Source organism: Prosthecobacter sp. (assembly GCF_044226605.1).
In the GTDB taxonomy this organism is placed as follows: domain Bacteria; phylum Verrucomicrobiota; class Verrucomicrobiia; order Verrucomicrobiales; family Verrucomicrobiaceae; genus Prosthecobacter.
In genome coordinates this window covers 57,672-158,490 of record NZ_JBGAGS010000019.1, presented here as the reverse complement: position 1 = coordinate 158,490, position 100,819 = coordinate 57,672, and the positions used below count along the sequence as shown (strand labels likewise).

82 protein-coding genes and 1 pseudogene (1 of these 83 running past the window's edge) are annotated in these 100,819 nt (G+C 61.2%); 41 read left to right on the top strand and 42 right to left on the bottom strand.

Features of this window, described 5'->3' with window-relative positions:
- Positions 1–325, bottom strand: a pseudogene (locus tag ACILSO_RS24280) (hypothetical protein); the annotation flags it as partial.
- Positions 326–494: 169 nt separating this feature from the next.
- Here ACILSO_RS24280 and ACILSO_RS24275 point away from each other — a divergent pair.
- From ACILSO_RS24275 to ACILSO_RS24255, 5 genes are all read left to right on the top strand, one after another.
- On the top strand, positions 495–2,156 hold the full coding sequence (locus ACILSO_RS24275; protein WP_395740064.1) for a hypothetical protein: 1,662 nt from the start codon (positions 495–497) through the stop codon (positions 2,154–2,156).
- A 19-nt stretch (positions 2,157–2,175) separates the two neighbouring features.
- Positions 2,176–4,155 carry an SUMF1/EgtB/PvdO family nonheme iron enzyme gene (locus ACILSO_RS24270; RefSeq protein ID WP_395740063.1) on the top strand — a complete coding sequence of 660 codons (1,980 nt, stop codon included), beginning with the start codon at positions 2,176–2,178 and terminating at the stop codon, positions 4,153–4,155.
- A 5-nt stretch (positions 4,156–4,160) separates the two neighbouring features.
- Positions 4,161–5,048: a hypothetical protein gene (locus ACILSO_RS24265; protein ID WP_395740062.1), complete on the top strand. Its 888-nt coding sequence runs from the start codon at positions 4,161–4,163 to the stop codon at positions 5,046–5,048.
- A 40-nt stretch (positions 5,049–5,088) separates the two neighbouring features.
- Complete coding sequence (locus ACILSO_RS24260; RefSeq protein ID WP_395740061.1) at positions 5,089–6,018, top strand: alpha/beta hydrolase fold domain-containing protein; 930 nt, start codon at positions 5,089–5,091, stop codon at positions 6,016–6,018.
- 241 nt (positions 6,019–6,259) lie between these two features.
- The gene (locus tag ACILSO_RS24255; protein WP_395740060.1) at positions 6,260–7,315 is read left to right on the top strand and encodes an MBL fold metallo-hydrolase; all 1,056 of its coding nucleotides are present in this window, start codon (positions 6,260–6,262) and stop codon (positions 7,313–7,315) included.
- 291 nt (positions 7,316–7,606) lie between these two features.
- Here the strand turns inward: ACILSO_RS24255 and ACILSO_RS24250 are convergent, their stop codons facing one another.
- Together ACILSO_RS24250 and ACILSO_RS24245 are read right to left on the bottom strand one after the other, a co-directional pair.
- Positions 7,607–7,966 (bottom strand): hypothetical protein, encoded by a 360-nt coding sequence (locus tag ACILSO_RS24250; RefSeq protein ID WP_395740059.1) that lies wholly within the window; start codon positions 7,964–7,966, stop codon positions 7,607–7,609.
- Between the two features lie 50 nt (positions 7,967–8,016).
- Positions 8,017–9,150, bottom strand: coding sequence for a metallophosphoesterase family protein (locus ACILSO_RS24245; RefSeq protein ID WP_395740058.1), 1,134 nt, complete (start codon positions 9,148–9,150; stop codon positions 8,017–8,019).
- Positions 9,151–9,244: 94 nt separating this feature from the next.
- Here ACILSO_RS24245 and mutS point away from each other — a divergent pair, with 94 nt between their 5' ends.
- The 3 genes from mutS to ACILSO_RS24230 are packed head-to-tail and all read left to right on the top strand — an operon-like array spanning position 9,245 to position 13,826.
- A complete protein-coding gene (gene mutS / locus ACILSO_RS24240; protein WP_395740057.1) occupies positions 9,245–11,785 on the top strand; it encodes a DNA mismatch repair protein MutS in 2,541 nt (846 codons plus the stop codon).
- Positions 11,786–11,812: 27 nt separating this feature from the next.
- The gene (locus ACILSO_RS24235) at positions 11,813–12,634 is read left to right on the top strand and encodes a hypothetical protein (protein ID WP_395740056.1); all 822 of its coding nucleotides are present in this window, start codon (positions 11,813–11,815) and stop codon (positions 12,632–12,634) included.
- Positions 12,635–12,650: 16 nt separating this feature from the next.
- Positions 12,651–13,826: a serine hydrolase domain-containing protein gene (locus ACILSO_RS24230; protein ID WP_395740055.1), complete on the top strand. Its 1,176-nt coding sequence runs from the start codon at positions 12,651–12,653 to the stop codon at positions 13,824–13,826.
- Between the two features lie 140 nt (positions 13,827–13,966).
- Here ACILSO_RS24230 and ACILSO_RS24225 read toward each other — a convergent pair whose 3' ends face one another.
- Positions 13,967–14,719, bottom strand: a complete 753-nt coding sequence (locus ACILSO_RS24225) for a hypothetical protein (RefSeq protein ID WP_395740054.1) — start codon at positions 14,717–14,719, stop codon at positions 13,967–13,969.
- 32 nt (positions 14,720–14,751) lie between these two features.
- On the bottom strand, positions 14,752–15,717 hold the full coding sequence (locus tag ACILSO_RS24220; RefSeq protein WP_395740053.1) for a hypothetical protein: 966 nt from the start codon (positions 15,715–15,717) through the stop codon (positions 14,752–14,754).
- Positions 15,718–15,927: 210 nt separating this feature from the next.
- Here ACILSO_RS24220 and ACILSO_RS24215 point away from each other — a divergent pair, with 210 nt between their 5' ends.
- Both ACILSO_RS24215 and ACILSO_RS24210 read left to right on the top strand, forming a co-directional pair.
- Positions 15,928–16,836 (top strand): sugar phosphate isomerase/epimerase family protein, encoded by a 909-nt coding sequence (locus ACILSO_RS24215; RefSeq protein ID WP_395740052.1) that lies wholly within the window; start codon positions 15,928–15,930, stop codon positions 16,834–16,836.
- Between the two features lie 43 nt (positions 16,837–16,879).
- Complete coding sequence (locus ACILSO_RS24210) at positions 16,880–17,662, top strand: NIPSNAP family protein (RefSeq protein WP_395740051.1); 783 nt, start codon at positions 16,880–16,882, stop codon at positions 17,660–17,662.
- A 66-nt stretch (positions 17,663–17,728) separates the two neighbouring features.
- Here ACILSO_RS24210 and ACILSO_RS24205 read toward each other — a convergent pair whose 3' ends face one another.
- The gene (locus ACILSO_RS24205; protein ID WP_395740050.1) at positions 17,729–18,160 is read right to left on the bottom strand and encodes a thioredoxin family protein; all 432 of its coding nucleotides are present in this window, start codon (positions 18,158–18,160) and stop codon (positions 17,729–17,731) included.
- A gap of 143 nt (positions 18,161–18,303) precedes the next feature.
- Here ACILSO_RS24205 and ACILSO_RS24200 point away from each other — a divergent pair, with 143 nt between their 5' ends.
- Positions 18,304–19,344, top strand: coding sequence for a hypothetical protein (locus ACILSO_RS24200; RefSeq protein WP_395740049.1), 1,041 nt, complete (start codon positions 18,304–18,306; stop codon positions 19,342–19,344).
- Between the two features lie 40 nt (positions 19,345–19,384).
- Here the strand turns inward: ACILSO_RS24200 and ACILSO_RS24195 are convergent, their stop codons facing one another.
- Positions 19,385–20,020, bottom strand: coding sequence for a hypothetical protein (locus ACILSO_RS24195; protein WP_395740048.1), 636 nt, complete (start codon positions 20,018–20,020; stop codon positions 19,385–19,387).
- A gap of 82 nt (positions 20,021–20,102) precedes the next feature.
- The gene (locus ACILSO_RS24190; protein ID WP_395740047.1) at positions 20,103–20,978 is read right to left on the bottom strand and encodes a LysR family transcriptional regulator; all 876 of its coding nucleotides are present in this window, start codon (positions 20,976–20,978) and stop codon (positions 20,103–20,105) included.
- Between the two features lie 90 nt (positions 20,979–21,068).
- Between ACILSO_RS24190 and ACILSO_RS24185 the strand changes: the two genes are divergently transcribed.
- The 11 genes from ACILSO_RS24185 (at position 21,069) to ACILSO_RS24135 (ending at position 39,970) form a co-directional block, all read left to right on the top strand.
- Positions 21,069–24,197 carry a DUF2339 domain-containing protein gene (locus tag ACILSO_RS24185; RefSeq protein WP_395740046.1) on the top strand — a complete coding sequence of 1,043 codons (3,129 nt, stop codon included), beginning with the start codon at positions 21,069–21,071 and terminating at the stop codon, positions 24,195–24,197.
- A 56-nt stretch (positions 24,198–24,253) separates the two neighbouring features.
- Positions 24,254–26,197, top strand: a complete 1,944-nt coding sequence (locus ACILSO_RS24180) for a hypothetical protein (protein ID WP_395740045.1) — start codon at positions 24,254–24,256, stop codon at positions 26,195–26,197.
- Between the two features lie 127 nt (positions 26,198–26,324).
- Positions 26,325–28,508: a thioredoxin domain-containing protein gene (locus ACILSO_RS24175; protein WP_395740044.1), complete on the top strand. Its 2,184-nt coding sequence runs from the start codon at positions 26,325–26,327 to the stop codon at positions 28,506–28,508.
- A gap of 249 nt (positions 28,509–28,757) precedes the next feature.
- Positions 28,758–29,066 (top strand): type II toxin-antitoxin system RelE/ParE family toxin, encoded by a 309-nt coding sequence (locus ACILSO_RS24170; RefSeq protein ID WP_395740043.1) that lies wholly within the window; start codon positions 28,758–28,760, stop codon positions 29,064–29,066.
- Between the two features lie 82 nt (positions 29,067–29,148).
- Positions 29,149–34,779 carry an excinuclease ABC subunit UvrA gene (locus tag ACILSO_RS24165; protein ID WP_395740042.1) on the top strand — a complete coding sequence of 1,877 codons (5,631 nt, stop codon included), beginning with the start codon at positions 29,149–29,151 and terminating at the stop codon, positions 34,777–34,779.
- Between the two features lie 100 nt (positions 34,780–34,879).
- Positions 34,880–35,347 carry a hypothetical protein gene (locus ACILSO_RS24160; RefSeq protein WP_395740041.1) on the top strand — a complete coding sequence of 156 codons (468 nt, stop codon included), beginning with the start codon at positions 34,880–34,882 and terminating at the stop codon, positions 35,345–35,347.
- Positions 35,348–35,492: 145 nt separating this feature from the next.
- Positions 35,493–35,984 carry a hypothetical protein gene (locus tag ACILSO_RS24155; protein WP_395740040.1) on the top strand — a complete coding sequence of 164 codons (492 nt, stop codon included), beginning with the start codon at positions 35,493–35,495 and terminating at the stop codon, positions 35,982–35,984.
- 285 nt (positions 35,985–36,269) lie between these two features.
- On the top strand, positions 36,270–36,986 hold the full coding sequence (locus ACILSO_RS24150; RefSeq protein WP_395740039.1) for a YebC/PmpR family DNA-binding transcriptional regulator: 717 nt from the start codon (positions 36,270–36,272) through the stop codon (positions 36,984–36,986).
- Positions 36,987–37,107: 121 nt separating this feature from the next.
- The gene (locus ACILSO_RS24145; protein WP_395740038.1) at positions 37,108–39,177 is read left to right on the top strand and encodes a hypothetical protein; all 2,070 of its coding nucleotides are present in this window, start codon (positions 37,108–37,110) and stop codon (positions 39,175–39,177) included.
- A gap of 16 nt (positions 39,178–39,193) precedes the next feature.
- On the top strand, positions 39,194–39,532 hold the full coding sequence (locus tag ACILSO_RS24140; protein WP_395740037.1) for a hypothetical protein: 339 nt from the start codon (positions 39,194–39,196) through the stop codon (positions 39,530–39,532).
- Complete coding sequence (locus ACILSO_RS24135) at positions 39,533–39,970, top strand: hypothetical protein (protein ID WP_395740036.1); 438 nt, start codon at positions 39,533–39,535, stop codon at positions 39,968–39,970.
- Positions 39,971–40,003: 33 nt separating this feature from the next.
- On the opposite strand, the gene ACILSO_RS24130 is transcribed toward ACILSO_RS24135, so the two are convergent.
- From ACILSO_RS24130 to ACILSO_RS24120, 3 genes are all read right to left on the bottom strand, one after another.
- Complete coding sequence (locus ACILSO_RS24130; RefSeq protein ID WP_395740035.1) at positions 40,004–42,070, bottom strand: hypothetical protein; 2,067 nt, start codon at positions 42,068–42,070, stop codon at positions 40,004–40,006.
- A 125-nt stretch (positions 42,071–42,195) separates the two neighbouring features.
- Complete coding sequence (locus tag ACILSO_RS24125) at positions 42,196–45,177, bottom strand: PAS domain S-box protein (protein WP_395740034.1); 2,982 nt, start codon at positions 45,175–45,177, stop codon at positions 42,196–42,198.
- 135 nt (positions 45,178–45,312) lie between these two features.
- A complete protein-coding gene (locus ACILSO_RS24120) occupies positions 45,313–45,753 on the bottom strand; it encodes a 23S rRNA (pseudouridine(1915)-N(3))-methyltransferase RlmH (protein WP_395740033.1) in 441 nt (146 codons plus the stop codon).
- Positions 45,754–45,978: 225 nt separating this feature from the next.
- On the opposite strand from ACILSO_RS24120, the gene ACILSO_RS24115 reads away from it, so the two are divergent.
- The 4 genes from ACILSO_RS24115 (at position 45,979) to ACILSO_RS24100 (ending at position 49,517) form a co-directional block, all read left to right on the top strand.
- Positions 45,979–46,683, top strand: coding sequence for a hypothetical protein (locus ACILSO_RS24115; RefSeq protein ID WP_395740032.1), 705 nt, complete (start codon positions 45,979–45,981; stop codon positions 46,681–46,683).
- A gap of 99 nt (positions 46,684–46,782) precedes the next feature.
- A complete protein-coding gene (locus ACILSO_RS24110) occupies positions 46,783–47,619 on the top strand; it encodes an MlaE family ABC transporter permease (RefSeq protein WP_395740031.1) in 837 nt (278 codons plus the stop codon).
- Positions 47,620–47,621: 2 nt separating this feature from the next.
- Positions 47,622–48,419, top strand: coding sequence for an ABC transporter ATP-binding protein (locus ACILSO_RS24105; protein ID WP_395740030.1), 798 nt, complete (start codon positions 47,622–47,624; stop codon positions 48,417–48,419).
- A gap of 48 nt (positions 48,420–48,467) precedes the next feature.
- Positions 48,468–49,517: an MlaD family protein gene (locus tag ACILSO_RS24100; protein ID WP_395740029.1), complete on the top strand. Its 1,050-nt coding sequence runs from the start codon at positions 48,468–48,470 to the stop codon at positions 49,515–49,517.
- Positions 49,518–49,721: 204 nt separating this feature from the next.
- On the opposite strand, the gene ACILSO_RS24095 is transcribed toward ACILSO_RS24100, so the two are convergent.
- From ACILSO_RS24095 to ACILSO_RS24085, 3 genes are all read right to left on the bottom strand, one after another.
- Positions 49,722–50,660: an IS110 family transposase gene (locus ACILSO_RS24095; RefSeq protein WP_395740028.1), complete on the bottom strand. Its 939-nt coding sequence runs from the start codon at positions 50,658–50,660 to the stop codon at positions 49,722–49,724.
- A gap of 642 nt (positions 50,661–51,302) precedes the next feature.
- Positions 51,303–55,412 carry a fibronectin type III domain-containing protein gene (locus ACILSO_RS24090; RefSeq protein WP_395740027.1) on the bottom strand — a complete coding sequence of 1,370 codons (4,110 nt, stop codon included), beginning with the start codon at positions 55,410–55,412 and terminating at the stop codon, positions 51,303–51,305.
- A gap of 149 nt (positions 55,413–55,561) precedes the next feature.
- Positions 55,562–56,212, bottom strand: a complete 651-nt coding sequence (locus ACILSO_RS24085; RefSeq protein WP_395740026.1) for an RNA polymerase sigma factor — start codon at positions 56,210–56,212, stop codon at positions 55,562–55,564.
- Positions 56,213–56,357: 145 nt separating this feature from the next.
- Here ACILSO_RS24085 and ACILSO_RS24080 point away from each other — a divergent pair, with 145 nt between their 5' ends.
- The 3 genes from ACILSO_RS24080 (at position 56,358) to ACILSO_RS24070 (ending at position 58,761) form a co-directional block, all read left to right on the top strand.
- Positions 56,358–57,995 carry a sensor histidine kinase gene (locus ACILSO_RS24080; RefSeq protein ID WP_395740025.1) on the top strand — a complete coding sequence of 546 codons (1,638 nt, stop codon included), beginning with the start codon at positions 56,358–56,360 and terminating at the stop codon, positions 57,993–57,995.
- 90 nt (positions 57,996–58,085) lie between these two features.
- Complete coding sequence (locus ACILSO_RS24075; protein ID WP_395740024.1) at positions 58,086–58,448, top strand: hypothetical protein; 363 nt, start codon at positions 58,086–58,088, stop codon at positions 58,446–58,448.
- A gap of 157 nt (positions 58,449–58,605) precedes the next feature.
- Positions 58,606–58,761, top strand: coding sequence for a helix-turn-helix transcriptional regulator (locus ACILSO_RS24070; protein ID WP_395740023.1), 156 nt, complete (start codon positions 58,606–58,608; stop codon positions 58,759–58,761).
- Between the two features lie 54 nt (positions 58,762–58,815).
- Here the strand turns inward: ACILSO_RS24070 and ACILSO_RS24065 are convergent, their stop codons facing one another.
- Complete coding sequence (locus tag ACILSO_RS24065; RefSeq protein ID WP_395740022.1) at positions 58,816–60,234, bottom strand: DUF1501 domain-containing protein; 1,419 nt, start codon at positions 60,232–60,234, stop codon at positions 58,816–58,818.
- A 133-nt stretch (positions 60,235–60,367) separates the two neighbouring features.
- Between ACILSO_RS24065 and ACILSO_RS24060 the strand changes: the two genes are divergently transcribed.
- A complete protein-coding gene (locus ACILSO_RS24060; protein WP_395740021.1) occupies positions 60,368–60,598 on the top strand; it encodes a hypothetical protein in 231 nt (76 codons plus the stop codon).
- Here the strand turns inward: ACILSO_RS24060 and ACILSO_RS24055 are convergent.
- From ACILSO_RS24055 to infA, 3 genes are read right to left on the bottom strand one after another with little or no spacing between them, the layout of a single operon-like run.
- On the bottom strand, positions 60,574–61,017 hold the full coding sequence (locus tag ACILSO_RS24055; protein WP_395740020.1) for a hypothetical protein: 444 nt from the start codon (positions 61,015–61,017) through the stop codon (positions 60,574–60,576). The genes ACILSO_RS24060 and ACILSO_RS24055 overlap by 25 nt on opposite strands.
- Entirely contained in the window at positions 61,014–61,565 is a 552-nt protein-coding gene (locus ACILSO_RS24050) for a ribonuclease H-like domain-containing protein (RefSeq protein WP_395740019.1), read from the bottom strand. Before ACILSO_RS24050 ends, ACILSO_RS24055 begins: the two co-directional genes overlap by 4 nt.
- 24 nt (positions 61,566–61,589) lie before the next feature.
- Positions 61,590–61,979 carry a translation initiation factor IF-1 gene (infA, locus tag ACILSO_RS24045; RefSeq protein WP_395740018.1) on the bottom strand — a complete coding sequence of 130 codons (390 nt, stop codon included), beginning with the start codon at positions 61,977–61,979 and terminating at the stop codon, positions 61,590–61,592.
- Positions 61,980–62,137: 158 nt separating this feature from the next.
- On the opposite strand from infA, the gene ACILSO_RS24040 reads away from it, so the two are divergent.
- The 3 genes from ACILSO_RS24040 to ACILSO_RS24030 are packed head-to-tail and all read left to right on the top strand — an operon-like array spanning position 62,138 to position 64,595.
- Positions 62,138–62,656 (top strand): RNA polymerase sigma factor, encoded by a 519-nt coding sequence (locus ACILSO_RS24040; RefSeq protein ID WP_395740017.1) that lies wholly within the window; start codon positions 62,138–62,140, stop codon positions 62,654–62,656.
- Positions 62,653–63,000: a hypothetical protein gene (locus tag ACILSO_RS24035; RefSeq protein ID WP_395740016.1), complete on the top strand. Its 348-nt coding sequence runs from the start codon at positions 62,653–62,655 to the stop codon at positions 62,998–63,000. The genes ACILSO_RS24040 and ACILSO_RS24035 overlap by 4 nt, the downstream gene beginning before the upstream one ends.
- Positions 63,001–63,035: 35 nt before the next feature.
- Complete coding sequence (locus ACILSO_RS24030) at positions 63,036–64,595, top strand: hypothetical protein (RefSeq protein WP_395740015.1); 1,560 nt, start codon at positions 63,036–63,038, stop codon at positions 64,593–64,595.
- A 35-nt stretch (positions 64,596–64,630) separates the two neighbouring features.
- Here the strand turns inward: ACILSO_RS24030 and nadC are convergent, their stop codons facing one another.
- On the bottom strand, positions 64,631–65,467 hold the full coding sequence (nadC, locus tag ACILSO_RS24025) for a carboxylating nicotinate-nucleotide diphosphorylase (protein ID WP_395740014.1): 837 nt from the start codon (positions 65,465–65,467) through the stop codon (positions 64,631–64,633).
- Positions 65,468–65,614: 147 nt separating this feature from the next.
- Between nadC and rplS the strand changes: the two genes are divergently transcribed.
- Positions 65,615–65,974 (top strand): 50S ribosomal protein L19, encoded by a 360-nt coding sequence (gene rplS, locus ACILSO_RS24020; RefSeq protein WP_395740013.1) that lies wholly within the window; start codon positions 65,615–65,617, stop codon positions 65,972–65,974.
- A 613-nt stretch (positions 65,975–66,587) separates the two neighbouring features.
- Here rplS and ACILSO_RS24015 read toward each other — a convergent pair.
- Positions 66,588–67,880, bottom strand: coding sequence for a dihydrolipoamide acetyltransferase family protein (locus ACILSO_RS24015; protein ID WP_395740012.1), 1,293 nt, complete (start codon positions 67,878–67,880; stop codon positions 66,588–66,590).
- A gap of 48 nt (positions 67,881–67,928) precedes the next feature.
- On the bottom strand, positions 67,929–68,924 hold the full coding sequence (locus ACILSO_RS24010; RefSeq protein WP_395740011.1) for an alpha-ketoacid dehydrogenase subunit beta: 996 nt from the start codon (positions 68,922–68,924) through the stop codon (positions 67,929–67,931).
- A 398-nt stretch (positions 68,925–69,322) separates the two neighbouring features.
- Between ACILSO_RS24010 and ACILSO_RS24005 the strand changes: the two genes are divergently transcribed.
- On the top strand, positions 69,323–70,216 hold the full coding sequence (locus ACILSO_RS24005; protein WP_300199627.1) for an RNA polymerase sigma factor RpoD/SigA: 894 nt from the start codon (positions 69,323–69,325) through the stop codon (positions 70,214–70,216).
- 46 nt (positions 70,217–70,262) lie between these two features.
- Here ACILSO_RS24005 and ACILSO_RS24000 read toward each other — a convergent pair whose 3' ends face one another.
- From ACILSO_RS24000 to pdxH, 9 genes are all read right to left on the bottom strand, one after another.
- On the bottom strand, positions 70,263–70,838 hold the full coding sequence (locus ACILSO_RS24000) for a xanthan lyase (protein WP_395740010.1): 576 nt from the start codon (positions 70,836–70,838) through the stop codon (positions 70,263–70,265).
- A 19-nt stretch (positions 70,839–70,857) separates the two neighbouring features.
- Entirely contained in the window at positions 70,858–74,211 is a 3,354-nt protein-coding gene (locus tag ACILSO_RS23995; RefSeq protein WP_395740009.1) for a PVC-type heme-binding CxxCH protein, read from the bottom strand.
- 32 nt (positions 74,212–74,243) lie between these two features.
- Positions 74,244–74,687 (bottom strand): thiol-disulfide oxidoreductase DCC family protein, encoded by a 444-nt coding sequence (locus ACILSO_RS23990; RefSeq protein WP_395740008.1) that lies wholly within the window; start codon positions 74,685–74,687, stop codon positions 74,244–74,246.
- A 23-nt stretch (positions 74,688–74,710) separates the two neighbouring features.
- Positions 74,711–75,148, bottom strand: a complete 438-nt coding sequence (locus ACILSO_RS23985) for a hypothetical protein (RefSeq protein ID WP_395740007.1) — start codon at positions 75,146–75,148, stop codon at positions 74,711–74,713.
- Entirely contained in the window at positions 75,145–75,651 is a 507-nt protein-coding gene (locus ACILSO_RS23980; protein ID WP_395740006.1) for a hypothetical protein, read from the bottom strand. Before ACILSO_RS23980 ends, ACILSO_RS23985 begins: the two co-directional genes overlap by 4 nt.
- A 9-nt stretch (positions 75,652–75,660) precedes the next feature.
- Positions 75,661–76,077, bottom strand: a complete 417-nt coding sequence (locus ACILSO_RS23975; protein ID WP_395740005.1) for a hypothetical protein — start codon at positions 76,075–76,077, stop codon at positions 75,661–75,663.
- Positions 76,074–77,006: an acyl-CoA desaturase gene (locus ACILSO_RS23970; protein WP_395740004.1), complete on the bottom strand. Its 933-nt coding sequence runs from the start codon at positions 77,004–77,006 to the stop codon at positions 76,074–76,076. The genes ACILSO_RS23975 and ACILSO_RS23970 overlap by 4 nt, the downstream gene beginning before the upstream one ends.
- A gap of 56 nt (positions 77,007–77,062) precedes the next feature.
- The gene (locus ACILSO_RS23965) at positions 77,063–77,578 is read right to left on the bottom strand and encodes a GbsR/MarR family transcriptional regulator (protein ID WP_395740003.1); all 516 of its coding nucleotides are present in this window, start codon (positions 77,576–77,578) and stop codon (positions 77,063–77,065) included.
- A 193-nt stretch (positions 77,579–77,771) separates the two neighbouring features.
- Entirely contained in the window at positions 77,772–78,425 is a 654-nt protein-coding gene (gene pdxH, locus ACILSO_RS23960) for a pyridoxamine 5'-phosphate oxidase (RefSeq protein ID WP_395740002.1), read from the bottom strand.
- 80 nt (positions 78,426–78,505) lie between these two features.
- On the opposite strand from pdxH, the gene ACILSO_RS23955 reads away from it, so the two are divergent.
- Both ACILSO_RS23955 and ACILSO_RS23950 read left to right on the top strand, forming a co-directional pair.
- Complete coding sequence (locus tag ACILSO_RS23955; protein ID WP_395740001.1) at positions 78,506–79,063, top strand: phosphoribosyltransferase; 558 nt, start codon at positions 78,506–78,508, stop codon at positions 79,061–79,063.
- On the top strand, positions 79,060–79,305 hold the full coding sequence (locus tag ACILSO_RS23950) for a MoaD/ThiS family protein (RefSeq protein ID WP_395740000.1): 246 nt from the start codon (positions 79,060–79,062) through the stop codon (positions 79,303–79,305). Before ACILSO_RS23955 ends, ACILSO_RS23950 begins: the two co-directional genes overlap by 4 nt.
- A gap of 3 nt (positions 79,306–79,308) precedes the next feature.
- Here the strand turns inward: ACILSO_RS23950 and ACILSO_RS23945 are convergent, their stop codons facing one another.
- The 10 genes from ACILSO_RS23945 to ACILSO_RS23900 form a co-directional block, all read right to left on the bottom strand.
- Positions 79,309–80,490 (bottom strand): VWA domain-containing protein, encoded by a 1,182-nt coding sequence (locus tag ACILSO_RS23945; RefSeq protein ID WP_395739999.1) that lies wholly within the window; start codon positions 80,488–80,490, stop codon positions 79,309–79,311.
- Positions 80,487–82,751 (bottom strand): DUF5682 family protein, encoded by a 2,265-nt coding sequence (locus ACILSO_RS23940; protein ID WP_395739998.1) that lies wholly within the window; start codon positions 82,749–82,751, stop codon positions 80,487–80,489. The genes ACILSO_RS23945 and ACILSO_RS23940 overlap by 4 nt, the downstream gene beginning before the upstream one ends.
- An 8-nt stretch (positions 82,752–82,759) precedes the next feature.
- Entirely contained in the window at positions 82,760–83,839 is a 1,080-nt protein-coding gene (locus ACILSO_RS23935) for an AAA family ATPase (RefSeq protein ID WP_395739997.1), read from the bottom strand.
- 28 nt (positions 83,840–83,867) lie between these two features.
- Complete coding sequence (locus tag ACILSO_RS23930) at positions 83,868–85,388, bottom strand: DUF5691 domain-containing protein (protein WP_395739996.1); 1,521 nt, start codon at positions 85,386–85,388, stop codon at positions 83,868–83,870.
- Positions 85,385–86,728 (bottom strand): SWIM zinc finger family protein, encoded by a 1,344-nt coding sequence (locus tag ACILSO_RS23925; protein WP_395739995.1) that lies wholly within the window; start codon positions 86,726–86,728, stop codon positions 85,385–85,387. The genes ACILSO_RS23930 and ACILSO_RS23925 overlap by 4 nt, the downstream gene beginning before the upstream one ends.
- Before the next feature lie 70 nt (positions 86,729–86,798).
- Entirely contained in the window at positions 86,799–88,250 is a 1,452-nt protein-coding gene (locus tag ACILSO_RS23920; RefSeq protein WP_395739994.1) for a DUF1501 domain-containing protein, read from the bottom strand.
- Between the two features lie 17 nt (positions 88,251–88,267).
- Positions 88,268–88,570, bottom strand: a complete 303-nt coding sequence (locus ACILSO_RS23915) for a type II toxin-antitoxin system RelE/ParE family toxin (RefSeq protein WP_395739993.1) — start codon at positions 88,568–88,570, stop codon at positions 88,268–88,270.
- A gap of 3 nt (positions 88,571–88,573) precedes the next feature.
- Positions 88,574–88,792, bottom strand: coding sequence for an addiction module protein (locus ACILSO_RS23910; RefSeq protein WP_395739992.1), 219 nt, complete (start codon positions 88,790–88,792; stop codon positions 88,574–88,576).
- 54 nt (positions 88,793–88,846) lie between these two features.
- On the bottom strand, positions 88,847–92,269 hold the full coding sequence (locus tag ACILSO_RS23905; protein ID WP_395739991.1) for a DUF1553 domain-containing protein: 3,423 nt from the start codon (positions 92,267–92,269) through the stop codon (positions 88,847–88,849).
- 71 nt (positions 92,270–92,340) lie between these two features.
- On the bottom strand, positions 92,341–92,754 hold the full coding sequence (locus ACILSO_RS23900) for a type II secretion system protein (RefSeq protein WP_395739990.1): 414 nt from the start codon (positions 92,752–92,754) through the stop codon (positions 92,341–92,343).
- A gap of 201 nt (positions 92,755–92,955) precedes the next feature.
- Between ACILSO_RS23900 and ACILSO_RS23895 the strand changes: the two genes are divergently transcribed.
- Both ACILSO_RS23895 and ACILSO_RS23890 read left to right on the top strand, forming a co-directional pair.
- Positions 92,956–95,841, top strand: a complete 2,886-nt coding sequence (locus tag ACILSO_RS23895; protein WP_395739989.1) for an alanine--tRNA ligase — start codon at positions 92,956–92,958, stop codon at positions 95,839–95,841.
- A 135-nt stretch (positions 95,842–95,976) separates the two neighbouring features.
- Positions 95,977–96,660, top strand: a complete 684-nt coding sequence (locus tag ACILSO_RS23890) for a pseudouridine synthase (RefSeq protein ID WP_395739988.1) — start codon at positions 95,977–95,979, stop codon at positions 96,658–96,660.
- A 2-nt stretch (positions 96,661–96,662) separates the two neighbouring features.
- On the opposite strand, the gene ACILSO_RS23885 is transcribed toward ACILSO_RS23890, so the two are convergent.
- Entirely contained in the window at positions 96,663–98,126 is a 1,464-nt protein-coding gene (locus ACILSO_RS23885) for a hypothetical protein (protein WP_395739987.1), read from the bottom strand.
- A 303-nt stretch (positions 98,127–98,429) separates the two neighbouring features.
- Between ACILSO_RS23885 and ACILSO_RS23880 the strand changes: the two genes are divergently transcribed.
- Positions 98,430–99,884, top strand: coding sequence for a sulfatase (locus ACILSO_RS23880; protein ID WP_395739986.1), 1,455 nt, complete (start codon positions 98,430–98,432; stop codon positions 99,882–99,884).
- Between the two features lie 37 nt (positions 99,885–99,921).
- Here ACILSO_RS23880 and ACILSO_RS23875 read toward each other — a convergent pair whose 3' ends face one another.
- A complete protein-coding gene (locus ACILSO_RS23875; protein ID WP_395739985.1) occupies positions 99,922–100,548 on the bottom strand; it encodes a hypothetical protein in 627 nt (208 codons plus the stop codon).
- A gap of 133 nt (positions 100,549–100,681) precedes the next feature.
- On the opposite strand from ACILSO_RS23875, the gene ACILSO_RS23870 reads away from it, so the two are divergent.
- Positions 100,682–100,819 carry the beginning of a YceH family protein gene (locus tag ACILSO_RS23870; protein ID WP_395739984.1) on the top strand. It continues 564 nt past the right edge of the window, so 138 of the gene's 702 nt are visible here — the first part of the coding sequence; it begins with the start codon at positions 100,682–100,684; its stop codon lies beyond the right edge, outside the window.

Sequence of the window (100,819 nt, the reverse complement as noted above, 5' to 3'; positions counted from 1 at the left end):
ATGACGCGGGAGCGGGCGGGCCTGAGGTGGGGGGGCTTTGGAGTTTGAAGTCGCCGAATTGGTACCACCTGGAGGTGTCGTGGTGATAGACGAGGCCGTGGGGGTAGATGCCGAAGGTGAAATGGCCGTCGTAGCCGACCCAGCCGTAGAGACCGCCGGCGGAGGCGCGGGGAATGCGGAGGGCGGAGCGGACTTTTTCCCAGTCGTGGTCGATGTGACCCTGGAGGGTGGCGACGGGTTCGGCGGTGAGAATGGAGATGGCGCCGGGGGTGGCGAGGGAGGAATCCATCCAGACGAGGCCTTCGCGGTGGCGCAGTTGTGCCACTAATTCGGCGGGAGTGGAGGAAAAATCACACGGATGGTAGTGCGGTGACGTTTCAATGGCATGAGAAAACAACGGGAGGGTGTGACCTTCCGGCATTTTGAACGAAGAACCCTGAAGCATTGACACTAGGAGGGCTAAATCGTACCATGATCGTCTTTTTCAGCAACCTGTGACTCCCCCGCCCTCCACCATTCTGTCGTCTGAACGTGATCGCTCCTCTGCGGTGGCCTGGGGGACGCTGTGTGTGCTGGCGGTGGTGCAGATGAGCCTGGTGGCGAAATTGATCGTGAACCACAATGGGTCCGGAGATGCGAGCAGGCCCGTGGCGGCTGGTGCGCCGGTACAGGCTGAGCGGCCGGCGGCTTCCCGCCCTGCGGCACCTGTTTCAACCCCTGCGCCTGTGCCTGCGCCGAGCGCGGTGCCGGAGGTCGGCCAGATAGCCCTGCCGCAGCCTGTGACGACTGCGCCGCCGCTGCCGGGGTCTCTGGTGGCTGCGCCGGTGGCGCCGCCGGTTTCCAATGGGCCGCCGCCGATCGGCTCCTTCACCCAGCCGGGGACGGAGACGCCTGCGCTGCCGGGCTCTGCGTATGTGCCGCAGGGTTCCTCCCTGCCGCGGCCGAACTCTGTGACGCGCACGCCTTCCCTGCCGCCGGCTCCTGATTCTGCCGCAGCGCAGCCGCACCCGCTGCCGGGCAGCGGGGCCATGCCGCCGGCGCTGCCGGGTGCTGCAGCGCAGCCACACCCGCTGCCAGGCAGTGGAACCACACCGCCAGCGCTGCCGGGGACTGCAGCCATGCCGAAGGCACTGCCGGGCACGGCGTCTCTTCCGCAAACTCTGCCGGGCAGCGCTGCCCGCACGCAGGGGCCTGCTGCGAATGCTTCCCAGCCGGCTGCGGTGCCACCTGCGATGACACCGCAGACGTCCACACCCCCGATGGCTGCGACGCCTGCAACGCCGCCGCCGCTGAACGCGAGCGCCCCGGTGGCCACGACGCCGAAGTTTGGGCCGAACATGAATTTTCCTGACAGCGTGAAACCCAAGCAGGATGCGGCGATGGAACTGCTGAAGGATGTGAACTACGTGGTGACCTCTGCGAAGGAGCTGCGCGGCCTGAGCGACATGCAGGGTGTGCTGGAGCTGCTGCGCAAGGCGGAGGAAGTGAACCCTGACCACCCGGCGATCATCGCGGAGATGGCGCAGACGTATGAGCAGATGGGGATAACGGCGAAGGCGATGGATGCATGGCGGCGCATTCAGCTGCTGGGGCCGACGAAGGCGGGGAGCTACTTTGAACTGGCGGCGCGGAGGCTGGGCTCTGGCTCGGCAGCGGTGACGGTGCCGGGCGGCACTTCGCTTCCGGGAGGTGAGGGCGAAAAATTTCTGCGGCTGGGCGCGTGCCAGGCGGAGCGTGACTTCAAGGTGAACAGCGGTGAACGCTACGTGCTGCATGTGCCGATCCAGCGTGCGGGGAACCGGCCGATCAACAGCAAGGAGCTGGACCTGGAGGTGTTCTTTTTTGACCGTGTGAACAATGTGCAGGTGGCGCAGACGATCGCGCCCGAACCCGTGGAAACGTGGCAGTCCTCTCCGGTGGACTGGAACGGTGCGGGTGAGGAGCTGCTGGATGTGGTGTACCACCTGCCCGCCCTTTCGCCCGCCGAAATCCAGCAGCATGGCCGCCGTTCCTATTACGGGTACATGCTCCGGCTGTACTACAACAACAAACTCCAGGATGTGGCTGCAGAGCCCCGCGATCTCCTGGAGTTCGGATCCACACCGGGCGCCGCGCCCGGGGGTGTGAACCCGCTGCTCCCGCCCGTGGGGAGGTGATCGCCACTGACATGCCCGCATGATACTTTTGTTTGTCGATTCCAATGCCGCGCTACGCGGTGTACGTGCCAACTGGCTGAGGGATAATCTCCCTGGCTACTCTGTGGTGGACTTCGCCGATTCGGCGAGCGCCGCAGCGTGGGTGGCGAAGGCTGACTCCCTGGACATCCTGGTGACGGAGGCGATTTTTAAAACGCAGGAGACGGGCTTTGCGCTGAGGGACACGGTGCGCGGGCGCTTTCCGCAGACGCGGGTGCTTTTTACCACACGATATGACCTGACGGGATTTGAAGACCAGATCGCGGACGGGCTGGTGCTGAAGGACGGGCCGTACACGCCGGAGAAGCTGCTGGACCGGGTGCGTGCGCTGCTGACGCTGCCGACGGAGAGCGATGAACCGCCGCCGGTGATGGTGCCGGGCACGGTGCTGGGCAACTACCAGGTGCTGGAGAGGCTGTACATTGAAAAGGAGGCGGAGACGTACCGCGCGCTGCAGATCACGGTGCAGCGGCCGGTGGCGCTGGTGCTGCTGAAGCCGGAGTACCTGAAGCAGCCGGAGGTGGTGGCGAAATTCAAGGAACGCGAGCGCGTGAAGGCTTCGCTGATGCACCCGCGGATCGCGCCGCTGTATGAGGCGGGAGAGACGAACGGGTGGCTCTTTTACACGCGGGAACTGCCGCGGGGGCGGAGTTTGTCCGAGATCGAGCTGACAGATGAACTGCTGAGCGAGCGACGGCTGGCGGAGGTGCTGTTTGGCGTGGCGGAGGCGATGCAGTTTGCGACGGAGCGTGGCTACCACCACCGCAGCATGTCGCCGCGGGACATTTACATCGATGCGGACCACCAGGCGAGCATCGTGAACTTCTTCCGTCCGGCAGTGGCGAAAAAACGTGATGCGCAGGCGGATGTGAAGGCCTTTCTGGAGATGATGAGGCAGGTGGCTGCGGAGGGAAAAGCCCGCGGACTGCTGCAGTCCCTGGCGGATGCAAACCACGACTGGAACGGGCTGCTGAACGCGCTGGATGATGTGCGTGACGACATGCGCGAGCGGAGCATTGTGCGCAAGATCGAGGCGGAAACGATGCCGGTGGCGGTGAATGGAAAGAAGCCGTGGTGGGTGTGGGCGGCGATCGTGCTGATCCTGGTGGTGGTGGCGGGGCTGGGAGCGATGATGAACGGCAAGAACACGCCGCCGGCGGCGAGCACCACGGCGCTGCCGATCGAGATGGTGCGCATCCCGGCGGGAACGTTTAACTATCAAAAGAACGAGCACATCAGGCTGCCGGAGTTTTGGATCAGCAAGCACGAGGTGACGATCGGGCAGTATGCGGAGTTTTTAAAGGCGCTGAAAAGCGCGAAGGCGGGGGCGTATGACCACGCGCTGCAGCCGAAGACGAAGACGGGGCATGAGCCGGCGAAGTGGGGCCAGTATTATGCGGCGGCGAAGGCGGGCACGACCTTTAACGGGGAGAGCATCACGCTGAACACGCCGGTGTCCCAGGTGGACTGGTGGGATGCGTATGCCTTTGCGAAATGGAAGGGCCAGCGACTGCCGACGGAGCAGGAGTGGGAAAAGGCCGCACGCGGTGAAGGTGACAAAGGCCGGCTGTACCCGTGGGGAAACACGCCCAACCCGAAGGCGGCAAACCTGGGTGACGACTATGACGCCTCGCCGAAAGGCAAGGGCGGAAAGATCGACGGGTACAACCTGTGGGCGCCGATCACGCGGGTGACGCTGGATGTGAGCCCGTATGGCGTGTGCGACATGGCGGGAAATGTGAGCGAGTGGACCTCCGGTGAGAGCAAGCCCGACGAGTGGCCGGCGCACCCGGACTACGTGGACATCAAGGTGCCGGTGGTGCGCGGGGGGCATTTTGGGCTGAAGAGCAATGATCAGCTTCTCACGGACAGACGCTTTCCAGAATCCGCAAATGAGGCTACACTGGCCCGAGGATTTCGTACCGCCAGCAGCACCGCACCCGCCAAACCAACGCCATGAAGCTCATGAACCGCATCCTTTTCCTGATGATTCTCTGCCTGTGCTGCGGCCAGGCGCGCGCGCAGTACGTGACGAACCTGACGCTGCTGAAAAATCAGTTTCTGACCGGAGAGCCGGTGGTGGCGGTGGTGACGGTGACGAACCGGTCTGGAGCGGATGTGATCGTAGGAGGTCACGGCTCGCGGGACTGGCTGCAGTTTGAAATCACGGAGTCCACCGGGCGGCGGCTGTCGCCGATCGCAATCGGTTCGGACGAACCTGTGACGATCAAGGCGGGTGGCACGAACACGACGAAGGTGGAGCTTTCCGGCGGATACTCGACGGCGGACCTGGGTACTTTTTCCATGGTGGCGAATGTGCTGCACCCGATCACCGGGCAGTACTATCAGTCGAACAAGGTGCGAATGACGATCTCGGATTCGAAGCCGAACATGTTTGACCAGCCGTATGGAGTACCGGAGGGGTTTGCGAACGCGGGACGGCAGCGGCGGTATCAGGTGATCTTGTACCGGGAGCTGGACGATCTGCAGCTGTACTGCCGGATCACGGATGACCGCAGCGGCGCGTATGTGGCGACGTTTTTGCTGGGACCGGCGATGATGGCGGTGCCGCCGCAGATCAGCATTGATGTGCACAACAAGCTGCATGTGATGTTTCTGGCGCAGCCGCATATTTTCTGCCATGCCGTGGTGAATCCGGACGGCAAGATCAACCAGCGCAACTACTACAAGGATCCGGATGGCAACCGCCCGACGCTGGTGATGACCAGCACGGGGGCCAAGGTGATGGGCGGGGAGATCTTTGATCCGGGTGCACCGCCGCCGAAGAAGAGGCTGCTGCGCAAGACTTCTGAAATGCCCACGTCGCTGGGGACGGTGCCGAAGAAGAAATGACGGCAGGATCAGCGGTACGGAAGGCGTTTAATGCATGCCCATGCATAAACGCCTTTTTCTTTGTCTTGCCTTTTCCGCCACCCTGAGCGCCGCCTGTGCGGCTGATGCCAAGCCTGCGGCGAAGCCGAACTCAAACGGGCCGAAATGGAAGGCGCTGAAGTCGCTGCCGCCGACTGGGTTTACGACGAGGACGATTGAAGTGGCGAAGTATCCGGAGCACACCGTGGAGCTGCATGTGTATGTGCCGGACGCGGAGGGGACGTGGCCTTGTGTGCTGGACATTCACGGCGGCGGCTGGAAGGCACGGCAGGTGGAGGCTGACAGGCCGATGATGGAGCGCCTGGCGCAGCGGGGATTTGTGACGGCGCTGGTGAGCTACCGCCTGAGCACTGAAGCGAAGTACCCGGCGGCACTGCACGACTGCAAAGCGGCGCTGCGCTGCCTGCGCGCGCACTCGAAGGAGCTGAAGATCGATCCGGAAAGGATTGGCTGCATGGGCGGCTCTGCGGGCGGGCATCTCTCCGGACTGACGGCGATGACAACGGGGCTGAAGGAGTTTGAGGGTGAGGGGCCGTGGAAGGAGCAAAGCAGCGCGGTGAAGGCGTGCATTGTGATGGCGGCGACGCAGGACCTGGTGGCGGCGAACCGTGGCAAAAAGAACGAGGGTGCGTCGTTGTTTTTTGGCGGGAGCGAAGAGGAGATGCCGGAGATTTACAAGGCGGCCTCACCGATCACGCATGTGCGAGCGGGAGTGCCGCCGACGATTTTCATCGAGGGTGAAAAGGACACGCTTAAAATCGGACGTGCGGAGATGATGGAGAAGCTGAAGGCGCTGGGGATCGAGACGGCGGTGCATACGCTGAAGGATGCGCCGCATCCGTTTTGGATGAGCGACCCGTGGTGCGCGGAGACGGTGGACATCGCGGCGGCGTTTTTCAAGAAGCAGCTGGGAGAGCCGGTGATGAAGTGAGGGGCGTGGCCGGGCGGGGACTTGAACTGTTCGTGGCCTGGGCGCTGGCGCAGACTGCTAGCTGAAAATCTCTGCGCAGATTTCGGGTGTTTGCGACATCCCGAGAGCCGCACACGGAGTGTGCGGACCACTTCACGGGTGCCCGTGCGATGTACTGTGGCTGTTTCCGCACGCCGAAAAAAGATGCCGGACTCAGGGCACCTGATCCTTGACGTTCGGCGGGCACGAGATAGCAGGGCCGATGAGCATTTCGTATCGCATTCTCGGTGCTGCTGGCAGTGACAACGCGCTGCTGGTGCAGGTGGACAGTGGTCAGGCGGTGGAGCGGCTGCTGTTTGACTGCGGGGAAGGGTGTCTTTCGGACGTGCCTTTTGCGGAGGTGCAGGGGATTGATCAGCTGTTTTTTTCGCACCTGCACATGGACCATGTGGGGGGATTTGATTCGTTTTTCCGCTGCACCTTCAACCGGCAGACGAAGCCGAACCGGATCTGGGGGCCGCCGGAAACGATCCGGATTTTGCAGCATCGCTTTCAAGGGTTCTTGTGGAATCTGCATGAGGAGATGGCGGGGACGTGGCGTGTTTCTGACGTGCATCCTGCGGAGGTCCGCACGACGCGGCTTGAGCTGCGTGAGGCTTTTGCGGCAGCGCATGACGAAGGGACGCAGCCGTATGTGCGGACGATCTGGGAGGGAGCGGGGTGCAGCGTGGAGGTTGTGACGATGGATCACCGGACGCCGACTCTGGCTTATGTGGTGCGGGAGAAGGCGCGGCGGAATGTTGACCTGTCCCGGCTGGCGGCGCTGGGCCTACGGCCGGGGCCTTGGATGAAGCAGCTGAAGGAGTCAGCGGAGGGCGCCGGGGTGGTGGTGATCGATGGCGTCACGCACTCGATGGAGGAGCTGCGAGAAAAATTGATCGTGGAGACGCCGGGAGACTCAATCGCCTACCTGACGGATTTCATGCTGGATGAAGCGGCGATGGAAAGGCTGACGGATGTGCTGCGCGGCTGCCGGGTGATGATTTGCGAAGGGCAGTACCGCCACGCGGACATGGAGCTGGCCAGGAGGAACTTCCATATGACCACGGTCCTTGCGGCAACGCTGGCGCAGCGGGCGAGGGTGGAGGAACTGGTGCTGTTTCACCTGTCCGACCGCTACGAGCGTGCGGTGTGGCTGGAGATGCTGCGGGAGGCCCGGGAGATCTTCCCGAAGACTGCCTACCCGGCGCACTGGGGGCTGGATTTGGGTGACCAGCCTGCATTTCCACACTCCCAATATGGACAGGCGGCGATGTAGTGCGGAATTTCGATTCTGTGGCGGTGCAAACTCGGTATCGGAATACCGAGCTACATGACCGCCTGCTGCACGCTGGCCGTCTTTTCGCTGTTAGGGCAGGAGATGCGGCTGACCGTTTCTCAAGACTACTTCGCCTTGGGCAGGGCCCGGACGAGGAGGCTGTAGAACTCGTTTTCCTCGGGGGTTTCGCCGTCCGTGGGTTGGCACCCACGGCTACGGTTGTGACAGCCCTACGGGCTTGGACCAGAATGGCACACCCCGTCTGCTTATTGCTGAATGCACAGCGGGCTGCTACTTCGCCTTGGGCAGGGCTTGGACGAGGAGGCTGTAGAACTCGTTTTCCTCGGGGGTTTCGCCGTCGCTTTTGAGGATGTTTTTCACAACGCCGAGGACTTCCTTCTGGGCGGTCTTGGTGGTGAAGATCTGCGCTTTCTCATTGATGTAGTCGAACATGGTGTCGTCGCTCTCGGACATCTCGCGGGCGCGGGCGAAGGATTCGTCGATGAAGAGGTTCTTGGGGTACTCGGAATCCCAGCCTTCCGCGATGAAGGCGGACTCAAGGAGGCGCTCCTCGGTCAGGGAGATGTGAGCGTCTGCGTAGATGGAAAGGGTGAGGATGTCGAAAAGGGCTTCGCGTTGAGGTTGTGTCATAATGAAATGAATCTGGCGGTGTGAGGCGGAGGATCAAGCGGACACTTGTTTTACACGGAGATCTTGAGCGTCTGGAAGGGATCTGATGCGGAGCCTGAATAGACTGAGGCTTCAACGTGCGGGCCGTTGACGGTGATGACGGCGAAGCCGGCGGTGTCGGCGTATTCGAAGGAGGTGACTTCTTTGCGCTCGGTGGCGTAGATTTCGCGGCGCTGGGTGGCGGTGTCGGGGGAGTGCTTGGGTTCGAGATTGATTTGATCTCCGGTGTAGGTGGCGAGGCCGTGGCGGATGTCTTTGGGCTTTTGATTTAACGAGGAGACGACGCTGCTGACGGCAAGCTGGGAGAAGCTCTTGCCGCCGGCATTGCGGGTGAGGGCGCTGAATTTGTGCAGGTGGCCGCCGAGGACCATGGCCTGCTGCTGACCGAGGATGTCGAGGAGTTTGGTGCGCTGGGCTTTGAGCTTTTCGCCGGCGTAGAGGTGCCAGGTGGCGCGTGCGCCGTAGGGGACGACGGGCGGGTGGATGGTGACGAAGAGGTGTTTGGCGGTGCGCTTGGCGGCGACGGCTTCGAGCCATTCGAGGCTGGTTTTGTCGTAGGCATCGAAGAAGGCGAACTGGGAGTCGCCAAAGGTGAGGGTGTGATTGGCCTGGGTGTGGGTGGCGGTGGAGTCGAGGATGCGTGCCTCTTTGGCCATGAAGGGGAGGAGGACTTCATCGAAAGCTTCTTTGGCGCCGTCTCCGGTGACGTCGTGATTGCCTTTGGTGAAAACGAAGGGGAGGCCGAGGTCTGCCTGCGTGACGAAGGCGAGGGCTTCGCGGTTCTGGCGGGCGGAGAGTTCGGCGCTGCCGCAGAGGCCTTCGACGAGATCGCCGACCTGGAGGACGAAGGCGGGTGGTGCGGCGGAGTCGCGCAGGGATGCGATGCGCTGCTTGATGGCGGCGAACATGCCGGGCATGACTTCGGCAGTGAGGCGGGAGTAGTTTTGGATCTGGCTGAGATCGCCGCCGTGGTGGGCATCGAGCCATTTCATGTCGTGGTGGGAGAGGCTGTCGTAGTGGAGATCGCCGAGGAGGATGAAGGAGAAGGGCTTGGGGGCGTCTGCGGCGTGGGATGCCAGATTTGGGAGAGTGGCGGCTGCGGCGGTGGCGGTGCAGGTGTGGAGGAAATGGCGACGAGAGGGCATGCGGTGTGAACGGTGAGCGGGCATTTTGTCATTCGGCATTTCTCCACCTTGACCTCCCGGCCCGCCTCTTGACTTCTTGACGCCCGCCCACGCCATGTCTGACGCCAGCACCACTCCCATGATGAAGCAGTACCTCGCCATCCGGCGCGAGCTGCCGGAGGATGTGCTGCTGTTTTTCCGGCTGGGGGATTTTTATGAGCTGTTCTTTGAGGATGCGAAGACGGCCTCGCCGATTCTGAATGTGGCGCTGACGAAGCGCAACGGGGTGCCGATGTGCGGGGTGCCGCATCATTCATCGCAGGGATACATCGCGAAGCTGATCAAGGCGGGGAAGCGGGTGGCGATCGCGGAGCAGACGACGGATCCGGTGCCGGGGAAAATCGTGGAGCGTGCGGTGTCTCAGGTGCTGAGCGCGGGGACGATCAATGATTTGAACCTGCTGGACTCAAATCGGGCGAACTATCTGGCGGCGGTGTTTCGCGAGGGGAAGAAGATCGGGCTGGCGTATGTGGACCATACGACGGGCGAGTTTGAGGTGGTGGAATTTAAGGATGCGACGGAGCTGGTGGATGAACTGGAGCGGCTGCAGGCGAGTGAGCTGCTGTATAGTGAGGAGCAGAGCGATTTGATCGAGCTGCTGGGCAGGCCGAGCTGTGCACTGGCGGTGGAGGGGTATTTGTTTTTGATTGATCAGGCGCAGCACAGTCTGACGCAGCATTTCAAGGTGCAGTCACTGGATGGTTTTGGCTGTCAGGGACTGAGTGCGGCGATTGGGGCTGCGGGGTGCATTTTGCAGTATCTGCAGTTTCAACTGCGGCGGAGTGTGGACCACATCCAGCGACTTCGGCATGCTCAAATTAGCGATGTGGTGCTGATCGATGCGGCGAGCCAGAGTCATCTGGAACTGGTGACGGCACGTGGTGGGAATGCGCACACGCTGCTGAGCGCGCTGGATCGCACGTGCACGCCGATGGGTGCGCGGAAGCTGCGGCATTGGGTGCTGCATCCGCTGCGGGATCTGGAGACGCTGACGCAGCGGCAGGACATGGTGGCTGCGCTGCTGGAGGAGTCGATGCTGTTTAGCCAGATACGCACGCTGCTGAAGGAGGTGCGGGATCTGGAGCGGACGAGTTCGCGGCTGAGCCAGGGCAGTGGCAACGGGCGTGATCTGCTGATGCTGGCGTCTTCGCTGGAGGTGGTGCCTGCGCTGCGGGCGGCGCTGGAGCAGTTGATTGAAGGGGGAGTGCAGGAGGAGTCGATGACTGAAGGAGGGATCCGGATGATCCCACTCCTGCTGGGACGGTTGCATGATCTGACGGGGATCTCGCAGGAGATTCAGAAAGCGATCGCCGAAGAGCCGCCGATGCAGATCAAGGAGGGCGGCGTGTTTCGTGAGGGGTATCTGCCGGCGCTGGATGAGCTGCGCGCGGCCTCGACGCTGGGCAGGCAATGGATCGCGGATTTGCAGAATCGGGAGATCGAGCGCACGGGGATCAAGAGTCTCAAGATCAAGTACAACGCGGTGTTTGGGTACTTCATTGAGATCACGAAGGCGAATGTGGGCAGTGTGCCACCGGATTATCATCGCAAGCAGACGACGGTGAACGGTGAGCGCTACATCACCGATGAGCTGAAGCGGATGGAGGACAAAATCCTCGGCAGCGAGGAGCGCAGCAAGGCGCTGGAGTATGAGGAGTTTCTCGGGCTGCGCGGGCGGGTGCTGGAGCATCTGGCGCACATTCAGGAGACGGCGGAGACGATTGCGATTCTGGATGCGCTGGGATCGCTGGCGGAGACGGCGCGGCTGTTTAACTACACGCGGCCGGTGCTGAATGAGACGCGCAATTTGTTCATCCGCGATGGGCGGCATCCGGTGCTGGATCAGAACCTGACGAGTGGCGAGCGCTTTGTGCCGAATGACATCACGCTGGAGCCTGAGGAGAGCCGCCTGATTTTGATCACGGGTCCGAACATGGCGGGTAAGAGTACGTACCTGCGAATGACGGCGCTGCTGACGCTGATGGCGCAGATCGGCAGTTATCTGCCTGTGCTCAGCGCGGAGGTGGGGCTGGTGGATCGCATCTTTACGCGCATCGGCGCGAGTGATGACATCGCGCGGGGGCAGAGTACCTTCATGGTGGAGATGAATGAGACGGCGCTGATTTTGAACAATGCGACGGAGCGGAGTCTGGTGATCCTGGATGAGATCGGGCGCGGGACTTCGACGTTTGATGGGCTCAGCATTGCGTGGAGCGTGGCGGAGCATCTGCATGACAAGGTGGGATCGCGCACGTTGTTTGCGACGCACTACCATGAGATCACGGCGCTGGCGCAGAGCCGCAGTGCGGTGAAGAACTATAACGTGGCGGTGAAGGAGTGGAATCACCAGATCATCTTCCTGCGCAAGATCATGCCGGGCAGCGCGGAGAAGAGCTATGGCATTCAGGTGGCGCGGCTGGCGGGGCTGCCGGAGGGCGTGATTGATCGCGCGAAGGAAGTGCTGCTGCAGCTGGAGGCGGGGCATCAGCCGGCGGAGAGTGTGAAGGAGGTGCCGGTGGCGACGAGTGTGCCGGCGAAGACGAGGAAGAAGGCGGTGAGTGATGAGGATGCGGGGCAGATGGTTTTGTTTGGGTAGAAGAGCCAAAAATCAATTCACTCACCTATGCCAAAGCTAGATTCCGCTCCAATTACCAAGGACGACTTGCTGTTATACTTGAACACGGCAGATGATTTCCAATTCGAGATCGATGTTTTTCGTTCATGCATGGAAAAAGATAGAACTGCGGAGCATGGTGGAACATACCAAGACCCTTTGACTGGAAAAGATCGGCAGTTTGATATCAGGATGAAGTTCACACAAGGTTCAAGCATACTCCGACTCGCTGTTGAATGTAAAAATCTGAAGAAGCATTATCCTCTGCTCGTCAGCCGAATCCCAAGACGCCGAGAAGAAGCTTATCATCATGCGGTGCGCACTGGTAAAGAAAACTGCTGGTCATACAGATTTCCGCCAGCACACACAATGTACCGGAAAAATGAACTTGTTGGTAAGTCGACCACGCAAGTCGGCAAAACTGCAACTAAGGACAAAGAATTGACGGCTAGTGACTCGGAGGTTTTTGACAAGTGGAGTCAAGCTTTGGCCTCGTCCTTCGACTTGGTCTCAGATGCCGGAACATCGCTCAATGAATTTGAAAACACGTGTCTTACAACAGTGATTATTCCTGTCTTGGTGGTATCAGACGGTACGCTTTGGGCCATTGATTACTCTGCAAATGGACAGATTGCCGATGAACCAAAGCAAGTGGATGAATGCACCATTTTTGTCGGTAAGAAGTATGCTTTCGGCAAAACGCATTCCTTCATGGAGCATCAAATATCACACCTGCATGTTTATACAAAAAAGGGGTTTGATGCCTTTTTAGAGCATATTCGATCAGATGATTCTTGGGAGGACGTTTTTCCTCTTCATACGATTACTTGAAAATACAAACATCACCATGCGCACGCTTCTCCTTCCTTTCGTTCTTTCGTCACTCGCCTTCGCGGATACAGCCACACCCAAACTTCCGGGCATTGGCGAGGCGATGGAGGGGATGATTGCAAAGAATGAAGTGGCGGGGGTGGTGACGGTGGTGGCGAGGAAGGATGGGGTAGTGCATCTGGAGGCGAGTGGGATGGCGGACGTGGAGAAGCAGAAGGTCATGAATGTGGACACGATGTGCTGGATTGCTTCGATGACAAAGCCGGTGACCGGCGTGGCGATCATGATGCTGCAGGATGAGGGGAAGCTGAACATTGAGGATCCGGTGGCGAAGTATCTGCCGGAGTTTGCGGGGCTGAAAACGCCTTCGGGCAAGGCGGCGAATCTGACCATCACGCAGATTTTGACGCATACCTCGGGGCTGGGGGAGGCGGGTGGTGCGAAGGCGCAGGAGGCGCATACGCTGGCGGATCTGGTGCCGATCTGGATGGCGACGCCGATGCAGTTTGAGCCGGGAGCGAAATGGCAGTACTGCCAGTCGGGCATCAATGCGGCGGCACGCATTGTGGAGGTGATCAGCGGGATGACGTTTGATGAGTTTTTGCAGAAGCGCGTGTTTGATCCGCTGGGCATGGCGAACACGACCTTTTATCCCACGGATGCGCAGTGGAGCAGCGTGGCCACGGGTTATGCGAAGAACAAGGAGAGCGGCAAACTGGAGGCGGTGCCGCCACGCGGTGACTTCGGCAAACGCGGTCGGCCGCCGCAGGGCAATGGCGGGTTGTATTCCTGCGCGAAGGATTACACGCGCTTTTGCCAGATGCTGCTCAATGGCGGCACGCTGGAGGGCAAACGCATTCTGAGTCCGGAGGCGGTGAAGATTCTTTCGTCTGTGCACACGGGCGATCTGCCCTGCGGGTTTTTCCAGAAGGCGGAGTTCGGCAGTCACGGCAAGAACTACGGCTGGGGCATCGGTGCCTGTGTGCTGAAGGAGCCGCATGAGGGTCTGGCGGCGATGCTTTCGGCGGGGACTTTTGGTCATGGAGGTGCGTGGGGTACGCAGGCGTGGATCGATCCGAAGAAGGAGGTCATCTATGTGCTGATGGTGCAGCGTGCGAACTTCCCCAACAGCGACGCGAGTCCGGTAAGGGAGGCGTTTCAGAATGCGGCGGCGAAGGCGATGGGGAGGTGATGGGGGATCCGGCGGACAGTCTGCCGATGTGGACATACGGCAATGCGGCTTGCCTGAGAGTCATCACGTGGGAGTGCGGAGTATCTTGAAACTGCGGAGCGGTGCGGCATCGGAGTGCCGCGCTCCCAGGGGGGAACCGTCTAACGCTGCTGCAAGGAGCGATCCACGAGGCCTTCGTAGATTTTGCGGCGTTCGTCGAGGCCGAGGCCTTTGTTGCGGAGGCCGAGCATTTGTTGATTGATGGTCTCGCGCTGGGAGGTGCTGAGGCGCCCGAGTTTGGCGACCATTTCGGGGGGTGGGGCTTTGGGGTAGCCGTCCGAGGAGAAGCCTTCCTTGTAATTTACGGCGGCGGTTTTGGCCTCGCTCAGCTGAGAGGAGGTGAGCTGCGGGGTGCTGCCACCGGAGCCGCTGGAGCTGCCGCCTGATTTTGTGCGCGGGGGTCTGGGCGGGGGCTTTTGGTAGCGGACGGAAATGACTTCGCCGCCGGGGACCTGGATTTTGGCGGACCAGGTTTGCATTTCATCGCTGACGCCGCCGACGCCGACGAGCTGCCAGCCCTGGTAGTTGGGGATTCTGGATACGACGTGGGACTCGAAGGTTTTGGTATCGAGCAGAGTGGCGTAAACGTCTTTTTCGAAATGGGCGACGCCGGTGAGGATGAGGGAGTCTGAGACGCCGAGAGAGCGGGTGAAGGGGGAGTTCGTCACGAGGGCTTCGAACTCCTCCATATTGACAACGCGGGGGATGGCGCCGTCGTCGTCTGGGAGCCGAGGCTGCGGCATGGGCATGCCATCTTGGGCCTGCAGTGGAAGGGCCAGACACAGGGCGGCGAGAACTGCGGATGGCAGTGACTTCGCGGGCCTTTTTTCTGTGTCATGAGGCGGGAGGCTCATGCAGAAAATACGGCGGGTAGCTGAAGGAACCATCACGGCAGCTTCTGAAATTCCTGCCAGCCTTCCCAGGCGATGCGCTGGAGGTCGGCGCGGTCTTTTTCGGAGAATTTGCGGGTGATGGGGTTGCCGTCGCGGTCCTTGGTGGGATCGTTTTTTGGGGCGTCCATACTGCGTGTGTCTGTGATGGAGTCGATGGGGAGGCCGACGGGGCTTTGATTGAAGAGGGCGGAGTACAGAGTGCAGGCGGTGAGGTAGGCCATGGTCTGATTGAGATGGTTGTCATTGACGAAGCGCAGGGTGATATCTGGACGCTGGGTCTGGCAACGAAGGGCGACGATGGCCATGGGCGCGACGGAGGCACCGGTCTGCTTTGCGAGAGCGGCAATGGCGCGCTCTTTTTTGAGGATGCGATCGGAGTCGGGGGCGGCGGTGAGGGGCTTTTCGTTTTGGGTCTGGGGCGTGGTCTCGTAGAGAATGACGCGGGCGCCCTGGGCTTTGGCGAGTGCGGCGAATTTGGGGGCGTATTCGGCGTAGAGGGTAGGATCGCCTTCGGTGTCGTCGCGGTAGGACTGGAGGACGACGATGTCCCAGGGCTTGCGGTTGGCTTCGAGTTTGGCAAGCACCTGGGCATGGCGCTCGAGGGCGCTTTTGGCGTATTTGTCCTTGGGGTCCTGAGCGTCTTTTTCGAGGGCGGCGATGGTGGCCTTTTCCTCGGCCTCCGTGAGGGTGGATTGTTTGACGATGTTCTGGCTGCCGAGGCGCCAGTGGTCTCTCAAGGTGCGGCCGCCGTAGATGACGTCGGTGCGATTGAAGGTGAGGCCTGGCTGGCCGGCCTCGGCCATGGCTTTGACGACGGTGGAGAGATTGTGGCGGGCGGTGAAGCTGTTGCCGATGAAGAGGACGTTGAGCGTTTTGGGCGCGTCGGCGGCAGCGGCGGTGAGAGGAAGTGAGACGAGCGCGAGAGCCGTGAGTGCGAGGCGGTGGAGGGTACGTGTCATGGTGGGGCGTGAGAACGCGGCGGGTGGGATTTGTCTCTCAGGGATTTGGTGGGGTGGGGTGGGAAGCGCTGGGTCTAGGCGAAGGACAGAAAGGACTCAAAGGACCCAAGGGACACTGCCTTCTGTGGTGGCCTCGGGTAAAACTTCCCGTGCAAGGAATGCGGCGGCTGGTAGTTTTACGCCACGAACTTCCAACTCTCTTTTATGCCCATGCCTACACGCCGCCATTTTCTTCACACTGCTTTGGGGTTTGCCGCCCTGCCTCATTTTGCGCGTGGCGCTGCTGCTGGCGGACCGAGCCTGGGGTTTAGTTTGTATGGGATGAAGACGCTGGCTTTGAACGAGGCGCTGAAAACGTGTGCGGAGATCGGCTACTCGAATGTGGAACTGGCGCTGAATGCGGACTTTCCGACGGAGCCAAAGTCTTTCTCCGCAGAGGCGCGAAAGGTGGCGGTGCAGCAGCTCGCGGCGCTGAAGCTGGATGTGCCGTGCCTGATGGTAAACGTGAGCCTGACGGCGGATGACAAGGCGCATGCGGTGAACCTGCAAAGCATCAAGGATGCGGCGCAGGTGGCGCGGGACATGAACGCGGCGCAGCCGCCGATCATGGAGACGGTGTGCGGTGGCAAACCGGCGACGTGGGAGCAGCAGAAGGCGGGCATGGTGGAGCGGTTGAAAGCGTGGGCGGAAGTGGCGGAGCAGGAGAAGACGGTGATCGCGATCAAGGCGCATGTGGGCAGCGCGGTGAACTCGCCGGAGCGGCTGCTGTGGTTGATCGATCAGGTGAAGTCTGAAGCGATTCAGGTGACGTATGATTACAGCCACTTTGAGCTGCAGGGGATCGACATGGAGGAGAGCATGAAGCTGCTGCTGCCGCGGACGAAGTTCATTCATGTGAAGGACTCGACGGGGGATGCGGCGAAGTTTCAGTTTTTGCTGCCGGGCGAGGGGCGGACGGATTACGTGAAGTATTTCACGCTGCTCAAAAAGCACGGCTATACCGGGCCGGTGGTGGTGGAGGTGAGCGGGCAGATTTTTAGCAAGCCCGGGTATGATCCAGTGGCGGCTGCGAAGAAGAGCTACGCGGCGCTGGCGGGTGCGCTGGCGAAAGTTGTTTAATTTCGGCTTCGTCTTTCCTTTGTACACAACATCCTACCTTTCCATGACACGAAGCACCTTCCTCAAATCCACCGTGGCCGCCACCGGGCTGGTCGGCGTTGCACAAGAACTGACTGCTGCGGATGCGCCCGGCTCTGCGCCTGAGTATTTTGAAATCCGAAAGTACACGCTGAAAAGCGCGGAGAAGCAGAACGTGCTGGAGGGCTACCTGAAGGATGCGGCGATTCCGGCGCTGAACAGGATCGGGGTGAAGAATGTTGGGGTGTTTCTGCCGGAGAAGGCGGAGACGGCACCTGTGGTGTATGTGGTGCTGCGGCATTGCTCGCTGGAGCAGTTTGCGAAGAGCACGGAACTGCTGGGAGACGCGGCCTTGCAGAAACAGGGTGCGGCGTATCTGGATGCGCCGGCGCCGGATGTTGTTTATGAGCGCGTGGAAAGCTGGCTGACAAAGGGAATCGCGGGCATGCCTGCGATGGACGTGCCGGCGAAGCGCGGCACGGTGTATCAGCTGCGCATTTATGAAAGCCCAACGGAGAAGACCGCGAAGAAGAAGATCGAGATGTTCAACATCGGCGAGCTGGCGATCTTCAAACGGAGCGGTCTGAACTCGGTGTTTTTTGGGGAGACGATCGTGGGGCCGCTGATGCCGAACCTGACGTACATGCTGAGCTTCAGCGACGCGGCGGCGAAGGATCAGGCGTGGAATACGTTCCGCGTGGATCCGGAGTGGACGAAGCTGAAGACAACACCGGGGTTTACGGACAAGGAGATCGTGTCACGCATCACAAACATCGTGCTGGTGCCCGCGACGTATTCGCAGATTTAGCCGCGCATTGGAGGAAGCCGGAAAAACTCCGGCTTCCTGGAATGACCTTCGTTCGAGGACGGGCTGTTACTTGGCCTTGGTCGTGGCTTTGTTCAGCACGCCTTGAAGCGTTTTGGCGAAGGCTGCGGCGGGGGTGCTGCCGACCTGTTTGTCGATCTGTTTGCCGGAGGCGTCGAGGAACTCGATATGGGGAATACCGTTGACGCCGTATTTGCTGGCGACTTTGGCATTGCTCTCGTCATCGATGTCGAGATAGGCCCAGACGAACTTGTCCTGAAGGGGCTTCACCTCTTCGCTGGGATAGACTTCCTTTTTCATGGCCTGGCAGGGCGGGCACCAGGCAGCAGAGAAGACGAGGATGACGGGCTTGCCGGATTTTTTGGCGGCGTTGAGGGCGGAGGTGCTGCTGGTTTTAAATTCCGGACTGCCCTTGGGGAAATCGCTGGCAAGAGTGAGACTGGCTGTGGCGGCAAGAAGGAGGAGAATGACTTTTTTCATGGGAGAGATGATCGGTGGAATGAGGAACGATTGGTGAGATGCACAAGAGGTGTTTTTTATTCCAAGCATTGGAATGCGTTCGCAAGAGGCAGGTGGGGGCGATGGGGATTGACTTGGCGTCAGGCTGACTTACCGCGTGGGGCATGAGCATTTCACGACTGCCGGTTTTTCTCGCCAGTGCTTCACTGGTGTTCACCTTCTCGCTTCAGCCCGGTGCGGCCAATGAGGCGTTTTTCTCGAAAGATGGCAAGACGGTGACGATGGGCCTGGACAGCAGGGGCATACCCGGGCTGATGCAGGTGGACATCGGCACTGGCAAAATTACGCAGGCCCCCATGCCGGCCGAGTTGAAGGATGAGGGCGTGGGAAGCGTGGCCGCGGGCGGCGAGGGCGAGGCTTTGTTTCTGGCGAAAAACGGCGTGTGGGTGTGGACGCCCGGAGCGGCCACGCCCGTGAAGCATGTGTGCGCCACCGCGCCTGCCTTCAATGCCACGGACTTGTTTGTGTCCACGGTGCCCGGAACGCCGCTGACAGACTGTCTCTTTTTGAGTGGCAACGAAACGGCTGAAGCAACAGGCCGGGGCATTTTTTATGGCCGCAAGCCAGGGAGCAAACATCCCTTTCTCTCCATTTTCTGCCGCCGTGTGGAAAATGCGACGGGCGGAGTGTTTTCAGCGGAAGGGCGGCTGTTCTTCATCAGCAGCGGAGATCTGTGGGAGGGCGGCATTCAGCCGGACGATGATACTGGCATGGAGCGACTGGGAACACTGGTGGGTGCGCGCATCGCGCCGCTGGCGGTTCTCAATACGGATGAGGCGAATGGCGGCAGTCTCTGGGTGGAGCAAGTGGCACCCGCTGGGAAGTGGATCTATGTGAAGCTGCGCGGGCACCACATGGCGGCCATCTTGCGCACGCCGATGCCGGCCAGGCCGTTGTATGCGCCGACCTCCGAGGGCACGCCATCGACCCAGGATCATCTTGCGGCGATGTCACACTCGCTGAACCAAACGGAGCTGATCACCGAGGACTCGGAGCATGTGGACGGCTTTTGCGCCACGGAGGTAAACGGCAAACCGCGGGTGTTTTTCTGCGGCGATGTGGAAGAGGGGAAAGGCCCCGCCCTCATGCTTTGGGAAGGCGCGGGGAAGCCGCGAGTGATTGGCCATCTGCCAGCGCAGCAGTGAGGCGGATCAAACGATCACCTTTTTTCAGAACTGGTTTCCATCAGTGCATGGAATGATGGCCACTGTGGTGAGCGCTGCCCGAGTGGCTGGGCGCGGTGCCTCCCGACGGAGCCGGACTGCTGCCGCTGAAGTGATGCCCGCTGTGGTGTGAGCTGCCTCCGCTAAAGCTGCCGCCCGAGCTGCCTGAAGATGCGCCACCAAAGGCGCCGCTGGAATGATGATGGGAGCTGCTGCCGCCAAAGCCGCTGCCGAAGGTGCCACTGGAATGATGAGAGCTGCCTCCAAAACCGGAGGAAGGTGCACTGAAAGGACTGGCAGTGATGTGGCTACCGGAATGGTGCTGATGGTGGTTGTATGCCGGAGCGGAGGAATAACCGTGGCTGGAGTGGTGCTGGGAAGGCGCACCCCAGCCACCGAAGAAGGAAGAGAAGGCCGGAGCGGAATACGAGCGGCTGGGATAACTGCTGTAAGGCCGTGAGCTGTAGTAGTTGTTGTATGAAACCACGGGGCGCGAGTAATAGCTGCTGCCGTAGTAGCCGGGCCGCGAGGAGTAGGACGAATAACTCGAATACGACGGGCCGTACCCGGAGGCATAGGGCCCGCCCACGTCCACACAGGAGGAGAGCGATGCGGCGAGAGCGAGTGACGTGAGAAAAAGGAGCGAGGTGGGTTTCATGTTCCCAAGCTCGGACGAATAGGTCCGCAGCTTATTCATTCGATTGTTGTGGAACCCGACGGGGCCTCTGGCAAAACGGCGGCTAGGCGGAGAGTTCACCTGCCAGCGCTGCGGCTTCTGAAAGGAAGGCCTCTGCCAGAGGTGAGAGGCGGCCGGTCCAAAGTGCGCCAAAGCACAGCGGTGGAAAACCCTCCAGCGGGAGAGCTTTGACATTCGGGGGAAGCTCGAGCCGTGGATGGCGCAGCACGAGGCCAGCGCCGAAGCCTTCCACCACATAGCGCAGCACAAGATCGAGGCTGCCCACTTCGAGGCTGGGCAGCCACTCAACGCCGCGCTGGCGCAGGGCCGACTGGAAGGAGCGTGACACGACGTCCCTGGCCTCCAGCGCCACGAGCGGGAGATCGATGCGGTCCTTTTCGAAGATCTGCTCCGCCTTGGTGATGCCGCTCTGCTTTGGCACCAGGAGGACCATGGGCAGGCGGAGAAGCTCGCGGGAGTCGATGTTCGCCGTGGTTTTTTCCATGAGCGTGCCGAAACCGATGTCCACCTCCTGGGCGGCGAGCAGGGCCTCGATCTCCTGCTGCCGGCCATGCGTAAGCGTGAAGTGAAAGCCCTTCACACGACGCCGCATGCGCACGAAAATCTCCGGCAGGTAGTCGCGCTGCACGATCTCGGCCGAGGCGATGCGCAGGCGGTTTTCGCCGCCCCCGCGCAGGCGGTCGGCCATTTCGGTGAGGCCGCCGAAGAAGGGCGAGATGAAGTCGTAGAGCGTCTGCCCTTCCCGCGAGAGCTGGAAGGGGCGGCGCTGATACAGGGTGATGCCGAGGGAGTCTTCGAGCTGGAGGATCTGCGCGCTGATGGCAGGCTGCTGGATGCCGTAGGGCATGGCGCGCGCGGCCGCGCTGACACCGCCATGCCGCGCGACGTAATAGAAGAGCTCGAGGTGATGAACGTTCATGGCCTGCGGGAGGCTATACGGTTTATCAATGATGCCACCTGGAAATATCAATTTCCCTTGCCGGCCGATCCTGAGAGAGTGGGCGGTGTTATGGACGAAATCCTTTTCATTGTGATGATCATCGGTGGCGCGGTGCTCATTTTGCCGATCATAGCCCTTGTTTCCGCCGCTTCGGCACGGCGAAATGCCAAGGAGCTGAGCGTGAAGCTCGGTGAGCTGCGCGAGGTGGTCACGCGCAGCATCGAACGTGAGGCGCGGCTGATCCTGCGCATCGAAAAACTTGAGGCGGGGAGCAAAGCACTGCCTTGGCAGGAGACTCCTGCGGTGGCGAAAGAAGATGTCAGTGCGCCGGCTGTGGCAGCCGAAGAGACGGCTGCAGCGCCGCCACCGGCGGAAGCAGAGGAGCCGGTCTTTGTGGTGGCGCGGTCCGCGCCGCCACCGATTCCACCTGCGGAAACAGTACCTGCGCTGAAAGCTGTGCCATCCGAGCCTGCCCCCACTGCCTCTGCATCTTCACCTGCGACCGTTCCACCGCCGCCTGCTCCCGCACGGGCGGCGGGCTTCAGCCCGCCCGTTGAATCCAAGCCGTGCCCTGCGCCTCCGCGTGCGCCTGCGCCTAGCCTCAATCTGGAGCAGTTCATGGGAGCCAAGCTCTTCGCGTGGGTGGGCGGTCTGGCGCTGTTTCTGGGCATCATTTTCTTTGTGAAGCTGAGCATTGAGCGCGGATGGATTTCGCCCGAGCTGAGGACGGCCATTGGCTTTGTGATTGGCGCGGGCCTGGTAGGAGCCGGTGTGGTCATACAGCGGCGCGAGCTGTACGCGACTCTGGCGCACACGCTGTGCGCCACCGGCATCGTGGTGCTGTATGGGGTGAGCTTTGCGGCGCATGCGCTGTATCACATACCGCCGTTTGATCATGCGCTGGTGACGTTTGGCCTGATGGCGCTGATCACCGCGACGGCCTTTCTGCTGGCGGTGCGCATGCACGCGCAGGTGGTGGCGGTGCTGGGCATGCTGGGCGGGTTTTTGACGCCGATCCTGTGCTCCACAGGACATGACAATCCGGGCGGGCTGTTTGGATACATCGCGCTGCTGGACATCGGGGTTCTGGCGGTGGCGAAGCACAAGCGCTGGCTGCACCTGACGGCGCTGGCCGCCGCGGGCACGATCGTCATGCAGGCGGGATGGATGCTGAAGTTTTTCCACTCGTCTCATTATGCCATGGGTGCGGCGACATGGGTTCCGGTGGGCGTGTTTCTGGGCTTTGCGATCCTGTTCATGCTGGCGGCCTGGTGGTCGAGGCAGCGTGAGGATGAAGACGGTTTTCCGGCAGGGGCGGCTCTGGCGCTCTGCGGCAGCGCGATGTTTGCAGCCATGGTGTTTCTCGGCTACGGGGCGATCACGGAGCGCCCGGTGCTGCTGTATTCCTTTGTGCTGGGCATCAATGCGGTGGTGATGGCCGTGGTGTGGCTGCAGCCGAAAGTGGCGGGGGCGCAGGGGACAGTGGCCGGGGTGACCTTTTTGCACCTGACGACGTGGACCATCAGCAAACTGACGCCGGAGCTGCTGCCGTATGCGCTGGGCATCTATCTGGCCTTCGGGCTGCTGCACACGGCCTTTGCGGTGCTGTGGCAGAAGCGCAGCCAGAACGCCACAGCCTACATGAGCTGGACGCCGGTGATCACGCTGGTGCTGCTGCTCATGCCGGTGCTGTGCCTGGACTCTGTGAGCCTCATGCTGTGGCCAGCGATCCTGCTGGTGGATCTGCTGATCATCGGTCTGGCGATTTTCACGGGTGCGCTGATTCCCGTGCTGGCCGCACTGGCGCTGACGCTGACCACTGCGGGGGCGTGGCTCATGCAGATGCCGGCGAACACCACGGGGAGCCTGGGGCAGTTCCTCATCGTGCTTGGAGGGTTTGCGGTGCTGTTTGGAATCGCCAGCAGCTTTATCTCGCGCAAAATGCCGAAGGTGCCGATGGCAGGAATGCTGCCGGTGAGCTCGGCGGTGCTGCCGTTTGCACTGCTGATCCTGGCCACGGTGCATCTGCATGTGGCGGATCCTTCATCGATTTTCGGGCTGGCGCTGCTGCTCACGGTGTTTCTGCTGGGGCTGGCGCGCCTCAGCGGCATCACGGTGCTGATTCCCACGGCGCTGGGCTGTGTGCTGGCGCTGGAATGGGCGTGGCACCAGCAGAGCTTCAGCGTGGAGCATGCGACCACGCCGCTGCTGTGGTATCTGGGATTTTATGCGATCTTCACGGCCTATCCGCTGGTGTTTGAGAAGCTCTTTGCCACACGTCAGCTGCCGTGGATTGCCTCGGCTGCCGCGGGATTGGGAACCTTTGGGCTGGTGTACCGACTGGTGGGGCAGGCCTGGCCAAATGAGATGATGGGACTGCTGCCGGTGGCCTTTGCGCTCGCGCCGCTGCTGTGCCTGGTCTTTGTGCTGAAGCAGCACAGGGCGGAGAATCCGGCGCGCCTGGCACAGCTGGCGTGGTTTGGCGGGGTGGCGCTGTTTTTCATCACGCTGATCTTCCCGATCCAGTTCGAGAAACAGTGGATCACGCTGGGCTGGGCTCTGGAGGGCGCGGCGCTGTGCTGGCTCTTCCTCCGCGTGCCACACCCGGGTCTGCGCGGCACAGGCGCCGTGCTGCTGGTGGCGGCGTTTGCACGGCTGGCGCTGAATCCTGCGGTGCTGGAATACCAAGTGCGTGGTGAGACGGCGATCCTGAACTGGCAGCTGTATGCCTACAGCCTTTCAGCGCTGGCATTGTTTGCGGCGGCACGCTGGCTGACGCCGCCGAACCATCGCTGGGGCGCGGTGAATCTGCGCGGGCTTTTCTGCGCGCTGGGTGGCATCCTGCTCTTTCTGCTGCTGAACATTGAGATCGCAGATGCGTTCACACCGGAGGGGGAGAGCTCGATCACCTTTGACTTTGATGGCAACACTGCCCGCGACATGACTTACACCATCGCGTGGGCGCTGTATGCGCTGGGGCTGCTGATCATCGGCATCTGGCAGCGCAATGCGCCGACGCGCTATGCCGGAGTGGGGCTGCTGGCGGTGGCGCTGCTGAAGCTTTTCGTGCATGATCTCGCGAAAATCGAGAGCATCTACCGCATCGGCGCGCTGATGGTGGTGGCCGTCATTGCTCTTGCGGCCTCGTTCCTGTATCAACGTTTCCTCGGTGATGACAAAGGCAATCCCAGACTTTAATCCGTGCGCCCCAAGCCCCAGAACGAGCCAAGGCTCGTGACTACTTTTTTCCAATCATGAAACTGCATCTTCTGCTTCCAGCCCTGTGCGTGTGCTCTGCAGCCCATGCCGCCGACCTCTCAGCCTGGACGCACCGGCAGACGGTGCGGATCACCAGACCGGGGCTGACCCGTATCGAGCTCGAGCCGGCGCTGCTCGGCGCCTCAAAGACCGACGGCGGCGCGGCATTTCATGATCTGCGTGTCATCAGTCCGGCGGGAGCGGAAACGCCCTACATCCTTGCCCTGCCCCGGATGATCCGCCCCCAGATGGTGGAGGCGCCAGAATTCAAAGGCTCGCTCAATCCGGCGAGCGTGAACACCGTGCTGGAATTTCGAGCGCCCGCAGGCAGCACGATCTCCGAAGTGGCGCTGCAGACGCCGGAGGTGCAGTTCATCAAATCTGCCACACTGGAGGCCAGCCCCGACGGTGCGCGCTGGCAGACGCTGGCGAACAACCAGCTGATCTTCCGGCAGAGCGGGACGGAGAAACTGCGCTTCAGCTTTGCCGCAGCGGCGTGGACGCACTTCCGCGTGACGCTGGATGATTCGCGCAGCAAGCCGGTGGTCTTTCTCGGTGCGCAGGTGCGGCGGGATCTGCCTGAACTGCGCACGCTGCCGCAAACGGTGACGATCCGGGGGCGGACAGAGACTGCGGGTGAGACGCACCTCAAACTGGACCTGGGCAGCGCTAACGTGCTGCTGGGGAATGTGCGGCTGCACACGCCGGAGCCGGTGTTTCAGCGGGAGGCCACGCTGCTGAATGCCCGCGCCCGGCTTTTCCGCCTGCAATACGAAGGCCGCAGCGCGGAGGAGATGGACATGAGTGTGCATCAGCTGGCCACGACGCGTGAAGTGGAACTCATCATTCGCAATGGCGACAGCCCGCCGCTGCGCATCGAGCACATCGAGGCGACGCGGCACCCGGTGCCGGCGGTGTTTCAGGCGGACGCGGCGGGAGACTGGCAGTTTTACATTGGCAACGCGCAGGCTGCGGAGCCGCGCTATGACATCGCCGCACTCGGCGAAAAGCTGCGGGATGCGGGCGCGCAGTCCGGCATGGCCAGCGCTGTGGAAGAGAACCCGGTCTTCAACAAAAAGGCCACTGCGCCGGATGTGGGCGATGTGGGTCCGGCGATCGATGTGTCTCCATGGGCGTTTCAACGGCCGGTGAAATTCACCGAGGCAGGTGTGGTCGTGGTGGAGCTGATGCCTGAAGTGCTGGCACGTGCGGCGAATGACCTGCATGATGTGCGCGTGGTGCGGGACGGGCGCCAGATTCCGTTTCTGGCCATTAAACCGGGCCTGGAACGAGAGCAGCCGGTGGCCATCATCGAAGTGAGCGATCCCAAAGAAACCACGTGGTCGAAGTGGGACATCCAGATGCCGTTTGCCAACTATCCCGCGAGCGAACTGCTGCTGGACTCGCCCACGCCTTTGTTTGCACGCACGCTCACGGTTTCCGAACAGCACGAGACAGAGCGGGGGCATTTCGAACGCATTCTGAGCAATGCGAACTGGCAGCGCCGGCCCGGGCAGCCTGCGAGCACCTTTCACCTTTCCCTGTACAGCTCGCCGCGTGCAGGCACGATCCGGGTGGCGACGGACAATGGTGACAATGCGCGGCTGGTGATCACCTCCGCGCGGGTTTTGTATCCGGTGGTGAGGCTGCTGTTCCGGGTGCCGGACACGGCTCCGGTGCAGCTGTGCTACGGCAACCGGACCGCCCCCTACACGCGCTATGATCTGCAGCTGGTGCGGCCTGAGTTTGAAAGTGCGACCAAGGTGGCGGGCACGCTGGGGGATGAAGAAAAGCTGCCGGGGTTTGAGGCGGACCCGGGCAGCCCCGCCGGGAAGGGCGGTCCGTGGATGTGGGCCGCTCTGGCGCTGGTGGTGGGGGCGCTGCTCTGGGTGGTGGCAAAAATGCTGCCGCCAAAAGGGGAGGAGACCAAAGAACCGTGACGGCGGGGCAGACGCCCTGCCGGCCCCACGGCCGACGACGGAGACTTCCATCAAGCGCGGTCTTGGAGCACGAAGCGCCCCTTGCAACCCCGGCCTGCATGCGGACGTTATCTCTCCACCCCCAGCCATGAGCGAAACGTCCGCCCAGCCCCCCAAATTTACCAACGCTCTCGCCAAGGAGAGCTCTCCCTACCTGCTGCAGCATGCGCACAATCCAGTGAACTGGCTGCCGTGGGGGGAGGAGGCGTTCAAGAAAGCGAAGGCGGAGGACAAGCCCATCTTTCTTTCCTCCGGCTACTCGACCTGCCACTGGTGCCATGTGATGGAGCGGGAGTCGTTTGAAAACGAGGAGACGGCGAAGGTCATCAACGAGAATTTCATTCCCATCAAGGTGGACCGCGAGGAGCGGCCGGATGTGGACCTGACTTACATGACGTATGTGCAGGCGGCGAGCGGGCATGGCGGCTGGCCGATGAGCGTCTTCCTGACGCCGGAGCTGAAGCCGTTTTATGGCGGCACGTATTACCCGCCTGAGAACACGCCGGGCCGCATTGGTTTTAAGAATCTGCTCAACGAGCTGCACAAGGTGTGGACGGAGGATCGCAAGGGCATCGATGAACGTGCGTCGAGATCCGTGGAGAAGCTGCAGGAGCATCTGGACAACGAGAACACGGCGCTGGATGACATCAACCACGAGACGCTGGTGCAGAAGGCGTATGATGATCTTTCCGGCTCGTTTGATTATCACGAGGGCGGATTTGGCAGCGCGCCGAAGTTTCCTCGGCCAACAACACTGAACCTGCTGATGCGCATCCACCGCATCTTTGCGGAAAGGAAGGGCGAGGACCGCCAGTCCGAGAGCGACTGGGCGATGGAGATGACGGTGAAGACGCTGCGCGGCATGGCGAATGGCGGCATGCGGGACCACCTCGGCGGCGGGTTTCACCGCTACAGCGTGGACGGCTACTGGCACATCCCCCATTACGAAAAGATGCTGTATGATCAGGCGCAGCTGCTCACGGCGTACACGGAGGCCTGGCAGCTCACGCAGAATGCGATGTTTGAAGGAATCGTGCGCAGCACCGTGGCGTATGTGAAGCGGGATCTGCGGCAGAAGGACGGGGGCTTTTTCTCCGCTGAAGATGCGGACAGCCTGGCTGCTGCTGATGCGGAGCATAAAACGGAGGGAGCCTTCTACGTGTGGAAGGCGGCGGAGATCGATGAACTGCTGGGCAAGGAGAACGGCAGCATCTTCCGCTATGCCTACGGCGCCCGCCGTGATGGAAATGCGCGCGCTGAAAGCGATCCGCATGGCGAACTCAAGGGCCTGAACACGCTGTACCGCGCGGCGTCCTTCAAGAAGACGGGTGAATACTTCAAGAAGTCGCCGGAAGAGATCAAGGCGATCATCGACAAAGGAACGGCCACGCTGCTGGAAGCGAGAGCGAAGCGTCCGCGCCCGCATCTGGATGACAAGGTCATCGCCGCGTGGAACGGACTCATGATTTCAGGGCTGGCTCGCGCTGGCGCGGCCTTCGGCGATGCGGAGATGATCAAGCTCGCCGCAGGTGCCGCGCAGTTTTTGCATGACCAGCTCTGCACCACGCCGGGCAAGGAGCTGCACCGCTCCTGGCGCGAAGGCGAGCGCGGACCACGAGCGTTTGCGATTGATTACGCGTGTCTGATTCACGGCCTGATCGATCTGTACCAAGCTTCGTTTGACGTGAAGTGGCTGCAATGGGCCACGGCTTTGCAGACGGAGATGGACGCGCTGTTTCTCGACACAAAACACGGCGGCTACTACAGCGTGCACACGGACATGCCGAACAGCGTGCTGCGGATCAAGGAAGACTACGACGGCGCCGAGCCTTCGCCGAACTCGCTGGCCTCGCTCAACCTCGTGCGCCTCAGCGCGCTGCTGGCCAGGGATGAATGGAAGAAGCAGGCGGAGAAGATTTTTGCGCTGTTTGGCTCGACGCTGCAGAGCAGTCCATCCTCCGTGCCGGTGATGGCCATCGCCTTCGACATGCATCACCGCGGCAAGCAGCAGATCGTGCTGGCGGGAGATCCCGCGAGCGAAGGTTTCAAGACGCTGGCAGCGAACGTGCAGCGGCGTTTTCTGCCCACGGCGGTGATTCTCTGCGCCGATGGCGGCGCCGGGCAGCAGTGGCTCGGGACGCAGAATGAAGTGCTGGCGGGGATGAAGCCGGTGAATGGGGCGCCTGCGGCGTATGTGTGCCAGAACTTTACGTGCCAGGCGCCGGTGACGACGGCGGAGGGGCTGGAGGGGGTGCTGGGGAAAAATCCTTGAGCAGGAGGCATCCCCCACGTATTTTAACGCTATGGTTATCGAGCAACATCCATCCCTCCACTCCCTGAGTGTTGAAGAAAAGCTCCAGCTTTCCGAGGAGCTGTGCCTGGACGCTCTTCTTGATGCGCAGCGAAACCCGGCTTTGCGCGAGATGGTGCAGCGGCGCCTCCAGGATTTTCGCGATGACCCTGATAGCGGTATTGCGTGGGATGACCTCAAAGGAAAGATTCTTTCCCGCCAGAAGGTTGCATGATGGAAATCATTTGGACTGCCGGAGCCGGACGGGAACTTCAGGAAGTTTTTGAACAACTTGAAGATGCCCGTGAAAACAGCGGGCTGGGTCTGATCGCTGAAGTGCAGCGGATGTTGGCATTGCTCTCTGCGCAGCCTCATATGGGCAGCTTCTTTGAAAAGCCTGCTCGGAAGCTGCTCGTGGCGAATCGTTATGGCATTATTTATTCGCCAGAGGACCGAGGCGTGGTGGTGCTCTCGTTTGTGGATATGAGGCGTGATTTGCAGCCGCTACGCAAACGCATTCGAGACTGGCACGGCAGGTGAGAACATCCGCCCTTCTTTTCTTTTTCACCATCCCTCAGCGCCCGTTTGCGAGTGTGGGGCGTATCGTTAATCTCGCGCCTCCATGTCTCGAACTGCCAAAAAATCTGCCGCCAAAAATTCACTGCGTGACGTCATTCGCATCCGGGGGGCGAAGCAGAATAATTTGAAGGGGGTGGACCTGGATCTGCCGCTGGGGAAGCTGAATGTGATCACGGGACCAAGCGGGTCGGGGAAGTCGTCGCTGGCGTTTGACACGATCTATGCGGAAGGGCAGCGGCGGTATGTGGAGACGTTCTCTCCCTACACGCGGCAGTTCTTTGAGCGCATGGACAAGCCGAAGGTGGATGCGATCGAGGGCATCCCGCCAGCCATTGCGATTGAGCAGGTGAACAACATGCGCAGCACGCGCTCGACGGTGGGGACGATCACAGAGATCAATGACTACCTCAAAATGCTGTTCCCACGGCTGGCGGAGGCGACTTGTCCGTCCTGCCATCGCACGGTGCGGCCGGAGTCTCCGGAGAGCATTCTAAACGAACTGCTGGGCGCGTTTGCAGGAAAGCAGGCGCTGATTTTGTTTCCGGTGCCAGTGCCGAAGAATGCGGTGACGGCGGATTTTGCGGCGTTTCTGCAAGCCCAGGGTTTTCTGCGGGTGTGGCTGTATGGGAATGTGGTTCGTCTGGATGACGCGGACGCGCTCAAGAGCCGCAAGCTGCCGGCGCAGGTGATGGTGGTTCAGGACCGTGTGACCTTGGAAGCCAAACAGCGCGCACGCGTGAGCGAGGCGCTGGAAGCGGCGCTGCGCTATGGCAAAGGAAAAGTGGCGGCGAGCATCGATGAAGAGACGCGGCACTTTTCCACCGACTGGTCCTGCGCGGACTGCGGCATCACGCTGCCGGCGCCGACTCCGGGTTTGTTCAGCTTTAACAGTCCGATTGGCGCGTGCCCGACCTGCCGGGGTTTTGGCCGCACGCTGGGCCTGGACATGGGCAAGGCGATTCCCGATGAGTCGCTGAGCATTAATCAAGGGCTGGTGCGGCCGTTTCAAGGCAGTACGTATGGTGAGTCACAGCTGGATCTGGAGCGCGCGGCGCGAAAGCGGGGGGTGGACATTCACAAACCGTTTGAGGATTACTCGAAAGAAGACCGCAAGTGGCTCATTGAAGGCACGCGCGACGACCCGGAGGAGGCCTACAACCGAGGCGAGTGGTATGGAGTACGCGGCTTTTTCAAATGGCAGGAGTCGCGCAGCTACAAGATGCATGTGCGCGTCTTTCTGAGCCGCTACCGTGCCTACACCGAGTGCGCGGACTGCGGCGGCGGACGCTTGAAGAAGGAGGCGTACAATTACCGCATCGGGCAGCACACGATTGCAGAGCTTTCACGTCTGCCAGTGAGCGAGCTGCACCCGCTGGTGCAGTCGTGGCCGATCAAGGCGAGTGATCATGTGGCGACGATGTTGCGCGGAGAGATCGCCAGCCGCATCAGCTACATGGATCGCGCGGGGCTGGGCTACCTGAATCTGGACCGGCAGACGCGCACGCTGAGCGGCGGTGAGCTGCAGCGCGTGAATCTGACGACCTGCCTCGGAGCTTCGCTGGTGAACACACTTTTCGTTTTGGATGAGCCGAGCATCGGGCTGCATCCGCGTGACATTGGCAAGCTGATTGGCGTGATGGAAGGGCTGCGCGACAAAGGCAACACGCTGCTGGTGGTGGAGCATGAGGAGGCGGTGATGCGCAGCGCGGACAATCTCATCGACATCGGGCCCGGGCGTGGAGAAAAGGGCGGGGAGCTGGTGTACAGCGGACCGCTGGAGAAGCTGGGGCCGAAGGTGAAATCGCTGACGGGGGATTATCTGTTTGGGAGAAAGTCCGTGCCGGTTCCCGCGCAGCGGAGGCCAGTTCAAAGTTTGAAGTCTCAAGTTTCAAGTTCAGAGGCCGTGGAGGTCAAGGGGCGCCGCAAGGGCAAGCTTGATACTTCAAACCTGAAAGGGGGAACTCTTTCCATCCAAGGTGCGCGGCAAAACAATCTGAAGAAGCTGGATGTGAACATTCCGCTGGGGGTTTTCTGCTGCATCACGGGCGTGAGCGGGTCGGGGAAATCGACGCTGGTGCATGATGTCTTGTATCGGAATTTGCAAAGACTGCGTGGTGAGGTGTGCGAGGAAGAGCCGGGCCGTGTGAGCAAGATCACGGGCTGGGAGCAGCTGCATGAGGTGGTGATGGTGGACCAGTCGCCGCTGGCACGCACGCCACGTTCCACACCGGCGGTGTTTCTGGGCGCGTTTGATCACATTCGCACGTTATTTGCGGAGACGGAAGATGCGAAAGCGCAGGGCATCATGCCGGGCTTTTTCAGCTTCAACTCCGGCGAGGGGCGCTGCGAGCGCTGCGCGGGGAACGGCTTTGAAAAGATCGAGATGCAGTTCCTCAGCGATCTGTATGTGACCTGCCCGGAGTGCGAGGGGAAGCGGTACCAGCCGCATGCGCTGAAGATCATGCTGCATGGCCGGAGCATTCACGATGTGCTGGGCATGACGGCAGAGGATGCGGTGGAATGGTTTGGCGGGCCGTTGTTTGAAGAGTCGAAGAAGGCAAAGCAGATCGTTTCTCAGCTCAGCCTTTTGAATGAGGCTGGGCTGGGATACCTGAAGCTTGGGCAGCCGCTGAACACGCTCTCCGGTGGTGAGGCGCAGCGTCTGAAGCTGATCGGGCATTTGATCGAGCACCCTGCCGGCGCGACCACGGGAAGTCTGCTGCTGCTGGATGAACCGACGACGGGGCTGCACTTTGATGACATCGCGCTGCTGGTGAAGCTGATGCAGCGCCTGGTGGATGAGGGGCACAGTCTGCTGGTGATCGAGCACAATCTGGAAGTGATCAAATGCGCCGACTGGGTGATTGATCTGGGGCCGGAAGGTGGAGAAGCGGGTGGAACGCTGGTCGTAGCGGGGACGCCGGAGGAAGTGGCGGAGTGCAGTGCGTCGCATACCGGGCGTTATCTCAGGGACTTGGTTTCAGGTTCAAAGTTTCAAGTTTCAAGTCGTGTGGCCGAGGCGCCGGCGCGTGCCTACGTGGCGCAGCCAGAAACCACAAACGCCATCAGCATTCGTGGTGCGCGTGAGCACAATTTGAAAAACGTCTCGGTGGACATTCCGCGGGATGAGTTTGTGGTGGTGACCGGGCTGAGTGGTTCGGGCAAGTCCTCGCTGGCGTTTGATCTTGTCTTTGCAGAAGGGCAGCGGCGGTTCCTTGACAGCATGTCGGTGTATGCGCGCACCTTTGTGGAGCAGATGGAGAAGCCGGAGGTGGATCTCATCACCGGTGTGCCGCCGACGGTGGCCATTGAACAGCGAATCTCGCGCGGCGGCGGGAAATCAACCGTGGCCACGGTGACGGAGGTGTATCACTTCTTCCGCCTGCTGTTTGCCAAGCTCGGCACGCAATACTGCCCGCACTGCAATGTGCCAGTGAAGAAGCAGAGCGTGCAGGCCATCCTGAAAACGGTGCAGCAGCACCTGCGCAGCGGAGGCGGCGGGCATCTTCTGGCGCCGCTGATCAAGGCGCGCAAAGGCTTCCATACCGATGTGGCGGAGCATGCGGCCAAGCACGGCATCGAGACGCTGCTGGTGGACGGTGAGTTCCGCGACACGATGGGCTTCAAAAAGCTGGAGCGCTTCAAGGAGCACACGATTGATGCGGTGATCGCCCGTGTGTCCAGGAGTGATGACGCTGAGGCGCTGCGCACACAGATCGAAGCCGCGCTCAAAATGGGCAAGGGCACGATCAAGCTGCGCCTGAATGACAGGACGATGCACGTGCTGAGCACGGAGATGAGCTGTCCGTCCTGCGGGCTTTCGTTTGAAGAGCTGGACCCGCGCCTCTTCAGCTTCAACAGCCCGCACGGGTGGTGCAAAGAGTGCCGCGGCTTTGGCTTGAAGGGACATAAGACGGATCACAGCGACCGTGCGCCCGATGTCTCGGTGCTGGAGGCCGAGCTTGAAGAAGAGCGCCGGTTTGAAAGTGCGGACGATGACGAGGATAAACCGCGCGAGATCTGCCCAAGCTGCCAGGGCAGCCGCATCAATGAGATTGGCCGTGCGGTGCAGCTGCAGGGCACCAAGATCCAGCAGTTCGCGGGATTGACGGCAGGAGACGCTGGCAGGCTGCTGGAGAAGCTGAAGTTTGACGGCACGGAGGCGATCATCGCACGGGACATTGTGAAGGAGATTTCCCAAAGGCTGCACTTCATGCAGGAGGTGGGGCTGGGGTATCTGCAGCTGAACCGCAGCGCGGACACGCTGAGCGGCGGGGAGGCACAGCGCATCCGGCTTTCGGCGCAGCTCGGCAGCAACCTGCGCGGCGTGCTCTACGTCCTCGATGAGCCGACCATCGGCCTGCATCCGCGCGACAATGAGAAGCTGCTCGACACGCTGACCGCGCTGCGGGACAAGGGCAACTCGCTGCTCGTGGTGGAGCATGATGATGAGACGATGAAGCGTGCGGACACCATCCTGGATCTCGGGCCGGGTGCGGGCAAGTTTGGCGGGCAGATCGTCGCACAGGGCACGCTGCCCCAGATTTTGAAGAACAAGCAGAGCGTCACTGGCGCCACTTTGCGAGCGCCTTTGCAGCATCCCGTGCGCGGCTCACGGCGTCCCCTTCCCTCGGCCAAGTCCAAAGACGGCTGGCTCACCGTCACCGGCGCGACGGTGAACAATCTCAAAAACGTGGACGTGTCCATCCCGCTCGGACGCCTGACCGTGCTAACCGGCGTGAGCGGCAGCGGCAAGAGCTCATTCATGCATGGCGCGCTCTCACCAGCGGTGCGGGAGAAGATCAGCAAGTCGAAGAGCAAGGCCGCTGTGAAGACATGGAAGAGCATCAGCGGGTTTGAGAATCTGCAGACGGTGCATGAGGTGGATCAATCACCGATTGGCAAAACCAGCCGTTCGTGTCCGGCGACGTACGTGGGCATTCTGGATGACATCCGCAATCTTTTCGCGCAGGTGCCTCTGGCGCGCACACGCGGCTACACGGCGAGCCGTTTCTCTTTCAACACTGAAGGCGGCCGCTGCGAAGTCTGCGGCGGCAATGGCGAGATCAAAGTGGAGATGGCGTTCCTGCCAACCACCCGCGTGCACTGCGAAGCCTGCAACGGCCAGCGGTTCAACCCCTCCACGCTGGAGATTGAGTACAACGACAAAAACATCGGTGACGTGCTGCGCATGAGCATCACGGAGGCGGCGGAGTTTTTCGCGCCGGTGCAGAAGATCGCACGTCCTCTGAGGCTGCTGGCAGACACCGGTCTGGGCTACTTGCAGCTTGGCCAGCCGAGCCCCACGCTCAGCGGTGGCGAGGCGCAGCGCATCAAGCTCGTCACCGAACTGCGCAGCGGCGACGGGCGCACGACGAAGGAGCGGCTCAAGGGCATCACCGTGGCGGGGAAGAGGAATTTGTATCTCATCGAAGAACCGACGATCGGTCTGCACATGCAGGACGTCGCGCGCCTCATCGATGTGCTGCACCGCCTCGTGGATGAAGGCCACACCGTTGTCGTCATTGAACATCACCCGGATGTTTATGCAGAAGCCGACTACCTCATCGACATCGGTCCAGAGGCCGGGCCTGAGGGAGGAAAGCTGGTTGCGGCGGGCACGCCTGAGCAGGTGAAGAAGTGCAAGGCCAGCCAGACAGCGCGGTTTTTGTGAAGCGCTCAGGCCGGCCGATACGCCTGACATCATTCGCATCATCCAGCCATCGTCTTAAATGAATATTGCAAGATCAGGTCTGCTCTGAAAGAATGACAGAATGAAAGCCATTCTGCTTGTCCTTTCGTTCGCCGTGTTGGCCGCATCCGCCACGACACTCGGACTGATGACGGTAAAGATGCCCATCTATCTGCATGGATCGGACTCAGATGCCACCATCGAGATCATGGACATTCCTGTGATGAATGCCTCGGACACCAACAGCGCCCGATACCACGCGATCTGCCAGACCTTCATTCCACCCAGCCTTTCAAGTACAATCAAGCCCTCCAACGTCAACATCGCGTGTGAATACGGCATCTTTGTTGACCTGGAGGAGATCCAGGAAAATGGCAAATGGCATTGGATCATCACGGTTGATGCCTCCACGGCGAAAATACCCAAAGGTTATCCCTTCACCATTGATGAGGTGACGGATGTTGTGCTGAAATGCGCCAAATCGATGACAAAAGTCAGACCTGATGAGGAGATAAAGGTCACTTTCAAGGTGAAGACCGCCCAGAAATGAACAGGGAATGACCTGCGTGAGGTCTTTGGCAGTTTCCGAAGCCGGTGAAGTCATGGCCACCGGAAAGCCCGTGCAGGTGAAGAAGTGCAAGGCCAGCCAAACAGCGCGGTTTTTGTAAGGCTGGTTTGTTCTTGCAGAAAAGGCGGTGGTCGGAGAGGCTTTCTTCATGAGAGCCTCTCTGCTTTTACTTTCGTTCTTGTTCTCAATGGCCCAGGCAAGCACGACTTCATTTCTGATGGTGAAAATGCCCGTCTGCCTGTCCGACGAGACCGAGGAATTCCCACCCATCATCATCCTGGATGTGCCGGTGTTGAGAGCGGGCGGCGCTCCCGACGGCGACTTTGGCCTCATCTGCAGCGAGTACCTGCCCCCGAGCGCAGCCAAATGGGCGAAGCCTGAAAATGTGAACATCGCGGCCTCTTATGGCATTGTGATCTCGGCAAAGTTGACGCCCTCAAGTCAGACACTCACGCTGACCATTGACGCCTCGGCTGCGCATAAGCCCGAAGGCTCACCGCACAGCATCGATCAAGTGATGGATGCCGTGGAGAAGTGCGTTAAACAGATGGAGAGCCAAATCCTGCCTGCTTACAAAAAGACGGTGGTGCGCATACCTGCTCCCCGAAAAAGGAGCTGACCACCTCGATGCGAGGACAAGTCACAAGCAAGGCGGCAACAGGGATGCCTTCATTCCGCTGGATGGAGGTCAGAGGCTCGATCTCTCTGGTGTGGCAAGCTCGTCATAGCCGGAGAACTGAGCAGCAAGAAGCATTCAGGCGGCTTCAAAGGCGACTTTGTCTTTGGATGTGAGCGCAGCGGAGCAGCGTGGTGCTCCATAGGTGGGCCGAGCTTTGTGCCTCTTGCATTCCCCGCGCTCCCACCTTTGATTGCGGTCTAACTTTGAACTGAACAGACACACATCATGGGCGCACAATGGAAACAGAAATGGCGGGAAATGGCCGCGGACCAAAAGGGGAAGATCACCGGCAAGCTGGTGCGTGAAATCCAGGTGGCGGCGAAGCTGGGCGGCCCGCACCCGGAATACAATGCCCGTCTGGCCGCCGCGGTGGCGAATGCGAAGAAGCAGAGCGTCACGCGGGACACCATCGAGCGCGCGATCGCGAAGGGCTCGGGCACCGGGCCGGATGCAGTGCAGTATGAGACGACCATTTATGAAGGCTTCACCCCGCACCGCGTGCCGGTGGTGGTGGAATGCCTCACGGACAACAACAACCGCACCTCCTCGGAAATCCGCGTGCTTTTCCGCGCGGGCAGCATGGGCAAGGTGCTGTGGATGTTTGACCATGTGGGGCTGATCGAGGCTCATCATGCGGACAAGTCGCTGGACATCGAAGAGGCGGCGCTGAATGCCGAAGCCGAAAATGTCGAGCCGATGGAAGTGGAGGATGAAGAGGCGGCGGGCCATATCGGTGCGCGCTTTTTCACGCAGACGACGACGCTGGATGCGGTGACCAAGGCGCTGAAGGCGGCGGGCTGGCAGATCACAACGTCGGAAATGAGCTATGTTCCGAAGGAGTACCCGGAGCTGGCCGAAGATCAGCGTGAGGAAGTGACGAATTTCCTGCAAACCCTGGATGGACATGACGATGTGCACCGGGTGTATGCTGCGCTGAAGTGATGACGGCCGAGCGAAGCGAATCCAGACCGACCTCCGAATGACGAATGAATGCCGAACCCCAAACGAATCACGGGTGAGGCATCGGCGTGCGGGATGGATGATTCGAGCTGTGCCAGTCTGCATGGTGGCACTGCTTCTTTCCGGCTGTGGAAAGAGGAAGTCGGCGGCCCCCGCTGCACCGGCGGCGCCCGTTGTGGTAAAACCGACGCTGCTGACGGAGGCTGAAAAGCTCGGACTTGCGGGAAGGGTGCCGGTGGATGTGGAGTTTTGCCTGAGCAGCGTGCAGCTCAAGAAGCACGTGGAGGCGCTGACGACATCGCGCTGGTGGGGGCAGATGCACGCCTTTGTGGAGGACAAACTGCCGGCGTCAGGATCGCCCGAGGCCGTCGCGGTGGACGATGCGTTTGTGGCGTTTGGACCGGAGAGCGTGAAGAGCCTGGGGCTGCTGCGGCAGCTGAACGATCTTTACAACGAGACGGCATATCGCGGCATGATGAGCGGAGGCGTTCTGGCGGGCCTTGGGACGAGCTTTGACGCAAAGAAGCTGATGGACGCAGCGCTGCGTGACCCCGAAGTGCTCGAGTCGCTGATCCTGCTGCTGGAGCGGTTTGAAATGCCGCCGGTGATGATCGGAGTGGCATCGCCGGAGCCGGAGAAGGTGCTGAGGCGGATGAGTGATCTGCTGCATCTGGCGGACTGGCTGGGAGATGCGCCGCAGTCGCGCATCGTGACAACACAGGGAGAGAAGATCACGGTGAATGAGATCGCGATGGAGCGAGTGCTGACCGTGGAGCGGCGCCGGGAGTGGCTGGATGTTTTGGTGAAGACCGTGCCGGGGCTGACGCCGGAAATGCAGGACCGGATCGCGCGCGGGCTGGAGGTGCTGGCGCGCAAGAAGTGGGTGCTGGCCATGGGGCTGGGCACGCAGCGCGCGTATCTGGCGGTGGGCCGATCAAAAGATCAGATCCGGCTGGCGAACTCCGTGGAGGAATCTGTGATGGCACGCCCTGAAATGCGCGTCCTGGATGCGCACGCGCAGAAGGGGCTGGGAGTGATCGCGTGCTGGAACGGGGCTTTTCTGGATGTGCTCCAATCGGATCATCCGTTTCAGCCGATCGTGCGCGGGCTGCTGGCGGGGCTGAAGACGGAGAAGATGTTTGCAGGCATGGCGGCCGCTCTGGAGCCGGCAGTGATCGAACTGGCGGCGGCTGAGCGTGCGTATTACCACAGCGAACACACGCCGGGTGCGGCGGTGGCGTGGTGGGAGGGCGGCGTGCAAATGGAAATGACCGGAGGCTTTTCCAAAACGGATACGGAGGAGATGAGCAGGACCTCGCAGTTCGAAGCGCTGCTGGATGAGCCAGAGCTGGTGCTCGGCGTGAGTGGTCAGGGATCCAACACTGGCGTGGGGAGAGCCTATTTTGAAGCGTGGATGCGCACGGTGCATGCCACGGCGCATGAGCTGATCAAATCGGGCGTGGGCGGTGCTCAGTCCGCGGAGATTTACAAAATGGCGGACCAGATGCTGCTGCCCCGTGTGCTGGATGTATATGACGGCACCAAAACCATCTGGCAGAAAGCGCTGAGCGGCGATGGAGCGATCATTCTCGATGTGGGCGGAAAAATGCCGCAGCTGCCAGGCCTGCCACCCGGTGGCGATGCCGTGCCGCTGCCACGCTTTGCCACCGTGCATGAGATCAAGAACCGGGCGCTGATCGGTGTGTCATGGCAAAACATGGAGGGATCGTTGCAGCAGCTTTTGAAGAGCGTGCCTCTGCCGCAGCCGATCGTGCTGCCGACGGCGGTGGTGAAGCGCAGCGGTGACCTGACGAGCTATGTGTATGAGCTGCCGTTTGATTCGCGGGAGCTGGCGCCCTGCGCGTCTTTGAACGACCGTCTGTTCATGCTCGGCACTTCACGTGTGCAGCAGAGCCGTATGGCGGAACTCCTGCAGCAGCCACGTGGCGGCCCAGCCGCTGGCATGCGCGTGAAACTGAACATCACCAAGCTGCGGGAGTTCCTGAAGAAGTTTGCAGCGGCGAGGGCACAGGGTGGCGGCGGGGATGATTTGAAAACAGCTCTGAAGTGGCTGGAGCCGCTGGGAGCACTGGACCTGCGCCTGTGGAGTGAAGACGGTACCGGAAAAGCGCGTGCGTCATGGGAGATGCACGATGTGCTGAGCTATGATTGAGCTGAACCCAAACGGCGTGACTGCCTCGCCTCCGTCTGTTCCCGGCTCACGGCCCCTGACCCTTTGGAGGCGCATTCCCTGGCTGTTTCTGGCGGGTGGACTGGTGGCTGCCGTGGACCTGCTGTGGTGCTGGGCCTGTTTCAGTGACGAAGACGGCCCGGGCGATGGCATGGCGATGATGCTATGGCTGATCATTCAGGCAGGGCTCATTTTTGCAGCGTCTCTGCTGGTTCTTCTTGGTTTCACGGCAACAAAAGAACGCCCCCGATGGCTGGGGTGGCTGCTGCTGAGCGCTGCACGGGTGCCGGTGTATTTTTGGTGGCAGAGCGGCAACCTGCCGTTCTTCCATCACTGATTGAAACGACCTGATTTGATTCAACGAAAACGCGAATGGTCCCACTCACGCCTCATGCTCATGAGAATTTTCTGTTTCGCGCTGATGATCTGCTGCCTGCCGGGCTGCTATGTGTTTAATGCGAACCTGCCGCGGCCCAAAGCTGAGTATGGTCGACGGAGTGAGCAGACCATTGCGGTGACGGCGCGCACTGGATTCAGAAAGCCGGGTGTGCATCATGTGCCACGCGGAACGACGCTGCGGCAATTCATGAAAATCGCTCAAATTTTGCCGAACCGTAAGTGGGGTTTCAGTGAAACTTTCTGCGGCTGCAGGGTCGGGCAAATCCGGAATGGGAAGGGAGCGGGAATTTTCTCGCAAGCAGAACCCACTGAGAAACAGTATGAAACATGCCTGGAGGACGGAGCGGAGGTGAATGTATTTTTTTGGAACATGTGACGGGCTTCACCTTCCACATTCCCATGCCCCGCCTCACTTAGGCGACACCGGAGCCGGTTCCGCCTGGACGCGCCACGTGAGCAGGTCCTTGTCGTTTTTCAGATAGATGACGGGAACGGCTTTGCCTTTGGGGCCGTCGGGCAGGAGGCGGCCTTCGGCATCGAAGTTGGCGATGCGGGAGTCGGTGTAGCGGATCCACCCTTGCAGCGCGCCGGTGTCGGGATCGTAGCGGTAGACATCGCGCCACAGCTTGGGAGTCGTGAGGCGGGGACTGACGTAGGCGGGGGCGGTGGAGCGCTCGAGAACGTCAGGAAAGAGCACCTGGCTGAGAAGGGTGAGGTTGAGCCCGCGCAGCATGTAGCGCTCTCCGAGAGACAGCTTGTCCGGTGGGGACACGGTATCAAAATGGCCGGAGGCCTGCTCGACGAGCACGCCCTGAGAGATGAGCCGGTGGAGCTCCGCGCGAACGTCCGCGACGGCGGTGGATTTGGCTGATGTCGTGGCAAGTTTGTCGAGCTCGCTCTGCGAGCCGATGTAAAACGACTGAAACGCGCCGATGGTGTTGAGCACTTTTTCAATGGTGGCACGCACGGTGAGGCCGGACTTTTCCACGGCGATGGCCTTCAAGGCGGTGCTGATGTCTTCGCCGAGTTTGGAGCGGATCTTTGCGGCTTCATCCTTGCGTTTGTCATCGCGCTCGGCGGCGGTGAAGGCCTCGAGCTGGGGCTTGAGCGCGAGATATTGTTTTTGCAGGGCGGCTCGTTCTTCGGGAGAGAGGATTTGTTCCAGCAGGCGGCTGCGGAGGTTGGTGTCCTTCAGGCTGAAGGCGAGGAGGATCTTCACCCAGCGGGGGTCGGTCTCGGTGACAGGCAGGCCGTAGTCTGGATTGTGCGTCTGATAATGAATCTCGGCGACGCGGCCCTTTTCGTCGTAGAAGTGCATCTCATTGGGCAGCATGTAAAAGCTGAGGATGGCGGGCGCACTGACACTGGCTCCATTGTCCGCGAAGATGCCGATATCGATGCGATGACTGCGGATGCCGGTGGTGGCGGTGACGGGCGGCTGCCAGCGGACGCGGAGACGCATGGCATTGCCACCGTTCTTCTGCTCGATGTGCACGAAGCGCGGGTCTCCCTGCAAAATCGTGGCGCGCATCTGCAGCGGGGCTTTGAAAAGATTGACCGTTTTTTCAAAGCCAATGAGCATGCTGTGCTCGGCCTCATTGCCCCGGAGAATGCGGGCGATGGAGACCGGTGTGTCTGAAAGCTGCCAGGGGTACGGGCCGAGGAGTTCAAAGAAATTCTTCCCCTGCTCGATCTGGCTTTCTTCAATGACGCGGAGCAGGACGACCGGAGGAACGTTTGCCGGCGTCATCTCATGGGCAAGCCGGACCATCTTTTCCTCGTCGATCTGCCTGCCATCAAAGACCGGAGGATGGGCCTTGCCGGAAAAGTAGTCCTCGGGGGTCTGCACCTGCTTGTTGGACCGGCGAAAAATGGACTGCAGGGTGGGCATGAGCAGGTGCTTTTCGATGAGCAGCTTCTGCGTGTCCGGAGAAAAGGCGGCGGTGGTGGAGAGCAGAGCCTGCAGGAAGGGCTGGTCGGTGAATGAAGACCCCTGGGATATGAGCAGGCAGGGAGTGTTGAGGGGCAGGAGATCGCCATAACCACCGCCGACGCCGTTGGCGCCGATGTCATAGTCCTGATGCTCCGGGTAGACGAAGAGGTTGTTCGAAAGGTACTGCTGGGCGAGGAACCGGTTGCCGGCAGGATCCATCATGTAAAGCCGTGGCAGGCAGCCTAGCTGCGTGGCACCGGAGGACATGGAGCAGTTGCCGAGGAGAGGCTGGGAACGGACTTGGGTGGCGGCGCCGGTTTCATTGCCGGCGGCTTTGAACACCTGCAGCTGCGGATAAAGCGCGGTGTTCAGCGGCGAGTGCTGGCCGTCCCGATTTTCATAAATAATGGCCGAGAGCCCCGCGGCGGTGCCTTTGGCAAACCAGTCATTGATGAGGCCTGCGACTTTGTCCGTCCGCGTGGTGACGGGCTGTGCTGTGACGACGCTCACACCCAGCGTCAGAAACGCAAGGAGGCGCATCAAGGCCGTGGGTGGGGTGAGCACGCGGCCAATGTCATGGAAGCCAGAGAGTTCGCAAAAAGAATATGCGGCGAGAAGGTTTAGAAACAGCTCAGGCATCCGTGCCATGAATGGCTCAGTGCCAAACCTCAGAGTTCCGGCGAGCCGAGCGGGAAACGGAGCTTGATTTCGGTGCCTTGGTCGGGGTAGCCCTGGACAAAGAGCTGACCGCGCATCTGCTCGGCAAAGACGGCGAGAATCTTGAGGCCCAAACCGCTGCCCTCTCCCGGATGAAAACCGGCGGGCAGGCCGATGCCGTCGTCCCGGATGACGAGTTCGCCGCTGCCATGCGTGTAGGTCAGCATGGCCGAGACCTGCCCGTGGCGTCCGTGCGGGTAGGCGTGCTCGAAGCAGTTGGAGAGGGCTTCATTCAGCGTCAGCGCCAGCGGCATGAGCCACTCCTGCTCGATGGAGCCTTCCTGCACTTCGAGGTGCACGCGGATCTGCTCCGACCTGACTTCATAACACTCGCGCAAATGGGTGACGAGATCGCGCGTGAAGTCACTGAAGGTGTCTCCTTTGCCAAGGGCGACCTGATACAAATGCTGATGCAGTGCGGCGATGGCACGCACACGATTCTGGCTGGAGCGCAGGGCATTGCGGGCGTCCTGGTCGCTCACCCCGTTGATCTGCATGTTGAGCAGGCTGGAGATGATCTGCAGATGGTTTTTGATGCGATGATGCGTCTCGGTGAGGAGGAGTTTTTCACGCTCCAGATCGACCACCGGCCAGCGCTGGCTGGAGGGGGACACCACCTGGAACGCCAGCGGAACAGCCGCCGTCAACACCGAAGCAGCCGCTGGCGCGGAGGATGGAAGAGCAGAGGCCGGGGTCTCGATCCGTGCCGTGAAGTGGGACGAGAGCTCCACCCCGCCTGAATCCAGCATGCGGACGCTGGTCTGGACTTCCCCGCGCTTGCCATTGCCTCCAAAGAACGGACGCTGGACGACGGACTCCGGGTCGGCGGCCTGCTCGGCGATGTCCGCGAAGAAACCGGTGGCATCTGAAGGTCGGAAAAACTGGTGCAGAGGCCGGCCGATGGCGGCGGCAGACTCAAGACCAAAAAGCTGCTGCGCGTGCTCGGTCCAGGTGCGCACACGGCCATTGGCGTCCGTGGTGAGGAGGACGGCGCTTGTGGGGCCGGAGATGGCGGCCGTGGACCGGGGGGAGGGTGGAGCGGGCCGCTGCTCGGCTGGCGCAGCAGCTGCCGCTGCCGTCACCGCAGGCTCGGTTACCTGCTGAAGGTAATGAATGGTGCAATGGATCTCGCCCTGGGTATCCGGCACGGCGGCAAGGTGAAGAATGGCGCGGGAGACGGTGCCATCGAAGCGCTTGATGCGAACCCCGAGAGCTTCGGCCTGCCGCCCGCTGCTTTGCAGAGAACGCAGGGCATCGCGCCGAGCCGTGGCGCTTTCTGGATCGAGCCAGGCATCGAAAGGGTAGCGGCGCAGCTCCGACTTGGCCTGGCCGAGCAGCTCTTCGGCATGCTGGTTGACTTCGAAGATGACGCCCGCCTTGTCCGTCATGACGATGGCCACGGGGCTGCCCTGCATGAGCGTGCGAAGCTTGGCCTCCATGCTGCGGAGCTGCTCTTCGTGGCGGGTGTGCTCCGTGGTGTCCTGAATGCTGACGAGGAGACCGCCGCCGGGCAGGGCGATGGGATGAAACTCCAGTTCCTTGAGCAAGCCATCCGCCGTGGCGAGCGACACCGTGCGCGTGAGCTGACGACGCCAGACGCTTTCACGCCAGGCCAGCACAACCTGGCTGCGGTGCTCCTCGGTGGGACAGGCATGTGCCAGCCAGGTCTCCACAGATTGCTCTGCTTCGAGGGGCCTGCCGAGGAGCTTGGCCAGGCGCTCGTTTTGAAAGACGGGCATGCCCCGTTCATCCAGCACGAAAACGCCGCAGGGCACGCCTTCTAGGTAGCTGCGCAGGCGGGATTCGCGCCGGGAGAAAGCCTGCTGCGCCTCGGCGAGCGTGCGCAGTTCCTGCCGTGCGCGGGAGAGTTCGTTCTCGGTGCGCTTCAGCGCTTCATCATCCACCAGCGCTGTGGCGGGGAAAAAAGACGGGGGCGCCACGACCGGAGGCGGAGCGGGAAGCGGAGGCGGGGTGAAGCGGGTCACACCCTCCACGGCGGTCTGGGCGGAGAAGCCCATGAGCATGAACTGACGGGAAAACTCGTCTCCGCCTTTCCGCGCCAGAGCAGACACCAGCCAGCGCGAAGGCGTGGCAGGGTCGATCGCCTCATCATTCGGATGTGTGATGATGCAGCCGGGGACAACGGCCTGCTCCATCGTGGCACGTGTGAGCGCATCGAGCGTCTGCTGACGCAGGGCGCTGTAGTCGCGGCCTTCGCCAAACACTTCCCAAAAGCAGGTGGTGCCTTCCACAATGCCTTTGTCCAGCGCCAGGTGGGAGGCGGCGACGTTGGCACGCAGAATGGCGCCGTTGGAATTCAGCACCAGCATGGGAATGGCGCAGTCCAGCGGATCAGGCGATTTCGCCACGGGAGGCATGCTGTCATGATCCTCGGATGCAGGAATGGCGGCAGACTGGTCTTCCGAGGAAGCCTGGCGCGAGCTGAACTTCTCGCAGGTGACCATCAGGCCACCGACGGCAGCATCCCGCTTTTTGCGCCAGGGGCGTACTTCCCAGCGATAAACCAAATGGCGGCCGTCGGGCCCGCTGAGGGCATCATGCTCGCTGCGGACAATGTGCCCCTGCAGGGCGCGCTCATAGACCTGCCGCCAGCCTGGGTGCAGGCCGGGAAAGATCTCATACTGGCTCTTGCCGACGATCGGCTGCACCTGCTGCAGGCCAAATTCAGCGATCCACTGCCGGTTTGCCAGCATGTAGCGCATGCTGCGGTCAAACATGGCCATGGCCACCGGAGCGTTCTCCACCAGCACACCGAGCACGAGCTCCATGTCTTCCGACTCAGTCCGGGGGGAATCGGCAGCTGCTGAGGTGATCGGGCGCGAATCCTTCTCCCTCTCCTCTTCACGCCCTTTCTCCAAAGGAGCCGTCTGCCCCTTGGGATGAATGACATTTTTAAGGACTGAGGAGGACATGATCGATTAGTTGAGAAAATTTGAAATTTAGGTTCTCTCAAGTTATCATCAAGGCGAAAATACAAAGATTTGCGACTCACTTCAGCAATAAACGAGCCGAGACCCAAAATTCATCATTGTATGCGTTCAGCAAAATCATTCACGGTGATAAGGCTCTCGCCTGATGATGGTATAAGCGCGATAGACCTGCTCCATCAGCACCACCCAGGCAATGTCGTGCTGCAGGGTCAAAGTGGACAGCGACCACGTCACTTTGGCTTTGGAACGCAGCTCCGGGGAGTGCCCGTCCGCGCCGCCGATGACAAGACAGATCCTCTTTCGTCCGGAGATCTCCTCATTTTCGATCCACCGGGCCATTTCCGTGCTGCGAAGCTGTCTGCCGCGTTCGTCCAGTAGGACGAAAAGATCCTGGCCGCAGGCGGTCTCGATCTGCTTTTCCACGCGGTCCAGGGGACCCTCCTTGATAATGACGTGCTCAAACTGGCTGTAGTGCTGGAGGCGCTTGGAATAGAGGTCCACGGCCTCTTTGACCCAGGAGTGCCCGGGTTTACCGACGGTGATGATGCGCCATTGCATGCGTTAATGGAGAGCGACATGGCCCTGCATACAAGGCAAGTGATGATATTATAGTCGTTTTAATAAAAATGAATATTGTTGTATACCGGTACCATCCTTGTTGTTGCATAATTTAAAAAGATCGTTAAAATGAGAATGCTAATTCAAAAATAAACAGTTCCCTTGCCTATGTCACAAGCATCCTACCCAACGGTCCGTCTAGCTACAGCCAGTCTGGCGGGCCTCATGCTCGCATCCTGTGCCATTCCGCCTCGCGAGGCATGGCATGAGATTCAAAGTCGTGGACTCATCACGTACTACATGCACAAGGAAAGCCGTCCGCTGGGCGCCAACCCGGGAACCAAGGCCATGGTGCATACGTCTCCGGCACCTGTGACGACTCCGATCCCAGTGGTAGGTCCAGATCGTCCAGCCACGCCTCCTCCAGCGATGCTGAACGCCTCCACGATGCCTGTGGCCCAGGCAGTGCCGGATCTCCCCGGCTACGTGCGCACTCCGTTTACAAACCCTCCGCGTCTGGTGGATGTGCGCGGCATGTCGGCAGGCTCCAAGGTGGTGTGCCCCTACACCCAGCGTCCCTTCCTGGTTCCCGGCAGCGTGAGCGCCTCCAACAACCTCGCCGTCAACCGTACGAAGCCGCAGCCCGCGCCTGAGCGCCCGAAGACCACTCCCGTGGATGCCAACGCCAACGTGGCTGCGATGACCAAGCCTGCTCCTTCCGCGCCGGCCACCACGCCACCTGTGGCACCTTCCACGGCGGCTGCCCCTGCGCCCGAACTGCCTTACGGCACGCCGATAGCCGGACGTCCTGGATTCGTGAACAGCCCGTTTGCCGCCAAGCACCAGCTGGTGGATGTGACCGGCCTGCCCGTGGGCATGGAAGTCAAGTGTCCCTACACCGGCAAGCTCTTCCGCGTGCCGCCGCAGTAGCACTCGCTGAAATTATACCGCACTTCGGTGCCTGAGCCCCGTCTGGAGAGATCCATGACGGGGCTTTTCATTTCTCTCCTGGCAGTTCCGTGATTTGCCATGACGCCAACAACATGCGATGATCCGCGCGTAATGGATTTCCCCTCAGGCCTGCTGACACTCCCGGGCCGCACCTTCTTACATTTTCTCGCCTATCTCGGACAACTCGCAGAGCTCATGCGCGAGCTGTCGATCGCCGTACGGTCGGGCGTGTGGCGTCTGCGGCTGGTGGCGCAGCAGATCGTGGCGATCGGCTACGGCTCCCAGGCGGTGGTGATTGTGACCGGAGCGTTCACGGGCGCGGTGTTTACCTTCCAAAGCTACGCCAAGTTCAAGGACTTCGGCTTTGAAACGACGGTGGGCGCGGTGGTCTCCGTGGCGCTGTGCCGTGAACTGGGCCCCGTGCTGGCAGGGCTGATGGTGGCCGGCCGCGTGGGTGCCGCCATGGCGGCAGACATCGGCACCATGAAGGTGACGGAGCAGGTGGATGCCCTGCGCGTGATGGGTGTGCATCCGGTCGACTACCTGGTGCTGCCGCGCTTCCTGGCGATGATGGTGTCCATGCCCTTTCTCGTGGCGGAGAGCATTTCCTTCGGCCTGTTTGCCTCCTACCTGGTGACGAGCTTTGGCTATGACATGCCTTCCGCGTGGTATCTCAACCACATGCTGGAGCACACCAACATGGACGACCTGAACATTGGCATGATCAAAGGATTCGTGTTTGGCATGCTCATCACTTTGATCTCCTGCCATCAGGGTCTGTCGGCGGAAAACGGAGCGGTGGGAGTGGGCGCAGGCACCACCCGTGCGGTGGTCATCTCCTCGCTGGTCATGCTCATCGTCAATTTCTTCCTCTCCCTGCTGCTGAACTACATCTTCCCCATCGGCACCGTCTGACCATGGCTGACACACCTCCCAGCACGACGCCGTCTCCTGCCGAGAACAATGGCAGCCCCCACTTCATTGAACTGCGGGGCGTGTACAAACGCTTTGGCAGGCAGGAAGTGCTCAAGGGCATCAACCTCACGCTGCAGCATGGCGAGACGCTGTGCATCATCGGTCCCAGCGGTGAGGGAAAGACCGTGATGATGAAGCACATCATCGGCCTCATCAAACCGGACAAAGGCGAGATCTTTGTCGATGGCGTGCATGTCAACCGGCTCAAGGAACGCGAGATGGCGCCTATCCGGCAGAAGGTGAGCATGCTCTTCCAGGGCGCCGCGCTGTTTGACAACCTGACCGTGGAGCAAAACGTGGCCTTCCCGCTGCTGGAGCATGGTGTGCGGGATCGCGCGGAGATCGACCGCCGCGTGCGTGAAGCCCTGCAGGCGGTGGATCTGGACGAGCACCGCACCAAATATCCGACCGCCCTTTCCGGTGGCATGCGCAAGCGCACTGGCATCGCCCGCGCCATCATTGACCACAGCGAGTGCATTCTCTACGACGAGCCGAACTCGGGCCTGGACCCCATTGGCTCGGACATCATCGACCAGATGATCGCGCGCATGCAGAAGCGCTACAACATCACCTCCATCATCGTGACTCACGACATGCGCAGCGTCTTCAAGATCGCCAACCGCGTAGCCATGCTGTATCGTGGCGAGATCCGCTTCCTCGGCACGCCTGATGAACTGCGCAAGACGGACGATGAAATCGTGCAGAATTTCATCAACGGTCGTTCCGACATCACCTGTTGAACCCCGCTCTTTCATCCCCATTCTTTATCCCCCTTTTCTTTTCTTCTCATGATGGACAGCGACAAAAAAACCGAAATGCTCGTGGGACTATTCTTGTTCGTCGGGCTGCTGCTGCTCGGCGGACTGATCCTCACGTTTGGGCGTGTGCGCGAAGTCTTCAAGGACACCTACCACCTGCGTGTGGCCTTTCCGAATGCCGCCGGCATCAAGGAAGGCTCTCCGGTCTTCCTCGGCGGATCGCGCGTGGGCAAGGTGGACAAAAAGCCACAGCTCAATGAAACCTTCACAGGCGTGATCTTGGATCTGGAGCTCTTCAAAGACGTGATGGTCCCCGCAGACGCCACGTTTGCCATCGGCTCCGCGGGTTTGATGGGCGACGCTCTGGTGGAGATCAAGCCGACCGGCAAGCAGACCGATGTCTTCCTGCCACATGACTATGACAAGATCATCGAAGGTGAAAAAGGTGGCGGGCTGAACGACCTGCAGACGCAGGCTGAAAAAGTCGGCAAAAAGGTCGATGTGGTGCTGGACGATGTGCGCGTGGCCCTGAAAGACGTGCAGGATTCCATGAGCAAGGTGAACAAAGAAGCGCTCTCCGACACGACAATCCTCCATTTCAAAGAAGGCATCGAGCACCTGAACAACACCCTGAAGCGGGTGGATGACAAGGTGCTCGGGGAAGAAAACGCGCAGACCCTGAAGACCGCGCTTTCCGAACTCAAGGACGCCGCGACCAGCTTCAAGAGCGCAGCCAAAAACATCGAGGAGTCCAGCAAGAGACTCGGACCCATGTTTGACAAGCTGGACCCCGCGATCACCAAGGCAGACAAGGTGATGGCCGAAGCTGACGCCTCCCTGCAGTCCATCCGCAAAGCCGCCGATGGTTTTGCTGCTGCGGCTGCGAACATCTCTGCCGGCAAAGGCTTGCTGGGAGCACTCTCAAACGACCAGCGCCTCATGAATGACTTCCGCGACCTGATCTACAACTTCAAGGTCAACGGCCCGCTGTGGTACAAAGACACGGCGGAAAAGATGCGCGCGGAAGAAGCGAAAAAGCAGCTGGAAGGCGCACCGCCGAAGAAAGGAATCTTCAGGTAAGGGTTCACTTCGCCCCCAGGGAGCCAGCGAACATAAGAAGTTATACCACGTTCCGTTGAAAGCAGGTCTGCAGGGACGGCGTCATGACCAACAGCGCAGACGCGAGCGCGAAGCGTTTTGGAGTGCGCCGGACCTCCGGCGCTTTCGGAAGTCTCGTGGTCTGCGCAAAGCTCCAGAGGACTGGAGCACTCCAGCAACTGTGTTTTAAGCAAGGCTCATTTTTGGGTTTTTAATGGAGCTGTTCAGCAGCACCACAAGCTTTCGGGAGCAGGCCGCCAGCGCGACTTTGCCGGGCTTGCCAGCAGCGCGCAGCCGCTGGTAAAAGGCTTTGAGAAGAGTATTTTTGCGCACTGCTGAGAGGCATGCGAGGTAAAGCGTGCGACGCGCCGGGGCGCGACCTCCGCTGATATGGCGCTGGCCGCGCCAGCGGCCGCTGTCACGATTGAAAGGAGCCAGCCCTGCGAGCGCTGCGGCCTGGGCCCGGTTGAGGCTGCCAAGCTCCGGCATCTGCGCACACAGACTCAGGGCGCTGCGCCAGCCGACGCCCACCACTTCGTCGAGTCGTGCGGACTTCTCTGTCAGGGCGGCGCTGGCGGCGGCGGTTTTGCGCATGAGCTGCTCGATCTTGTCGATCTCAGAACTCAGGCAGGTGATGACACGGCGCGCCACGGCCTGCAGGCAGCGCTCGGTGGTTTGCAAAAGGCGTGTCTTGTGGCGCGCCCGCTCCTCAACCAGGCTGTCACGCTGTGCGACCAGAAGCGCCAGACGCTGGGTGGCGGCATCAGGCTGAGCAGTCGGCTGCGGGCGCATCACAGCGCCATATTGGGCGAGCATGGCAGAGTCAATGCGGTCAGTCTTGGCCAGGCGGTTTTTGGCGCGGGCAAAGTCGCGCACCAGACGCGGGTTGACCACGCTGAGGGTCACCTTGGCGCGGTGCATGGCATCAGCCAGGAGGCGCTCGTAGCCGCCGGTGGCCTCGCAGATAACATGGACCTTGGCTGCAGATGGATTTTTGGCAATGCGTTTGAGCAGCTGGCGGATACCGGCGGCGGTGTTGGCCACCGAGAAGGACTCGGTGAGAAAGTGGACGTCGAGGGAGTCTTTGGAGACATCAACGCCGAGGTGGACAATGTCAGGGGACATGGTGGAGGATGGGGGTGGAGTTGGTATTGGGGTGGATCAGCCTTGTTATTCGAACACCGTGCCATGTCGTGAGGCAGGGAGACGGGTTCAGGCAACTGTTCGATCTCAAACCGATGAGGCAGCACAAGACCAAGCTGGAGTTCGGACTCGCCGTGAGGCGGTGCAAAGACGCTGGCGGTCATTGTGCTGCCCGGCACCTGGGGGCGGCCGCCCCCAGGTGCCGAAAATCGGCCCCGCATCTTATGCAATGCAGCTCAATGCGGGAACCTGAAAACAACATACAAGAACGCTGGCGCGCCCGCGTCTGCGCTGCGGCTTATATCCTTGCAGCCTTTTTGAAAACAGACCTGTTTTCAACTGATCGTGGTATGACTCCCGATCCCACCATCCAACCGATCGGAGTTCAACTGCCCCGGCTGACAAATCGAAGCCCCGCATCACCCCTGATTCAAAGAGAGCCAACGCATGTATTGTAGTACCGGCTTCAGCCGGTTCTGGAAACGGACTTCACGCAACCAGCCTCCAAACAGACGCCTCGAGTTCGCCTGCTCTGTTTGATTGAGTGCGGAGACGCAGCCCAGACCTGTTTTCATCCCCTTGCACGATCACGCCGGCGTCCATGCTCCCGCCGGAAGCCTGCCATCAAAGCGGCGGAGAGACGGAGAGGCGGACGTATTTGGCCGTGGCGCTGTTGGTGGGAATGACGGCCTTCACCTGCTGGGTGGTGCCGTCATCGCTGAGGATGTTTTGAGTCACACCCGCAGTGCTCCAGCTGCCGGAGGCAAAGGTGTTGATCCATTCCACATTGATGATCAAACCAGCGTTCACCGCCGCAGTGCTGCGCGAGTAGGTGTATTCAAAGTTCGCGCCGTTGACGACCGCCGTATAGGTCAGCTTGCTCGCAGTCGTAGGGTCCAGCTTCAGCGCATACTCGATCAAGTTGGGGATGCCATCTTTGTCATAGTCCGCGTTGTCCGCCGTGTTGCCGGTGTTGGCCGTGGTGCCAAAGTAGGTCTGGCGCCAGCTTTGCAGGGAACTCAGAGTGGTGAAGGTGAGATCCGTGCCATTGGTGGTGCCCGCCGTGCTCGTGCCGTTGACGCGGAAATGGTAGGTGGTCCCCGGCGCAAGGCCGGTCACATTGGTGCTGACACCGGTGGTCGTGCTGCCAGTGACGGTGCCTGGAGTGGCGGCCACATTGGTGCCGTAGCTGGCGGAGGTACCGTAGTCGAAGGACACGGTCGTGCTGCTGTTGTTTGCGACGATGCTGCCATTCAGGGTCACGCTGGTGGAAGTGATGGCGCTCGCGGCCAAAGTGGTGGCACCAGGCGGCGTTGCGGAGGTGGTGAAGTTGGAAACCGGACTGGTGTAGGTGGTCCCCACGCTGTTGATGGCATAAGCCTTGAAGGAATAACCAGTGTTCGGTGCCAGGCTTGCGGCGTTTGCGGTGAAGACGCCGGTTGTGCCGCTGGACATCAGCTTGGTCACTCCGCTGCCATTGATGAGCGGGTCAGGATTGGTGGTGGTGACGGAATAAACGACGCCACGCTCGGTGATGGCAGAGCCGCCATCGCTGGTGACGTTGCCGCCCAGCGTTGCGGTCGTGGAAGTGATGCTGGCGGTGCTGGCAGTGGTCACCGTGGGCGCCTGTGTTGGGGTCGTGAAGGTGGAAACCGAGGTGTAGGTGGTGCCGATGCTGTTGATGGCGTAGGCCTTGAACGAATACCCGGTGTTGGGAGACAGACCGGTGACGGGTGTGGTGAAGATGCCCGTGGTGCCTGTGGTGGTAACTTTGATGACGCCGGCGCCGTTGATGATCGGATCAGGATTGGTGGTGGTGACGGAGTAAACAATGCCTCGTTCTGTGATCGTGGAGCCGCCGTCGCTGGCAACAGTGCCGCCAAGCGTGGCGGTCGTGCCGGTGATGCTGGCGCTGGTGGCGGTGGTCACCGTGGGTGAGAGCGCGGAGGTGGCGAAGGTGGCTGCTGGTGTGGTATAGGTCGTGCCGAGGCTGTTGATGGCGTAGGCTTTGAACGAATAACCGGTGTTGGGAGAGAGGCCGGTGACAGGTGCGGTGAAGACACCCGTGGTGCCTGTGGTGGGAACCTTGATCACACCTGATCCGTTGATAACCGGATCAGGATTGGTGGTGGTGACGGAGTAAACGATGCCTCGCTCAGTGATGGTGGCTCCGCCATCGCTGGCTACAGTGCCGCCGAGAGTCGCGCCCGTGGCGGTGATGCTGGCGGTGGTGGGCGTGTTAACCGTCGGGGCCTGGGTGCTGGTGGTGAAGGAGGAAACTGAGGTGTAAGTGGTGCCGACGCCGTTGGTGGCATAGGCTTTGAAAGAATACCCGGTGCCCGGGGCCAGTCCGGTGGCAGGAGTGGTAAAGACACCCGTCGTGCCGCTGGCCACGAGTTTGATCACGCCTGTGCCATTGAGAGCAGGATTGTTGTTCGTGGCGGTGGGTGAATAAACCACTCCGCGCTCGGTGATCGGCGCGCCGCCGTCGCTGGAGACGTTTCCGCCCAGTGTTGCAGTCGTGGCGGTGATGCTGGTACTGCTCGGGGAAGACACGGTGGGCGCCTGGGCCACAGTCACGGTAAAGGTCTGAGAAACGGAGTTTCCATCCAAATCCGTGGCAGTCACAGTCACAGTGCTCTGGCCGCCGGCAAAACTCGCGAGCTGCAAGGTGCTGCTGCTGTTCCCGGAGCCGTCCACCACAGTGTTGATGCTGGGGGTGACTGCGAAGGCATTGGTGTTGCCGGTGATGGCGTAGGTGAGCACAGGAACATTCTTGGTCGCAGAGGTGATGGAGACGACCTTGGATGTGTCCATCGAGACACTGCTGCTGGAGAGCGGCCAGTCGGTGAGCGTGGTCGTCGGCGACCCGCCGACATTGACCAGCGAGTCCACCATGGGGAGGGCAGCGATGGCCTCTGCCACAGCCATGCCATTGCCAGCGACACGGGCGAAGGCGGTGAAGCCGCCGTTTTGAAGGTCAAGGTTCCCGCTGTTGTCGGCGAGATTGACGAAGAACTGATCGGTGGCGCTGTTTGGATCACTTCCAAGCTTGGCCATGGCCACGGTGCCGCGGGTGTTGGAGTTCACCGGTTCATTGATGGGCGAAGGTGCGGTGACGATGGAGGAAAAGTTATTTGGCGAGGACTGCACCTTGAAGGCGCCGCCTTGCACAATGAAGCCTGGAATGGAGCGGTGGAAGACCGCACCGTCGTATTTGTTCGTGGTATCCGACACGCCGTAGTTGCGGATGTAGCTGAGGAAATTGGCCACCGTCTGCGGGGTGGCGTTCTGGGTCGTAGTGGCCGTGTCGTAGAGAATGAAGTCCATGGTGCCCTGACTGGTGACCAGGCGGGCAGCAGAAGTGGTGTCAGGGTCGGTGAATTTGTCCGAGAGAGGAATGGAGGTATTGCCGCCACTGGCGACGTACTGGGCTGGGATCGTGGTGGCAATGGTGGGAGGCAGCACGACGCGCAGTGTCAGCGTGGTGCTGGCTGTCGCGCCGCCGACAAAGCTGGAGGTCATGGGGCAGTTGGTCACGCCAGGCGCTGTCGGAGTGCCGGTGATCTGGCCGGTGGAGGGGTTGAAGGTGAGACCCCCGGGCAGGTTGGAGATGCTCCATGTACTACGGGAAGCAGCCGCGGTGACCACCGCCTGATAGGTGAAAGGCTGGTTGCAGGGGATCTGCTTGTAGGTGGCGCTGGTGAAACCGTCCTTGGTGGACTTGGTCACCACGGAGGAGAATGCGGAACTGCTGACCGCAGCGCCGTCATTGTAAATGGCGCGCACTTTGAAATCATACGCCTGATTGGGGCTGAGGCTGGACTGTCCCGGACCAAAGCCGCCCAGGGTGATGCTGGTGGCATTGGCGCTGGCGGCGCCGAGTTTCTTGAAGTTGTTTGCCCCGGAGATGCTGTACTGGATTTCATAGCCGGTCTCCGCACTGGAATTGTCCGCCCAGGTGAAAGAGACAGTTGAGTCATTATTCACCGTAGCCGTGAAACCGGTGGGCGCAGAGAATGGTGTGCTGATGGCGTAGGTATTTGAATACGCAGTGAGACTGGTGGGGCTGGCGGACGTACCCTTGAAGCCGCGAATGCGGAATTCGTAGGCAGTGCCAGGCGCGAAGCCGCTAAGGTTCAAATTGGAGACATTAGCGCCTGAGATGTATGCGGTGGCAAAGGCTGCTGGTGGAACGCGGTATTCATAAAAGTACCCGGCTTCCCCAGAGGCGTTATCCACGTTGGCAAACCTCAACGCGGTTTCATTAGTGTTGGTCATCAAGGCGATGGCCGGAGTATTGAAGTCGTAAGTCGAAACGGAAATGAGGTTAGTGTAGGCAGATGTGTTCCCCGCCGTGGCACTTCCGGCATATGCAGCCACCTTCCAGGTGGAAACGCCGTTGGTCGGGAGGCCTAATGCAATGATCACATTACCAGTTCCAGTCGTGGTAGCGGTCGTATAGTTTATGTCACCTGAGAGAACCTGAAAATGCTGTTCCGCTCCATTGTTGAGGGTATAGGTAAGATCAAAGCCGGTTTCGTTGGTCGAGTTGTCATCGAAAGTAAAATAAACCGTGTTGGAATTGGTGGTGGTGTTGAGATCCCTGACAGCGGCACCGAGGGCTGCTGGAGCATTGGGCACAAAAGCATGCGCCGCCGCGGTAAAGAGCAGCAGGCATGAAGTTGCAACGAGCAGACGAAGATCCCTGAGGGAATAAAAACGCAAGGCCATGGTTGGAATGATCTGGGGAAAAAGACGTGCAGACTAACCGCACCAGCCCAAATGCGTCAATGCCAGAAGGCGCAGCATCGATGGTGCCCGTTAGAAGACACATTTGCTGCGGGAATGTTCACCACTTCCCTTGCGCATACGCCAATCCTTTACGCCAGCACGGCGTGCAGGGTGCTTTCATCCTCACGGCACTCTGCCAGGATGAGAGTACGCAGGCGGCGCTTGGCCCGATGCAGAGCGGTGCGCAGGGCACCGCTCTGCGGGCGTGCGGCGCGGCAGCCTCTGACGATGTTTTCCTCCAGGCAGTCCCAGATTTCTCCACGGCCCTGGGCGTGCAGCTCCACACTGCAGGCGTGCAGCGCGCGCTCAAGGACGCCACGGGCCCAGTCGCGGTCGAGTTCGCCGTCCGGAGAGGCGTGGGTGTCCGGAACATCAATGTTCTCGCCATTTTCATCGCTCAGGGAAAAGCAGACCACTCCGCCGCCGCGACGCTGACGGGTTCGGTGCTGCCAGCGTTTGATGAGGTGGGTGCGCAGCCGCGCAAAAAGGAAGGCTGCCTGTTCGCCGTGGTCCACGATGGCGGCTGCGCGCTCGTGCTGGCCCTGCGCGACGAGCTTGGCAAAAAGCTCCTGCACGGCGTCTTCGGCATCGTGCATTTCACAGCCGCGTGCGCGGGCAAAGGCGCAGAGCACGGGCCAGTGGCGGCTGTAAAGCATGGAGGTGGCGTTCAGCACGGAAGAATCCGTGGTATGGCTTCTGCGACTGCTGTGGCTGGGGGCGTGGTCTTCTCCGAGGTGCATGGCGGTGGGGGGTGGTTCTGCGAGTATTGGAACAACCGCGCATGACGCCCGCCTGCGGGCACACATTAATAGGCATTTATCTTCGTGCGTGCCGGTGCGGCCCGCATGAGAGTTCCGGTGTTCCCTCCCTTCCCTCTCCTTTTGCATGAGCGCCCCGGCCAACACCCGCAGCTTCCGCACCCGCCTGGCTTTGCAGACGATGATCGTCGCCGGGCTGCTGGTGGCGGGCTTTGGCAGTGCGGCGTGGTGGTATGCCTGCCAGACGCTGGAGCGCAGCGTGGACGACCGCATCACCACGCCGGCGCAGCGCGTGTGGAACCGCATCGACCCCTATACGACAGATGAGCAGTTCAAGATGATCGCGGATCTCGTGTTTGGCACTTCACCGGACCGCAAGGGCAGCAATGCGGTCCTCGTGGTGCAGGAGCATGCGCAGGGAAAGACCATCTTTGCCACGCCAAACGCGCCCAAGGACCTGGACGTGTACTTCCGCAGCTGCTTCCCGACTTCTGAGGAAATTCGGAGCGCCCCGCCTCTGCCCCAAGGGGACGGCCCGCCGGGGCCTGGCCCTGGAGGCGCTCCCGGACGTGGTCCGCCTGGCCGCCGCCATGAGCCACCGCCACGCAGGGGCGGTGGATTTGATGATCTGCTGGGAACGCCCGGCTTTGACCCTGAGCCGCCGCCGCAGGACCGCAATCTGCCCTTCCGCCCGCAGATGCCCATGGTCCGCGAGCCAACCACTTTCACCGCCCGATCCGGCGGCATCGACTGGCGCTTCGGAGCCTTCAGCAGCCCGAGCTACACCATTTTCATCGGCCTTTCGCTCACGGATTTTTATGCCGAGATCAACCGCATGGCGTGGTGGTACGTGGGCGCGGGCACGCTGGGCCTGCTGCTGGCGGGAGTGGGTGCGCTGTGGACTTCCAAACAGGCCATGCGGCCGCTGGAGCGCGTGGTGGGCACCGCGCAGCGCCTGACAGCGAGCGACCTGGCGGAGCGCATTCCCGTGCAGCGGGATGACAACCGAGAATTTGCCCAGCTGATCGACGTGCTCAATGGCATGATGCAGCGCCTGGAGTGCAGCTTCCAGCAGGCCGTGCGCTTCACGGCAGACGCCTCCCACGAGCTCAAAACACCGCTGGCCATCATGCTGGCGGAGCTGGATGACGCCGTGCGACACGCCACGCCCGGCAGCGCCGAGCACGAGCGCTTTGCCTCCCTCTTTGAGGAAGCCACCCGCCTCAAGCAGATCACCCAAAGCCTGCTGCTGCTCTCCCAGGCCGATGCGGGCCGCCTGCCCACCCACCCGGAAACCTACGACCTCAGCGCCGATCTGGAACGCCTCCTCGAAGACGGTGAAATCCTCTGCGAGCAGGCCGGGCTGACACTGGAGCATCACATCGAGCCGGGGATCATGGCCCATGCGGACCGCGCCCTGCTGCGGCAGGTGTTTCAAAACCTGCTGAGCAACGCCACCAAGTACAACCGCCCACAGGGCCGGGTGGCCCTGCAGCTGGCGCGGCAGGAGGCACAAATCGTCTTCACCGTGACCAACACCGGCCCTGCCATCCCCCCTGAGAACCAGCAGCGCCTCTTCGAGCGCTTCTTCCGTGGCGACAAAGCCCACACCCGCCAGACCGACGGCTTCGGCCTCGGCCTGAACATCGCCACCGAGCTCGCCCGCGCCAACGGCGCTGATTTGCGGCTGGTCAGCTCGAAGGAGGACGAGACCATATTTGAAGTGCGCATGGCCGCGCCAGCAGAGGAAACACAGGCGGTGTGATGCCCTCCAAAGCATGCGGCGGTGAGCAAAGAATCCCGTATGGCATTTCATGGTATTCTTTTCCGCCATTTCACGGTATCCTTTTTTCCCATGCTCAGGTTTACCGTCCTCGTCTCCAGTCTGCTCATGGCGCTCATGTCCGCGCGCGGGATTAGCAGCGTGAAAAAACTCTTCCCCCGCGACGATCTTCCCAAGCTGGCCGCGGTCTATCTTGAATCATTTCCCGTGGCCACAGGCGTCCTGCTTCTCCTGTTTCTCGTGATGCTCATCCAGACCACCCGCGGTCCGCGAAAAAGCCGCTACGACCTCCAGGCATTGGCGCTGATCGCCCTCCAGCTCTATGCCTTGGCCGGCGTCTCCGGCCTGTTCGTCTGCCTCTTTGACCACACCCACATGATCGGGAGCCAACCGGCACACTATGCCCGATCACGCGCCTCCCAGATACCCGCGTGATCAACCATAAACGACTGGTTATCAGCTATTTGACCCGAACAATTCAAAATAATGCCTGGCATTTAGTACGAAATGCCGAACGCCCTAGCAACACACTGAGGTCATGGTCCGCACCGTTCAATGAACGCCGACAGGCGTGGCGTTGTCATCACTAGGTATGACTCCCAAACCAAACCTGACCCCGAAAGAGAAGGAAATTCAGAGCCTCTTCGCCCGCGGCAAATCCCCCGAAACCATCGCCATCCGCATGGGCATGAAAGTTTCCAAAGTGATGATGGTGATCGCGATGCTGCCCAAAATGATGCTCCTTTAATCCCGAGCGACCCAACGCACGGCTCCTCTCTCCGGAACGAAATGGCTTTTCAGCTCACGCCATGATCCCCGGCACCAATTCGCCATGCACATCCGTCAGGCGGAAGTCGCGACCCTGATACCGGAAAGTCAGGCGTTCGTGGTCCAGGCCCAAAAGATTGAGCACCGTGGCGTTAAGGTCATGCGTATGCACGCCGTTCTCGGCGATGTTGAAGCCGAAGTCATCGGTCTTGCCATAGACGGTGCCGGGCCGGGTGCCGCCGCCGGCCATCCACATCGTGTAGGCATCTTTGTGGTGGTCACGGCCCGGTGAGGTCTTGGTGCCGTCGCCATTGGCGCCCTGACGCAGCGGCGTGCGGCCAAATTCCCCGCCCCAGATCACCAGCGTTTCATCCAGCAGACCGCGTTGTTTGAGATCGCGCACCAGCGCGGCCATGGGCTGGTCCACATCCTTCGCTTTCGCGGTGAGTCGTTGCTTCAGGCCACCGTGGTGGTCCCAGTCGGAATCAAACAGCTGCACCATGCGCACGCCGCGCTCGATCAGTCGCCGCGCCAGCAGACAGTTGTTGGCAAAGGAGGCCTTGCCCGGCTGCGCGCCATACATGTCCAGCGTGGCCTTGTTTTCACGCGTGATGTCCATGAGCTCCGGCACGCTGGTCTGCATGCGGTACGCCATTTCATACTGGCTGATGCGCGTGGCGATCTCCGGATCTCCCACGATGCCTAGCTGCTGCTCATTGAGCGCCTTCACCGCATCCAGAACATGTCGGCGGTCTGTGGAGCTGTGTCCGGGCGGATTGCCGAGAAAGAGCACCGGCTCTCCACTGCCGCGAAACTGAATGCCCTGGTACACGCTCGGCAGAAATCCCGTGCTCCACAGCGTCGAGCCCGCGCCGCCGGCGGGGCCGGAAAGCAGCACCACATACGCGGGAAGGTCGCGGTTCTCCGTGCCCAGGCCGTACGTCACCCACGCGCCCATGCTGGGCCGCCCGCCCTGGCCAAAGCCGGTGTGCAGAAACATCTGCGCTGGGGCGTGATTGATCTCATTTGTGTGCAGGGACTTCACCACGCAGATGTCGTCCGCCACCGTGCCCAGGTGCGGCAGCAGCTCGCTCAGCTCCAGGCCGCTCTGGCCGTGGCGCTGAAATTTGAATTCCGTGCCCGCCAGCTTCATCTCGCCGCCGATGAAGGCAAAGCGCTTGCCCTTCGTCAGTTCCTCCGGGCAGGTCTGGCCGTCCATCTTTTGCAGCAGCGGCTTGTAATCATACAGATCCAGCTGCGAGGGCGCGCCGATCATGTGCAGGTAGATGATGTGCTTGGCCTTCGGCGCGAAGTGCGGCCGCGGCCCTGCGATGGCACCGGCTGCGGGCAGATCCCGCGCCAGCATGGAGCCCAGTGCCATGGAGCCAAGCCCCAGGCCGGACTGCCGGAAAAACTGGCGGCGGGAGACATCGAGAAAAGCGGGCGTGGTCATGACAGAGATGAAACGTGCGCCGGCAGGCGGAGATTGCGCGCGTGTTTTGTCAGATGCCCCGCGGTCACCCGCCCATGCGCGGGCAGCACAGCCCCTTCTTGCACAGCGGCAGTCATGCTTTTATCCATACAGCATGGGACTGGGCACCAAAAACCGACTGCAACAAAACGCCACCGACTGCAAAGCCTACCTGCGCGAGCAGCACGCGGACAAGCTCGCGCTGGTGCTCGAATTCATCGCGGAAATCGAAGGCCGTGATGAGGACGCCACCCGCTGGAGCCAGTTCAGCGATGTGAAGCACAGCCGCGCCGAGATGCTGCAGCGCGCCGAGGCCGCGTTTCAAACCTGGCTTTCTGGAGGCTGAGCCTGCGGCGCTTCCTTTGCCTGCGTGAAGCATCGCGCCACCCACACTCCCGTCAGCGTCGTCATCGCGCCCGTCGCATCAGCGACGAGATCACGCAGCGTCTCGCGGATGCTGTACTGGATGTGCGTGTGGAGCACGATGTCGGAGAAAAGCTCTGCGAACTCCCAGAACAGGCCCACCGTGCAGGCCAGCGAGAAAGTGAAGAGGTAGCGCGCGAAGGCCGTGAGCTGCCCAAACCAGTGCGCAAAGCAGTCCAGCGCATGCCAGATGAAAAACGAGATCGCCACACCCCCGCTGTAATGCATCACAAAGTCCAGCTTCTGCCGGTTGGGCGAATGAATGATCAGCTGATGGAAAAACAGAACCGCCACCGGCGCCCAGCCTGCACGTAGAAGGAGGCGGAGCAGCGGCTTCATCATACGGCCTTCCAGTCCACCTTGGCCTGCTGCTCGCGGCCATTGCGGTCATGGTATTTCACGTGGCCGTGCTGCATGCCGTACTCGTGCACGCACTTGGTCACCTTCACATCATAGCAGCAGTATTCGGCGATCTTCGCCACCTCTCCCTGCTGCCACCATTTGAGAGCGTCGAGTCCGTCGGCCGTCTTACCCGTGCCAAGCGTGGCCGCGGCCACGGCATCGAGCTTGATGCGATGCCCGAGGACCTTCTCGAGATCGATCAGCAGATCCAGGCTGTGCGGCAGATCGGCGGAGTCAAAGAGCAGGTCATGCCCTTTCAGCACTTCGTAGTCGAAGCCGATGTGGTTGAAGCCCACCACGAGGTCCGCATTTTTGAGCTGCCGGATCAGCGCAGGCGTTTCGTCCTGCGTGAAAATGCTGTATTCGTTAAGCCGGGTGCTGAAAGTGCACGCGACGGAGATGCCCATCATGTGCTTGTTGCCCCAGCCGCCCACGTCGTTCGCCGTACGGCGTGTTTCGAGGTCGAAATAGACGATGTCTCCTGCCATGGTTCGCGAGAGCCGGGCGGAGGCTTAGCCGATGCGGTAAACGATGCGCGCCTTGTCCATGTCGTAGGGGGACATTTCGATCTTCACCGCATCGCCAATGACGAGACGGATAAATTTCTTGCGCATCTTGCCGGAGATATGGGCGAGCACTTCGTGGCCGTTGCGCAGCTTCACGCGGAACATGGTGCCCGCGAGCACGGCGGCGATGGTGCCTTCGAGTTCGATGGCTTCTTCCTTCTGCTTGCCGGTTTCTTCAGGCTCTGGCGGACGTGGTGGAGGAGCGGCGTAACGAGGCGGGCCGCCAGCGCCACGGGGAGGGCCGGAACCACGGTTGGGCGGGCCGCCGCGTGAAGGACCAGGACCACGATTGGGTGGTCCGCTGCGTGATGGACCGCGATTAGGGGGACGAGACATGCGTGAAAAAGTTGGGCGAGAGGATGCTGCCAGTAGGAGGGATTACAAGGGTAATTTTGTGCCGTGGCTGACGGGAAAGCCCCCGCCGGCCCATTCGGCGGAATTAGTGCAGACAAAAATCTCGCCGCCGCGCGTCCTGTCCGTGAAACTGCACCTGCATGCCCGCCGCCCCGACATTGCCCGACCTCTACGACGCCCACGGGGCGGGCCTGTTCCACTACTTCACCAGCTTCACCGGCAGCGAGGCGGACGCCAAGGACCTGCTGCAGGAGCTTTTCATGAAGCTGGCACGGCAGCAGATCCCCGGGGACATCCTCAACATGCGGGCCTGGCTGCTGCGGATGGCCCACCACCACGCCATCGACTGGCTGCGCCGCCACACCGTGCGCCGCCGCGCCGAGGAGGAGGCGCACGCACAGGCGCCGGCCGAGATGTTCGCCGCGCACGATGACCCGGACCAGGCCGAGCTGGCACAGCGCCTCACGCGCGCGCTGGCGCTGCTGCCGCTGGAGCAGCGCAGCGTGGCCCAGCTCAAGCTCTGGGATGGCCTGACCTTTGAGGAGATCGCGGAGGTGCAGGGCATCCCCCTAAACACCGCCGCCAGCCGCTACCGCTACGCCCTGGAGAAGCTGCGCAGCGAGCTGCGGCCCCTTTACGATGAACTGAAACCGTCATGAACACCAATCCCGACGCTTTTGAAAACGACCTGCGCGCCCTGCGCCGGCGCGCTCTGCCAGACGAGTGGCGGAGTGAAATGCTGCAGGCCGCGGCCGCCGCTGGCGCGCCGCCCGTGATGCCCAAAACGCATGCTGCACCGGCGGCAGCCCGCGCCCCGCGCTGGCTGGTGGCAGGCTGGAGCCTCGCTTGGGCGGCCACGGTAGTGATGTATTTCACCACTCCTCCCGAACCCGCCGCACCGCTGCCCTCCTACAGCGCGGAAATGCCGGACAGCACCGCGCCGCCCGCCCTCCTGTGGGACCAGCGTGCCGCCGCCATCGCCGCCCTGGTTGCCTCCAACTGACCCCCTCGTGCCTCCTCTCTTTTCCATTTCCTACCATGATTCGTCATCTCCTTTCCAAACGCTACGTCCGCATCATCCTCTGGCTGTTCATCACCGCCATCACCCTCGCCCTCCTGCTCTATGCCTGGATAAACTGGAGCGGCAGGCGCCGCTGGGCCGAAACCAAGGCCATGATCGAAAAGGAGGGCGAGACTTTCGACTTCCGCAAGGTGCTGCCAAAGACGCCTCCGGAGGCTCAAAACCTTCTCGCCATCGAGGCGCTCCGCGGCATCACGGAGACGGTCGATCATGATGACAAGAAGGGTGAGCCCGGGGCAAAGCGCAAAGCGCTGGAGGCGATGAAGCTGGAAGCCGCCAGCGTCAAGATGCCCGCCCTCACCGGTGTGGAAAAAGGCCAGACCTCCGACATCCAGGAATGGGTGAAATACCTGCGTGACGGCAAGACCGTCGTCCTGCCAGAAGCACCCGCCGTGGCCGGCACCGAGATCCTGACCACGCTGGACGCCAAATTCCCGCTGCTAAAGGAGCTGTCGGATCTGGCACCGCAACGCAGCCAGTCCATGTTCATTCCTGGCTTGGCGGAGCGCGAGCTGCCCGAGATGCTGCTCTCCCTCCCGCTGCACCACTATTCCGGTGCGCAGAGTTTGAATCGCATGCTGCTGCTGCGCGCCCGTGCGGCCATCGATGCCAAACAGGGAGCTGAGGCCGCGCGCAGTCTGCTCGCAGCGGAGAAGATCAGCCTTGCCTGTGAAGCAGAACCTCTGCTCATCGGCTGCCTGGTGGGCATCGCCGGAGAGGCGATGGTCAATGAAGGCCTCTGGCTGGGGCTGCGAGACAAAGCCTTTGCCGAGCCGGAGCTCCTCCTGCTGCAAAATCAGCTGGCCGCGCATGATCTGGACAAGGCCGTGCTGCAGGCTTTCCGCGGGGAAATGGCCTGCGGCATCGATGCCATGAACTACCTGCAGGACGTCGCCGCAGGCAGAAAGAAGCTCGCACCCGGCATCGGTTCCATGTTTGGCGAGGGCAAGCGCAGCAAGTCCCTCGAAACCCTGAGCGCACTGCCCGGCGGCATTTTTGACCATTGGAAAAGCGTGATCGCAGAGCAGGAGTGGAAACACTCGCTCTCCCCGCTGCGCCAGGGCGGCGTGATGGCGGCGGTCAAAGCGGACGAAGGGCTGAGCAAGGATTTGAAGGCGAACCAGAATTTCATCCTGCACCCCGACTACATCATGGCCCGCCTCATGCTGCCTGCCATCTCGTCCGTCAGCACCTCTGCTGCCTTGGCCCAGGTGCGCGAACGCCAGGCGCTCACGGCCATCGCTTTGGAGCGCTTTTTCCTGAAGCACTCAAAATACCCCGCAGCCTTGCAGGAGCTGGTGCCCGATTTTGTCTCTGCCGTGCCGCAGGATCCGGTCGATGGCAAGCCGCTACGCTACCGCACCACGGACGCAGGCCGCTACATGATCTGGAGCCTCGGCCTGGATGGCCAGGATGATCAGGGAGAAATCAAAAAGAACACCGTCCCGATGAAAAGCCCTGACTACCGTGGCGACTGGACCTGGAAGTATGAAGCCACGGAAACGGCGGCGAAATAGCAGCCCCGCCGACCTCTCCGGAAAAAGGCAGCGGCTCAGTAAAAATCCAGCCCAAGGTCCAGCGCGCGCGAGGAGTGGGTGAGAGCTCCCACAGAGATGGCGTTCACGCCGGTGGCGGCGACCTCTTTGATCGTCTCCAGAGTGATCCCGCCGCTGGCTTCCAGCCAGAATCTGCCGTTCACGAGTTTCACGGCCTCACGCAATTTTTCAGGCCCCATGTTGTCCAGCAGCAGCATGTCCACGCCATCCAGTGTCAGGAAGCCGGCCACCTGCTCCAGGGTATCGGCCTCGAGTTGCACGCGGGTACCGGGGCGCTCGGTGCGGAGCCTGTGAATGGCGGCCTGGAGGGAGGCGAGGTCGCTGTTCGCAGCCAGGTGGTTGTCCTTGACCATGGCGTGGTCATAGAGGCCCATGCGGTGGTTCGTGCCGCCGCCGTGCTTAACCGCGGCTTTTTCGATCAGCCGCCAGCCCGGGGTGGTCTTGCGCGTGTCCCATATCTGCACCGGGTGCGGCTGCACCGCCTCCACGTAGCGCCGGGCTTGGGTGGCCACGCCGCTGAGGCGCTGAAGGAAGTTCAGCGCGGTGCGCTCCGCCGTCAGCAGGGAGCGGGTGCTGCCCGCGACCCGCATGAGGACGCTGCCACGCACAAAGGGGCTGCCATCCGGCAGGCAGATTTCCACCTCCACGGCGGGGTCGATCTCCTTGAAGACCGCCTCGGCGATTTCAGCTCCTGACACGACGCCCGGCTCCCGGGCGACGATTTCGGCCTTGGACCGAGAGTCTGCGGGAATAAAATACTCGGCGGTGACGTCTCCGGGGCCGACGTCTTCGGCGATGGCGGCTCGGATCAGGGCTAAAACGGTGGTTTCCATGGGTGGCGGATCATAGGCCGGAGCAGGGCGGTTTCCAGTACGGGGAAAAACAGGTTGCCAAATGGCAGGAACTCGGCAACTTCCACGCCCCTCGCCCCCGGCCGGACTGTTTGAAGGCCTTGCGCAGCGCGGATTTAGGAGTGTGTCATGAGCAACATCATCGAAAAGATCAATCAAGAGCAGCTGAAGAAGGAAGTCACCGCTTTCACCGTGGGTGACAGCGTCAAGGTCCACACCCGAGTCGTGGAAGGTGACAAAGAGCGTATCCAGATCTTCGCTGGCATCGTCATCGCCCGCAAAGGCTACGGCATCAACGAAGCTTTCACGGTCCGCAAGATTTCCTATGGCGAAGGCGTGGAGCGCGTGTTCCCCCTGCACAGCCCCAAGGTGGCCAAGGTGGAAGTGACGAAGTCCGGCCGCGTGCGCCGTGCCCGCCTGCACTACCTCCGCCAGCGCCAGGGCAAGGACGCCATGTCCGTGAAGGACCAGGCTCAGAGCGAGAACTAATTTTTCCACTGTGTGTGTGCTTTAGTGAAAAGGGAGGGCCTTCCGGCTCTCCCTTTTTTTGTGGTTGCGGATAGGCCACAAGTTCCCAAACAGGTGGCCCGCAAGCCCTGCGCACCGTAGGTTAGTCGTGTTTGGCGCCGAGAGCGCTGCATCTCCACCACCACCCTCCGCCAAACCGCCCGACTACGGGGACTCCCCTACGCCACAGCGTTCGCAGCACGGAGTAAAGCGACTCTCCCTCTCCACGCCCTTGGAAAATCTAAGCACAAAACTTTCGCTTCGGGGAACCGTAGCGCAGCGGAGATAGACTGCCGCAGGCAGCCCGAAGGGCGAACGCAGTGAGTCAAAGGGCTGGAGTGAGGGGATCACGCGTGACCTCTCCAGCAGGGTGTCCCCCCTCACCCTAACCTCTCCCCCAAGGGAATTTTGGAAGATACCATGCGCTCGAGGGGAGAGGGGATCTGCTTTGAGCACGCTCTTCCCATGCAGCCACGAGGCGGCCATCAAATCATCTAACAGCCCTAACTCCCGAAGGCGCCAAGCCCTAGCAAACCACCTCACCCCGCAGACAATCGCCTGCGGGACTCTCCCATCTGTTTAACAACGAAGGATCCTACACCAGCATCAGCGCCGGATTCTCCAGCAGCTTGCGCATCTCTGCCAGGAACGTCGCAGCCACGGCGCCATCGACGACGCGGTGGTCGCCGCTCAGGCCCACCCACATGCGCTGACCAACCACGATCTGCCCCTTGTCATTCACGACTGGAGCGGAACGAATGCTGCCAATGGCGACGATCGCCGCCTGCGGCGGATTGATGATGGCAGCAAACTGGTCGATGCCATACGCGCCCAGGTTTGAAACGGTGATAGTGCCCCCTGCGAAGTCATCCGGGCTGAGCTTCTTGTTCTTGGCCTTGCCAGCCAGGTCCTTGACGCTCTGGCTGATCTCCAGCAGCGTTTTCTTTTCCGCCTGCTTGATCACCGGGGTCACAAGACCGTCATCAATGGCGATGGCGACGCTGAGGCCCACGGACTTGAACTTCACGATGGCATCGCCATCCCACGCGGCATTGATCGCCGGCTGGGCCTGGGCGGCGCGGATGACGGACTTGAGGATGAAATCATTCACCGTGTACTTGTTGCCGCCGTTCTTCTCAGCCGAGGCATTGAGGTGCGCGCGGAACTCCATCAGCGGACCGGCGTCGATCTCCATCTGCAGGTAGAAATGCGGGATCTGCGTCTTCGAAGCCAGCAGGCGCTCGGCGATGATGTTGCGCATGCTGCTGGTCGGCACGCGCTCGTCATCCGGACCAATGACCGGGCGAATGGCAGGTGTGGCAGCCACGCGGCCTGCGGAGCCACCGCCCACGGGGGCATTTTCCACATCCGCACGCACGACACGTCCGCCAGGGCCGGTGCCTACGAGGGAGTTGAGGTCCACGCCACGCTCAGCAGCAATCTTCTTGGCCAGCGGGGAGGCCTTCACACGCAGAACGGCTCCAGCGGCGGTGGCACGGCTCTTGTGCTGTGGGGCCAGCGGCAGGCGCGGGCCCGCGGCGGCGGACTTCGTGGCGGCTGCGGCAGGCTTCTTCTCGGCCACAGGTGCCGGGGCAGCGGAGGCCTGGGCTTTCGCAATGAGTTCGTCGAGATTGGCCGGTGCGGCTTCGTCTTCTTCAAGAATCACGGCCAGCGGAGCACCCAGCGGGACTTTGCCGCCAACCGTGGCAACGTATTTGTGCAGCGTACCCTCAAACGGGCTCGCGTACTCCATGGTGGCCTTGTCGGTCTCAATATCGGCAATGGCTTTGCCGACGGAAACTTTGTCCCCTTCCTTGACGAGCCATTTGGCGAGGGTCCCCTCGGTCATGGTGTCACTGAGCTTGGGCATTTCGATGAATTTGGGCATGGCGGGAAAACGAGATGAAAGGTTCTGGGTGAAGCAGGGAGGGGCAGGTCAGCAAATACCGAGGGCTTTGGCCACGACCACATCGGCGGTCGGCAGCTGGATGGCTTCCAGCGGCGGGCTGTAGATGGCCGGGGAGTCGAGGCTGCACACGCGCTGCACGGGGGCGTCGAGTTCGTCAAAGATGCGCTCCTGAATCATGTAGGCGATCTGGGCGCCAATGCCGCAGTAGGGCTTGTTTTCCTCCACGTAGATGGCGCGGTGGGTCTTGGCCACGGACTCGAGGATGGTGTCTTCATCCAGCGGGCGGATGGTGCGGAGGTCGACGACTTCGGCACTGATGCCGTGCTCTTCTTCGAGAATGCGGGCGGCTTCCAGGCAGGTGATGACCGCCTTGCCATGGGCGATGAGGGAGATGTCCGTGCCCTCGCGCTTCACATCGGCGAGGCCAAGGGGAATGTACAACTCTCCGCCGGGCAGTTCATCATTGGAGGGGACTTCCCACTCTTCGCCGTAGAGCTTCGTGCTCTCCATGAACATGACGGGGTCATTGTCACGGATCGCCGCCTTCATGAGGCCCTTGGCGTCGTAGGCATTGCTGGGGCAGACGCACTTCATGCCGGGGAAATTGGCCATGATGTTTTCCGGGGTGTGGGAGTGGGTGGCACCCACGCTGGTGCCGCCATTGGCCGGACCGCGGATCACGATGGGGCAGTTGATCTTGCCGCCGCTCATGTAGCGCACCATGGCACCATTGTTCACGATCTGGTCCCAGGCCACGGTGTAAAAGCTCCAAAACATCAGCTCCATCACCGGGCGCACGCCCAGCATGCTGGCGCCGATGCCCATGCCGATGAATCCGGCCTCGCTGATGGGGGTGTCCACCAGACGCTTGTCTCCCCACTTGTCCCAAAGCCCCTGGGTCACTTTGTAGGCGCCATTGTACTGGGCGACTTCTTCGCCCATGACCACGACCATGGGGTCGCGGGCGATTTCTTCATCGAGGGCTTCACGGATGGCGTCGCGGTAGGTGATTCGGCGGGGCATGGCAGGTTTTGAGGGGGCAGTAAGTCGGGTCGGGGCGGGGCGGTGTCAAGCGGGGGGCTGCGTTCAGAAAGGACAAACTTAACCTCCTGCCCGGGACAAAAAGTGTTCCACACCCTTTCCCAAAGCTGAAAAAGTGCCGGTTTACAGGTCTTTTTATTAACATTCCTTAACTTTTTTTAGAAATGATGTTGACGATTCCCCGAAAGTTTAGTTGAACGTAGGCTGTCATATACTCGCCCGTGCTTCTTTCTTCCGGTCCATCCTCCAATACTGGCCGCAAACTTGCTCAAAAAAGACGAGCGAAGTGCAAAAACGCGTCTATACTGACTACCCCCTGCGTCTCGGCGTGGGGCAAGGACGTTGGTCCTTTTATCGTATTACCCAACTAGAAATTTCATATGGAACTCGACGGAGGCATCAAGATTTACCTGCGTGAGATCGGCAAAACTGACTTGCTGACTCCCGACCAGGAGGTCGAGCTTGCCGAACGCATCAAACGTGGCGACCCCGAAGCCCGTTCGCACATGATTCGTGCGAACCTGAGGCTCGTGGTGAAGATCGCCCAGGATTACGCCAACTACGGTCTGCCCCTTCTGGACCTCATTTCTGAAGGCAATATCGGCCTCATGAAGGCTGTGGAACGTTTCGACCCGAACAAGGGTGGCAAGCTCTCCACCTACGCTGCCTGGTGGATCAAACAGTCCATCAAGCGCGCCCTCGCCAACCAGTCCAAGACCATCCGCCTGCCTGTCCACATGGTGGACAAGATCAGCAAGATGCGCCGCGTGGCCATGGCGATGTCCGAAGAACTCGGCCGCGAACCCACCGACGACGAACTCTCCGAAGAAATCGGCATTGATCGCGCCAAGCTCAGCCAGCTCAAGGTCGCCTCCATGCGCCCTGCCTCGCTCGATGCCCCCATCAGCGACGACGACAGCACCGAGTTCGGCGAAATCGTGGGCGATGAAAACGCCCAGACCCCCTTCGACCTGCTCTCGCATAAGAATATGCACAGCCAGCTCGATGGCCTGCTGACCGTTCTCGACGAGCGCGAACGCAAGATCATCGACGCCCGCTTCGGCCTCGCCGGCCAGAAGCCCCGCACGCTCGAAGAAGTCGGTCAGGAATTCGGCGTGACCCGCGAGCGTATCCGTCAGCTGCAGAACATCGCCCTGCGCAAACTGCGCCGCGCCCTGCAGAAGAAGGAAGACCCGATTCCCAAGGCGCTGCGCAATGCCGGCGGCAAGAAGAAGCGGAAAAAGGCCGCTGCTGCCGAAGCCGAAGACGATTAAGATTCACGAAAGCCGGGTGTCGCAAGACCCCGGCTTTTTTGTGGGCCTACTTCTGAACCGGCAAGAACTGCACCGCATCTGCAATCACCACTTTGTCCGGCTCCGTCCCTTCATTGGACACTCGCACCCAGCCCGCGCGTCCTTCTTCAAACCGAAATGTGCCCAGTGTGCGAAACAGCCGCCCATGCTCCGGCTCCTGCTGCTGATTAATAATCACCTTCGTGTCTCCGTCCGCATGATGAATCGTGACCGGTGCCCTGGTAGAACGTCGCACATTGTAGCAATGAGCCAGCCGCACCTCATACCAGCCCGCTTTCGGCAGCTTGGGCGTGAAGGTCACCGACTTGCTCCCCTTCCCCGCCTTCATGTCATGGATATATCCAAGACCGACATACGGCGGCGTGTGCGTGGAATACTGCCACTCCCCCACCAGCTCCGAATCCATCTCATCCACCACGATCCCCGGCAGCATTGCCGAATCCGACACACAAAACCGCACCATCTCCGGCCGGTCCACCTCTCCGGGAGAGTGGATGTTGGCGATGGCCTTGGGGTGGGGCCTGAGGGCTTCGGCGCCGAATGACACGCCGAGGAGCAACGCAGCGATCCAAAAGTATTTCATGGTATTAACTGGTGGACGATCATTTGCCGGCCTTTTCATTCATCAGGTAGCCAAGCAGGTTGATGAACGCCTTCTCATCCAGCATCTGCCCAAACACCGGCGGCATGAGGGAAATCGGTGCCGTCACATCCTTCGCGACATCATTCTTAGACACCCGATGCTCCTGCCCGGCGGCATCCGCGAGAATGAGCACCTGGCCCGCCTCACCTTTGAGGAAACCGCTCATGATTCCGCCGTCCTTCATCGTCAGCGTGTGAAGATGAAAGTGTGCATCCACATTGCGATTCGGATCCAGTATATCTTCACTCAAGCGCTCTGCACCACGCGCGCCGATGCCATCGAGCTGAGGGCCGATCAAACCGCCCAAGCCACGGATCTGGTGACACACGGCGCAGTTCGTCGTGAACACCGTTTTTCCTGCAGACTCATCCGGCTTCGCCTTCGCAAATGCAGCGGTGCGCGCGGCGATGAGCGCATCCAGTTGCTTCCGCTGCTCCGGCGAGACGGGCAGGGGTGCTGGTGCAGGCCGTGGAGGCAGATAGGCCACCAGCTTCTCACGCAGAGCTACCGGTGCCGTGTGCTGCAGCATCATGGCAAGAGACTTGAGAGCACTGCGCGTGCTGTCTTCGTTTTGAAAATCATTCACGCTGATCACCGCCGGCTCAATGCGTGTGATGCCCAGCCAGGCGTAGGCTTTGCCATCATCGCCATCGACCATCTCAAGTCTCACCTGCTTGCCGGCGTGTGGGGAAAGGTCCAGCTCCTCGCGCCGGCAATCGTTGTGGCGTGGGGGGAACACGCTGGCCAGCACGGCTCCACTTTTTGAATCCACCACGCGCACCAGGTTCTTGTCATGCGCCTGCGCCGCAGGTGCTCCGCGATGGCCGTTGACCCAAACGACGAGGCTGGCGGGCGCAGTAAAATCTTTGGATTTCAGAATGCCTGTGCGCTTCTCCTCATCGCCACCGCCTTTGGCCATGCTTTGCAGTACCTGCGCTTCGGTGCCGTCTGCGCATTTGCGTGGTTGGAGAGCCCACTTGGCATCGCCCGATGAGGTCCAGGTGGGAGCAGGCTGTTTGCTTGCTTGTGACAGCAGCGAGTCCGCAAGTTCCGTGGCCCATGCAAGCAAGGAGGAGGGTGGTTTTGCTCCACGCTCCATCACGCCGTTGTAGAGCGCATTGATGGCATCCAGCTGTGATTGCACGCCCGCTTTGGTTTGATCGCGGGCTTTGCCAATCGCTGAGCTGAGAGTTGCGTCATCGCCATAGCGGGCGAAGTGATTCCAGGTGGCTGCATCGGCGCTGCCTCCCTGGTTCAGCCGAGACATCAACCAGGAAGATGCCTCGGGAGTTGGCACGGCTTTGATCACCTCGATGAACCATGGCTTGCTCGTGGCTTTTCCAACCCGGTCGTGCCATTGCTCGTTTGTGAGCACTCCAGGCTGTGAAAGGAAATCGCGCAGCAGGAGGCGCATGGAAAGGATGTAGCTCACATCCTTGGGATTCTGCCAGGGCACGTTTCTCTCGATTTTTTCGGGATCGATCATGTCTGACAGAAGACCCGTCAACATTTTCACGGCGGTGGCCTGCCACCGGGGTTCATTCCGCAGGAAGTCAGGACGGTTGAGCAGCACCTGGGCAGCCGCCCGGCCTGCCGCGCTGCCACGAGCGTCAAAGATGACCCCAAGGCTCCACTTTTCCCAGGGATGCAGCCGTTCATGGTTTCCGATGACCTGGGCGGCATGCGCCATGAGCAGCCCGCGCTGCCCCTCATCATCATGGGGAGTATCCTCCACCCAAACACCTCCGTTGTGCAGTCCGCGAATCACGCGGTAGACATTGAGGCGCTCTCCGAGGTAGGAGCAGGCCCACAGTGCGTAGGCTGCCTGCATCGTTGCCCGGCTATGAATTGCCATGCCTGCATCACCTGGATCAATGGAGGCTGTTGGATCCGCAAAGTCTGGAGGAACTTCGTTTCCATGGGCTTCCATCTTCTGGGCTCCTTCAATGCATGTGAGCACGCCCCTCACCCAGGCATCGTTTCCGCGTCGTTTGACTTCACCCAGCGCAAACTGACGCCGTATGAGGTTTGGATTTCCGAGTTCGCTTATGACCTGCTGCGGCTCCATCGCCGTGAAGTCATTCTTCGTGGCCTTGTTTCCCTCCTTCACCACCCGCCAGATTCTTCCGCGTTCTTTGTCGCGACCGGGATGATCCAGAGGGACCTCGTAGTGGCCGATGATCTTGTTGTAGAAGTCGGCGATGTAGAGGGCGTTGTCGGGGCCGAGCTGGAGATCGACGGGGCGGAACCAGGGATCATCGCTGGTGATGAAGTCGGGCTGCTCGTTGGCTTTGGGCGTGGAGCCGGTGAAGGTGACGGTGTCGTGGTTCACCCGGGAGGTGACGCAGTTGCCGACGAGCGTGTGGTCGTCCCACTCGGGGCCCCAGACGCCGCCGTCGATGTAAACGATGCCGCAGATGCCGGTGGAGCCGTGGCTGTGCTCGCACATGACGGGGGCGAAGCCGAGGCCGTCGTGCGGCTTGCCAAAGCTGGGGTAGCATGCGCCGCGAATGAGCTGGTAGATGGGCGAGCTGTGGCAGTCGGCGCTGTAGAGATTGCCAAAGCGGTCCCAGCAGAGGCCGAAGGGATTGACCTGACCGTGCGTCCAGATTTCGACGTGCGAGCCATCGGGGCGGAAGCGGAAGACGTTGCCGCTGTGGAGATCGAGTGAGCTGCCGTCTTTCGCTTTGAGGTGGCTGGTGTTGTTGAAGCCGTGGGTGGCATATACCCAGCCGTCGAGGCCCATTCGGAAGCTGCTGCACATGCCGTGGGTGTCTTTTTCGTAGCCGAGAGGGCCAAAGAGAATTTCGCGGTGGTCGGCTTTGTCGTCGCCGTCGGTGTCGGCGAAGTACCAGATGTTGGGGATGCTCCAGGCGATGCACCCGGCCTTGTGCTCCGGCTTGTGCCAGGGCAGCACGCCCGTGGGAATGTTTAGGCCGCCAGCGAAGTCGGTGACTTTGTCGGCCTTGCCGTCGCCATCTGTGTCTTCGAGGATCTTGATGGCATCGCGGCTGTCTTTGACCTGCGTGCCCTGTGTGTCTGACCAGCGAGTTTTGTCCGCGGCGTAGGGATATTCAACCGTCGAAGAGACCCACAGCCGCCCACGAACGTCGAAGGCCATGTTGATGGGCTTGTTGATCATCGGCTCGCTGGCAAAGAGCTGCACCGTGAACCCTGGAGGCACATGCAGGCCCGCACGCTCCTGCTCGGGAGTCAGCGAATTCGTCTCGCGCACGAGGCGCATTTTATCCTCAGCTGCATGAAGGCTGGCGGCGAGGGTGCATGAGAGGAAAACACGGCGCAGGAATAACATCCAGCCATTACAGCGCAAATGACGTCCTTCATTCAAGCCACGTTTCGTCTTTCCACCACACACGCTCCGTCGTCACAAGCCACCTCGGTGACCTGCGCGCGCAATGCCTCATCACTGCGCAACCGCAGCAAATGCGAAAGGCCGATGCGGTTGGTGGAAATCCAGTGCACCACGCGCCGTGCGACCTGCTGCATCGCCGGGCTGGCCAAGCGCAGGGACCACTCGCGATACTCGCGCAGCGCCCACAGGCAGGTAACCCATGCGCCTGCGCCCTGCCAGAGCGATCCGTCATCGCCCATGACGACGATTTCCTGATCCGCGCGCATGCTGGGCAAATCCGGGCAGCGCAGCAGCGCCTGCGGCGAGTCATACGGCAGGAACTCCAGCCGCACATACGCTGCCTGCTCAAGCATCCAGCGCCGGAAGCGCGAGCACAGGCCGCAGCGGGCGTCGTAGAAGATGGTGAGGGTGGTCATGACTTGCTTTGATTCGGCAATGGTTATTGATCACGTGACCTTACATAGGAGGCGACCATCCCTGTGATGCTGGGTCCAAGGAGGTAAGGCATGTCTTGCAGTGAAAATTTCATGCTTGTGACTTTTGCCAGCCAGCCAGCTCCGGCAAAAGAGGGCCATAGAACTACAGTCACTGCGGCACCCGCCACTAAGCCGCAGATCGTCGCCACCCAGGGGCGACGCAGCTTGGAGTTGTCTGAAATCCAGAGATCAACTGGAAGGAAGATGACCAACCAAGCACCCATGATCACTATCCCGGTGCAAGCTCCCATGAACATCACGTACCCGAGATAGTCGCTGAAGGATTTAAAACGGTTTACCATCCACGAGAGATTGCAGATCCAGAAGAGAATGTTGCACGCTACCCAGCCGCACTGCATCGCGAGGAACGACAGCCCTATTGTGTGTCGGATTGTTTTCATAGCAGATCAAAGATGTCGTAGGCTTTGCTGATGCGGTTTATCGGGCGCCCGTTATAAAGCTGGGTGCTGCAATCACGTGACCTGACATAAGCCGCCACCATGCCCGTGATGCCGGGGCTGCTTGCGAAAGCGAGGCCGTACCATTCAAAATGGGCGGAGCCGCCTGTAGGATATCCGCTATTCCAGGTCTCTCCGATCATGATCGCCAGCAGCACACCATTTCCGGCAAGGAAGCCGCAGAGGGCGGCCACGCGTGGTCGGCGCAGCCACGATGTTTCGGGCACCAGCAGATCAACGGGAAAGAAGACGAACAGCCATGCCGCGAGGATCACTACGCCGCTACCAAAGCCATAGGCTAGAATGCCACCCGCGACATTTTGCGGGGAATAGTTTTGATGGCCCCATGCAAGCAGCATTCCGGCCAGCAGCGCCATATTGCATGCAATCCATCCGCACACCATGGCTTGAAAGGAGAGCTTCATCTTTCGCAGGAAGGTTTTCATGACGGGGACTCAGAGGGTGTCGAGCATGTCGTTCGTTTTGCTCACGCGGGTCATCGGCGGCACGGGAGGGGGCATGCTGGCGAGAGTGGCGCGGCGGCGCATCTTGGTGAAGATGTAGAGATTGAAGAAGTGCATGCCGCCGAGCATGAGGAGCACCACGCCCATCTTGCCGCTGAGCAGTTCAAAGACTCCGCGCGCGCCGGCGATCTCCTCGGTGCTCTTCAGATAAAGCGACACAAAGCCGATGTTCACCAGATAGAAACCAACGACGAGCAGGTGGTTCACGCTGTCGGCGAGTTCCGCATTTCCGTGAAAGCAATCGACGAGGAAGATGCGGCCGTTTTTATGCAGAGTGCGCGCGACCCAGACCGTCATGCTGACGGCGAGGATGAGGTAGAGAGTGTAGCTGATGACGGTTTCGTTCATAGTGTTGTGTGGTTTGTGTTTGGTTTGAGGGGAAAAAGTTCAGGCCGAGCAGGCATGTCCGCAGGCAGCTTCACGCTGGTGATCAGGCCGATGAAACTCAGCATGCGCAGCGCCCACCAGCCGGGGTCTGCCTGGGCTTTGTTCAGCCCCAGACGCGCCGATTCAGGGAAGGCGTGGTGATTATTGTGCCAGCACTCGCCCATGGTGAGCAGGCCGAGGTGCGGAACATTGAAGCCCTGCACCGCGTGCCCTTGCAGATGCCAGTCACGCTCTCCCAGGTTGTGCGCAAAGTAGCCGATGAGCCAGTGCCCGATGATGGACAGCACGATGCGTACCGAGATGCCCCACACCACCCAGCCGAAGCCGCCGAGCAGATAAAACAGCACCGCATACGGCACCTGCTGCAGCATCCACGTGCGCTGCATGAATCGGTAAACACGATCCTCACGCACCTCGGGCTCGATCTCAAAACGCGGCGGATGTTTCAAGCGGCACTCGCAATGGAGCTGCCATAGCGCGTCCCGCCAGATAGGCCGCTGATCGCGGTAAAAAGGATGGCAGGCAGGGTGCCGCTGCGCCCAGTCCCGGCTGTCATGCAGATAGAGCATGGCAAACGGGCCGCCCATGCCCACCACGGTTCCCAGGTGCACCAGAAGATGCTCCAGCCAGCGCGGACAGGTAAAGCTGCGGTGAATGAGCAGGCGGTGCAGGCCAAGAGTGAGGCCGAGGCACAGGGTAATCCCCGTGAAGACCATGCAGAGCACCATCGCCCCCATGCTGATCGTCGACCAGCCGCCGATGATTGCGATAAGCAGATGCGCGGTAAACCAGAGGGATTTCACCGGACTCCAAATGACCTGCCCTTCAATCGGGTTGGTCTCGGCACCAGCCGAACTCATGCGGCGGACTTGGACGGGTGAAGCATTCATGGTGATATTTAATTCTGAATTTTCAGTTATTTGTGAAACATAGGAGCATGAAAAAATCAGCCGAGGAGGCGCATGGCCCACTGCAGGGCGGAGGCATGCTTCATGGAGATCACTGTATCGGCCACTTTGACGCCGAAGCTGAGGAACTCGTCCAGGTCCTTCATCTGCTGGTGAAACTCTTTCCCAGGGCCGGCGGTTTCGTCCTTGGTGCGTGCTGCACAGTCGCGCAGGAGCTGCATGGCGGGCTCGATCTCCCGGCGTTTGCGCTCTTTGGAGATCGTGATGAAGATCTTCCACACATCTTTCTCCGCCTCAAAGTACTCCTTGCGGTCGCCCTTCTTGGTGATGATGCGGATGAGGTTCCACCCGACCAGGTCTTTCAAATTCGTGTGCGCATTGCCGCGGCTGATTTCGAGGCGCTCCATCACCTCGTCCGTGCACATGGGCTCCGGCGCTGTCATGAGCAGAGCGTGGATCTGCGCCATGGTCCGGTTGATGCCCCACTGGGTGCCAAGAGAGCCCCATTGCCCGACGAATTCCTCGCGGGCTTTTTCCCATTCTGGTTGTTCCATGCTCACGGTTTCAATGAAAACTGAAAATTCCGAAAGGCAAGAGGCGAGTTGCATTTATTTCGCACACCGGGGCCCCGGTGCTAAGCCGAGTTGCGCGTGAGCGCGTCCGCTGGCGGGGGAGCATCTATTTCGGTGAGGGTATCGGCCAGCGAAGACGCTGGGCACATCTCGACGGAGCGAGATGGCTGCTGTTTTACGGGCTCAGGCGCACCTTCACCCAGACGCCGTTTTCTTTGCGGTAGCGGATGCGGTCATGCAGGCGGCTGACGCGGCCCTGCCAGAACTCGATCTCGTCGGCGAGGAGGGTGTAGCCGCCCCAGTGGGGAGGGCAGGGGACCTGGCCTTCGGGGTATTTGGCTTTCAGCTCTGCATCGCGCTGCTTCAGCCATTCGCGGCCGGGGATGACCTGGCTTTGGATGGAGGTCCAGGCACCGATCTGGTGGCCGTAGGGACGGCTGGCAAAGTAGGTCTCCGCGTCCGCGCGATCCAGCTTGGAGATGGTTCCTTTGATGCAGACCTGGTGGTGGCGGTCCGTCCACAGGAAACAAGCGGCGCCGCGTGAGTCCGCAGCGATCTCCTGGCCTTTGCGGCTTTCGTAGTTGGTGTAGAAGTGGAAGCCGCGCTCGTCGATGCCCTTGAGCAGCACGGTGCGCACCGTGGGCGTGCCGTCGAGGCCATGGGTGGCCAGGCTCATCGCGTTGGGCTCCGGCAGCTTGTGAGCCAGGGCGTCATTGATCCATACCGTGAAAAGTTCCACGGGATCCGCCGGGGCGGTGTTTTCGTCGAGCTCCCCCAGGTCATAGCTCACGCGGAGATCGGGCAGGTTCGGTTTGTCAGTGAGGTTCATTCGGGTTACAAGAAACGCGTGCCGTGCGGCCTGCGCTACGTCAGCTTTGGCCTTTTGCGCACTCTTTTGCTCCCACCTCCATGCCATCCACCGTCACCGGCGTCATCCAAGATCTCGAACGCGTACTGCTCACCCCCGAGGAAATCGGCGTGCGGGTGGGTGAAATGGCGGCGCGGCTGAATGCGGAGCTGGCAGGGCGTGTGGTCACAGTGGTGGCGCTGATGGATGGCGGGCTGTTTTTCGTGGCCGATCTTCTCCGCAAGCTGGAGATGCCGGTGCGGCTGCACACCCTCAGCGCCAGCAGCTACCAAGGTGGCACCGCCACCACGGGCGAGGTTAAGGTGAACTGGCCAGCCGGCCTGAACCTGCACGGGCAGGACGTGCTGCTGCTGGATGATATTTTGGACACCGGCCTGACGCTGGGCGCGATAAGCGAACGCATCCTGGAGCAGGAGCCCGCCACGCTGCACACCTGCGTGCTGCTGAGCAAGCGCCGGCCGCGGCTTCGGGAGGTCCGGCTGCACGACGCGGGCTTTGAAATCGACGACGAATTTGTCGTCGGCTACGGCATGGACTTCCGGGGCTGCTTCCGCAATCTGCCCTGCATCGGCATTCTCAATCTGGACCCCGCCTCATGAAGCTGCGGGTGCTCTTCTTCTCCGTCCTGCGGGACATCACCGGCGCGGACGAGATCTCGGTGGAGCTTCCCGCCGGTGCCACCATGCACACTCTCCTGGATCAAATCGAATCCCGCTGGCCCAAACTGCGCGACTGGCAGAACAGCCTGCTGCTGGCGCTGGACCAGACCTACGTGAAACGGGATGAACCGCTTCATGATGGTGGCGAAGTCGCGATCATGCCGCCGGTGCAGGGTGGGTAGCCATCACGCATGGCGCGTGGTCACCAGATCTGCCTGCGCGGCCCACAGGGCTATGTCTTCTTTTTTGATCGCCGCGGCCATGAGCGCGGGGAATTTGTCCGGGGTGCAGGCAAAGCTGGGAACGCCGAGGAGGCTCATTTTTGCTGCGAGCTCCTGGTCATAGCAGGGAGCGCCTTCATCACTGAGCGCGAGAAGGGTGATAAACTGGACGCCGCTCTGGACCAGTTCGTTGGTGCGCTGAAGGAGGTTCTTTTCCACCCCGCCCTCGATGAGATCGGAAATGAGCACGAGGATGGTGTTGGCGGGATCCGTGATGAGGCTCTGGCAGTAGCCGACGGCTTTGTTGATGTCCGTGCCGCCGCCGAGCTGGGTGCCAAAGAGCAGCTCCACGGGGTCATCGAGCTTCTCGGTCAAATCAACGACGGCCGTGTCAAAAACGACGAGCTGAGTCTTCACCGCAGGCAGCGAAGCCATCACGGCGCCAAAGATGCTGGAATACACCACACTGGCGGCCATGGAGCCGCTTTGGTCGATGCAGAGGATGATGTTGCGCTGCGTCTTCTGCGCCTTGCGGCCGTAGCCGATGAGGGTTTCCGGCACGACTGTTTTATAGTCTTCCTGATAGTGGCGCAGGTTTGCCCGGATGGTGCGGTTCCAGTCGATCTCGGCCAGCCGGGGGCGGCGATTGCGCACGGCGCGGTTCAGCGCGCCCGTCACGGCGCTGCGCATGGGTTCGGCGAGCTTGCGCATGAGTTCGTCCACCACCTTGCGCACGACCATGCGCGCGGTCTCTTTGGTTTTGGCAGGAATGACTCCTGAGAGCGAGATGAGGCTGGCCACCAGATGCACGTCCGGCTGCACCGCCTCCAGCATCTCCGGCTGGAGCAGCATTTCGCGCATGCCCAGGCGGTCCAGCGCGTCCTGCTGCATCACCTGCACCACGCTGGAGGGGAAGTATTTGCGGATGTCTCCCAGCCAGCGTGCCACGCGTGGAGCGGACTTTTCGCTGCCGCCGCGGCGTGCGTTTTTCATGCCGCCGGGGCTGTCGGGTTCATACAAGGCGGCAAGCGCCTGATCCATCTCCAGGTCCTCTCCGGTGAGGCCGCAGCAGGATTCCTCCGCCTCGCCGCCCAGGGCGAGGCGCCAGCGGCGTTGACGTTCGACGTCTGTGAGTGGAGTGCTCATGAGTTCAGGCCAAGGATTTGCCCCAGCACCGCCAGCGGTTTCTGGGCGCGTGTTTCATTCCATTCCAAATCGACAGCGGTCTGTGCTGCCGGAGCAGCGGCACCGCTATGTTTGGCACGTGCGCCGAGCTGCGCGCGCTCGGTACCAGGGAAGAGAGAAAAGGTGCGCCGGATCAGTGGCAGGATGCGGATGAAGCCGTCGTCGCTCAGGGAGGCGAGCCAGGTGTCCAGGATCTGCCAGAGGCGGTCATCATGCAGCAGCACCATGCCGCTTTGATGCAGAAATCCGGCGAGCCATGCGGAGGCGGGCGCGGAGTCATTGCCCACGGAAAGCGCCTGGCTCATGCGGGTGGCGGTGGCATCGGCGTCTGCCTGGTGCTCATCAAACAGCAGGCGCGCAGCCAGACCGCACACGAGACCATGGGTGCCTCCCAGCACGGCAAGACGTGAAAGCGCGGGCATCCACTCGACGAGGTGTTCATCCTTTCCGATCAGCTTGACGGCCTGATGCGTGGCCACGATGCGCTTGCGCATGGCGGCGGCCGCATCGTCATCCAGCGAGGCGCAGGCACCGCCGAGGCTGATGCTGGCGCGCGTGACCAAACCATCCAGCACATGCCCAACGAGCGAGGCATCCGTCTGGCGGACATTGCCGTAGCGGAAGATGTTGGCCAGCGGCGGGATCGCTTCGAGGAGTTGAGAGGCATCGCCTGCCACGGCGGCCAGGTTTTCCAGCGCATGCGTCACGGGCTCCACCGATTGCGGGAGATTCGCCAGCAGCACGCGATCCACCAGCGCAGAAAGCGCCGGTAGGGATTCCGCACGCTGCGCCTGATCAATGGCCAGCGCCGTGGCGGCATCGCTAATGGTGTGGCCCCAGCGGCTGGCTTCGATGATGGACACGGCGAACTCCGGCTGCCACTGCACCTGCCACACCTCGTGAAAGGTGCCCTTGGCGCTGCGCCCGGTGCCACGCACCTCGCCCCACTTGATGCCGAGAAGGCTCAGCCGATGCAGCAGGTGGCTGCGGCTGAGATCATTCTCATTGCGCAGATCGAGATCCAGCTCCTTCGCGAGCGCTTCGGGTTTCAGGCGCAGGCTGCGCTGCTGCTTTTCCAAATCCTGCTGCAGCGGCACGGTCGGCACATCCGGCGGCACACGTCCGAGCTTTTCGCCCACGATGAGTTTGGCGCGGATGAGCTTGAGCGGAGCGTCATCGCCCATGCAGATGACGGTGCGGATGGATTCGTTGATCTCATCCAGCCCGGCTGCGGGTCGCTCGCGCATGGCGGCCAAAGCATCGCTGAGGCGTGCGGCCTCGATGACGTGCGCGGAGGAGCAGTCGATGTCTTCCTCACGCATGAGCCGCGCGACTTTGGAGATCCACGCAATGGAACGCTGCGAGGCCTCGGCAGCCTGATTCTTCCACAAAAACTCATACCAGCCTGGAGACAGCACGCCTGCGCCGTAACCGCTCGCGGCGGCCAGACGACCATAGGTCCACGGTGCCCAGGTGGCAGCGACTTTGACCTTCGGCAGGCCCTTCAACAAATCATTGTCCGCCTTGGCACTCGGCATCGTGGCAAGCGCAGGCACATGCCAGGCACCGCAGATCACGGCGATCTTTTGAAACCCATCTTTCTCCGCCTGGCGGATGGTTTTGCGCATGCAGGCCTCGCGCAGATCCTCGCGCTGCTGGGAAAGCGGCGACCGTTTGCGCGGAATCTCCGCACGCACGCTGGTCATCGCTTCTTGGATCGCGGCAAAGAGACCTGCGCTGTCGCCATCGCGACGTTCTTCGACCATCTGGTTCCACCAGGTTTCGCCATCGCCATAGCCTGCGGCGCGGCCCAGCCAGTCGAGTGGATCGCCGGAGATGTCCTCGGCTTCAGCCTCGACAGGCGTTTCGGTTTCTGCTGTCAGCGGCTCGGACTTCTCGGCATCACGCAAGGCGAGATCATGCGCCTGCGGCAGATCCATGAAGCGCACCGGCACGCCGCGTGTGAGCCCGAAGCGCATGGCCTGCCACTCGGGCGAAAACTCCGCGAAGGGATAAAACGAAGCCTTCTGCGTGTCTTCCGGACAATACAGCAGCAACGCCACCGGCGGCTCGATCTCCGCATGCACCGCCGCCGCAAGTACGGCTTCTGCTTCCGGTGGGCCTTCAATCAAAATGCAATCCGGCGACAGCTCCTCCAGCGCGCGAACCAATGAACGCGCGCAGCCCGGGCCATGATGGCGGATGCCGAAGAGGTGGGTCATAATTTTAATCAAACAACCTCCCGGCAGGCACGGTACAGATCCTTCCAGTCGCTGCGCTCCTTCACCACCGTCTCCAGATACTCCTTCCACACAACTGCATCCTGCACGGGGTCTTTGATGATGGCGCCCACGAGGCCGGCGGCGACATCGCCCGCGCTGAGGGTGCCATCGCCAAAATGGGCGGCAAGGGCGATGCCGCTGTTGAGCACGCTGATGGCCTCCGCGGTGCTCATGGTTCCGGTGGGCTGCTTGAGCTTGGTCTTGCCGTCGGCGGTCTGGCCGTCGCGCAGCTCGCGGAAGACCTGCACGATGCGGCGCACTTCCTTGAGCGCGGGCGGTTCGGCGGGGAGTTCCAGCGCCTTGCCCATTTCGCTCACTCGTTTGCTCACGATGGCCACTTCCTCCTCCTCGGTGGCAGGCACGGGAAGCACCACAGTGTTGAAGCGGCGCTTGAGCGCGCTGCTGAGCTCGTTCACGCCTTTGTCACGATTGTTCGCGGTGGCGATGACGTTGAAGCCGCGGTTTGCCTGCACCTCGCTGGAGAGCTCGGGAATGGGCAGCGTCTTTTCCGAGAGAATGGTGATGAGCGTGTCCTGCACATCGGCCGGGATGCGCGTCAGCTCTTCCACGCGGGCGATGCGCCCGTCGTTCATCGCCTTCATCAGCGGGCTGGGGACCAGCGCTTCTTTGGACGGTCCTTTGGAAAGCAGCAGGGCATAGTTCCACCCGTAGCGCATCTGCTCCTCGCTGGTGCCAGCGGTGCCTTGGATGAGGCGCGTTGAGTCGCCGGAAATCGCGGCAGCCAGATGCTCGGACACCCAGCTCTTGGCGGTGCCAGGCACACCGTAGAGAAGCAGCGCACGGTCGGTGGCCAGCGTGGCCACGGCGATCTCGATCACGCGCCGGTTGCCGATGTATTTGGCGCTGACTTCAAAGCCGTTCTCCAGCCTGCCGCCGAGCAGATAGGTGGAAACCGCCCAAGGCGAGAGGTTCCAGTTGGTGGGCCGCTGGCGGGTGTCGGCTTTTTTGAGCTCGTCGAGTTCGTGGGCAAAGAGCTGTTCGGCGTGGTGGCGGAGCGCGTTCGTCATGGATGGGCGGGTTGCAGTTTCGAAAAAATCAGGCGGAAAGCTGGCGGCGCTGATCGAGCACAATGCCGACCCGTGCGATCGCTTCGGAAAAGGGCTGGGCTTCTTCCTTGGTCAGTTCCCAGCCGTTGGCAAATTCGTCAAAGGCCGCAAGTGGCAGAAGGCAGGCGAGCTCGACGAGGGAGGGGCGAAGCTGCCAGTCATAGCGTGCTTCGCCGCTGCTGATGCGCTGCTTCAGGATCTTGATCACTCGGGCTGCCACGGCGGGTGAGAGCATCGGAGTGCCCAGGGGCAGGCCGCGGGTGAAGCGATCCACCACGGTGCTGAAGGCGACGACATTGGCATTGTTATCGGTGAGGAGTTTCAGGAAGTGCTCCTCCCGTTTTTCCGGAGGCAAAGTTTCCAAAAGGTCAAAAAACGTCAGCGGTCCGTTTGACGGGAGATTGGTTCCTAGAAATGCCTCCGCCCATTCCGCGCGGTGCTGCACCGCCTGCGCCTCGGCCCAGCCCAGCAGCAGCACGTCCTTCCAGTCTGACTTCTGCGCCCAGGCAAGACATTCCGCGGGCGTCATGCCTGTCTGCGTGACCCACCACTGCAAAGGCGTCTGGCGCACGATTTGCAGCAGCCACCATGCGCGTTCACCCATGCTCAAATGTTTGGGCTTGCTCTCTTCGATGAGATCGGACTTCCAGCCAGCATCATAAGCAGCAGGCGCTTCGAGGGTATGCACCGTGCCGCGCAGCAGCTTCTTCTCGGACTTCAAACACTGCGCCGCACGCGCCGCCATGCGCTGGGAGAATCTCGAGTCTGGCAGTGCAGAGAGCAGCCGCGCAGCCGCCAGCCGCGCTTCTTTGCTCTTGTCCGCCAGCGTCGATTCGAGCAGATCCTGGTCTTCCAGAGAAAGCCCGGTGGCAAGACATTCAATGAAGGCGGTGCGCTCCTTGGCACCTTCCGTGGTCATGGCGCTGCGGCACAAGTTGCGCGCCTGCGTGGCGTCCGTGTTCCGAAGTGCGGTCAGATAAAGCCGCCGCTGATCCAGGCTGCCGTGCTCCCAGACATCGCTGCCGGGCGCGCTCGTGCTCACCACGCCTGCGGCATAGGCCCAGGCTTCGTTTTGTGCCGCCAGCCAGGCTCCGCGAGGACCCAGCACCGGCAGCAGGCTGGGACGCAGCGCCGTGCTGCGCCGCCCGCACTCGAGCGCCTTGGGCAGCAGGCGGTGCGGCAGGTGCCTGCCTGCGATCGCGAGAGTTTGAAACGCCTCGGCTTGCAGACGCTCCGGCCCGGAAACAAGAATCTCAGCCAGCAGATCCAGCCGCGCATCCTGCACGGACGACTCCGACGCTGCGGGTGCCGCATCCGCCTTCCCAGGCAGCAGGCCCGCGAGATGGCAGGTGCCGAGCACGCCCGCCGTTTGCAGCAGCGCTTTTTCCACGGAGTCTTTCGGGATGCGGGCGAGCAGCGCGCCCACTGCTCCGTCAGGCACCGGCCACTGCGGTGGGTGGCGCTCGGTGCCGAGCAGGGCATGGGTGGCGAGGGAAGCGAGCGCGCTCATGCGAGTGGGAGCACCTCCGTCCAGCAGGGAGTTTCTTCATCGGCACGCCACGCGGTCAGCGGCCGGCAGCGGTCGCCCTGCCATTCGCCAAAGAGAGCCAGGGGATGTCCGCCGCCCAGCGCGAGAAGCTGCCAGCCATCGTCATCGCTGGTGCGCAGCGGAGCTTCACGCCCTTCCGCATCGCGGGCCAGCCAAACTCCGTTTCGCCGCACCGGTGTGGCATGATGCAGCAGCACCGGCAGCCGCTGAAACCACGGCTGACGCGCCAGTGCCTCGGCCACGAAATCCAGCGCACCATCCCAAGTCGTGACTTTCTCATGCGGCGGACCCGCTGGTGCCTCCACCGGAACGTCTGCCAGCAGTGCGCGCAGCGGTGAGGCGCTGGGGAAGTAGCTCAGGGACGCCTTGAACCGCATGCCCGGAACAAACACCTGCTCAAACCGCCGCCCGCCGTGGGAGAAGTCCAGCAGCAGCGCAGGCCGGCCCGTAGCAGCGCCGCTCAGCCAGACGCGGCGTTCCCAGAGCTTCTCGTTTTCATCGTGGCTGACGCCGAGGACGTGCCAGGTGTCCTGCACACGATCGCTGCCAGCCAGCACTTCATCCTTGTCCGCCGTCCAGCCGGCGCTGCTGCGCACATCATGCTGCAAAAGCTCGGGCAGCGACTCCAGCCGCTGCATCGCATCCAGCAGGAGCTGCATGCGCCCCATCTGCAACAAGGTGCGCTGCTGCCAGCCCTCGCCGGAGGACACGGCGCTCTCAAGCTGCCGCACGGCAAACGCCAGCCCGGGAGCCTGCGCATCCACCAGACGGGCGGCGGCTTCGCGCCAGAAAATGGCGGGCTTGGGCGGAAGCTCTGCGATGCCCTGGCGCACCCGGTCGGTGAGCCAGCGTTCCAGTTCGCGCGCGCCATTAAGCATGTTATCCAGCCGTTTGGCCTCGCGCTTCGCGGTGGCTTTCGGGTCGGCGGGTTTGGCCTCGGCCTGCGTGGCCTTTTTCTCCTCCTGCTTTTCCGCACGCTGCTTCCGTGCGGAGAGCCATTCATTCACCCACTGCGGCTGCGCATTGGCGGTGAAGGCGGCCGGCTTCTGCGCCAGCAGAAGATACAGCGCCAGCCCGTGCTTGCAGGGAAACTTCCGGCTGGGGCAGCTGCATTTGAAGGAAGGGCCGCTGAGGTCAATGATAACCTGGTAGGGCTTGGAGCCGCTGCCCTGGCACTCGCCCCAGATCGCGGTTTCATCGTGCCCCAGAGCCGGCCACTTTGCTGGTGCCAGCAACCCCTTCGCCGCCTTGGCCGATGAATCATCGGGCGAAAGGGCGAGGATTTGGTCGGGTGTCAGCATTTAAGCCGCATCCAAGCGAATGCCTGATAAAATGGCAAGAAAAGCCTTCGCTTCATTCAAAAAACGCCTGCTACACCAGCAGATCCTTCACCACATGGCCGTGGATGTCTGTGAGGCGGTAGTCGCGGCCCTGGAAGCGGTAGGTGAGGCGTTCGTGATCGAAGCCGAGGAGGTGCATCACCGTGGCCTGGAAATCGTGCACGTGGACTTTGTTTTCGGCCACGCTGAAGCCGAGTTCATCAGTGCTGCCGTATTCAAAGCCACCTTTCACACCGCCTCCGGCCATAAAGAGGGAAAAGCAGTCAGGATAGTGGTCGCGTCCCAGCACGGCGCTGGCGGCAGTGCGGCCCTCGCGGAAGGGTGTGCGGCCAAACTCGCCGCCCCAGATGACAAGGGTGTCGTCCAGCAGACCGCGCTGCCGGAGGTCTTTGATGAGTGCGGACACCGGCTTATCCGTCGCGGCCATCTTGTTGGTGAGGCCGGTGGTGATGCCGCTGCCTTCGCTGGTGCCGTGGAAGTCCCAGCCCCAGTCAAAGAGGTTCACAAAGCGCACGCCTTTTTCGATGAGGCGGCGTGCGAGCAGGCAGTTGTTGGCAAAGCTGGATTCACCGGGTTTCGCGCCATAGGCCTCGATGACGTGCTGCGGTTCTTTGGAGATGTCCATCACTTCAGGCACGCTGGTCTGCATGCGGAAGGCCAGTTCGTATTGAGCGATGCGTGTGACCGTTTCGGGATGGCCAAATTCAGCGACCTGCTGCTGATTGAGATCCTGCAGCGCATCGAGCGTCTTGCGGCGCATGGCGCGGTTCATGCCCGCAGGATCACTCACGAACAGGACAGGATCTCCCTTGCTGCGGCACTGCACGCCTTGATACACGCTCGGGATGAAACCACTGCCCCAGCAGCCCTGCCCGCCACTCGGCTGCGTGCCGCTGGAGATCAGCGCCACAAAGCCCGGCAGATCCTGATTCTCCGTACCAAGGCCATAGGTGGCCCAGGAACCCATGGAGGGCCGCCCCTGCCGCGCATGCCCGGTGAAGAGCAGCAGCTCTGCCGGCGCGTGATTGAACTGATCCGTGTTCATGGAGCGGATCAGGCACATCTCATCGGCAATGGTGTGGAAATTCGGGCAGGCATCGCTCATGGTGAGCCCGCCTTTGCCATAGCGTGCAAAAGTTCGCGGAGTGCCCATCAGCTTGGGCACGCCGGTGGTGAAGGCAAAGCGCCGGCCTTTGAGGATCGAGTCCGGGCAGTCCTGCCCGCTGCGCTTCACCAGCTCCGGCTTGTAATCAAACAGATCCAGGTGCGGCGGCGCGCCGGACATGTGCAGGTAGATCACGCGTTTGGCCTTCGGCGCATACTGCGACTTCTTCGGCGCGAGCGGATTGTCCGGCACCATGCTGGCCCCCGTCTTCTGCTGCAGCGCGTGCATGGCGATGGCTCCCAGGCTGAACTGCCCCGCATTGCCAAGAAACTGGCGGCGGGTTTTGAGCTGGAGCGTGTCGTGTGTGATGGGGTTCATATCGAAGGAAAATACGTTCAAGGTCCGGTCATCCTTTTGCGCAACTGGGCGGAATCGCGCTTGGCATGGTAAACGGCGAGGATCCAAAGGCTGTCTTCACGGATCTCGTAAATGACCTGAAACGGAAAACGGCGCATGAGCACTTTGCGATAAGGGGCCAGCACGACCCGATGCATTTCGGGACTGGCCTCGATCCGTGACAGACACTCTTCCAGCGCCCGGACAAACTCGGAGCCCAGGCCTGGCTCGCAGCTTTCGTACCATCGACGCGCATCGTCTGCATCACAGAGGGCGCATGGCGAAAGGACAGATTTCTTCATGGGTCACTTTCCTGCCAGCAGCCGTGCCTTGGCCTCGGCCCATGGGATGCCAGCAGAAGGATCGGCCGCCATGGCGGCGCGACGCTCATCGAGCTCGGCAAGCTGTGCACTGCTGAGTGGGAAGTCCACATCTTCCGCCACCATGGAGTCCCAGATGTCCTCGACCAGCTGAATGCGCTGCACCACGGGCATTTGACGAATCTGTTCGAGTGCGATGGTCATTTTGAAAGATGATGTCTGAGTGGCAAAGAGCAATCGACGATTTGGCCCTGCGCATCAGCGGCGCATCAAAAACTCATCGAGGTTCATGACCACATTCGCCACTGCAGTCCACGCGGCGAGTTCGGGGATGTCGGCACCTTTCGGAGCGGCGCCCAGCGGCTCGGTGGCCATCTTCGTGGCATCGGGGAGGTCAGCGCGGTAGGCGGCGAGGGATTCGTCGTAGAGCCTGGTCAGGGCTGCGGTTTCATGCGCGGCTGGAGCGCGGGAGAGGCAGAGTTTGAAGAGGAGTGCGAGGCGCTCGGGCTGGCTCTTAGCTTCGGCGACGAGGCGGCGGGCCATGGCCTGATTCGTTTCGATAAAGACGGGATCGTTCAAGGTCACGAAGGCCTGCAGCGGGGTGTTGGTGCGGCTGCGGCGGATCATGCACACCTCACGATTGCCGGCGTCAAAGGTGGTGAAGCTGGCGTAGGGGCTGTTGCGGCGCACCTCGGTGTAGAGGCTGCGGCGGTGGGCGTCCTCGCCGGGGCTCACGGTCCAGTCATTGCTGCGGCCAAAGGCGGTGGTGAGGCCGAGATTAGGCGTCATGGGACGCACGGGCGGGCCGAACATTTTCGGGCTCAGCAGGCCGCTGACCGCCAGCGCCTGGTCGCGCAGAAGCTCTCCCGTGGGGCGGAAGCGCGGGCCCCGCGCCAGCATGCGGTTGTCTGGATCGCGTTCGTTGAGCTCGGGCGTGGTCTTGGTGCTCTGCTGATACGCCGCGCTGGTGAGCATGAGCTTGAGCATGTGCTTCATGTCCCAGCCGCTGTCCATCAGCTCGGCGGCCAGCCAGTCGAGCAGTTCAGGATGAAAAGGCAGCTCTCCCTGGCTGCCAAACTCCTCGCTGCTGCGCACGATGCCGGTGCCGAAGATGCTTTCCCAGAGACGGTTCACAGTCACGCGTGCCGTGAGCGGATTGTCCCGGCTGACAAGCCAGCGCGCCATGGTGAGCCGGTTGCGCGGCGCGTTTGCGGGCAGCGGATTGAACGCCGCGGGCGTGCCCTCGCTCACTTCATCTCCAAGCGCCTGCCAGTTGCCCCGCAGCTGGATCTTGGTGACGCGGCGCTGCTTGGGATCCAGATCCCGCATGATCGGCACGGTGACGAGTTTGAGCGCAGCCAGTTCCTTGCCGGCGGCGGCGAGGCGCGCGCGCTCGGTGGCGGAGGCTTTGGAGACATTGCGCACGAAGTAGTCCACCACCGTCTCCTGCTGCGCGGGGGTGCGCTTGTCCTTCGCCTGGGCCAGCGCGGCCACCACATTCTGCGGCACCTTGGTGACCTGCTGCACGCGGGCGTCTCCAGTGTAGCTGAGGCGGAAGCTGCCGAGCGTGTGCTGTTTGAACTCGCTGTTCTGCGCCAGGGTGATGCGCAGCTTTGCACCCGTGGGAATCATCAGCGGAGATGCGGCCAGCAGCGTGAGCATGTGCGGCTTGTCGGCTGCTCCAGCCACCGCCCAGCCCTGCTGTTTTTTGTCCTTCGGTTTCAAGACAGAGGCCGCGGTGAAGCCGTCCTGCTCATAATCTGCCAGCGCGGTGGTGAAGCTCACAGCCACCGGCCCGCTGATGGCAAAGGCTTTGTCTTTTTCTGGCGCGGGTGTGGGCTCGCTCTTCCACAGGGTCTGGCGTTTCTCATCCAGCAGCAGCACGCGGAAGCCATCGAGCCGCTTGCTCGTGCCGCCGTCCGTGCGGTTCCAGACGACCACGCGGTCCACCGGTTTGGCGGCTTTCAGATCCACCTCCCACCACGGTTCTTTGTCGCCGTCGGCAGTGTGGGCCACGCTGTTCTTGGCGTAGTCTCCCTCGGTGCCGCCATCAATGGCGCGCTTGGCGGCCGCATTGGTGTAGGTGCTGCTTTGCGAGGCGGCGCCTTTGGGAGCGATGTTTTCACTGCCGCTGAAGACCTGCACCTCCGCCAGTTGGAGCAGCTTTTTCTCCCCCGGCAGCTCCACGCGCACATAGCGTGCCTGTGGCGGCGGAGTGGCATTTGAGGGCACCACTTCCGCCTTCACATCGGTGATGACGAAGTTGCCAAAACCAGCCGCTGGCAGGGTTTCGAGGCGCAGGGCGCTAAGCTTGTCCCCCGTGGCGGGCAGCTCGATGGTGTAGCTGTCTTTGTCGCTGTTTTTTGGGATCGAAACGGTGCCGCCTGCGGCGATGCCGGCAGTCTGTTTTGACTTGGTGCTCACCAGGGTGGGCTGGGGTGTCTGCCAGCCGAGATCGCGAGCGAAGCCCTGGTCCCAGGCTTCCAGCCCGGCCAGCCATGCCGGGGCAGGGGAGGTAAATTTCTTCTCCAGCGCATCGATCTCGCCCTTCAGCTTGGCCCGCTGCTGCTTGAGCTCCGAGGTATCAAAGCTGTGCAAGGGCACCTCGTCCTTCTTGTCGCTGTCGGCGCTTTGATTCAGGAAGGCGTAGAACTGAAAGTACTCATTGATCGTGATCGGATCGAACTTGTGCGTGTGGCACTGCGCGCAGGCCATGGTGGTGCCCATCCACACGGCCAGGGTCGTGTTCACGCGGTCGATGATGGCGGCGTTGCGAAATTCCTCATCGTCTGTACCACCTTCGTTTTGCGTCATCGTGTTCCGATGAAATGCGGTGGCGATGAGCTGGTCGTCCGTCGGGTTTGGCAGCAAATCTCCCGCGTTTTGCTCGATGGTGAACTGATCAAAAGGCATGTTCGCATTCAGCGCGCGAACAACCCAGTCGCGGTAGGCCCAGATTTCTCGTGGCTGGTCGCTGGGGTAGCCCGAGCTGTCTGCATACCGCGCCAGATCCAGCCACTGCCGTGCCCAGTGCTCGCCGTAGGCGGGGCTGGCCAGGTAATGCTCCACCACTGAGTCATAAGGCTGCTGTGCCAGTGCCTCGAGATCGGACAGCGTGGGCGGCAGCCCCGTCAGATCCAGCGCCACGCGTCGGATCAGCGTGGCCTTGTCTGCCGGCGGTTCGTACTTCAGCCCTTCTTTCTCCAGCCGCTGCACCAGGAAGGCATCGACCGCATTCAGCTTTAAACCTGGAGCCTGAAACTTTGACCCCGGCACCGGCACGGCGGGTTTCACCACCTTTTCATAGCTCCAGTGCTTTCCCCACGGCGCGCCCTGTTTGATCCATTCGGTGAGCAGCGCGACCTGGGCGGGAGAGATGGTCTTGTGCTGCTTCAGCGGCGGCATCACCTCCTCCGGATCCTTGCTCACGATGCGCTCCAGCAATGCGCTCTTTTCGGGGTGTCCCGGCACCACTGCCGTCACCCCATCATTGTTTTTCTTGGCTCCAGCTTCCTCATCCAGGCGCAGGCCGGCCTCGCGCTTCTTTTCGTCCGGTCCATGGCAGAAAAAGCAGTTCTCACTCAGGATGGGACGGATCTCCTTGGAGAACTGAATGGTATGCGGTGCCGTCTCCGCAGCCGCGGATGCAACAAGAAAAAGAGTGATGAAAGGGCGGATCACGTGGTGTGATACGCTTCAGAAAAGCCGATCTTGAGCAGAAGCGGCATTCTCCATGCCCCCAGCTTTCCCCATCAAGGTCCGCTGCTGCCATTCATGCGGTACTGCAGGATGGTGTCGCTGAGCGCCAGAAACCGCAGCGCCCCTTGAATTTCCGCGTCCTGCATGGACGGGATACGGAAGGTGCGCCCGCGAAACGCTCCGGTGGCGGGTGCGATGCCGTCTCGCAGATTCGCGATGGTGGCCTGGGCATTCCCCGGCACGATAAAATTGGCCCCCGCAGCGCTGGCCATGGCCGCCACGCTCGCGATTTCCTGGGCATTTCGCTTGTCCTTCTGATCCTCCGCGGCCTGGCGGGTGCTGCCCATCGCCATGATGGCGATTTGGATGAGGACGGCGAGAACGAAGATCGCGATCAGCAATTCCATCAAGCTCAGTCCGGAGGCGGACGGGCAGGTTTTTCGGATGGGATTGACTGAGATTTTCATACCTTCTGCCTAAAGATTACTTTATTTATAGTAATTTTACAAATATTTCCTTGCGTTTTGGTTGCGCCTTTAACGCCTCTTTGATTTCAATCCACTGATTCCCAATCCGGTAAAGCACTCCACAGCCGAATCGGCGGCAAACCCCGCCTTTACCTTCGGCTTCCCCCCGCTACCATCCGCGCTCCCTTTTCCCCAGCCACCATGTCCGCCGTTCCTACCGCCGCCCAGATCCGCCAGAGCTTCCTCGACTTCTTCAAAGAGAAGCAGCACACCATCGTGCCCAGTGACAACGTGGGCTACACCAGCCGCGACGGCGCGCGCATTTTCACCAATGCGGGCATGAACCAGTTTGTGCCGATCTTCCTCGGCGAGCGCAGCGCGGACGTGGACACCTGGCCCGGCGTCCTTCACAAAGGCCTCCCCACCCGTGCGGCGGACACGCAGAAGTGCATCCGCGCCGGCGGCAAGCACAACGACCTGGAGGACGTGGGCCTGGACACCTACCACCACACGCTCTTTGAAATGCTGGGGAACTGGTCTTTCGGTGACTACTTCAAAAAAGAAGCCATCTCCTGGGCCTGGGAGCTTGTGATCGAGCGCTGGAAGTTCCCGCCGACCCGCGTCTTCGCCACCATTTATCAGCCCGGCGAGGGAGACCCTGCTGAGCGCGATCAGGAAGCCTGGGAAATCTGGGCCGAAAAGTTCCGCAGCATCGGCCTTGATCCCGATATCCACATCGTCAACGGCAACAAAAAGGACAACTTCTGGATGATGGGAGACACCGGCCCCTGCGGCCCCTGCACCGAGATCCACATCGACCTCACCCCCGGCCCGCGCGATCTCGATGAAGACCGCCAGCGCGCGGGCGCCAAGCTGGTGAACGGCAGCGACGCGAGCTGCATTGAAATCTGGAACAACGTTTTCATTCAGTACAACGCCAACCCGGACAAGACCTTCAGCATGCTGCCCGCCAAGCACGTGGACACTGGCATGGGCTTTGAGCGCGTCTGCTCCATCATTCAGGGCACGAAGAACTTCACCGACTTCGAAACCGCCAAGATCAGCAACTACGACACGGATGTGTTCAAGCCGATCTTTGACGAGCTGACCAAGCTCTCCGGCAAGACCTACGCCAGCACTCTGCCCAAAGCGAATGAGCAGGGCCATGTGGTGCCGGTGACCGAGCAGGAAAAAATCGACGTCGCCTTCCGCGTCATCGCCGATCACCTGCGCACGCTTTCGTTTGCGATTGCCGACGGCATCCAGCCAGGAAATAGCGACCGCAACTACACGCTGCGCCGTATTCTGCGCCGCGCCGTGAAGTATGGCCGCACCCTGGAGTTTAAGGAGCCGTTCTTCTTCAAGCTCGTCGATGTTCTCGCCGCGCAGATGGGAGACGTGTTCCCCGAAGTGCGCGCCAAGAAGGAGCAGATCAAGAGCGTGCTGAAGCTCGAGGAAGAGAGCTTCAACCGCACGCTGGACAAAGGCATCGCGTTGTTTGAAGAAGCAGTTTCGACGCTGCTCCAGATTGAAACTACAAGCACATCAAAGCAGGGTGTTTATATCAAAACTCCTGCTGAGGATGGCCGGTCAAAGAGCTATACTGCTGGTTCCGTTCAGAATCAGGATGGTAAGACCGATCGCATACTTTCTGCACAAGTCGCTTTCAAATTGTACGACGAGCAGGGCTTCCCACTCGACCTTACCGAGCTCCTTGCCCGCGAACGCGGCATCACTGTCGATGTCGCAGGCTTTGACAAGCTCATGGAAGAGCAGAAGCAGCGCGCCCGCGAAGCCGGCAAAAAAAACAAGCAGGTCGTCTCCGTTTCTGAAATCGAGACGAAGGCTCCGACGAAGTTCATTGGTTACGACAACCTCGAAGCCGAGGTGAAGGTTCTCGAAGTGGTCTCTATGAAGGACAAGACCGCCGTCGTCCTCGACGTCTCCACCTGCTACGCCGAAATGGGCGGTCAGATTGGCGATGCGGGTCAGCTTATCCTCGGTGCGAATACCTACCCGATCAGCGCCACTTCCAAAGTCGGCAACACCTGGCTGCATTTCCTCGAAGGCGACGAAGCCCCTGCCGTCGATGCCACCGTGAAACTCATCGTCGATGCGCCACGCCGCCATGCCATCGAGCGCCACCACACCGTCACGCACATCCTGCACTGGGCCTTGCACGAGGTTGTGAGCAAGGACGCCACGCAGAAAGGCTCCAACGTCACCCCCGACAAACTGACCTTCGACTTCAACAGCGCCGCCCTGACTGCACAGCAGCTCAGCGACATCGAGCGCCTGGTGAACGAGCGCATCGTCGCCAACGAACCCGTCTCCTGGACGGAAGTCCCCTACGTGGAAGCCAAGGCCAACAAGGGCATCATGGCCCTCTTTGGTGAAAAATACGGCGACCTCGTGCGCGTCGTGCAGATCGGCGGCCAGCGCAACAAGCTGGACGGCTGGAGCATGGAGCTCTGTGGCGGCACCCACACGCGCGGCACGGGAGAGATCGGCCTCTTCCGCCTCGTCAGCGAAGGCGCGGTCGCCTCCGGCGTGCGTCGTATCGAAGCCGTCGCAGGCCTCGAAGCCTACAACGCCGCACGCGCCGATGCCGACCTCCTCAAACTCCTCGCGGGCAAAGTGAGCGCCCAGGGCGCAGCCGATCTGGAGAAGAAGCTCGACCAAATCCTCACGCAGCAGAAGGAGCTGGAAAAAGCCCTCAAGGCCGCGCAGCAGCGCGAGGCTTCCGCGAAAGCGAAGGATCTCATCGCCACCGCCTCCAACAACACCATCATCACCAATCTCGGTGACGTCGATGCCGACTACGCTGTTGGAGTGGCCGAAGCTCTCAAAGCCGCCTTCAACGGCATCGTTGTCCTCGCCTCCACCGGCGGCGGCAGCGTTGCACTCATCGCCAGCGTTGCGAAAGAGCATCAAGGCAAAGTCCAGGCCGGCAAGATCATCCAAACCATCGCCCCCATCGTCGGCGGCAAAGGCGGCGGCAAACCCGACTTCGCCCGCGGCGGCGGCAAAGATGTGACGAAGGCAGATGCAGCACTGGCGGAGGCGCGGAAGCTCGCGGGGCTGTAATCGCCCAACGCCTTCTGCGTGCCCATTTTGCGTATTGCCGTACCAGCTTTAGCCGGTTCTGCACAAAGCGCACTTTGCGGACGCTCGCCCAGACCGGCTAAAGCCGGTACAACAATACCCTGAGCCTCCTCCAATATGCGCCGCCTCGACCAGCTCCTTTCCGCCCTCGGCTACTGCTCCCGCCGCGAGGCCATCGCTTTCGTCAAGGAGGGCCGCGTCAAGCTCAGCGGCACCGTCGTCAAACGCTCCGACCAGCGCGTGGACGCCGCCCTCATCACCGTCGATGACCAGCCACTGGAAGCGCCGGATGGCTTGCTCGCCATGTTTCACAAGCCCGTCGGCTATTCCTGCACCCACAGCGCGGATGAAGGGCCAAACATCTACGAACTGCTGCCCTCCCACTGGCCGGACCGCAACCCCGCCGTCACCAGCGTGGGCCGCCTCGACAAAGACACCAGCGGCCTCCTCCTCGTCACCGACATCGGCAGCCTTGTCCACCGCTACACCTCGCCGAAATCCGACATCGCAAAGACCTACCTCGTCGAAGTCGATCACGAACTCGATCCCTCGCTCATCGACATCTTTGCCAAAGGCGATCTCATGCTCCGCAGCGAGGACAAGCCCTGCCTGCCCGCCCAGCTCGAAATCGTCTCCCCCCTCACCGCCCGCCTCACCCTCACCGAAGGCCGCTACCATCAGGTCCGCCGCATGTTCGCCAGCCAGGGCTGGCAGGTGGAGAAGCTGCACCGCGAACGCTTCGGCCCCTACGCCCTCGGCGATCTTGTCGAAGGCGAGTGGCAGATGCTTTCGCCTCCCTGATCTCACCGGTCAGCTTCAAGAGCTTTCAGCAAATCGTCGCGATGCACACTCATCGAGAATTCTGTCGCGGCCGGGATCTCCCAAAGTCCCGGCGTGTCGGCCTGCAGGATGAAACTCAAAGGTTCCTCCCCTTCAGCAAAGGGGTCGTGATCGCTCTTGCCAACTTTTGCAGGATCAATTCCACGCCACCAGGACACATCGTGCAGCACGATCTTTTCTCCGGGCTTCAGCTTCATCTGGCCTGCTCCTGCCGCTGATGCATGGGTGGAGAGTTCATCGTGACCTCTCACATGCACTGAGATCAAATCCTCGGCCCTCTTCACCGGCAGGGTGATCCTCTGCGGCGAGATGTTCACCAGTGTCACCGACTTCAGCCGCGGCAGTTGCCCGGCAAAGGAGCTTCCATTTTCGAAGGAGATTTGCAGATAGGGATTGGGAAACAGCTTCTCTCTGGCCTCTCGTGCTGCTGTCCGTGCCTCGGCGGAATAATGCGGGTCCTTCGAGATCTCCTCGAGCCTAAGGCCTGCCTCCTCTTTGTCCGCCACCTTCCCATAGACTTTCAGGGCGGATGCAAGCGCCTGATGGTCCGGCCTGGCCAGTACGCTTTCCACCAGCGCTCTTTTCTCCTGCCGCTTTTCGTCAAGGATTTCATCCCCGAAGTTGTTCACCACCCACTCCATCGTCACTGCGCTCCACGGAAACTGGGGATCATTCACCAGCCCGGCCACGTAGGGCCAGACCTCCTCCTGACCCAGGGAGAGCTTCACGGCATCGGCCAGGGTCCGCAGGCATGACTGATAGTGGTCGTCCCGAATCGCAAAACGCACGCGGGACTCATCATCGGATCCGCGATGTTCGGATTCAGCCTCCTTGCGCAGGTTGGCCACCACCTTCTTTAACACGGGAAACAACTCTTTCTCCAAAGGAAAGCGCCGCAAGGCGTCTATCCCATTGTTCCTGCGTACGCTGGTCCCCTGTGATCCCTCCACCTCGCCCATCGCCACTGCGGCGACATCTTCAAAAGGCCCGTAGCTCATGGCCATCGAGTCATAGCGGCAGAAGGTGACATCCTCCTCAGCGACCCTTCCCATGCCTTCATTAGATTCCAGCACCTCAGAGGTGCCGCTGAACAGACGAAAGCGCACCGGACGTTCTTCACCCTGGGCAGAGTTCAGTTTCTGCTGCCATGAGATCACACCGCCTGCGGGCACTTCGACAGAGTGGTAGCTGTTGCCACACCAGCTGTACTGATGCGAATCGCAGCGCCGCCATTGGCCGTCTTGCGTCTTGGTCTCACGCTTGCAGTAGATGTCACCGTCCTGCTTTTGCAGCCGCGTGAGGTTCTTCGTGGCATTGACGAAATAGACCGTTGCCTGCCCCGCCTTTTGATTTTGAAAATCCGCCAGCAAACACCGCGTCCCCGGCGTCGGTTTGAGATGCGCAGGGAGGTCTTTGATGGAAGTCACTTCTGAAGTCCCGCTCATCTGAGTCCTGAACACGCCTTCCCTGCCATTCTGAGCCAGAGAGGACAAGGCGCAGCCAAAGATAAGCATCCCAATTAAGCCTTTCATGCCCTCAGTCTGCCAAACCCGTTCCCATCCAACAAGGCAATCTTTTGTCACACTGATGATGGTCGTCCCCCCCGACTCGCATGTAGAGACGCTGTGCAGCTAGCGCTTTGACCAGTACAAACTGGGGGATTGGCACGAGGGGAGTGGAGGATGCTTTCCTTGGAACAAGTGCTCTATGGAGCACGTTTATCCGCGGCAATGAAATCGCTGCTTATCTTCCTCGCGCTGGCCCTTACCAACCTCGCGTTCGCAGACCGTCCCAACATCCTCCTCGTCCTCGATGATGACCTCGGCTACGGCGATCTGGGCTGCTACGGAGCGAAAGACGTTCTCACCCCGAACCTCGACAGATTCGCCACCGAAGGTCTGCGCTTCACCTCCTGCTATGCGGCGCATCCGAACTGCTCGCCTTCACGCACGGCGATCATGACTGGCCGCACGCCCACCCGCGTCGGGGTGCGAGACTGGATCCCCGAGGACTCCCCGGTGCACATGCGCCGCAGCGAGATCACCATCACCAAACTGCTGCATGATGCTGGCTACACCACCTGCCACGCAGGAAAGTGGCACATGAATGGCGAATTCAACAAGCCCACGCAGCCGCAGCCCAACGACCACGGCTTCGACCATTGGTTCGCAACGCACAACAACGCCTACCCCAATCACCACAACCCCGACAACTTCGTGCGCAACGGCACCGCAGTCGGCAAACTCGAAGGCTACGCCGCGCACCTCGTCGTGGATGAGGCCATGCGCTGGCTGGACGGGCGGGACAAAAGCAAACCCTTCTTCGCCTACATCTGCATCCACGAGCCGCATGAACCCATCTCATCGGACGCAAAATACACCGCACTCTACCACTCGGCTGATCCCAGCTTCAACGGCCACCACGGCAACATCTCACAGATGGACGACGCCTTTGGCCGACTCATGAAAAAGCTCGACGACTCCGGCCTGCGCGAAAACACGCTCGTCCTCTTCACCAGCGACAACGGACCGGCCATCACCGCGCAGCATCCGCATGGCTCCGCCGGACCTCTGCGCGACAAAAAAGGCAGCACTTTTGAAGGCGGCATCCGCATCCCGGGCATCCTGCGCTGGCCCGGTCAAACGAAACCAGGCACGGTGAGCGATGAGCCCATCAGCGGCGTCGATTTCCTGCCCACCATGTGCGCGATAGCGGGAGTTCAGGCACCCCAGGATCGCGTGCTCGACGGCACCAGCTGGCTGCCCGTTCTCGAAGGCAAAAAACTCGATCGCAAAACGCCGCTCTACTGGCACTTCAACCGCGCCACCAATGATCAAAAAGTCGCCATGCGGGTGGGAGATTGGAAGATACTCGCCTCACTCGACAAAGCACCGCCGTCTAGGAGCAACGACATCACCGAACAAACCGAACGCGAATTCAAAGAAGCGCAGCTGAAGGATTTCATGCTCTTCCATCTCGGCAAAGACATCGGCGAAAAGAACGACCTCGCAGCCACTGAGCCTGAGAAACTCGCCGAACTCAAAACTCTGCTGCAGGCCAAATACACCGAGGTGCAGCGCGAATCGCCCACCTGGCCCGCGTGGACGTTCACTGGCGCTGAAGGAAAAAAGATCCAGTGGCCGGACTACGTGAAGCAAAAAAAAGCAGCGCCCAAGAAACCTTGAGCGCTGCGCAGAGAATCCAGAAGGTATTCCAGATTTATTAGTGGTGATGATGGCCGCCGCCGCCGCCAAAGGAATGACCGCCACCGCCGAAGCTATGGCCACCACCACTGAAGGAGTGGCTGCCTCCGCCAAGGCTGTGACCGCCGAAGCTATGCCCGCCTAGGCCGCTGAAGCTATGCCCGCCTAGGCCGCTGAAGCTATGCCCACCACTGGAGAGACCGGCAAAGGAATGGCTGCCGCTGAAGGGCGAGCTGTAGCCACGGCTGCCGAATGGGGCGCCACCGAAGCCACGGCTGCCACCAAAGGACGAAAGTCCCGAGGTTCTCAACAAAGGACTGTGAGAGTAGCGGTTGAAGTTGCCGAAATTGCCAAAGTTCCCGAAGGAGGTGTAGCTCGGGCGTGAGTAGTAGCTTCTGTTGGCGTAGTAAGGCCGTGAGTAGCCGCTGTAATAAGGGCGGGAATAGCCGCCGTAGTAATTGCTGCTGTAGTAGTTACCGAGACCCAGCAGACCAAGGCCGCCGTAGTTTCCGTACCCGCCATATCCACCGTATCCGTAACCGTTACCATAGCCATAACCATAGCCGGGATAACCGTAAATGTCGCATGAAGTAAGCGAACATGCGGCGACTAAGGCACCGCAAAGGAGGAGAAGTTTCGTTTTCATAACACCGACTTCGACGCCTGCGAACCTGAACTATTCAGAATTAATTTCGTGTTAGTTGAAAACCAACCACGACCGGAAGTTGAACGCGGCCTTTCAGCGTGGAAGATGAGGGTCTTGCCCATTGGCTTTACTCATGTCCGCTGAATCCGTCACTCCCGCCATTCTCTTTACCCTCTCTCCCGAAGCCGCCCGTGTGATGGGATGTTTGATCGAAAAGGAAATCACGCTGCCAGACTATTATCCGATGACGCTGAATGCGCTCGTCACGGCC

What these genes read in the sequence shown, in the direction of transcription:
- ACILSO_RS23980 (WP_395740006.1), bottom strand. Translation starts at nt 75,651, where the DNA reads ATGAAAACCTTCCTGCGAAAGATGAAGCTCTCCTTTCAAGCCATGGTG.
- ACILSO_RS24205 (WP_395740050.1), bottom strand. Translation starts at nt 18,160, where the DNA reads ATGAAAAAAGTCATTCTCCTCCTTCTTGCCGCCACAGCCAGTCTCACT.
- ACILSO_RS24050 (WP_395740019.1), bottom strand. Translation starts at nt 61,565, where the DNA reads ATGGCAGGAGACATCGTCTATTTCGACCTCGAAACACGCCGTACGGCG.
- ACILSO_RS24180 (WP_395740045.1), top strand. Translation starts at nt 24,254, where the DNA reads ATGAAACTGCATCTTCTGCTTCCAGCCCTGTGCGTGTGCTCTGCAGCC.
- ACILSO_RS23995 (WP_395740009.1), bottom strand. Translation starts at nt 74,211, where the DNA reads ATGTTATTCCTGCGCCGTGTTTTCCTCTCATGCACCCTCGCCGCCAGC.
- ACILSO_RS24175 (WP_395740044.1), top strand. Translation starts at nt 26,325, where the DNA reads ATGAGCGAAACGTCCGCCCAGCCCCCCAAATTTACCAACGCTCTCGCC.
- ACILSO_RS23915 (WP_395739993.1), bottom strand. Translation starts at nt 88,570, where the DNA reads ATGAAGAAATCTGTCCTTTCGCCATGCGCCCTCTGTGATGCAGACGAT.
- ACILSO_RS23985 (WP_395740007.1), bottom strand. Translation starts at nt 75,148, where the DNA reads ATGAAAACAATCCGACACACAATAGGGCTGTCGTTCCTCGCGATGCAG.
- ACILSO_RS23910 (WP_395739992.1), bottom strand. Translation starts at nt 88,792, where the DNA reads ATGACCATCGCACTCGAACAGATTCGTCAAATGCCCGTGGTGCAGCGC.
- nadC (WP_395740014.1), bottom strand. Translation starts at nt 65,467, where the DNA reads ATGGAAACCACCGTTTTAGCCCTGATCCGAGCCGCCATCGCCGAAGAC.
- ACILSO_RS23925 (WP_395739995.1), bottom strand. Translation starts at nt 86,728, where the DNA reads ATGCTGACACCCGACCAAATCCTCGCCCTTTCGCCCGATGATTCATCG.
- ACILSO_RS24110 (WP_395740031.1), top strand. Translation starts at nt 46,783, where the DNA reads ATGACGCCAACAACATGCGATGATCCGCGCGTAATGGATTTCCCCTCA.
- ACILSO_RS23920 (WP_395739994.1), bottom strand. Translation starts at nt 88,250, where the DNA reads ATGAACCCCATCACACACGACACGCTCCAGCTCAAAACCCGCCGCCAG.
- ACILSO_RS24150 (WP_395740039.1), top strand. Translation starts at nt 36,270, where the DNA reads ATGGGCGCACAATGGAAACAGAAATGGCGGGAAATGGCCGCGGACCAA.
- ACILSO_RS24250 (WP_395740059.1), bottom strand. Translation starts at nt 7,966, where the DNA reads ATGACACAACCTCAACGCGAAGCCCTTTTCGACATCCTCACCCTTTCC.
- ACILSO_RS23930 (WP_395739996.1), bottom strand. Translation starts at nt 85,388, where the DNA reads ATGAGCGCGCTCGCTTCCCTCGCCACCCATGCCCTGCTCGGCACCGAG.
- ACILSO_RS24125 (WP_395740034.1), bottom strand. Translation starts at nt 45,177, where the DNA reads ATGTCCTCCTCAGTCCTTAAAAATGTCATTCATCCCAAGGGGCAGACG.
- ACILSO_RS24035 (WP_395740016.1), top strand. Translation starts at nt 62,653, where the DNA reads ATGAACACCAATCCCGACGCTTTTGAAAACGACCTGCGCGCCCTGCGC.
- ACILSO_RS24065 (WP_395740022.1), bottom strand. Translation starts at nt 60,234, where the DNA reads ATGACCACGCCCGCTTTTCTCGATGTCTCCCGCCGCCAGTTTTTCCGG.
- ACILSO_RS24115 (WP_395740032.1), top strand. Translation starts at nt 45,979, where the DNA reads ATGCTCGCATCCTGTGCCATTCCGCCTCGCGAGGCATGGCATGAGATT.
- ACILSO_RS24210 (WP_395740051.1), top strand. Translation starts at nt 16,880, where the DNA reads ATGACACGAAGCACCTTCCTCAAATCCACCGTGGCCGCCACCGGGCTG.
- infA (WP_395740018.1), bottom strand. Translation starts at nt 61,979, where the DNA reads ATGTCTCGTCCCCCTAATCGCGGTCCATCACGCAGCGGACCACCCAAT.
- ACILSO_RS23880 (WP_395739986.1), top strand. Translation starts at nt 98,430, where the DNA reads ATGAAATCGCTGCTTATCTTCCTCGCGCTGGCCCTTACCAACCTCGCG.
- rplS (WP_395740013.1), top strand. Translation starts at nt 65,615, where the DNA reads ATGAGCAACATCATCGAAAAGATCAATCAAGAGCAGCTGAAGAAGGAA.
- ACILSO_RS24010 (WP_395740011.1), bottom strand. Translation starts at nt 68,924, where the DNA reads ATGCCCCGCCGAATCACCTACCGCGACGCCATCCGTGAAGCCCTCGAT.
- ACILSO_RS24200 (WP_395740049.1), top strand. Translation starts at nt 18,304, where the DNA reads ATGAGCATTTCACGACTGCCGGTTTTTCTCGCCAGTGCTTCACTGGTG.
- ACILSO_RS23950 (WP_395740000.1), top strand. Translation starts at nt 79,060, where the DNA reads ATGAAGCTGCGGGTGCTCTTCTTCTCCGTCCTGCGGGACATCACCGGC.
- ACILSO_RS24245 (WP_395740058.1), bottom strand. Translation starts at nt 9,150, where the DNA reads ATGCCCTCTCGTCGCCATTTCCTCCACACCTGCACCGCCACCGCCGCA.
- ACILSO_RS24235 (WP_395740056.1), top strand. Translation starts at nt 11,813, where the DNA reads ATGCCAAAGCTAGATTCCGCTCCAATTACCAAGGACGACTTGCTGTTA.
- ACILSO_RS23990 (WP_395740008.1), bottom strand. Translation starts at nt 74,687, where the DNA reads ATGACCACCCTCACCATCTTCTACGACGCCCGCTGCGGCCTGTGCTCG.
- ACILSO_RS24215 (WP_395740052.1), top strand. Translation starts at nt 15,928, where the DNA reads ATGCCTACACGCCGCCATTTTCTTCACACTGCTTTGGGGTTTGCCGCC.
- ACILSO_RS24070 (WP_395740023.1), top strand. Translation starts at nt 58,606, where the DNA reads ATGACTCCCAAACCAAACCTGACCCCGAAAGAGAAGGAAATTCAGAGC.
- ACILSO_RS24060 (WP_395740021.1), top strand. Translation starts at nt 60,368, where the DNA reads ATGGGACTGGGCACCAAAAACCGACTGCAACAAAACGCCACCGACTGC.
- ACILSO_RS24040 (WP_395740017.1), top strand. Translation starts at nt 62,138, where the DNA reads ATGCCCGCCGCCCCGACATTGCCCGACCTCTACGACGCCCACGGGGCG.
- ACILSO_RS23975 (WP_395740005.1), bottom strand. Translation starts at nt 76,077, where the DNA reads ATGAACGAAACCGTCATCAGCTACACTCTCTACCTCATCCTCGCCGTC.
- mutS (WP_395740057.1), top strand. Translation starts at nt 9,245, where the DNA reads ATGTCTGACGCCAGCACCACTCCCATGATGAAGCAGTACCTCGCCATC.
- ACILSO_RS24220 (WP_395740053.1), bottom strand. Translation starts at nt 15,717, where the DNA reads ATGACACGTACCCTCCACCGCCTCGCACTCACGGCTCTCGCGCTCGTC.
- ACILSO_RS24100 (WP_395740029.1), top strand. Translation starts at nt 48,468, where the DNA reads ATGATGGACAGCGACAAAAAAACCGAAATGCTCGTGGGACTATTCTTG.
- ACILSO_RS24265 (WP_395740062.1), top strand. Translation starts at nt 4,161, where the DNA reads ATGAACCGCATCCTTTTCCTGATGATTCTCTGCCTGTGCTGCGGCCAG.
- ACILSO_RS24160 (WP_395740041.1), top strand. Translation starts at nt 34,880, where the DNA reads ATGAAAGCCATTCTGCTTGTCCTTTCGTTCGCCGTGTTGGCCGCATCC.
- ACILSO_RS23935 (WP_395739997.1), bottom strand. Translation starts at nt 83,839, where the DNA reads ATGACGAACGCGCTCCGCCACCACGCCGAACAGCTCTTTGCCCACGAA.
- ACILSO_RS23900 (WP_395739990.1), bottom strand. Translation starts at nt 92,754, where the DNA reads ATGAAAATCTCAGTCAATCCCATCCGAAAAACCTGCCCGTCCGCCTCC.
- ACILSO_RS23965 (WP_395740003.1), bottom strand. Translation starts at nt 77,578, where the DNA reads ATGGAACAACCAGAATGGGAAAAAGCCCGCGAGGAATTCGTCGGGCAA.
- ACILSO_RS24030 (WP_395740015.1), top strand. Translation starts at nt 63,036, where the DNA reads ATGATTCGTCATCTCCTTTCCAAACGCTACGTCCGCATCATCCTCTGG.
- ACILSO_RS24085 (WP_395740026.1), bottom strand. Translation starts at nt 56,212, where the DNA reads ATGCACCTCGGAGAAGACCACGCCCCCAGCCACAGCAGTCGCAGAAGC.
- ACILSO_RS24055 (WP_395740020.1), bottom strand. Translation starts at nt 61,017, where the DNA reads ATGATGAAGCCGCTGCTCCGCCTCCTTCTACGTGCAGGCTGGGCGCCG.
- ACILSO_RS23955 (WP_395740001.1), top strand. Translation starts at nt 78,506, where the DNA reads ATGCCATCCACCGTCACCGGCGTCATCCAAGATCTCGAACGCGTACTG.
- ACILSO_RS24270 (WP_395740063.1), top strand. Translation starts at nt 2,176, where the DNA reads ATGATACTTTTGTTTGTCGATTCCAATGCCGCGCTACGCGGTGTACGT.
- ACILSO_RS24120 (WP_395740033.1), bottom strand. Translation starts at nt 45,753, where the DNA reads ATGCAATGGCGCATCATCACCGTCGGTAAACCCGGGCACTCCTGGGTC.
- ACILSO_RS24225 (WP_395740054.1), bottom strand. Translation starts at nt 14,719, where the DNA reads ATGAGCCTCCCGCCTCATGACACAGAAAAAAGGCCCGCGAAGTCACTG.
- ACILSO_RS23945 (WP_395739999.1), bottom strand. Translation starts at nt 80,490, where the DNA reads ATGAGCACTCCACTCACAGACGTCGAACGTCAACGCCGCTGGCGCCTC.
- ACILSO_RS23875 (WP_395739985.1), bottom strand. Translation starts at nt 100,548, where the DNA reads ATGAAAACGAAACTTCTCCTCCTTTGCGGTGCCTTAGTCGCCGCATGT.
- ACILSO_RS23970 (WP_395740004.1), bottom strand. Translation starts at nt 77,006, where the DNA reads ATGAATGCTTCACCCGTCCAAGTCCGCCGCATGAGTTCGGCTGGTGCC.
- ACILSO_RS23890 (WP_395739988.1), top strand. Translation starts at nt 95,977, where the DNA reads ATGCGCCGCCTCGACCAGCTCCTTTCCGCCCTCGGCTACTGCTCCCGC.
- pdxH (WP_395740002.1), bottom strand. Translation starts at nt 78,425, where the DNA reads ATGAACCTCACTGACAAACCGAACCTGCCCGATCTCCGCGTGAGCTAT.
- ACILSO_RS24195 (WP_395740048.1), bottom strand. Translation starts at nt 20,020, where the DNA reads ATGAAACCCACCTCGCTCCTTTTTCTCACGTCACTCGCTCTCGCCGCA.
- ACILSO_RS24090 (WP_395740027.1), bottom strand. Translation starts at nt 55,412, where the DNA reads ATGGCCTTGCGTTTTTATTCCCTCAGGGATCTTCGTCTGCTCGTTGCA.
- ACILSO_RS24255 (WP_395740060.1), top strand. Translation starts at nt 6,260, where the DNA reads ATGAGCATTTCGTATCGCATTCTCGGTGCTGCTGGCAGTGACAACGCG.
- ACILSO_RS24005 (WP_300199627.1), top strand. Translation starts at nt 69,323, where the DNA reads ATGGAACTCGACGGAGGCATCAAGATTTACCTGCGTGAGATCGGCAAA.
- ACILSO_RS24190 (WP_395740047.1), bottom strand. Translation starts at nt 20,978, where the DNA reads ATGAACGTTCATCACCTCGAGCTCTTCTATTACGTCGCGCGGCATGGC.
- ACILSO_RS24105 (WP_395740030.1), top strand. Translation starts at nt 47,622, where the DNA reads ATGGCTGACACACCTCCCAGCACGACGCCGTCTCCTGCCGAGAACAAT.
- ACILSO_RS23940 (WP_395739998.1), bottom strand. Translation starts at nt 82,751, where the DNA reads ATGACCCACCTCTTCGGCATCCGCCATCATGGCCCGGGCTGCGCGCGT.
- ACILSO_RS24230 (WP_395740055.1), top strand. Translation starts at nt 12,651, where the DNA reads ATGCGCACGCTTCTCCTTCCTTTCGTTCTTTCGTCACTCGCCTTCGCG.
- ACILSO_RS23895 (WP_395739989.1), top strand. Translation starts at nt 92,956, where the DNA reads ATGTCCGCCGTTCCTACCGCCGCCCAGATCCGCCAGAGCTTCCTCGAC.
- ACILSO_RS24185 (WP_395740046.1), top strand. Translation starts at nt 21,069, where the DNA reads ATGGACGAAATCCTTTTCATTGTGATGATCATCGGTGGCGCGGTGCTC.
- ACILSO_RS24080 (WP_395740025.1), top strand. Translation starts at nt 56,358, where the DNA reads ATGAGCGCCCCGGCCAACACCCGCAGCTTCCGCACCCGCCTGGCTTTG.
- ACILSO_RS24015 (WP_395740012.1), bottom strand. Translation starts at nt 67,880, where the DNA reads ATGCCCAAATTCATCGAAATGCCCAAGCTCAGTGACACCATGACCGAG.
- ACILSO_RS24075 (WP_395740024.1), top strand. Translation starts at nt 58,086, where the DNA reads ATGCTCAGGTTTACCGTCCTCGTCTCCAGTCTGCTCATGGCGCTCATG.
- ACILSO_RS24095 (WP_395740028.1), bottom strand. Translation starts at nt 50,660, where the DNA reads ATGTCCCCTGACATTGTCCACCTCGGCGTTGATGTCTCCAAAGACTCC.
- ACILSO_RS24165 (WP_395740042.1), top strand. Translation starts at nt 29,149, where the DNA reads ATGTCTCGAACTGCCAAAAAATCTGCCGCCAAAAATTCACTGCGTGAC.
- ACILSO_RS24260 (WP_395740061.1), top strand. Translation starts at nt 5,089, where the DNA reads ATGCATAAACGCCTTTTTCTTTGTCTTGCCTTTTCCGCCACCCTGAGC.
- ACILSO_RS24145 (WP_395740038.1), top strand. Translation starts at nt 37,108, where the DNA reads ATGGTGGCACTGCTTCTTTCCGGCTGTGGAAAGAGGAAGTCGGCGGCC.
- ACILSO_RS24000 (WP_395740010.1), bottom strand. Translation starts at nt 70,838, where the DNA reads ATGAAATACTTTTGGATCGCTGCGTTGCTCCTCGGCGTGTCATTCGGC.
- ACILSO_RS24170 (WP_395740043.1), top strand. Translation starts at nt 28,758, where the DNA reads ATGATGGAAATCATTTGGACTGCCGGAGCCGGACGGGAACTTCAGGAA.